The 115,343-nt window shown below is 62.7% G+C and carries 97 protein-coding genes (2 of these 97 cut by a window edge); 64 read left to right on the forward strand and 33 right to left on the reverse strand.

Annotation, left to right across the window (positions count from 1 at the left end; translation table 11 throughout):
• A protein-coding gene (locus AYX22_RS08880) for an MFS transporter (RefSeq protein ID WP_207597096.1) crosses the window boundary here: on the forward strand, positions 1–967 show its 3' portion. It extends 242 nt beyond the left edge of the window; the window shows 967 of its 1,209 coding nt (coding positions 243–1,209); its start codon lies beyond the left edge, outside the window; its stop codon occupies positions 965–967.
• Positions 968–1,036: 69 nt separating this feature from the next.
• On the opposite strand, the gene AYX22_RS08885 is transcribed toward AYX22_RS08880, so the two are convergent.
• Entirely contained in the window at positions 1,037–1,618 is a 582-nt protein-coding gene (locus AYX22_RS08885; RefSeq protein WP_207597097.1) for a hypothetical protein, read from the reverse strand.
• Between the two features lie 116 nt (positions 1,619–1,734).
• Between AYX22_RS08885 and gcvH the strand changes: the two genes are divergently transcribed.
• The 5 genes from gcvH to AYX22_RS08910 all read left to right on the forward strand — a co-directional run bounded on the left by gcvH (position 1,735) and on the right by AYX22_RS08910 (position 4,805).
• Positions 1,735–2,121 carry a glycine cleavage system protein GcvH gene (gene gcvH / locus AYX22_RS08890; RefSeq protein ID WP_089594478.1) on the forward strand — a complete coding sequence of 129 codons (387 nt, stop codon included), beginning with the start codon at positions 1,735–1,737 and terminating at the stop codon, positions 2,119–2,121.
• A 138-nt stretch (positions 2,122–2,259) separates the two neighbouring features.
• Complete coding sequence (locus tag AYX22_RS08895; RefSeq protein WP_089594479.1) at positions 2,260–2,736, forward strand: FHA domain-containing protein; 477 nt, start codon at positions 2,260–2,262, stop codon at positions 2,734–2,736.
• A 20-nt stretch (positions 2,737–2,756) separates the two neighbouring features.
• Entirely contained in the window at positions 2,757–3,473 is a 717-nt protein-coding gene (locus tag AYX22_RS08900; protein ID WP_207597530.1) for a MerR family transcriptional regulator, read from the forward strand.
• Entirely contained in the window at positions 3,473–3,976 is a 504-nt protein-coding gene (locus tag AYX22_RS08905; protein ID WP_026548570.1) for a bifunctional nuclease family protein, read from the forward strand. Before AYX22_RS08900 ends, AYX22_RS08905 begins: the two co-directional genes overlap by 1 nt.
• Positions 3,977–4,211: 235 nt before the next feature.
• A complete protein-coding gene (locus AYX22_RS08910) occupies positions 4,212–4,805 on the forward strand; it encodes a MerR family transcriptional regulator (RefSeq protein WP_026542483.1) in 594 nt (197 codons plus the stop codon).
• Between the two features lie 148 nt (positions 4,806–4,953).
• On the opposite strand, the gene AYX22_RS08915 is transcribed toward AYX22_RS08910, so the two are convergent.
• The gene (locus AYX22_RS08915) at positions 4,954–5,763 is read right to left on the reverse strand and encodes a ParA family protein (protein ID WP_207597098.1); all 810 of its coding nucleotides are present in this window, start codon (positions 5,761–5,763) and stop codon (positions 4,954–4,956) included.
• A 302-nt stretch (positions 5,764–6,065) separates the two neighbouring features.
• Between AYX22_RS08915 and AYX22_RS08920 the strand changes: the two genes are divergently transcribed.
• On the forward strand, positions 6,066–9,461 hold the full coding sequence (locus tag AYX22_RS08920) for a pyruvate carboxylase (protein ID WP_207597099.1): 3,396 nt from the start codon (positions 6,066–6,068) through the stop codon (positions 9,459–9,461).
• A 65-nt stretch (positions 9,462–9,526) separates the two neighbouring features.
• Here the strand turns inward: AYX22_RS08920 and AYX22_RS08925 are convergent, their stop codons facing one another.
• Positions 9,527–11,338, reverse strand: a complete 1,812-nt coding sequence (locus AYX22_RS08925; RefSeq protein ID WP_207597100.1) for a long-chain fatty acid--CoA ligase — start codon at positions 11,336–11,338, stop codon at positions 9,527–9,529.
• Between the two features lie 186 nt (positions 11,339–11,524).
• Here AYX22_RS08925 and AYX22_RS08930 point away from each other — a divergent pair, with 186 nt between their 5' ends.
• Positions 11,525–12,583, forward strand: coding sequence for an ROK family protein (locus AYX22_RS08930; protein WP_207597101.1), 1,059 nt, complete (start codon positions 11,525–11,527; stop codon positions 12,581–12,583).
• Positions 12,584–12,615: 32 nt separating this feature from the next.
• Here the strand turns inward: AYX22_RS08930 and AYX22_RS08935 are convergent, their stop codons facing one another.
• The 3 genes from AYX22_RS08935 to AYX22_RS08945 are packed head-to-tail and all read right to left on the reverse strand — an operon-like array spanning position 12,616 to position 14,739.
• Positions 12,616–13,164, reverse strand: coding sequence for a hypothetical protein (locus tag AYX22_RS08935; protein ID WP_207597102.1), 549 nt, complete (start codon positions 13,162–13,164; stop codon positions 12,616–12,618).
• Positions 13,151–13,954 carry an alpha/beta fold hydrolase gene (locus AYX22_RS08940; protein WP_207597103.1) on the reverse strand — a complete coding sequence of 268 codons (804 nt, stop codon included), beginning with the start codon at positions 13,952–13,954 and terminating at the stop codon, positions 13,151–13,153. Before AYX22_RS08940 ends, AYX22_RS08935 begins: the two co-directional genes overlap by 14 nt.
• Positions 13,951–14,739, reverse strand: a complete 789-nt coding sequence (locus AYX22_RS08945; RefSeq protein WP_207597104.1) for an alpha/beta fold hydrolase — start codon at positions 14,737–14,739, stop codon at positions 13,951–13,953. The genes AYX22_RS08940 and AYX22_RS08945 overlap by 4 nt, the downstream gene beginning before the upstream one ends.
• A gap of 109 nt (positions 14,740–14,848) precedes the next feature.
• On the opposite strand from AYX22_RS08945, the gene AYX22_RS08950 reads away from it, so the two are divergent.
• Both AYX22_RS08950 and AYX22_RS08955 read left to right on the forward strand, forming a co-directional pair.
• Positions 14,849–15,640, forward strand: coding sequence for a lysophospholipid acyltransferase family protein (locus AYX22_RS08950; protein ID WP_207597531.1), 792 nt, complete (start codon positions 14,849–14,851; stop codon positions 15,638–15,640).
• Between the two features lie 66 nt (positions 15,641–15,706).
• A complete protein-coding gene (locus tag AYX22_RS08955) occupies positions 15,707–17,110 on the forward strand; it encodes a 3-deoxy-7-phosphoheptulonate synthase class II (RefSeq protein WP_207597105.1) in 1,404 nt (467 codons plus the stop codon).
• A 79-nt stretch (positions 17,111–17,189) separates the two neighbouring features.
• Here AYX22_RS08955 and pknB read toward each other — a convergent pair whose 3' ends face one another.
• Both pknB and AYX22_RS08965 read right to left on the reverse strand, forming a co-directional pair.
• Positions 17,190–19,253, reverse strand: a complete 2,064-nt coding sequence (pknB, locus tag AYX22_RS08960) for a Stk1 family PASTA domain-containing Ser/Thr kinase (RefSeq protein ID WP_207597106.1) — start codon at positions 19,251–19,253, stop codon at positions 17,190–17,192.
• An 87-nt stretch (positions 19,254–19,340) separates the two neighbouring features.
• Complete coding sequence (locus AYX22_RS08965) at positions 19,341–20,681, reverse strand: LysM peptidoglycan-binding domain-containing protein (protein WP_207597107.1); 1,341 nt, start codon at positions 20,679–20,681, stop codon at positions 19,341–19,343.
• A gap of 255 nt (positions 20,682–20,936) precedes the next feature.
• Between AYX22_RS08965 and AYX22_RS08970 the strand changes: the two genes are divergently transcribed.
• A complete protein-coding gene (locus AYX22_RS08970; RefSeq protein WP_207597108.1) occupies positions 20,937–21,290 on the forward strand; it encodes an Rv2175c family DNA-binding protein in 354 nt (117 codons plus the stop codon).
• A 131-nt stretch (positions 21,291–21,421) separates the two neighbouring features.
• On the opposite strand, the gene AYX22_RS08975 is transcribed toward AYX22_RS08970, so the two are convergent.
• Both AYX22_RS08975 and AYX22_RS08980 read right to left on the reverse strand, forming a co-directional pair.
• Complete coding sequence (locus AYX22_RS08975) at positions 21,422–22,516, reverse strand: polyprenyl synthetase family protein (protein WP_207597109.1); 1,095 nt, start codon at positions 22,514–22,516, stop codon at positions 21,422–21,424.
• Complete coding sequence (locus tag AYX22_RS08980; RefSeq protein WP_207597110.1) at positions 22,513–23,091, reverse strand: hypothetical protein; 579 nt, start codon at positions 23,089–23,091, stop codon at positions 22,513–22,515. The genes AYX22_RS08975 and AYX22_RS08980 overlap by 4 nt, the downstream gene beginning before the upstream one ends.
• A 72-nt stretch (positions 23,092–23,163) precedes the next feature.
• Here AYX22_RS08980 and dinB point away from each other — a divergent pair, with 72 nt between their 5' ends.
• The 23 genes from dinB to dnaE all read left to right on the forward strand — a co-directional run bounded on the left by dinB (position 23,164) and on the right by dnaE (position 50,229).
• Positions 23,164–24,426, forward strand: coding sequence for a DNA polymerase IV (gene dinB, locus AYX22_RS08985; protein ID WP_207597111.1), 1,263 nt, complete (start codon positions 23,164–23,166; stop codon positions 24,424–24,426).
• Positions 24,427–24,665: 239 nt separating this feature from the next.
• Positions 24,666–25,034, forward strand: a complete 369-nt coding sequence (locus AYX22_RS08990) for a DUF3040 domain-containing protein (RefSeq protein ID WP_089594493.1) — start codon at positions 24,666–24,668, stop codon at positions 25,032–25,034.
• Positions 25,035–25,471: 437 nt separating this feature from the next.
• Positions 25,472–25,903, forward strand: coding sequence for a division/cell wall cluster transcriptional repressor MraZ (mraZ, locus tag AYX22_RS08995; RefSeq protein WP_026542500.1), 432 nt, complete (start codon positions 25,472–25,474; stop codon positions 25,901–25,903).
• Between the two features lie 167 nt (positions 25,904–26,070).
• On the forward strand, positions 26,071–27,069 hold the full coding sequence (rsmH, locus tag AYX22_RS09000; protein ID WP_207597112.1) for a 16S rRNA (cytosine(1402)-N(4))-methyltransferase RsmH: 999 nt from the start codon (positions 26,071–26,073) through the stop codon (positions 27,067–27,069).
• Positions 27,066–27,728, forward strand: a complete 663-nt coding sequence (locus tag AYX22_RS09005) for a hypothetical protein (RefSeq protein WP_207597113.1) — start codon at positions 27,066–27,068, stop codon at positions 27,726–27,728. The genes rsmH and AYX22_RS09005 overlap by 4 nt, the downstream gene beginning before the upstream one ends.
• 42 nt (positions 27,729–27,770) lie before the next feature.
• Entirely contained in the window at positions 27,771–29,567 is a 1,797-nt protein-coding gene (locus AYX22_RS09010; RefSeq protein ID WP_207597114.1) for a penicillin-binding protein 2, read from the forward strand.
• Positions 29,568–29,669: 102 nt separating this feature from the next.
• The gene (locus AYX22_RS09015; RefSeq protein WP_207597115.1) at positions 29,670–31,307 is read left to right on the forward strand and encodes a UDP-N-acetylmuramoyl-L-alanyl-D-glutamate--2,6-diaminopimelate ligase; all 1,638 of its coding nucleotides are present in this window, start codon (positions 29,670–29,672) and stop codon (positions 31,305–31,307) included.
• Positions 31,308–31,313: 6 nt separating this feature from the next.
• Positions 31,314–32,804, forward strand: coding sequence for a UDP-N-acetylmuramoyl-tripeptide--D-alanyl-D-alanine ligase (gene murF, locus AYX22_RS09020; RefSeq protein WP_207597116.1), 1,491 nt, complete (start codon positions 31,314–31,316; stop codon positions 32,802–32,804).
• Positions 32,801–33,910, forward strand: a complete 1,110-nt coding sequence (gene mraY / locus AYX22_RS09025) for a phospho-N-acetylmuramoyl-pentapeptide-transferase (RefSeq protein ID WP_089594499.1) — start codon at positions 32,801–32,803, stop codon at positions 33,908–33,910. The genes murF and mraY overlap by 4 nt, the downstream gene beginning before the upstream one ends.
• Positions 33,892–35,481, forward strand: a complete 1,590-nt coding sequence (gene murD / locus AYX22_RS09030; protein WP_207597117.1) for a UDP-N-acetylmuramoyl-L-alanine--D-glutamate ligase — start codon at positions 33,892–33,894, stop codon at positions 35,479–35,481. Before mraY ends, murD begins: the two co-directional genes overlap by 19 nt.
• 2 nt (positions 35,482–35,483) lie before the next feature.
• Positions 35,484–36,785, forward strand: a complete 1,302-nt coding sequence (gene ftsW, locus AYX22_RS09035) for a putative lipid II flippase FtsW (protein WP_207597118.1) — start codon at positions 35,484–35,486, stop codon at positions 36,783–36,785.
• Between the two features lie 6 nt (positions 36,786–36,791).
• Entirely contained in the window at positions 36,792–37,910 is a 1,119-nt protein-coding gene (gene murG / locus AYX22_RS09040; protein WP_207597119.1) for an undecaprenyldiphospho-muramoylpentapeptide beta-N-acetylglucosaminyltransferase, read from the forward strand.
• A complete protein-coding gene (gene murC, locus AYX22_RS09045) occupies positions 37,907–39,277 on the forward strand; it encodes a UDP-N-acetylmuramate--L-alanine ligase (protein WP_207597120.1) in 1,371 nt (456 codons plus the stop codon). Before murG ends, murC begins: the two co-directional genes overlap by 4 nt.
• Positions 39,270–40,175 (forward strand): FtsQ-type POTRA domain-containing protein, encoded by a 906-nt coding sequence (locus AYX22_RS09050; protein WP_207597121.1) that lies wholly within the window; start codon positions 39,270–39,272, stop codon positions 40,173–40,175. The genes murC and AYX22_RS09050 overlap by 8 nt, the downstream gene beginning before the upstream one ends.
• Before the next feature lie 216 nt (positions 40,176–40,391).
• Entirely contained in the window at positions 40,392–41,612 is a 1,221-nt protein-coding gene (ftsZ, locus tag AYX22_RS09055) for a cell division protein FtsZ (RefSeq protein ID WP_011774419.1), read from the forward strand.
• A gap of 25 nt (positions 41,613–41,637) precedes the next feature.
• The gene (locus AYX22_RS09060) at positions 41,638–42,351 is read left to right on the forward strand and encodes a polyphenol oxidase family protein (protein WP_207597122.1); all 714 of its coding nucleotides are present in this window, start codon (positions 41,638–41,640) and stop codon (positions 42,349–42,351) included.
• A complete protein-coding gene (locus tag AYX22_RS09065; RefSeq protein ID WP_207597123.1) occupies positions 42,344–43,102 on the forward strand; it encodes a YggS family pyridoxal phosphate-dependent enzyme in 759 nt (252 codons plus the stop codon). The genes AYX22_RS09060 and AYX22_RS09065 overlap by 8 nt, the downstream gene beginning before the upstream one ends.
• 85 nt (positions 43,103–43,187) lie before the next feature.
• Positions 43,188–43,724, forward strand: a complete 537-nt coding sequence (gene sepF / locus AYX22_RS09070) for a cell division protein SepF (RefSeq protein WP_089594506.1) — start codon at positions 43,188–43,190, stop codon at positions 43,722–43,724.
• 106 nt (positions 43,725–43,830) lie between these two features.
• On the forward strand, positions 43,831–44,118 hold the full coding sequence (locus tag AYX22_RS09075) for a YggT family protein (RefSeq protein ID WP_207597124.1): 288 nt from the start codon (positions 43,831–43,833) through the stop codon (positions 44,116–44,118).
• A gap of 156 nt (positions 44,119–44,274) precedes the next feature.
• Positions 44,275–44,973: a DivIVA domain-containing protein gene (locus AYX22_RS09080; RefSeq protein WP_207597125.1), complete on the forward strand. Its 699-nt coding sequence runs from the start codon at positions 44,275–44,277 to the stop codon at positions 44,971–44,973.
• Between the two features lie 100 nt (positions 44,974–45,073).
• Positions 45,074–45,697 carry a signal peptidase II gene (gene lspA / locus AYX22_RS09085; RefSeq protein ID WP_207597126.1) on the forward strand — a complete coding sequence of 208 codons (624 nt, stop codon included), beginning with the start codon at positions 45,074–45,076 and terminating at the stop codon, positions 45,695–45,697.
• Positions 45,690–46,616 carry an RluA family pseudouridine synthase gene (locus AYX22_RS09090; RefSeq protein WP_207597127.1) on the forward strand — a complete coding sequence of 309 codons (927 nt, stop codon included), beginning with the start codon at positions 45,690–45,692 and terminating at the stop codon, positions 46,614–46,616. Before lspA ends, AYX22_RS09090 begins: the two co-directional genes overlap by 8 nt.
• Positions 46,617–46,671: 55 nt before the next feature.
• Positions 46,672–50,229 carry a DNA polymerase III subunit alpha gene (dnaE, locus tag AYX22_RS09095; RefSeq protein ID WP_207597128.1) on the forward strand — a complete coding sequence of 1,186 codons (3,558 nt, stop codon included), beginning with the start codon at positions 46,672–46,674 and terminating at the stop codon, positions 50,227–50,229.
• Positions 50,230–50,263: 34 nt separating this feature from the next.
• Here the strand turns inward: dnaE and AYX22_RS09100 are convergent, their stop codons facing one another.
• A complete protein-coding gene (locus AYX22_RS09100; protein WP_207597532.1) occupies positions 50,264–50,764 on the reverse strand; it encodes a flavin reductase family protein in 501 nt (166 codons plus the stop codon).
• A 110-nt stretch (positions 50,765–50,874) separates the two neighbouring features.
• Here AYX22_RS09100 and AYX22_RS09105 point away from each other — a divergent pair, with 110 nt between their 5' ends.
• The 3 genes from AYX22_RS09105 to nrdR all read left to right on the forward strand — a co-directional run bounded on the left by AYX22_RS09105 (position 50,875) and on the right by nrdR (position 53,455).
• Positions 50,875–51,408: a hypothetical protein gene (locus AYX22_RS09105; RefSeq protein ID WP_207597129.1), complete on the forward strand. Its 534-nt coding sequence runs from the start codon at positions 50,875–50,877 to the stop codon at positions 51,406–51,408.
• Between the two features lie 4 nt (positions 51,409–51,412).
• Complete coding sequence (gene hisD / locus AYX22_RS09110) at positions 51,413–52,777, forward strand: histidinol dehydrogenase (RefSeq protein WP_207597130.1); 1,365 nt, start codon at positions 51,413–51,415, stop codon at positions 52,775–52,777.
• A gap of 174 nt (positions 52,778–52,951) precedes the next feature.
• Entirely contained in the window at positions 52,952–53,455 is a 504-nt protein-coding gene (nrdR, locus tag AYX22_RS09115; protein WP_089594513.1) for a transcriptional regulator NrdR, read from the forward strand.
• 86 nt (positions 53,456–53,541) lie between these two features.
• Here the strand turns inward: nrdR and AYX22_RS09120 are convergent, their stop codons facing one another.
• From AYX22_RS09120 to map, 3 genes are all read right to left on the reverse strand, one after another.
• Positions 53,542–54,309, reverse strand: a complete 768-nt coding sequence (locus AYX22_RS09120; RefSeq protein ID WP_207597131.1) for an SDR family oxidoreductase — start codon at positions 54,307–54,309, stop codon at positions 53,542–53,544.
• A gap of 8 nt (positions 54,310–54,317) precedes the next feature.
• On the reverse strand, positions 54,318–55,121 hold the full coding sequence (gene ppgK / locus AYX22_RS09125) for a polyphosphate--glucose phosphotransferase (protein ID WP_278251957.1): 804 nt from the start codon (positions 55,119–55,121) through the stop codon (positions 54,318–54,320).
• A 71-nt stretch (positions 55,122–55,192) separates the two neighbouring features.
• Positions 55,193–56,071 carry a type I methionyl aminopeptidase gene (gene map / locus AYX22_RS09130; protein WP_207597133.1) on the reverse strand — a complete coding sequence of 293 codons (879 nt, stop codon included), beginning with the start codon at positions 56,069–56,071 and terminating at the stop codon, positions 55,193–55,195.
• 108 nt (positions 56,072–56,179) lie between these two features.
• On the opposite strand from map, the gene AYX22_RS09135 reads away from it, so the two are divergent.
• Positions 56,180–56,344, forward strand: a complete 165-nt coding sequence (locus AYX22_RS09135; protein ID WP_011774435.1) for an SPOR domain-containing protein — start codon at positions 56,180–56,182, stop codon at positions 56,342–56,344.
• Here the strand turns inward: AYX22_RS09135 and panB are convergent.
• The gene (panB, locus tag AYX22_RS09140; protein ID WP_207597134.1) at positions 56,341–57,246 is read right to left on the reverse strand and encodes a 3-methyl-2-oxobutanoate hydroxymethyltransferase; all 906 of its coding nucleotides are present in this window, start codon (positions 57,244–57,246) and stop codon (positions 56,341–56,343) included. The genes AYX22_RS09135 and panB overlap by 4 nt on opposite strands.
• Positions 57,247–57,436: 190 nt before the next feature.
• Here panB and glnA (AYX22_RS09145) point away from each other — a divergent pair, with 190 nt between their 5' ends.
• Both glnA (AYX22_RS09145) and AYX22_RS09150 read left to right on the forward strand, forming a co-directional pair.
• The gene (glnA, locus tag AYX22_RS09145; protein WP_026542529.1) at positions 57,437–58,777 is read left to right on the forward strand and encodes a type I glutamate--ammonia ligase; all 1,341 of its coding nucleotides are present in this window, start codon (positions 57,437–57,439) and stop codon (positions 58,775–58,777) included.
• Between the two features lie 9 nt (positions 58,778–58,786).
• Entirely contained in the window at positions 58,787–61,798 is a 3,012-nt protein-coding gene (locus tag AYX22_RS09150; protein ID WP_207597135.1) for a bifunctional [glutamine synthetase] adenylyltransferase/[glutamine synthetase]-adenylyl-L-tyrosine phosphorylase, read from the forward strand.
• On the opposite strand, the gene AYX22_RS09155 is transcribed toward AYX22_RS09150, so the two are convergent.
• Positions 61,795–63,282: an arylsulfatase gene (locus AYX22_RS09155; RefSeq protein WP_207597136.1), complete on the reverse strand. Its 1,488-nt coding sequence runs from the start codon at positions 63,280–63,282 to the stop codon at positions 61,795–61,797. The genes AYX22_RS09150 and AYX22_RS09155 overlap by 4 nt on opposite strands.
• 60 nt (positions 63,283–63,342) lie before the next feature.
• Between AYX22_RS09155 and AYX22_RS09160 the strand changes: the two genes are divergently transcribed.
• The 4 genes from AYX22_RS09160 to AYX22_RS09175 all read left to right on the forward strand — a co-directional run bounded on the left by AYX22_RS09160 (position 63,343) and on the right by AYX22_RS09175 (position 65,147).
• Positions 63,343–63,912, forward strand: coding sequence for a GNAT family N-acetyltransferase (locus tag AYX22_RS09160; protein ID WP_207597137.1), 570 nt, complete (start codon positions 63,343–63,345; stop codon positions 63,910–63,912).
• 54 nt (positions 63,913–63,966) lie between these two features.
• On the forward strand, positions 63,967–64,182 hold the full coding sequence (locus AYX22_RS09165; protein ID WP_026542533.1) for a hypothetical protein: 216 nt from the start codon (positions 63,967–63,969) through the stop codon (positions 64,180–64,182).
• 66 nt (positions 64,183–64,248) lie between these two features.
• Complete coding sequence (locus tag AYX22_RS09170; protein ID WP_207597138.1) at positions 64,249–64,476, forward strand: hypothetical protein; 228 nt, start codon at positions 64,249–64,251, stop codon at positions 64,474–64,476.
• A gap of 320 nt (positions 64,477–64,796) precedes the next feature.
• Positions 64,797–65,147, forward strand: coding sequence for a hypothetical protein (locus tag AYX22_RS09175; protein ID WP_207597139.1), 351 nt, complete (start codon positions 64,797–64,799; stop codon positions 65,145–65,147).
• 71 nt (positions 65,148–65,218) lie between these two features.
• Here AYX22_RS09175 and glnA (AYX22_RS09180) read toward each other — a convergent pair whose 3' ends face one another.
• Positions 65,219–66,643 carry a type I glutamate--ammonia ligase gene (glnA, locus tag AYX22_RS09180; RefSeq protein ID WP_089594519.1) on the reverse strand — a complete coding sequence of 475 codons (1,425 nt, stop codon included), beginning with the start codon at positions 66,641–66,643 and terminating at the stop codon, positions 65,219–65,221.
• 325 nt (positions 66,644–66,968) lie between these two features.
• Between glnA (AYX22_RS09180) and AYX22_RS09185 the strand changes: the two genes are divergently transcribed.
• Positions 66,969–67,406, forward strand: coding sequence for an RDD family protein (locus tag AYX22_RS09185; protein ID WP_207597140.1), 438 nt, complete (start codon positions 66,969–66,971; stop codon positions 67,404–67,406).
• An 86-nt stretch (positions 67,407–67,492) separates the two neighbouring features.
• On the opposite strand, the gene AYX22_RS09190 is transcribed toward AYX22_RS09185, so the two are convergent.
• The gene (locus tag AYX22_RS09190; RefSeq protein WP_207597141.1) at positions 67,493–68,254 is read right to left on the reverse strand and encodes a DUF4191 domain-containing protein; all 762 of its coding nucleotides are present in this window, start codon (positions 68,252–68,254) and stop codon (positions 67,493–67,495) included.
• A gap of 191 nt (positions 68,255–68,445) precedes the next feature.
• On the opposite strand from AYX22_RS09190, the gene AYX22_RS09195 reads away from it, so the two are divergent.
• The 3 genes from AYX22_RS09195 to AYX22_RS09205 are packed head-to-tail and all read left to right on the forward strand — an operon-like array spanning position 68,446 to position 73,182.
• Complete coding sequence (locus AYX22_RS09195; RefSeq protein ID WP_207597142.1) at positions 68,446–70,470, forward strand: CDP-glycerol glycerophosphotransferase family protein; 2,025 nt, start codon at positions 68,446–68,448, stop codon at positions 70,468–70,470.
• Positions 70,470–72,341: a hypothetical protein gene (locus AYX22_RS09200; RefSeq protein WP_207597143.1), complete on the forward strand. Its 1,872-nt coding sequence runs from the start codon at positions 70,470–70,472 to the stop codon at positions 72,339–72,341. The genes AYX22_RS09195 and AYX22_RS09200 overlap by 1 nt, the downstream gene beginning before the upstream one ends.
• Positions 72,325–73,182 carry an acyltransferase gene (locus tag AYX22_RS09205; protein ID WP_207597144.1) on the forward strand — a complete coding sequence of 286 codons (858 nt, stop codon included), beginning with the start codon at positions 72,325–72,327 and terminating at the stop codon, positions 73,180–73,182. Before AYX22_RS09200 ends, AYX22_RS09205 begins: the two co-directional genes overlap by 17 nt.
• Before the next feature lie 52 nt (positions 73,183–73,234).
• Here the strand turns inward: AYX22_RS09205 and lipA are convergent, their stop codons facing one another.
• Together lipA and lipB are read right to left on the reverse strand one after the other, a co-directional pair.
• On the reverse strand, positions 73,235–74,254 hold the full coding sequence (lipA, locus tag AYX22_RS09210; RefSeq protein ID WP_207597145.1) for a lipoyl synthase: 1,020 nt from the start codon (positions 74,252–74,254) through the stop codon (positions 73,235–73,237).
• On the reverse strand, positions 74,251–74,919 hold the full coding sequence (lipB, locus tag AYX22_RS09215; protein WP_207597146.1) for a lipoyl(octanoyl) transferase LipB: 669 nt from the start codon (positions 74,917–74,919) through the stop codon (positions 74,251–74,253). The genes lipA and lipB overlap by 4 nt, the downstream gene beginning before the upstream one ends.
• A 149-nt stretch (positions 74,920–75,068) precedes the next feature.
• Here lipB and AYX22_RS09220 point away from each other — a divergent pair, with 149 nt between their 5' ends.
• A complete protein-coding gene (locus tag AYX22_RS09220; RefSeq protein WP_207597147.1) occupies positions 75,069–76,733 on the forward strand; it encodes a serine/threonine-protein kinase in 1,665 nt (554 codons plus the stop codon).
• 15 nt (positions 76,734–76,748) lie between these two features.
• On the opposite strand, the gene AYX22_RS09225 is transcribed toward AYX22_RS09220, so the two are convergent.
• Entirely contained in the window at positions 76,749–77,648 is a 900-nt protein-coding gene (locus AYX22_RS09225; RefSeq protein WP_207597148.1) for a TIGR01777 family oxidoreductase, read from the reverse strand.
• 85 nt (positions 77,649–77,733) lie between these two features.
• Here AYX22_RS09225 and AYX22_RS09230 point away from each other — a divergent pair, with 85 nt between their 5' ends.
• Positions 77,734–81,234 carry a S41 family peptidase gene (locus AYX22_RS09230; protein WP_207597149.1) on the forward strand — a complete coding sequence of 1,167 codons (3,501 nt, stop codon included), beginning with the start codon at positions 77,734–77,736 and terminating at the stop codon, positions 81,232–81,234.
• 97 nt (positions 81,235–81,331) lie between these two features.
• Here AYX22_RS09230 and AYX22_RS09235 read toward each other — a convergent pair whose 3' ends face one another.
• The 5 genes from AYX22_RS09235 to AYX22_RS09255 all read right to left on the reverse strand — a co-directional run bounded on the left by AYX22_RS09235 (position 81,332) and on the right by AYX22_RS09255 (position 87,575).
• Entirely contained in the window at positions 81,332–81,760 is a 429-nt protein-coding gene (locus AYX22_RS09235; protein WP_089594529.1) for an OsmC family protein, read from the reverse strand.
• A 238-nt stretch (positions 81,761–81,998) separates the two neighbouring features.
• A complete protein-coding gene (locus AYX22_RS09240; RefSeq protein WP_207597150.1) occupies positions 81,999–82,352 on the reverse strand; it encodes a hypothetical protein in 354 nt (117 codons plus the stop codon).
• Positions 82,353–82,485: 133 nt separating this feature from the next.
• Positions 82,486–84,261 (reverse strand): 2-oxoglutarate dehydrogenase, E2 component, dihydrolipoamide succinyltransferase, encoded by a 1,776-nt coding sequence (sucB, locus tag AYX22_RS09245; protein WP_207597151.1) that lies wholly within the window; start codon positions 84,259–84,261, stop codon positions 82,486–82,488.
• Between the two features lie 111 nt (positions 84,262–84,372).
• On the reverse strand, positions 84,373–85,755 hold the full coding sequence (gene lpdA / locus AYX22_RS09250) for a dihydrolipoyl dehydrogenase (protein WP_207597152.1): 1,383 nt from the start codon (positions 85,753–85,755) through the stop codon (positions 84,373–84,375).
• A gap of 296 nt (positions 85,756–86,051) precedes the next feature.
• Entirely contained in the window at positions 86,052–87,575 is a 1,524-nt protein-coding gene (locus AYX22_RS09255; protein ID WP_207597153.1) for a leucyl aminopeptidase, read from the reverse strand.
• Positions 87,576–87,912: 337 nt separating this feature from the next.
• Between AYX22_RS09255 and AYX22_RS09260 the strand changes: the two genes are divergently transcribed.
• From AYX22_RS09260 to AYX22_RS09275, 4 genes are all read left to right on the forward strand, one after another.
• Positions 87,913–88,851, forward strand: a complete 939-nt coding sequence (locus AYX22_RS09260) for a PAC2 family protein (RefSeq protein WP_207597154.1) — start codon at positions 87,913–87,915, stop codon at positions 88,849–88,851.
• Between the two features lie 35 nt (positions 88,852–88,886).
• Positions 88,887–90,242, forward strand: coding sequence for an MFS transporter (locus AYX22_RS09265; RefSeq protein ID WP_207597155.1), 1,356 nt, complete (start codon positions 88,887–88,889; stop codon positions 90,240–90,242).
• Between the two features lie 99 nt (positions 90,243–90,341).
• Positions 90,342–91,601: a DUF4192 domain-containing protein gene (locus AYX22_RS09270; protein ID WP_207597156.1), complete on the forward strand. Its 1,260-nt coding sequence runs from the start codon at positions 90,342–90,344 to the stop codon at positions 91,599–91,601.
• A gap of 258 nt (positions 91,602–91,859) precedes the next feature.
• The gene (locus tag AYX22_RS09275; protein WP_089594537.1) at positions 91,860–93,170 is read left to right on the forward strand and encodes an RNA polymerase sigma factor; all 1,311 of its coding nucleotides are present in this window, start codon (positions 91,860–91,862) and stop codon (positions 93,168–93,170) included.
• Positions 93,171–93,361: 191 nt separating this feature from the next.
• Here AYX22_RS09275 and AYX22_RS09280 read toward each other — a convergent pair whose 3' ends face one another.
• Positions 93,362–93,583 carry a hypothetical protein gene (locus AYX22_RS09280; protein ID WP_018778705.1) on the reverse strand — a complete coding sequence of 74 codons (222 nt, stop codon included), beginning with the start codon at positions 93,581–93,583 and terminating at the stop codon, positions 93,362–93,364.
• 337 nt (positions 93,584–93,920) lie between these two features.
• Here AYX22_RS09280 and AYX22_RS09285 point away from each other — a divergent pair, with 337 nt between their 5' ends.
• On the forward strand, positions 93,921–96,029 hold the full coding sequence (locus AYX22_RS09285) for a DNA topoisomerase IV subunit B (RefSeq protein ID WP_207597157.1): 2,109 nt from the start codon (positions 93,921–93,923) through the stop codon (positions 96,027–96,029).
• Here the strand turns inward: AYX22_RS09285 and AYX22_RS09290 are convergent.
• From AYX22_RS09290 to AYX22_RS09300, 3 genes are read right to left on the reverse strand one after another with little or no spacing between them, the layout of a single operon-like run.
• A complete protein-coding gene (locus AYX22_RS09290) occupies positions 96,026–97,219 on the reverse strand; it encodes an MFS transporter (RefSeq protein WP_207597158.1) in 1,194 nt (397 codons plus the stop codon). The two genes, AYX22_RS09285 and AYX22_RS09290, sit on opposite strands and share 4 nt — an antisense overlap.
• Before the next feature lie 15 nt (positions 97,220–97,234).
• Positions 97,235–98,221: a M56 family metallopeptidase gene (locus AYX22_RS09295; protein ID WP_207597159.1), complete on the reverse strand. Its 987-nt coding sequence runs from the start codon at positions 98,219–98,221 to the stop codon at positions 97,235–97,237.
• Between the two features lie 5 nt (positions 98,222–98,226).
• A complete protein-coding gene (locus tag AYX22_RS09300) occupies positions 98,227–98,613 on the reverse strand; it encodes a BlaI/MecI/CopY family transcriptional regulator (RefSeq protein ID WP_011774471.1) in 387 nt (128 codons plus the stop codon).
• A gap of 280 nt (positions 98,614–98,893) precedes the next feature.
• Between AYX22_RS09300 and AYX22_RS09305 the strand changes: the two genes are divergently transcribed.
• From AYX22_RS09305 to AYX22_RS09320, 4 genes are read left to right on the forward strand one after another with little or no spacing between them, the layout of a single operon-like run.
• Complete coding sequence (locus tag AYX22_RS09305; RefSeq protein ID WP_207597160.1) at positions 98,894–100,486, forward strand: cytochrome ubiquinol oxidase subunit I; 1,593 nt, start codon at positions 98,894–98,896, stop codon at positions 100,484–100,486.
• Positions 100,487–100,504: 18 nt separating this feature from the next.
• The gene (gene cydB, locus AYX22_RS09310; protein ID WP_207597161.1) at positions 100,505–101,584 is read left to right on the forward strand and encodes a cytochrome d ubiquinol oxidase subunit II; all 1,080 of its coding nucleotides are present in this window, start codon (positions 100,505–100,507) and stop codon (positions 101,582–101,584) included.
• Positions 101,585–101,591: 7 nt separating this feature from the next.
• A complete protein-coding gene (gene cydD / locus AYX22_RS09315; RefSeq protein ID WP_207597162.1) occupies positions 101,592–105,002 on the forward strand; it encodes a thiol reductant ABC exporter subunit CydD in 3,411 nt (1,136 codons plus the stop codon).
• Between the two features lie 9 nt (positions 105,003–105,011).
• On the forward strand, positions 105,012–106,022 hold the full coding sequence (locus AYX22_RS09320) for a GNAT family N-acetyltransferase (protein WP_207597163.1): 1,011 nt from the start codon (positions 105,012–105,014) through the stop codon (positions 106,020–106,022).
• Between the two features lie 6 nt (positions 106,023–106,028).
• On the opposite strand, the gene AYX22_RS09325 is transcribed toward AYX22_RS09320, so the two are convergent.
• On the reverse strand, positions 106,029–106,547 hold the full coding sequence (locus tag AYX22_RS09325; protein ID WP_207597164.1) for a DinB family protein: 519 nt from the start codon (positions 106,545–106,547) through the stop codon (positions 106,029–106,031).
• A 128-nt stretch (positions 106,548–106,675) separates the two neighbouring features.
• Here AYX22_RS09325 and AYX22_RS09330 point away from each other — a divergent pair, with 128 nt between their 5' ends.
• Entirely contained in the window at positions 106,676–107,059 is a 384-nt protein-coding gene (locus tag AYX22_RS09330) for a VOC family protein (protein ID WP_207597165.1), read from the forward strand.
• Positions 107,060–107,154: 95 nt separating this feature from the next.
• Here the strand turns inward: AYX22_RS09330 and AYX22_RS09335 are convergent, their stop codons facing one another.
• Positions 107,155–109,671, reverse strand: coding sequence for a DNA topoisomerase IV subunit A (locus tag AYX22_RS09335; protein WP_207597166.1), 2,517 nt, complete (start codon positions 109,669–109,671; stop codon positions 107,155–107,157).
• A 54-nt stretch (positions 109,672–109,725) separates the two neighbouring features.
• Between AYX22_RS09335 and AYX22_RS09340 the strand changes: the two genes are divergently transcribed.
• From AYX22_RS09340 to AYX22_RS09355, 4 genes are read left to right on the forward strand one after another with little or no spacing between them, the layout of a single operon-like run.
• Positions 109,726–112,413 (forward strand): bifunctional GNAT family N-acetyltransferase/acetate--CoA ligase family protein, encoded by a 2,688-nt coding sequence (locus tag AYX22_RS09340; protein ID WP_207597167.1) that lies wholly within the window; start codon positions 109,726–109,728, stop codon positions 112,411–112,413.
• Between the two features lie 56 nt (positions 112,414–112,469).
• A complete protein-coding gene (locus AYX22_RS09345; protein ID WP_207597168.1) occupies positions 112,470–113,195 on the forward strand; it encodes a DUF5998 family protein in 726 nt (241 codons plus the stop codon).
• A gap of 26 nt (positions 113,196–113,221) precedes the next feature.
• Positions 113,222–114,412 (forward strand): alkaline phosphatase family protein, encoded by a 1,191-nt coding sequence (locus tag AYX22_RS09350; protein ID WP_207597169.1) that lies wholly within the window; start codon positions 113,222–113,224, stop codon positions 114,410–114,412.
• Complete coding sequence (locus AYX22_RS09355; RefSeq protein ID WP_207597170.1) at positions 114,405–115,145, forward strand: thymidine kinase; 741 nt, start codon at positions 114,405–114,407, stop codon at positions 115,143–115,145. The genes AYX22_RS09350 and AYX22_RS09355 overlap by 8 nt, the downstream gene beginning before the upstream one ends.
• A gap of 9 nt (positions 115,146–115,154) precedes the next feature.
• Here AYX22_RS09355 and sepH read toward each other — a convergent pair whose 3' ends face one another.
• Positions 115,155–115,343, reverse strand: partial view of a septation protein SepH gene (gene sepH / locus AYX22_RS09360; RefSeq protein ID WP_207597171.1) — the end only. Its footprint extends 1,152 nt past the window's final position; the window shows 189 of its 1,341 coding nt (coding positions 1,153–1,341); the start codon falls outside the window, past its right edge; its stop codon occupies positions 115,155–115,157.

A 115,343-nucleotide genomic window follows, 5' to 3' on the forward strand; every position in this document is an offset into this window, starting at 1 on the left:
CAACTTCCTGTCCGCCATCGCGGACAGCTACACGGCAATGCTCGTAGGCCGCATTGTCGCCGCACTGTGCCACGGTGCTTTCTTCGGCATCGGCTCGGTAGTGGCGGCCAGCCTGGTTCCGGCGCACAAGAAGGCCGGAGCCATTGCCATCATGTTCACGGGCCTCACCGCCGCGAACGTCCTGGGCGTGCCTTTCGGAACCCTTCTGGGCCAGAACTTCGGCTGGCGATCCACGTTCTGGGCGATCACCATCATTGGCGTGATCGCCTTGGTGGGCATCGCGCTCATGGTCCCCAAGGCCGGCACCGAACCGACCAAGGGCCTGCGCAGTGAGCTTGGAGCCTTCCGGTCCGGCCAGGTCTGGCTTTCCATCATTGTGACCATCCTCGGCTTCGGCGGGATGTTTGGCGCCTTTACCTACATCGCCTTCACGCTGACGGAGGTCTCCGGGTTCGAGTCCAGCGCCGTGCCGTGGCTCCTGGTGCTCTTCGGTGGTGGCCTCTTCGTTGGAAACTTCCTCGGTGGCAAGGCTGCCGACAGAGCATTGGACAAATCCCTCGTCGTCATCCTCGCCGGGCTCGTCGCAGTGTTGGTCTTCTTCGCCCTCACCGCGTCCAGCAGCATCGCAACGCTGGTTTCGCTGGCGCTCATGGGTGGTTTCGGCTTCGCGACGGTCCCCGGCCTCCAGATGCGCGTGATGCACTTTGCCTCAACGGCCCCAACGCTGGCGTCCGGCGCAAACATCGGTGCCTTCAACCTGGGTAACGCTCTCGGAGCCTGGCTGGGCGGCGTGACCATCACCGCTGGCCTCGGCTACACCTCGCCCATTTGGGCCGGTGCCGGCCTTACCGTCGCTGCGCTGCTGGTCATGGTCTTTGCTGCCGCTGCCGCAAAGCGCGGGGGAGCCGCAACAATTGCTGCCACGCCCGACGGCGAACGCGAGCCACGCGGGGCTACCGTCGCCTGAGGTGTCCCATCGGCAAAAGAAGCCCGCCACGGATTGTTCCGTGGCGGGCTTCGTGTTCTGTGGGGTGGCCTAGGCGCTTGGCGTGGGTCCCTGCGTCTCCGCTGCTGCGCTTTTCGCCGCCTTGACGCGCTGGTTTTCCGCCTGCTTCAGCGCTTTCATTTGTTTGCCCCGCCGGCGCCAAAGAGCCCACAGGACTGTGACGGCGATGAAGACCACCACTGCCGCAATGGCAGACACGGCCGTCCAGGTTGTAAAGAAGCCGGCGTCCACGCTCAGCGTCCGCTGGCCTGCGTGGGCTGATTCCGAGGTTCCAAAGGCAATGCCGGCCGTCAGGAGGTTCGGGGTGGCGATGGCAACTGCCGCCAGGAGAATGACGATCTTCCATGGCCAGGCGACTGCCTTGCGGGTGGCTTGCCAGGCCACAAGGAGGGGAATGAAGGTGAAGACGAAACCGTAGAACATGCCCACCAGGACACTGGCTCCGAGATCCCGCTTGATCTGGCCGGCAATGACATCGGACCACCAGCGGGGGAGAATGGCCCCCAGAATAAAGTAGGCGGCCACAGCGACAAGCAATGCCACCAGTATCAGGATTATTTTGACGCCCCAATTGCGCTTTTTCCGAGCTGGTACTTGTGCTTGTTCAGTCATGGGTCAATCATGGCAGAGACCCCCTTGGGCGCAGGGAAATGTGCCTATACTTTCAGCGGTGGCCACCAGCACAGGCCGCCGTCGAGGTTCGTCATTGTCCCGATGAAAGGCCACCCGTGAGCAATATTCCAGAAGATCTTTCCTATACCGCGGAGCACGAATGGGTTACCGCTCCCGATGCCGAAGGCGTTGTGCGGATTGGTATTACCGACTTTGCGCAGGATGCCCTGGGCGACGTCGTTTACGCCCAGATGCCTGAGCCCGGGACAAAAGTCACCGGCAATGAGGTGGTGGGGGAAGTTGAGTCCACCAAGAGCGTCAGCGACATCTATGCTCCCGTGAGCGGCGAGGTCATTAATCGCAATGACGCGTTGGACACCGATCCTGCGCTGATTAACTCGGATCCTTACGGTGAAGGGTGGCTCATTGAGGTCAAGCTCGCGGAAGCAGATGCAGTGGATTCCCTGCTCAGTGCATCAGAGTACGAACAACAGGTAGGCTAAAGTTATCTGGCCCGCCAGGCTGAATTTCCTTAGCGGGAAAAGCGCGACGGCGGGCCAGCAACCGATTTGCCCGGCGGTACCGGGATGCGGAAGTGGCTGGCAGGTTTTTGAACTGCCGGCAGATGAGGAGGAAATTCCATGGTTGGCGGCGAACAGAATCAAGCCAATGTCGGGAACGGCGCGGAGGAACAGCCTACGTCGGAGACCACCTCCATCAGCATCACGCCAACGTGGGACGAGCCAAGCATCGCCCCCAAGCTGGCCCCTGAAGAGCGCGCATCCGTGGAAGCACTACCGCCCAACTCGGCCTTGCTTATTGCCCACAGCGGGCCAAACGCCGGAGCGCGGTTCCTTTTGGATGCGGACACCACCACTGCGGGCCGGCACCCGGACGCAGACATCTTCCTGGATGACGTCACGGTGTCCCGCAAGCACGTCCAGTTCCTTCGCACGGCATCGGGCTTCGAACTGGTGGACATGGGCAGCCTCAACGGAACATATGTCAACCACGACCGCGTTGACCGTGTGCACCTGAAGAGCGGCAACGAGGTGCAGATCGGCAAGTTCCGGTTGACCTACTACCTGAGCCCTGTCCGCGCAGCAGGCCAAGTCTGACGGGGTACCTGCCTGTGGCTATCGCCCAGCCGGACCGCCGAGGACCGCAGGTCCTGAACATTGGGGAAGTCCTTGCCCAGCTGAGTGACGACTTCCCTGGCATGACTGCGTCCAAAATCCGGTTCCTGGAGGAAAAGGGGCTCATCAACCCCAAGCGGACCGCTGCAGGCTACAGGCAGTATGCGGACGGTGACGTCGAGCGCCTCCGTTTCGTCCTCGCGCTGCAGCGCGACCAGTACCTTCCGCTGAAAGTCATTAAGGACTACCTGGACGCCATTGATCGCGGTGAGCGCCCGGAAAATCTGCCACCCGGCGTGACAGTGGCGCCCCAAGCTGTTTCGGCCGGAATGGCTGCCGAGAGGCAAGGACGGGCGAGGGCACTGACCGAGGAGCAGTTGCGCTCTGAGTCGGGAGCGAGCGTGCCGTTGCTTGAATCACTGCTGAGCTTCGGGCTTATCAGCCACGTCGGCGGGCGGTTCGACGAGCACGCCCTTCAAGTGGCGCGGGCCTGCGTGCAGTTGGAAGGGCACGGCCTCGAACCGAGGCACCTTCGTCCATTCCAGGCCGCGGCAGACCGTGAGTTCGGTTTGGTGGAACGGGCCGTAGCGCCTCTGACGTCGCGCCGCGACGCCGCGTCCCAAGCCCGCGCAGCAGAAGCTGCCCGCGAGATCAGTGAGCTCTGCCTCACCCTTCACAGGGCGCTCGTCCATGATCGCATCTCCCGGATGGACAGCTGATGATCGAAGTCGAAATCGTAGGCGTGCGCATAGAGTTGCCGTCCAACCAGCCCTTGGTGCTTCTTCGCGAACTCAATGGCGAACGGCATGTACCTATCTGGATCGGCACCCCGGAGGCCAGCGCCATTGCTTTGGCCCAGCAGGGAGTGGTTCCGCCCCGGCCCATGACGCACGACCTCTTGGTGGACGTTGTTGAATCGCTGGGGCACTCCATCATCAGCGTCAACATCGTTGCTGTTGAGGACAACATCTTTTACGGGCAACTGCAGTTCGACGACGGCACCGTGGTCAGTTCCCGGGCTTCGGACGCGCTGGCGCTGGCGCTCCGGGCCAAGTGCCGCATTTGGTGCGCTGATGCCGTGATGGAAGAAGCCGGTGTCCGGATCACGGAACACGACGAAGGTGAAGACTCCGAGCCGGATCCCAGCGTGGACGAAGAGCGCGAAATGCGCCGCTTCCGGGAGTTTCTGGACGACGTGGAACCCGAAGACTTCGAGGGCTGAGGGACCTTAAGCCTAAAGTTGAGGGTGAAAGTTTCGACACGACCGGAAATTGGGGCCAAGGTCTTTGACCTCGGCCCCCGACGGGCCTAACGTCGAAGATATCAAGTTCCCGTTGCATACACTGCCTGCGCAAGTCACACTGGAAGGTGCGGACTTGTGGGAATTACACTGCTGCATTTCAGTGTTGTGCCAGGGTATGCACCGTCCCCAAGGGAACTGAGAACAAGGAGGTCACGTGAGTCCGAAAGGCGAAGCAGGCGAGCTGAAGCAGGCCTCGACCGGCATTGCTGCGCCCGCATCCGGCGCCCAAGGTTTACTCTTCACAGAGGACCTTCCTGTGCTGGACGAGGACGCGGGCTACCGCGGTCCCACTGCATGCAAAGCCGCAGGCATCACGTACCGCCAACTCGATTACTGGGCCCGTACGGGCCTGGTGGAGCCGGCCGTACGCGGCGCGGCAGGATCCGGGTCCCAGCGGCTCTATGGATTCCGCGACATCCTGGTTCTCAAAGTGGTCAAGCGGCTCCTTGATACAGGTGTGTCCCTGCAGCAGATCCGAACCGCTGTGGAGCACCTCCGCGAGAGGGGTGTTGAGGACCTTGCGCAAATTACCCTGATGAGCGACGGTGCGAGCGTTTATGAATGTACCTCTGCGGACGAAGTCATTGACCTAGTCCAAGGCGGACAGGGCGTCTTCGGCATAGCCGTTGGACGCGTATGGCGGGAAGTAGAGGGAAGCCTGGCCGCTCTTCCGAGTGAACACGCCGTGGAGCAGTCCTTTCCCGACGACGAATTGAGCAAGCGGCGAGTGGCCCGCCGCATCGGCTGAACCCTGCCGCATCGACTGGACCGCACGACCCGGTCTTAAACCACAGAAAGCCTCTTCCCCTTGGGGAGGAGGCTTTCCTTGTCGATACCAGGTTTGCTGTGGTTCTCGCTCTGCTGTTTGCTCCAGCCCCTGTGCGAGGCTGCATCACCTAGCGCTGGCGGCGGTCCCGCAGGGATGGTTGTCCCGCCAGGAGGCTCTCCAGGAGCGCATCGAACAGCTTGGCGGAGTTCTTGGCCGAATCCCCGGGCCAGTGGTGCACAGAGTGGGCTGCACCCTGGATCTGCTGCCAATTTGCTTGTTCCGGAATGTGGGGAGTCAGCAGCAAGTCACCGAACATTGACTCCATTTCAGCCAGGCGGAAGGTGTGTTCTGCGGAGCCTGTACGAACCCGGTTGGCAACGATGCCGGCCGGAGCCAGGTTGGGAGCGAACTCCTGCCGGAAGAGTTGAATGGCCCTCATGGTGCGTTCAGTGCCGGCTACGGAGAACAGCCCGGGCTCAGCCACAAGGACCACCCGGTCACTGGCGCTCCACGCCATGCGCGTCAACCCGTTGAGGGACGGTGGGCAGTCCACCAGCACGAGTTCATAAGCTGTGGTGCCGGCCAGTACTGCTGACAGCCTTCGGAGGTCGCGCCGTCCCAGGTCCGGGCGATCGTAGATTCCAGTGAACGCCGAACCTACTGCGACATCCAGGGTGCCGTCGCTTGATCCGTTGGAGACCCAGCTGCTGCCCGCCACGTTTTCCTGGAGCCGGGCCTTCCGGGGGCTTTTCAGCATCCGGCCGATGTCCAGTTGCCCGCCCGGCTGGACACCCAGTGCCGTGGTGGCGTCGGCGTGGGGATCGAGATCGACCACCAGGGTAGGAATGCCGGCGGCGAGGGCCGCGGACGCCAGACCAGTGGTCACGGACGTCTTTCCCACTCCACCTTTGAGGCTGCTGATGCTGACTACTTGCACTTGAAAACCCAAAACCTAACGCCGGTTGCCGTATCGCGCTGATTCGGCTCCGGAAGCGCCGGAGCCGGGGCTTGCCGAAGCCCCCTCAACATCATATGGTGCATCGCGGCTGAATCCCGCTTTCTACGCGCCCGGCCGCGGGAGACGAAGCAGGCAATAGCATGCCGTCGGATCGCGCGCACGCATATACAGCCCAGATGACGATTCCATTGTGATGGTTGCCACAAAGATTTGTGTTTGATGCTGGCGGCACTACACACTGTGACCACCGACCGATCCACCCGCAATGATGCAGGAGAAGTATGTTTTCGAAAATTCTGGTGGCCAATCGCGGCGAAATCGCGATCAGGGCGTTTCGCGCTGGTTATGAACTGGGCGCCAAGACCGTAGCCGTCTTTCCGCACGAGGACCGTAACTCGATCCACCGGCAGAAGGCCGACGAAGCTTACCTGATCGGCGAGGTGGGCCATCCCGTCCGCGCCTACCTTGACGTGGAGGAGGTTGTCCGCGTCGCCAAGGAAGCCGGCGCAGACGCCATCTACCCCGGCTATGGCTTCCTCTCGGAGAACCCGGACCTCGCCCGTGCTGCCAAGGCAGCCGGAATCACCTTTGTGGGTCCGCCCGCGGAGGTGCTGGAACTCGCCGGCAACAAGGTTGCGGCACTGGAAGCAGCCCGCAAGGCCGGCGTGCCTGTCTTGAAGTCGAGCAAGCCGTCCAAGGATCTTGACGAGCTCATTGCGGCAGCGGACGAGATTGGGTTCCCCATCTTCGCAAAGGCTGTCGCCGGTGGCGGTGGCCGCGGTATGCGCCGTGTGGAGACGCGCGAAGCCCTCCCCGAGGCCTTGCAGTCCGCCATGCGTGAGGCTGACGCCGCGTTCGGCGATCCCACCATGTTCCTTGAGCAGGCTGTGTTGCGTCCCCGCCACATCGAAGTGCAGATCCTGGCTGACGCCGAGGGCAATGTCATGCACCTCTTCGAACGTGACTGTTCACTGCAGCGGCGCCACCAGAAGGTGGTGGAGATCGCTCCTGCGCCGAACCTGGATGAGAACATCCGCCAGGCGCTCTACCGCGATGCCGTCGCTTTCGCGAAGGCCCTCAACTATGTCAATGCGGGAACCGTGGAATTCCTGGTGGACACCGAGGGTGAGCGCGCCGGGCAGCATGTGTTCATCGAAATGAACCCCCGTATCCAGGTGGAGCACACCGTCACCGAGGAAATCACGGATGTGGACCTCGTACAGGCGCAGATGCGCATCGCGTCGGGTGAGACCCTGGCGGACCTTGGCCTGAGCCAGGAGACCGTTTCCATCAAGGGTGCCGCGCTGCAGTGCCGCATCACCACGGAAGACCCCGCCAACGGGTTCCGTCCGGACGTCGGGAAGATCACGGGTTATCGCTCTGCCGGCGGTGCCGGTGTCAGGCTCGACGGCGGTACCGTTTACTCGGGTGCCGAGATCAGCCCGCACTTTGACTCCATGCTGGTCAAGCTGACCTGCCGTGGTCGGGACTACCCGGCTGCAGTGGCCCGTGCCCGCCGTGGCCTCGCAGAGTTCCGTATTCGCGGCGTGTCCACCAACATCCCTTTCCTGCAGGCTGTCCTTGCGGATCCGGACTTCAACGCCGGCAACGTGGCCACTGACTTCATTGACAAGCGCCCGGAGCTGCTGAAGTCCCACATCTCCGCCGACCGTGGCACCAAACTGCTCACGTGGTTGGCCGAGGTGACTGTAAACAAGCCGAACGGTGAGCTCACGGTCCACTCAGACCCGGCCAGCAAGCTGCCGGCGATCGAGGGGCCGGTTCCCACCTCAGGTTCGCGCCAGAAGCTGATGGAACTCGGGCCCGAGGGCTTCGCCAAGGCCCTTCGGGAGCAGCAGGCCCTGGCCGTCACGGACACCACCTTCCGTGATGCCCACCAGTCGCTCCTGGCCACCCGCGTCCGCACCCGTGACCTCGTCGCGGCCGGTCCGGCGGTGACGGCCCTGATGCCGGAACTCCTTTCCGTGGAAGCCTGGGGCGGTGCGACGTACGACGTCGCCCTGCGTTTCCTCGGTGAGGACCCCTGGGACCGTCTGGCCGCACTGCGTCAGGCACTTCCCAACACCTGCCTCCAGATGCTGCTCCGCGGACGCAACACCGTGGGCTACACGCCCTACCCTGAGGAAGTGACTGAGGCTTTCGTTAACGAAGCAGCAGCCACCGGCATCGATATCTTCCGCATCTTCGATGCCCTCAACGACGTCAACCAGATGGCACCGGCCATCCGGGCCGTCCGGGCCACCGGCACCGCCGTCGCAGAAGTGGCGCTTTGCTACACGGGCAACCTCCTTGACCCCAATGAGGACCTGTACACCCTTGACTACTACCTGGACCTCGCCCAGAAGATCGTCGACGCCGGTGCCCACATCCTCGCCATCAAGGACATGGCAGGCCTGTTGCGTCCGGCTGCGGCCACAAAGCTGGTGACGGCGTTGCGCGAGCGCTTCGACCTGCCGGTGCATCTCCACACGCACGATACCGCCGGTGGGCAGCTGGCAACCCTCCTCGCTGCCGTCGAAGCCGGCGTGGACGCTGTTGACGTCGCTGCTGCCTCCCTTGCCGGGACCACCAGCCAGCCTGCCGCTTCGGCCTTGGTGGCAGCCTTGGCCAACACCCCGCGGGACACCGGCCTCAGCCTGAAAAACGTGGGCGCCATGGAGCCTTACTGGGAAGCTGTCCGCCGCGTCTACGCGCCCTTCGAATCAGGTCTGCCGGGCCCCACAGGCCGTGTCTACCAGCACGAGATCCCGGGCGGCCAGCTGTCCAACCTTCGCCAGCAGGCTATTGCCCTGGGGCTGGGGGAGCAGTTCGAAGCCATCGAGGACATGTACACCGCTGCCGACCGCATCCTGGGCCGGCTGGTCAAGGTGACGCCTTCCTCCAAGGTGGTGGGAGACCTCGCCCTGCACCTGGTTGGCTTGAACGCTGATCCGGCGGACTTCAACGAGAACCCGCAGAACTACGACATCCCCGACTCCGTGATCGGCTTCCTGTCCGGCGAACTCGGAGATCCCCCTGGAGGCTGGCCCGAGCCGTTCCGTACCAAGGCACTGCAGGGCCGCAGCGTCAAGGTCCGCGATGTGGATATCAGCGCCGAAGACAGCGCTGCGCTCAAGGGGGATTCCAAGACGCGCCAGCACACGCTGAACCGTTTGCTGTTCGCCGGTCCCACCAAGGACTACCTGAAGAGTGTGGAGACCTACGGCAACATCTCCGTGCTGGACACCCGTGACTACCTCTACGGTTTCCAGCAAGGCTCAGAGCATGTCATCGAGCTGGAAAAGGGCGTCCGCCTCATTGCCCAGCTTGAGGCTGTGTCCGAAGCCGATGAGAAGGGCATGCGGACTGTGATGTGCACGCTCAACGGCCAGTCCCGCCCGGTGGTTGTCCGTGACCGTTCGGTGGTCAGCAACGTCAAGGCAGCAGAGAAGGCCGATCCTGCCCAGCCCGGCCAGGTTGCAGCCCCGTTCGCCGGTGCCGTGACGGTCACGGTCAAGGCGGGCGACGTCGTCAACGCAGGCGATACCGTGGCCACCATTGAGGCGATGAAGATGGAAGCATCCATCACGACGCCGGTAGCCGGCACGGTCTCACGCCTGGCTATTTCCTCGGTGGAGCAGGTCCAGGGTGGCGACTTGCTGCTGGTGATCAGCTAGCAATCCGCCCATAAAAGTACCCCGTCCGGAAACGTCCGGACGGGGTACTTTTTTGTCGTGGTTCTCTAGGAAGCGCGTGGAGACGAGTACATTTCCTCGATCACAGTGTTGAAGTCCTTCATGACCTGGGCCCGCTTGACCTTGAGGGACGGGGTGAGGTGCCCTGAGGCCTCCGTGAAGTCCGCCGGGACAATCCGGAAAGACTTGATGGCTTCAGCCTGGGACACTGACTGGTTGGCCTTGCTGATGAGTTCCTGCACCGCGGCTTTCACCACCGCATGGTCCGCAGCTTCGCCCAACGACGTGCTGGACGGCAGCCCGTGGCGTTCCAACCATCCTGGAAGGGCTTCCTCATCGAGGGTGACCAGAGCGCCGATGAACGGGCGGTTATCGCCCACCACCAAAACCTGGGAGACCAGCGCATCAGCGCGGATCTGGTCCTCGAGCAACGCGGGAACCACGTTCTTGCCGCCGGCCGTCACGATGATTTCCTTCTTGCGGCCAGTGATCTTGAGGAATCCGTTACTGTCCAACTCGCCAATATCGCCGGTGCGGAACCAGCCGTCGGTGAAGGTCTCTTCCGTGAGGTCTTCGCGCTTGTAGTAGCCGCGCATGACGCAGACTCCCTTGGCGAGGATTTCGCCGTCGTCGGCAATCTTGACGGAGTTTCCGGGCAAGGGGGCGCCAACGGTGCCAATCCTGATCATGGAAGGAGTGTTGACGGAGATGGGCGCGGTTGTTTCGGTGAGTCCGTAACCTTCCAGGATCTGCAGGCCGATGCCTTGGAAGAAGTGGCCAAGGCGTTCACCCAGAGGGCCGCCGCCGGACACGGCGTGGGCCACCTGTCCACCCATGGCCGCGCGGAGCTTGCCGTAAACGAGTTTGTCGAACACTGCGTGCTTGATCTTCAGGCCGAGGCCCAGGGAACCTGACTCGCGGGCCTTGGAGTAGGCGATCGCGGTGTCCACGGCGCGGTGGAAGATGGCGCCCTTGCCGCCGTCTTCGGCCTTGGTCAGCGCCGAGTTGTACACCTTCTCGAAGACGCGGGGGACAGCCAGGATGAACGTCGGTTGGAAACTCTGGAGGTCGGCCAGCAGGTTTTTGATGTCCGGGGTATGGGCTACCTGGACGCCGCCGGCCACGGCAAGCACGGAGATGAACCGGGCAAAGACGTGGGCCAGCGGCAGGAACATGATGGTCTTGCCCGACTCATTGATGATTTCGGGAAGGGACGCGCGGGCATTCTCGGAGAGCTCCACGAAGTTGCCGTGGGTCAATTCGCAGCCCTTGGGCCTGCCGGTGGTGCCGGAGGTGTAAATGATGGTGGCGAGATCGGCCAGGCCGGCGGAGGAGCGGCGGGACTCGAGTTCGTCGTCGGGTACGCCTGCACCGGCTGCCCGCAGGGCATCCAGCCCCGCACCCTCAAGCTGCCAGACGTGGGCCACCGAGCTGATGTCCTCGGCTGCCACCGCCTGGCGTATGACGTCCTCGTGGTGTGCGGCTTCGCCGAAGGCTGCCACCGCACCAGAGTCACCCAGGTTCCACGCCACCTGGGAAGGCGAAGACGTTTCATAGATCGGGACCGAGACTGCACCGGCGAACCAGATGGCGAAGTCCACCAACGACCATTCGTACCGGGTCCGGGACATAATGCCCACCCGGTCGCCGGTGGCGACGCCGCTGGCAATCAGGCCCTTTGCCAGGGCCCTGACATCAGCGAGGAAGTCCTTGGCCCGGATGTCCTGCCACTGCCCATTGCTGTCCAGCTTGGAGAACAACGCTGGGTTTGACGCCTTTCCGGCTTCCCGGATCACGAAGTCCGTGATGTTGGTTTCCGGGGCGATATTGACGAGGGGAGGAACACTGATTTCACGCACGGTAGCTCCTTTGATATCCACGGGCCACGAGGGGCTGCTTTCACTCTAGTATGCCCGCTCGCGGAGGTGTGTCCTATTTCACCTACTGGCGAGTAACTTTACGGATGAGCCGTCATTTCAAGCAACTCGGGGGCCCTCGGACCCGCCGATGCGGGGGCCCGCAGTCCAGCGGAATAAGATGATGGGATGCCCGCACTACGGTCCTCTTTTCGTGCCAGACCCAAACCACCGGCCTCAGCATGGAAGGACGTGCCGTGGGCTGCCCGCCGCAGCCATTTGGGCCGTCGTGGCCTGGCGATTGGAATAGATATCGGCGGCACCAAAGTTGCAGCCGGCGTGGTGGATGCGGAAGGGCGGGTCCTCGCCGAGGCCCGCAGGTCCACTCCCGGTGCCGATCCCCGGGCCGTGGAACAGACCATCGTGGAGCTGGTGGACGAACTCAGCGCCGAGCACCGCGTGGCCTCCGTCGGAATCGGCGCAGCGGGATGGATGGATCTCGACGGCGGGACGGTGCTGTTCAGCCCGCACCTTGCCTGGCGCAATGAGCCGCTCCGGGCCAGCCTGCAGAAGCTGCTGCGGCGTCCTGTCCTCCTGACGAACGACGCCGATGCCGCCGCCTGGGCTGAATGGCGCTTCGGTGCCGGCCAGGGTGAGAGCCGGCTGGTGTGCGTGACGCTGGGTACGGGCATTGGCGGGGCCATGGTCATGGATGGCCGGGTGGAACGAGGACGTTACGGGGTGGCCGGCGAATTCGGGCACCAGATTATCTTTCCCGGCGGACACCGTTGCGAATGCGGGAACCGTGGGTGCTGGGAGCAGTATGCCTCCGGCAACGCCTTGGGGCGCGAGGCCCGCCAACTTGTCCGGACCAACTCGCCGGAAGGCCGGGCTCTTTTGGAAAAGGCCGGCGGAACTGCAGACAACCTCACGGGGGCAGCTGTCACGGCGTTGGCACTGGAAGGTGATGCGACATCCCGCGAACTCCTTGCAGATCAAGGCGAATGGCTGGGATTGGGACTGGCCAACCTGGCCGCTGCCCTTGACCCCGGGATGTTCGTGATCGGCGGGGGACTCTGCGATGCCGGGGAACTGCTGGCCGGACCGGCCCGGGAGTCGTTCGCGAAGAACCTCACCGGCAGGGGGTTCCGGCCCATGGCGGGGATTGAGCTCGCGGCACTCGGTCCCCGTGCCGGCATGATCGGCGCCGCGGACCTTTCGCGTGTCAGCGGACGCGCCCACAGCTAAGCTGTTCGCCGCAGAGGGGGCGTCGGCAGCACCTAGATGCGGGCGCCGTCGTCGTCCTCATTCTTTTCCTGCGGAAGCCGCATGATGAGGAACACCACCGACGCCACAAAAGCGGCAACAATTCCCAGGATCGCAACAAGGGGAGCAGACCGCCAGAACATTGCGGTGAAGAGCAGCGCGATGGGTCCTCCCACTGCACCAACCCACGCCAGCATGGTCAAGGGCTCCGTGCCGGCAAGGCTCGGAGGCTCCTCGGGAACGAAAGCGTCATCGTCGTCGTCTTCGACCTCGAAGTCACGTGGCCCCAAGGGACGGCCGGCGCCTTCGGAAGACGCGGGAACCGCGGTCGCTTCAGCGGGCGGCGTGGACAATCCCAAGGGGTCGAAATCCCTGAAGGCCTTGCTGGATTCACGCCGGGGCAGCCCGCCGTCTCCGGGAGCCGGGTTCAGGGGACCGGCCGACGGCGGGTTCCCGGCTTCGGAGGTTCCAGTCCCCTCCAACCGGGCCACCAGGTCCAGCCATACGGCGTCGTCGTCCTTGTTGGCGCTCTGATCGGCAGAGTTGGCATCAGGCCTGTTCATGGGCTGTGTCCTTTTCGGGGGAGGGCCCGTGTCCGGCCAGGGTTGCTACGGTTTGTTGAATGAACTCCACGGTACCCGCGAAGATCTCCGGGGCGTCGTTGTCGAGAGTAGCCACGTGGTAGCTGTTGTTGAGGTATTTGACGTCCACTGGTGCGTTGACCCGGGCGCGCAGGAAATCCAGGCTCGCCTCTGAGATCACGTTGTCCACACTGGATTTGTAGACCTGGACAGGGGAGTGGATGCGGGGCAGGATCGCTGCCGTGTCCTTGTACATCTTCTTTAACTCGTGCGCCGCGGCAACGGGAGTGCGGGCGTAGGCGCCTTCATTCTGGTCCGGTTTGAGGATGTCGTTGGCAATGGCCGGCGTTGTCTTCACCACGTATTTGAGCGCAGCGACTATGACTGCCCGTGGATCATCGAGGACCAAGCCCGGGTTGACCACCACTGTTCCGGCCACAGGGCGCGTCGCCGCGATGCGCAGCGCCAAAGTGCCGCCCATGGACAGGCCGGTGCTGAAGACGTAATCGCACTCGGCGGCCAGTTCAAGGTAGGCGTCATCCACTGCGCGGTGCCACTCCTGCCAGGAACGCCTCGCCATGTCCTGCCACGTGGTGCCGTGACCGGGCAGCAAGGGCAGCCTGACAGCATAACCGGCTGCCGCCAGGTGCTCGGCCCAAGGCCTGACGCTGTGTGGACTGCCGGTAAAACCGTGGGACATAACGACACCCACGCGGGGGCCTGTCCCGTTCCAACTGCTGAGGAACGGCGAGAAATCCGGAAGCATGTTCATGATGACTCTGAGGCTACTCTGTCCCCGGCGTGCTGACGGAAAAACCTGGCTGATTGTTCGAAAATGGTAGGCGCATCAACATCCAGTGTGGCCACATGACCGCTGTGCGGAAGCGTCACCACTTTTAACCGGGAGGACGCAATGTGGCGCTCAATGGCGGCTACGGAACTCGGCGGGACCACCTCGTCCACTGACGACTTGAAGACCAAAGCCGGAGCCTGCACCTTGGGCAATCCGAGAGTGGCCGCCCGGAAGAGCTTCTTCAGTTCATGGACTGACTTCAGGGGCGTCTTGGAATAGTCGCCATCCTGGGTGGTGACCGGAGCCGGTTTGTCTTCAACGATGGGTGTGGTGGTGGGCATGACGTATTTGAGGGCAGCTACGTACCTCACGCGACGGTCATAGAAACTCAGGCCCGGATTGACAAGGACCAGCCCGGGGACATCATGCTGTGAAGCTACACGCAGTGCCACGGCGCCACCCATGGACAATCCCGCCACGAAGCACTTTTCTGTTTGCCCGGCCAAGTCCAGGTAACTCTGTTCAAAAGTCCGGTACCAGTCCTGCCACCGCGTTGTTGCGAGGTCCTGCCAACTGGTCCCGTGGCCAGGCAGCAGTGGTACAGAAACGGCGAATCCTTGAGCGGCCAGATACTCCGCCCACGGGAGGACACTGAGTGGACTGCCGGTGAATCCGTGGCAGATGGCCACTCCGGTGCCGGCATTGGGTCCGTGCCCGGCATGGTGGAAGGCAAGCGGCGCTGCAGGTGTGAGGCGTTCCGTCATGTGTCCCATCGTGTCACTGTTCCGGAGATTTCTCACTGGAGTAGGGTTGCAGTTGAGTGCCGGCCGGGTTGCCGGAAGCATGCCATCCGTCGGCCGTGAGAGGACAACCGTGTTCTATTGGGTCATGAAAAGGATCTTCCTGGGTCCCATCCTCAAACTCCTGTTCAGGCCGTGGGTCAAGGGCCTGGATAACGTCCCTGAAAGCGGCGCCGCAATCCTGGCGTCCAACCACCTGTCCTTTTCGGACTCCATCTTCCTGCCTTTGATGGTGCACCGGCCGGTGATCTTCCTGGCCAAGTCCGAGTACTTCACCGGGAAAGGCTTCAAGGGCCGGCTTACGGCGCTTTTCTTCAGGCTGAGCAACCAACTTCCCATGGACCGTTCCGGAGGGGCAGCGTCCGAGATGTCGTTGCAAGCCGGCAAAGATGTCCTCGCCTCCGGGGGCTTGTTGGGAATTTACCCGGAAGGCACCCGCAGCCCGGACGCCCGGCTCTACCGCGGCAAGGTGGGTGTAGCGCGGCTCGCCTTGCAAACCAGGGTCCCCGTGGTGCCGGTCGCCATGATCGGCACGGAGAAAGTCCAGCCCATCGGTAAGCGGCTCCCCAGCATCCGCCGGGTCGGCATCATCTTTGGACAACCCCTGGACTTCAGCCGCTACTACGGCATGGAGGACGACCGCCTGATCCAGCGCGCAGTGACGGACGAAATCATGTACGCCCTGATGCGTCTCTCCGGCCAGGAATACGTCGATGAGTATGCCGCCGTGGTCAAGGCCCAATTGGCCGGCAAGGGCCCGGAGCCTGTCCACCAGCTTGAGGTGACAGAGGAGGTCACCGAAGACATCGCTGAGGACAGGGATGAACCTGGGAGCGGCGGGGACGGGACATCGCAGAAACTGTGACGCGGGCGGCAGCATCGGTTACGCCCACTGTCCCGGAACCACGCCGGAGGCTACTACTCTTGAAGGGTGACTGAGCTAACCGCGAACACCGCATCCTCCACAGCAGATCCCCTTGCCAGCACCGCCCAAAGCGGGGCAGCGAACTATCCCGGGCTCGACGCCTGGCGGGACCTGCCGATTTCACAGCAGCCCACTTGGTCGGACGCCGGCGTTTTCGAGGCTTCCGTCAAGGAACTTTCCGTGGTGCCGCCGCTGGTCTTCGCAGGCGAAGTGGACGTTCTTCGGGAGCGACTGGCCGCTGCGGCACAGGGCAAGGCTTTCCTCCTGCAGGGCGGCGATTGCGCTGAGACCTTTGAGGCCGCCACCGCGGACAAGATCAGCGCCCGCGTAAAGACCATCCTGCAGATGGCAGTGGTGCTCACGTACGGTGCTGCCATGCCCGTCATCAAGATGGGCCGCATGGCGGGCCAGTTTGCCAAGCCGCGCTCGTCCAACGACGAGACCCGCGACGGCGTGACACTTCCCGCCTACCGCGGCGACATCGTCAACGGCTACGACTTCACCCCGGAGTCCCGCGCCCACGACGCCGGCCGCATGCTGAAGGCCTACCACACCTCTGCTTCCACTCTGAACCTCATTCGTGCGTTCACCCAGGGTGGCTTCGCGGACCTTCGACTCGTCCACCAGTGGAACAAGGGCTTCACGGAAAACCCGGCGCACGCCCGTTACGAGTCGCTGGCACGCGATATCGACCGTGCCATCAGCTTCATGGACTCTTGTGGTGCCGACTTCGAGGCACTGAAGAGGGTGGAGTTCTTCGCCAGCCACGAAGCGTTGCTTCTCGACTATGAGCGTGCCCTCACCCGCATCGATTCCCGCACCGGCCTGCCCTACGACACCTCCTCACATTTCCTGTGGATCGGCGAGCGGACCCGTGAACTGGACCATGCACATGTCGACTTCCTCTCCCGTGTGCGGAACCCGATCGGCGTCAAGCTTGGGCCAACCACCAGCGGTGACGATGCTTTGCGCTTGATCGACAAGCTGGACCCCAACCGGGAACCGGGCCGCCTGACGTTCATCACGCGCATGGGTGCGACGAACATCCGGGAAAAGCTGCCTGCCGTCGTCGAGCGCGTCACGGCCTCAGGGGCACAGGTGCTGTGGGTCACCGATCCCATGCATGGCAACACTGTCACGTCACCGAACGGCTACAAGACCCGCAACTTCGACGACGTCATTGATGAAGTCCGTGGCTTCTTCGAGGTCCACCACTCGTTGGGTACCGTCCCCGGCGGCCTTCACGTCGAAATGACCGGCGACGACGTCGCTGAGTGCCTGGGCGGTGCCGATCCCATCGATCAGGACGCTTTCCTGGACCGTTACGAGTCAGTGTGCGATCCCCGCCTCAACCACATGCAGTCCCTTGAGATGGCCTTCCTGGTGGCAGGAGCCCTCTCCAAGCGGTAGGAAACCAGAACGAAAGGCGCGGTCCGGATGTCTCCGGACCGCGCCTTTTTGATGTATTCAGGTAACTGGAGTGGGGCTGCTAGACGACTGTCAGCGTAATAACCGAATCTTCCGGTACTTCAGTATTGACGGGGCTCTGGTCACGGACGGTACCGAAGAAACCGCCGAGGATCTTGTTGACTTCCACCTTGAAGCCCAACTTCTTCAACTCCTTCTCAGCCTCATCGGCCTGTTTGCCAATGAAGCTGGGAACCTTCAGCATTTTGGGCCCCTTGGACACGGTCAGCGTCACGGACTCGCCTCGGATGAGGGTGCCGTTGGCCGGTGACTGGGAGACCACTGCGCCCTTGGGGACCGACTTGTCATTGACCGTTTCCGGAGCAATCACTGCTTTGAGCCCGGCGTCCTGGAGGGCCTTGACTGCGGCATCCTGTGTTTTGCCGCGAACGTCCGGCACGGGAATCGGCTGCGGACCCTTGGAAACTTCCAGGGCCACAGGCGTACCGTGCCGGACTTCAGTGCCCTTGGCCGGGTCCTGGGCAATCACGACGCCGGCAGGTACTTTCTCGTCGAAGGCTTCGGTGACGTTCCCCAAGGCCATTTCCGCGGCATTGAGTGCCGTCTTGGCCTCGTCCAGGGTGCCGCCGGTCAAGTCGGGCAAGGGGAAGAGCTGGGCCCCCTTGGAGACGAAAAGGGTAATGGGCTGGAACTTCCGTACTTCTGCGCCGGATTCGGGCTCGGTTCCGACCGCGAGTCCGGCCAGGATGTCGTCGTCGAAGACGTCGCGCGGTTCCGATTGGAAACCAGCAGTCCGGAGGAGTTGCTGTGCCTCGGCAACAGTCTTGTTCTTGACGTCGGGTACAGTCCCGGGTGAACCGGGCCCCATGCCGAAGAACCACCCGGCTGCAGCCGCGAGCATCGCCAGGATGACGATCACGATGGCCCAGATCACGCCACGACGGCGGGGATTGCCTTCCCTGAGGGGGCGGACAGGGGTCGCTGCAGCGCGGGCGCGGTCTTTGGTCTGTTGCCTCTCGAGCCTCTTCAGCTCACGCTTGCCGGGACGGCCAAGGTCCTGCCCAGCATCCCCGCCTGTCGCAGTCCTCGCGTGCTGGATCGCTGAACCACCGGCGGCCATGATGGTGGTCGGGTTGCTCTGGTGGCTGATGAACTCGGTAGGTGACGCCGTGGTTGCCAGCGTTTCCGTTGGACTACCGGCGCCGCCACCGAGCGCGGTGGAAGCCGATACCGCGGGGTGTGGGTTGGGTCCCGGGGCTTGCCGGTGGTCCAACTGTTGGTCGGTCAGCGTGGTTCTGATGTGGCGGAGTTCGGCCAGGAGGGCAGCGCCGTCCACAGGCCTGTTCTCGGCATCTGCCGCCGTGCACCACTGAACCAGTTCGTCAAGGTCTTCGGCCAATCCGGGAACAACGTCCGACGGTCGTCCCACCACCGCGTTGACGTGCTGGTAGGCCACCTGGATGGGGGAGTCGCCGGCGTAGGGCTGTTTGCCGGTCAGCATTTCGTAGAGCATGATGCCCGCCGAGTAGATATCGCTGCGGGCATCCGCGGGTTGCCCAAGAACCAGTTCAGGAGCCAGATAAGCCACAGTGCCGATCAGGGCGCCGGTGCTGGTATTGGCCGAGACCGCCCGGGCCAGGCCAAAATCACCCACCTTGATCCGGCCGTCGTCGGCGATCAGGACGTTCTCGGGTTTGATGTCCCGGTGGATCAAGCCGGAGCTATGGGCAGCGGCCAGTCCTTCGATGACGGGATCGATCAGTGCAAGAGCAAGCCTCGGTGCCAGGATGCCTTGCTCGATAAGGACGTCGCGGAGGGTGTGGCCCTTGACGAATTCCATCACCAGGTAGGCGATGTGGCCGTCTTCGCCTTGGTCCAGTACGCCCACAATATGGGGGTGGGAAAGGCTGGCGGCGGCTTTTGCCTCGCGGCTCAGCCGCTGCAGGAAGGTGGGATCGTTTGCCAGGTGTGGGTGCAGGACTTTGAGGGCCACGTCGCGCTCAAGGCGCTGGTCCGTGGCCAGGTAGACGGTGGACATTCCGCCCTTGGCGAGGCGGGAACGGACCAAGTATCGGCTGTCCACCATGGTCCCAATGAGCTGGTCCTGCGTTGGTTCTTGCACCATACGATCCTAAACGAGGCAGGGAAGGGGCCCGAATCCACATTGGGCTGGCCAATGGGATCCGGGCCCCTTCCGAGGTGCTGCTGAAGCCTAGCCGAACGTGCGCTGGCGGGCCTTGATCGATTCGACGTAACGCTTGGTGTCGTCGTACATGCCGTACTTGCTGACCGAGTACTGGCCCTGGTAGTAACCGGCAATCGCGGTGTCCAGGTCCTTGCTGGTGGCGATCAGTGCGCGGATGATCGCGACTCCTGCCGTGGCGTTGTCGTAGGGGTCCAAAAGGTTGAGCTTGCGCCCCACCAGGTCCGAGGCCCACTGGCCGGACGACGGAATGACCTGCATGGTGCCGATCGCGTTGGCAGGTGAAACAGCCCGCTGGTCAAAGCCGGACTCCTGTTCCGCGAAAGCAAGCGCCAGGGAGGGGCTAACGCCCATGCGCCTGGCCGTATCTGCCACGATGCTCTTCATTTCGGCGCGGCTGGGTACCGGGGAAGCGTTGAGGAGGGCCTTGTTCTCGTTGGCCGAACTCACCACGGCCGCCGGGTAGGTGAAGCCCAGGAAAGTGCTGGGAACCAGCGGCTTGGTCTCGCCGGCGGGCTGAAGTCCGGGGCCGGGGATGCTGAGCTTCTGGCCCGGGTAGATGACCGTGGTTGCCGATACCTTGTTGGCGGTCATCAGCGCGCTCAGGGAGACCCCGTGGCGCGCGGCGATGGAGCTGAGGGTGTCGCCGGCTTTGATGGTGTAGGAACCTGTGCTGGCCAAGGGGGCAGGCGCGGGCGCGGGGGCCGGTGCGGGAGCCGCAGGCGTGGAGGGCGCAGAGCCGCCGCTGACCTTGATCTTCTGCCCCGGGTAGATGATGGAGCTTCCATTGAGGTTGTTCCAGCTGAAAATGCTGGACAGGGGTACGCCATGCTTGGCGGCTATCGCGCCCAGGGTGTCACCCGAGACCACTGTGTAGATGCTGGCGTTGCCCGGGGCGCTCGGGGCCGCCGGTGCGGAGGGTTGGGCGGGTGTGGTCGTAGCCGTTCCCGTGAGTTTGATGGTCTGGCCCGGGTAGATCAACGTGGTGGCCGAGAGCTTGTTCAGCTGGAGGACCGCATTGGTGTCCAGATTGAAGCGGCGGGCGATCGCGCTGATGGTGTCGCCACGAACGATCGTGTAAGTATCCGGAACCGAAGGGGCCATGGGGCGCAGGGCTGCGGGCAGCGTGGCTGCAACAGCCTGTGCGGGGATGACGGTGCCGGCATTGACGGCTTGCGCCTTCATTGCTGCAGCAAGCGTGGCAGGGACTTTGCGGGGCTGGGGTGCCGGGGAAGCCATGGACGGCTGGGCCAGGGCAAGCGAGGACAAAACCACGGCGGGAAGCGCAGCCGTGGTTGCCGCAATGACCGGCATGCTCATGGTTCGTTTCGGCGAGCGGGGCGTCGTCATGAAGTGTCCTCATCTCAACAGCGGGGTGTTGGGTAGCGCTGTTGTCAGTGTTGCCAATGTTACTGATGTTATCAATGGTGCAAGTGTGATCAGTGTGAATCTCTCACACTTATTCAATCGACACAACAATTCCTGTCGTACGGGATTATGGATACCAATTAATTGCCAATGAAATGGCGGCCTCAAGGCGGGAACCGGGTGCCGCCGTCGAACCCCGGCTAGGCGCCGGGCAGTGCGGCGTGGCAACCTTGTTCCGTGAGTAATGTAGAAAGCCTTGTTTCCGACTGGCTCCCGCTGCCGGATGTCGCCGAGCTGCTGGAAGTTTCCATCACCAAAGTCCACGGACTTTTGGATGAGCGTGCGCTGGTAGCCATCAGGCGGGGAGAGCGGAATGTCCGCTCCGTTCCAGCCTTGTTTCTTCAGGATGGGCATGTTGTAGACAGCTTGAAGGGAACCATTGCGGTTCTCAGCGATGCCGGTTACAACGACGAAGAGTTGATCGTCTGGCTCTTTACCCCGGATGAATCACTGCGGGGCCGTCCTATCGACGCCCTGCGCGAGGGGCGGAAAACTGAAATCAGGCGTCGCGCCCAGTCTCTCGCCTGGTAGAGGTGTCTTCCCGGCTGGACAGCCTGGAACTGAATTAAAACGACGACGACGGCGGGTTCCACCGCCGTCGTCGAGTCATGTCCTTTCGAAGCCGGTCCCCACCGGCTGAACCGCCATGATGATGCTGAGGCTTAGGCTGCGCGGCTGACGGCGGCCTCGGCCAACTGCCTCAATGCCGTGAGCGGCGCGTCATCGAGTGGCAGGCGTTCCAACGCTTCAAAGGCTTGGTTGCTCAGTTCGGCAATCCGCGACTCCGTGGCATCCAAAGCGCCGCATTGCACCATGATGCGGCGGATACGAGCTACGTCGTCTTCGCCAAGGCCCGGATTACCCAGCATTCGATCAAGGTATTCTGCGTCGTCGGCTGTTGCCTGGTTCAAGGCAAATCCAACAAGGACAGTGCGCTTGCCTTCCAACAAATCATCGCCTGCCGGTTTGCCGGTGGTTTCGGGATCGCCAAAGACTCCAAGGACGTCGTCCCGCATTTGGAATGCCTCGCCGAGGGGCAAGGAAAACTCTGAGTAGTTCTTCAGCAGCCCCGCGGGGGCGCCGGCAAGCGCTCCGCCCAATGCCAGCGGATGTTCCGTGGAATACTTTGCTGATTTGTACCGGATGATCGATTGCGCGCGATCCACTGAGCTGGCCCGGTCACGAACAGGGCCGGCCACCTCCTCAAGAATGTCGAGGTACTGGCCCGCCATGACCTCGGCCCTCATGACATTAAAAATGCGGCGCGCGGGGGTTCCCGCCGCGGCCCGGACGCCGATTTCGGTAAAGGACTCCTCGCTGAAGGATAAGCAGAGGTCCCCCGTCAGAATGGCAGCGGCATCCCCAAAGCGCGCGCTGTCCAAAGCCCAGCCGTTGATGCCATGGAGTTGGCTGAAGCGTTTGTGCACGCTGGGTCCACCGCGGCGTGTATCTGATCGGTCAATGATGTCGTCATGGATCAGCGCTGCTGCCTGGAACAGTTCCAGCGCGCACCCGGCTGTAACGATGTCAGGATCTCCGGATTGACCGCCTGCGCCCCTCCAACCCCAATAGCACATCAGTGCGCGGAGTCGCTTTCCACCAGTGACGAGGTGGGAAATTGAGCCGATCAGCGGTTCGACGTCCGGGGACACCGTAGCCATGAGGTCCTGTTGCTGTGACAGGAAGTTTCTCAGTTTGCCCGCAACCCCGCTGATGAACTCCGTCTGTTCGGACGCCACTTGGGAAAATGCCGTCACTTGATGGACCCGGACGCCACGTTGGCGCCAATGGTGAAGGTTGACACGCCTTCCTTTTGCCGTATTGAGACGTTCACGGTCTCGCCATCGCCCCTGATGAAGTCGAGCGAGGTGACGTTGCCCACGGCTTCTGGGCCTGGGACAAGCTTGAAGCCCTGTGCCTCCAAGGATGTTTTGTAGTAGTCCACCACGCCCTCAGGCGGGGCCTTGACGGTTCCGACCAAGGCAACGGTGGCCAGGGAGGTGCTCTTGTCAAAACTGCTGGAACGGACAGACGTCTTGGGCATGACGGGGATCAACTGTTCAGGGAAGCCGGGAACAAGTGCGTTCACCGTTGCCGTTGCGCCGGGCGCCGGGGTGGCCGACTCCGTGGCCGTCGCAGTCTCCGGTGCCGACGTGGAACCGGAGCCCGAACCTGAAGCGGCCGGCGTGGATGGTGTCGACTGCGATGAAGTCTCTGTGGGGGAGGGCGCGGCTGAGCCTCCTGGCGACGGCGTACATGCCGAGGCCGCGACGGCGACACTTGCTGCGAGCAGGGCGAAACCTCGCGATCGAGGAGTTCCAAAGAGCTTCACAGGGTATCCTTCCGTGGGCTGAGCCTGACTGTGCCTCCAGTTTAGTCAGTGGCCGGGCATAGTATTGCCGATGTGAGGCAGGAAGCATTCGGAAACGGCCCGGGAGCCGGCCAGGAACCCTCCCGCAGCGCTGGAGATGCTCTGCGGGAACTGAGGCGAACCAGCATACTTCACGTTGATATGGATGCGTTCTTCGTTTCCGTTGAACTCCGCAGCCGCCCTGATCTTCGGGGAAAACCCGTCATTGTCGGATTTCCCGCTGAGCGGTCGGTGGTGCTCTCTGCTTCTTACGAGGCCCGGGCAACCGGAGTGAAGTCCGCGATGCCGATGTCCATGGCGATGAGACGCTGTCCGTCCGCAGTGATCATCAACCCGCGGCACACGGTGTACTACGAAGTGTCCGGCCAGATCATGGAGATCTTTGCCTCAATTACGGATCTCGTGGAACCGCTCAGCGTGGACGAAGCGTTCTTGGATGTTGGCGGCGCGATTCGCCGGCTCGGTCCGCCCTTGGACATCGGCCACCTCATCCGGCGACGGGTCCAGTCGGAACTGGGCATTACGGCCTCCGTGGGAATTGCAAGCACCAAGTTCGTGGCCAAGATCGCGTCCACGCGGTGCAAGCCCGACGGAATACTGCAGATCGACGCGGAGGACACCTTGGCGTACCTGCACAGCCTCCCTGTCAACGCATTGTGGGGTGTGGGTGGAAAGACCGGAGAAATGCTTGCCCGGCTTGGCATCCGGACCGTGGCAGATGTGGCAGCTACTCCCTTGGCATCTTTGAAGAAGGTCCTGGGTGCCAGCGGTGAACACGTCCACCGCCTGTCCATGGGGGTCGATCCGCGACCGGTGACCCCCACCAGGCTGGAGAAGAGCATCGGAGCCGAGGAGACGTTCTCCAACGACACCGGCGACGACGACCTGTTGCACAGGGAACTGCTGCGCCTCTCGCACCGGACGGCGGGTAGATTGCGGAGTTCAGGCATGCTGGCCAGGACTGTCGCCTTGAAGCTGAGGTACTCGGACTTTTCAACCGTCACGCGGAGCCGGACCGTCCACGCCCCCGTGGACAGTGCCCAGATGATCTACCAAGTGGCTGTCCATCTGCTGGAATCCCTGGGCCCGCGGTCCATGACTGTCCGCCTCGTAGGGGTTCGGGCAGAGCAGCTTGAGCCTGCCGGACAGACGTCCCTGCAGCTGAGCCTGGATCGCCGGGATGACAACTGGAGGGCAGCGGAGCAGGCATTGGACCGCGTTTCAGAACGCTTCGGTTCCAAGACTTTGCTCCCTGCCAGGCTCCTGGAACCGGGAAAACCTCCCACAGGCACCTGATCGGCTGTGAGCTTGGTCCCGCTGGGCTCCGGGCGTCTTTCAGAACGGCGTCGGACAAACTATCCTATTTATTACAGAGATTTAGATCGTCTGGACAAACTGTTTCCTGAACAGTCGGCCCTGAGATGCCCGCTGAACCACGAGGGAATTTTGGGAACGATTTTCTTGGTCCGATCGTTTTGGAAACAGACGCACAGAAAGCGTTATGTCCAGACGCTGGCTGACTAAAGGAGGTCGCGATGCCCCTCTCGGAGCACGAACAGAAGCTGCTTGAGCAACTGGAAAAGCAACTTCATGAGGACGATCCGAAGTTCGCCAGCACCATGGGCTCGGATCCCATTCGCAGTTGGTCAACCCGGCATGTGATTATCGGCGTGCTCGGCGCCATTGCCGGCATCCTCCTCCTGCTCGTGGGAGTGTCGATGCAGGCGATACCAGTGGGTGTCCTCGGCTTCGTCGTCATGGGTGCTGGCGTTTACTTCGCCACGCTGCGCGGAGCTGCCTTTGGCAAAGCCGGCAAGGGCAAGCCTGCAAAGGGCAAACCCAAGAGTTCCTTCATGAGCAGCTTGGAAGAGCGCTGGGACGAGCGGCGCCGCGACGATTCCTGAGCGTTCGTTCCTCTCTCCACCGCCGGCCGTGCCGGTTACCCTGCTCGACGCGCGCCCCTGACGATTTACAGGGGATAACGAAAGACCCGCAAACTGCGGGTCTTTTTGCGTTTAAGGAGTGGTGGTGGCCTCCTCCACTTCCCACCCCGTCTCCACTTTCCACCACCCGCCACCTCCACAGCTGCGTAAATGTCCGGATTGGATACCTGGGCTCCCTGTTGGGAGCAGACGCGCCGAACCCAGGGGATCGCATCCCTCCACTTTCCGCCACGACCCTGAAAGCCGCGCCGTTTCGGTCATCTTAAAACTCAAGGTGGTGGAGAAACGCCCCATACTGCGTTGACTGTGGGGCTTTGTGGAGTAAAGTGGAGCACATAAGAGGGTAGTGGCAGTGTTGGGAATGAACGGGCACCTTAACTGAGGGGCGGTGGGGCCAGATGTTTCTGGGTACTCACTCGCCGCGTCTCGATGAAAAGGGCAGGATCATCCTTCCCGCCAAGTTCCGTGAGGAGCTGGCGGAGGGGTTGGTCCTCACCAGGGGCCAGGAACGCTGCATCTACGTCTTCAGCCAGAAAGAATTCGAACGTATCCACGAATCGATGCGGGAAGCGCCACTGTCTTCCAAGCAGGCCCGTGACTACATTCGCGTTTTCCTGTCCGGAGCCTCTGATGAAGTACCTGACAAGCAGGGGCGCGTGACGATTCCGCCGGCGCTCCGGGCGTATGCGGGCCTCGGTAGGGAACTGGCCGTGATCGGTGCCGGTACCCGGGCGGAGATCTGGGATGCCGAAGCTTGGAATGAGTACCTCAACGAGAAGGAAGCAGCCTTCTCGGAAACGGATGACGACAATCTGCCCGGGTTCATCTAACCGGTCGGAGGAAGCAGTATTACCGCTTCTTGAATGGGATCTCCAGCCGCCCATCGAACAGTCTTCCTGGCTCACCTTCCCCTGAGCCAGGCCGGCCGAACGATAGGCGCGGATGGGGATCCGATTCAAGAAACACCAGGCAAGCGATTGCGGAAAGAGGAGGCAGCGTGGAAGAGCAGGACGCGGCAAAGCCCACATCGGAGCGCCACGTACCCGTCCTCAAAGACCGCTGCATCAACTTGCTGGCCCCTGGTTTCGAGGCTGCCCGGAAGCGCGGCCAGACGCCTGTGGCCATCGATGCCACCCTGGGCATGGGTGGCCACTCCGAGGCGATGCTGCAACGCTTTCCGGACCTGCACCTGGTCGGCATTGATCGCGATGAGGAAGCGCTGGCTCTGGCGGGTGCACGGCTGGAGCCGTTTTCGAACAGGACTGACCTGGTTCACGCCGTCTACGACGAAATCGAGGACGTCTTGGCGGACCTTGGCATCCCCGAGGTTCATGGCATCCTCATGGACCTGGGCGTGTCTTCCCTGCAGCTCGATGAGCGGGAGCGCGGCTTCGCCTACTCCTACGACGCCCCCCTGGACATGCGGATGGACACCAGTCGCGGCCAGACAGCTGCAGATGTAGTCAACAACTACAGCGAAGACGAGCTGGTCCGCATCATCCGTAAATGGGGCGAAGAAAAGTTTGCCGGGCGCATCGCCAACAGGATCGTGAATGCCCGCGCCGGGAAGCCCTTCGCGACCACCGGTGAACTGGTGGAACAGATCCGGAGTGTAGTCCCCGCTGCAGCCGCGAAGAGCGGTGGACACCCCGCCAAGCGCACCTTCCAGGCGCTTCGGATTGAGGTCAACGAGGAATTGGATGTGCTGGAGCGGGCCGTTCCTGCAGCCGTGGCCGCTACGGCCATGGGCGGCCGGATTGTAGTGATGTCGTATCACTCGCTGGAAGACAAGATCGTGAAGTCCGTATTCCAGGCCGGATCCAAATCCTCAGCCCCACTCGGTTTTCCCGTGGAACTTGAAGAACACAAACCCGAACTAAAGACCATCACCAAGGGCACGGAAGTGCCCACGGCGGCAGAAATCGCTGAGAACCCCCGCGCGGCGTCCGCCCGGTTGAGGGCAGTGGAGCGCATCAAACCGAGGAGAGACGCATGAGCAACGCCGCAGCGAAGACACTGCCCTCCGTGGTGGGCAATACGGCCCGTGCGCTGCCCGCTCCTGCCGGCAAGCCTGACGCCGGACGCAAGGCCCGCACTCCGCTCTCCCTGGTGCGAAACGCTCCGGGCAAACGCCGGACACCTTTTGTTGTCCTCTGCTTCGTGGCCATGGCGGCTGCCCTCCTGACCGTACTTGTCTTGAACATTTCAGTGTCCACCGCCCAGTACCAGTTGGTGCAGCTCAAGGCGGAGGCAGCCACCCTGAATAAGGAAAACCAGGACCTGACACAGAAGAAGCAGAATTTCGAAGCTCCCCAGAATCTGGCAGCAAAGGCTGCAGAATTGGGAATGGTTCCTTCTACCGTCAAGGGACAGATCGACCTGAATACGATGACCGTCACCGGAAAGGCAACGCCGGCAGTTAAGGGAGATGCTCCCTTGGCCCAGCTTGCTCCTCCGGCCGTGGCGGGGATGCTGGACGTGGTTCCCTCGGTGACAACCAAGGATCCGCTGGAGAACCTCAAACCGGTAACACCGGTGGCGCCGCCCACTCCGGCGGCTCCTGCCGAAAATCCGGCATCTCCGGCAGCCACACCTCCGGTTGAACTCCATGGGGGATCAGTCCCGGCCCCCCAGCAGAAGGCACCCGGGCAGTAACCCATCAGTCCACTGAAGCTAGGCCAGCAGCAAGGAATCAACGTGGCTCAGAACCCCGGCACATCGAAAAAAACGAAGACGCCGGCGGCAAGAAAGCGGCTCCGCGTTGGTCTTGGCATCATGCTGACCCTGCTGTTGGTTGTGGGTGGGAAGCTCTTCATGGTCCAGGGCCTGGACATGGGAGGAATGGCCGAGGCCGCGCTGGCAAAACGCCTCACACCGCAGGTCCTGCCGGCAGAACGCGGACAGATTGTGGACGCGAACGGAACCGTGCTGGCCAGCAGCGTCATCCGCTACAACCTGGTGGTCGATCAGGTCTTGAACACGAACACAGCCTCTTTCAAGCGCTATAACGAGAAGACCGACGAGATCGAGACTGTTTCCAGGGACCAGGGCATCTCGGAGCTCGCTACGCTCCTGGGGTCCGACGTGGAGAAGATCCGTGAGGCGCTGACCGGGGACAAGAAGTACTTCGTGGTTGCCAAGGACATCAAGCCTGAACTTGAAGACCGCATCTCCAAACTGAACATCCCCGGAGTCGTCCCTGAAGGCGTCAGCAAGCGCGTCTACCCCAACGGCAGTGTTGCCGGTGGCGTGGTGGGCTTCCTCCAGGACGGGACCACCGGACAAGCAGGCATCGAACAAACCCAGGACGAGATCCTTCGCGGTGTTGAAGGCAAGCGGGTCTTTGAGATCGGCGCTGACGGCCTGAGGATTCCGGTTGCCACCGATGAACTGACGCCGGCCGTGGATGGCAGCGACGTCAAGCTGACCATCAACACCGATATCCAGTACTTCGCGCAGCAGGCCATCCAAAGCCAGGTGGACAAGATGAACGCGGAGTGGGGGTCCATCATTGTGATGGACACCAAGACCGGCAACCTGGTGGCCCTGGCTGATACCAACGCTCCGGATCCCAATGACCCGGGGAAAGTGGACGCCAAGGATCGGGGCGTACGCTCCGTGACGGCCGCCTATGAACCTGGGTCCGTGCAAAAGATGATCACCGCGGCGGCTGTCATCGAGGAGGGCAAGTCCTTCCCCTTGGATCACTTCACAATTCCAACGGCATACACAATCGACGGACAGACGTTTACGGACGCCTTTGAGCACGGCACGGAGGAACGCACCCTGGCGGGCATCCTGGGGTGGTCCATGAACACCGGAACCGTCATGGCCGGCAGCAGGTTGACCAAGGAACAGCGCTACGACTGGCTGAAGAAATTCGGCATTGGGGAGCAAACGGACATCGGCTTGCCGGCTGAGGCCACCGGCATCCTGGCCAAGCCTGAGCAGTGGGACGAACGGCAGCAATACACGGTGCTGTTCGGCCAGGGCGTTTCCCAATCCACACTCCAGACAGTCCGGGCCTTCCAGAGCATCGCCAACGATGGTGTGATGCTGCAGCCCAGGCTCATAGACAGCTACGTCACCCCCGAGGGGGAGGAACAGAAGGTTGCGGCCAAGGATTCGCGCCAGGTGGTGTCCAAGGAGACCGCGCAGCAGGTCCGGGACATTCTGGAGAGCGCCGTGACCGAGGGGCAGATCAAGGACGCGGCCATCGACGGCTACCGGGTTGGTGCTAAGACGGGAACGTCCCAGGCGCCCCGTGAAGACGGTCTGCCCGGCTTCGACGGTTACACCGCCTCGATGGTGGGCATGGCGCCGATGGATGACCCCCGTTTTATCGTCGAAGTGGTCCTGCAGCGTCCCAAGGGAAACATCTACGGCGTCACCAACGGGCCGGTGTTTCGGTCGGTGATGGCGCAGGTCCTGCGGACCTACAACGTGGCGCCGTCCACAGGAACTCCCGCGCGCCTGCCCCAGTTCGTCAAGTAAGCTTCTTGGGCGTCTGTTTCGGCCAAAATTCGATCCACCACTAACGGCCCGGGCGCCGCTGGCCCCAAGCCGGTCGTTCCACGAGCACCAACGGAGAACTACGTGTCAGAGCACAATGAGGCAGCCATCAACGTCACGACGCCGGATGCAGGCCGGTCCGGCTTCCGCCCCGGGTCCGTGGCAGCGGTGCCTTTGGCCACCATCGCGGAGGTCCTTGGCGTTGCCGCCCCTGAGGGAATCCATGACGGAGGAGTAACGGGTATCACGCTCAACTCCAGGGCCGTGGAACCCGGCGATCTCTATATGGCTTTGCCGGGAGCCTCGCGCCACGGTGCCGACTTCGTTCCCCAGGCAGTCGAAGCCGGTGCAGTCGCGGTGGTGACGGACGACGCCGGGGCACGCCAGCTTGCGCTGGCCGGCGAACAGCCCGTACCTGTCCTGATCATTGACGAGCCGCGTACGGCTGTGGGTCCTTTGGCCGCACTGATCTACCGAAGCCAGCCCTCCGAAGGTGGTTATCCAACGCTCTACGGTGTCACCGGCACCAACGGCAAGACGACCACCACCTACTTCATCAACTCGCTGCTGAGGGCCCTTGGCAAGAAGCCGGGGCTCATTGGCACCATCGAGATCGTGGCGGGCGGTGAACCCATCCCCAGCCTGCTGACCACACCTGAGTCCACGGACGTCCATGCCCTCTTGGCGTTGATGCGGGAACGCGGCTTGGAGGCTGCGTCCATGGAAGTGTCATCCCATGCGATCTCCTTCCGGCGTGTGGATGGTGTGATGTTCGACGTCGCGGGCTTTACCAACCTCACACAGGACCACCTGGACCTGCACGGGAGCATGGAAGAGTATTTCCGCACCAAGGCAGACCTTTTCACTGCAGGCAGGGCCCGGAGCGCCGTTGTGACTGTGGACGACGAGTGGGGACGGAAGCTCGTGGAGCTGGCGGATATCCCTGTCACGACCCTCTCTACCAAGGACTCCACCTCCGATGCTGATTGGCAGGTAACAGCAGTCGCCGCCCGCGGGCTGGGCTCGGAATTCGAACTACGTCATGTCGATGGACGTGTCCTGCGCGTCCATACGGGGCTGCCCGGGGACTTCAACGTGGCCAATGCAGCCCTGGCCGCCATCATGGTCCTGGCGTCCGGTGTCGATGTACAGACCCTGCAGGCTGCGCTGGATGCCCATGACCCTTTTTCCGTTGGTGTTCCCGGACGAATGCAATTGGTGTCAACTGAACCGGCGGCCGTTGTTGATTTTGCCCACAATCCCGACGCCCTCGCGCGTGCCCTTGAGGCCGTGCGTTCCCCCCAGGAGGGTTCCCGCGTCATTGTGGTCTTCGGTGCCACCGGCCAGCGTGATCAAGGCAAGCGGCCCACCATGGGCGCCATTGCCGCGCGCCTGGCTGACGTGGTGATTGTCAGCGATGACGATCCCCATGACGAAGATGCCGCCTCAATCCGCGCCGAGGTCCTGCAAGGCGCCCACGCGGCACGCGATACAGAGGGACTGTCCAGCGAGATCATCGAGTCCTTCCCCAGGGACGCGGCGATCCGGCTGGCCGTGGAGATGGCCACTGTCAACGACACCATCCTGATCGCCGGACGTGGCCACGAAGTGTGGCAAGAGGTCAAAGGCGTCAACCTGGCTCTGGACGACAGGGTGGAATTGCGTGCCGCCTTGACATCCAAGGGATTCAGCGTTTCAACGGACCAGCGGATAGAGTCCTAAACCGAGATGATTGCACTTACTGCGGCGGAGATCGCCGACATCACCCATGGCCGATTGACCGGAGCTACGGACGTCGTGCCCACCTCCGTCGTCACTGATTCACGGGAGGCGGTTCCCGGTTCCCTGTATGTGGCCAAACCGGGCGAGCACGCCGACGGACACGACTACGTTGATGCTGCGTTCGAGCGCGGCGCCGTCCTGGTCCTGGCGGAACGTGAAGTGACCGATGCCGCTGGAAGCCCTTTCCCCGCCGTCGTGGTTGATGACGCGGTCCTGGCCATGGGCGCGTTGGCAGCGGAATGCGTCCGACGCATCCGGGCTGAACGTGCGCAGCGCGGCGAAGACTTCACTGTCATCGGAATCACGGGCTCGGCAGGCAAAACCACCACCAAGGACCTCCTCGCCGGAGTGCTTTCGGGGGCCGGCAGGACGGTGGCCCCGCAGGGTTCATACAACGGTGAGGTGGGCGTGCCGCTGACGGTCTTCGCCGCAGACGCCGATACCCGTTACTTGGTCATCGAAATGGGCGCCACAGGCCTGGGCCACATCAAGTACCTTGCCGACATGGTCAAACCGGACATCGGTGTTGTGTTGGTGGTTGGCACGGCCCACGCCGGTGAATTTGGCGGCGTCGAGAATATCGCAAAAACCAAGGGTGAGCTCGTCGAAGCCCTCGGGGAGCACGGCACAGCGGTGATCAACCTCGACGATGGCCGTGTTGCCGCCATGCGCAGCCGGACGAAGGCCAAGGTCCTGGGCTTCACGTCGTCACCGGCTACCACCGAGGAAGTCGAAGCCCGCAACGTGGTGGTCAACGGACACGGTTTCCCCGAGTTTGATCTTGTACTGCCCGACGGCGGGCCTGCCGTCGAGGTGCGAAGCCGCCTGATCGGCGGTCACCACGTGACCAATCTTTTGGCCGCTGCGGCAGCCGCCTTTGCCGCAGGCATCCCGGCAGCCGCTATTGCTGCCTCCCTGAGCTCACAGTCTGCGGCCAGCCGCTGGCGTATGGAGCGGACGGAACGCGCGGACGGCGTGACCATCATCAATGATGCCTACAACGCCAATCCCGAATCGATGCGGGCAGCGCTGCGGACCCTGGCAGACCTTGGGCAAGGCAGGAGGACCTGGGCGGTCCTTGGGGCCATGCTCGAGCTGGGGGAGGACTCCATCCGCGAGCACACCGCCGTCGGCACGCAGGTAGTGCGCTTGAACATTTCACGGCTGGTGGTGGTGGGACGCGAAGCACGTGCCCTCTACGTCTCAGCCATCCAGGAAGGATCCTGGGGTGACGAATGTTCGTTCACCGAGACAGTGGAAGAAGCCTACGAGCTCCTTCAGAATGAGCTCGAACCCGGTGACCTGGTGCTGTTCAAATCCTCCAACGGCGTGGGGCTGCGGCATTTGGGTGATCGGATAGCATTACCTCCACGGGCCGAGCCCACCGGAGACAACGCGGCTGAAGCGGCCGCAAGCGAAGGGAACGAGCTGCTGTGATTGCACTTTTGATCGGCGCCGGCGTCGCCCTTCTGGTGGCCCTTATTGGGACACCCCTGTTCATCAAGTTCCTGGTGGCCAAGAGCTACGGGCAATTCATCCGGGACGACGGTCCGACGTCGCACCACACCAAGCGCGGAACGCCCACCATGGGTGGAACCGTGGTGGTGGCGGCCGTCCTCATCAGCTACTTCGTGACCCACCTGATCATGTGGATGATGAACCCGCGCTCCCCGGGACCATCCGCGTCCGGGCTCCTGCTGCTGTTCCTCATGGTGGGCATGGGCTTTGTAGGGTTCCTGGATGACTACATCAAGATTTCCAACAAGCGGAGCCTGGGCCTTAACGCCCGCGCCAAGCTGATCCTCCAGGCTGCGGTGGGAATCATCTTCGCCGTCCTGGTCCTGCAGTTCCCCAATGAGGACGGATTGCGCCCGGCATCGACCCAGATCTCTCTGGTGCGGGACATCCCTTGGCTGGACCTCGCTTTTGGAGGAACCGTGCTCGGTGCGATCCTCTTCATCGTGTGGTCCAACCTGATCATTACCGCGGCCACGAACGGCGTGAACCTGACCGACGGGCTGGACGGTCTGGCGGCGGGGGCGTCCATCATGGTCTTCGGGGCGTACACCATCATGGGAATCTGGCAGAACAACCAAGCCTGTGGATCGCCGCGTGAAGCAGGCAGTGGCTGCTACCAGGTCCGGGACCCCATGGACCTCGCCCTGCTGGCAGCCATCCTCAGCGCAGCCCTGGTGGGATTCCTGTGGTGGAATACGTCGCCGGCCAAGATCTTCATGGGTGACACTGGGTCCCTGGCGATCGGCGGCGCCGTTGCAGCCTTCGCCATCCTGTCCCGCACTGAACTGCTGCTGGCCTTCATCGGTGGGCTCTTTGTCCTGATCACCCTCTCGGTGATCATCCAGGTGGGCTTCTTCAAGCTCAGCGGCGGCAAACGTGTCTTCAAGATGGCACCGCTCCAGCACCATTTTGAACTCAAGGGCTGGGCGGAAGTTACCGTAGTGGTCCGTTTCTGGATCCTCGCCGGTCTCTTCGTGGCCGCCGGCCTCGGAATTTTCTACGCTGAATGGGTGGTACTGCTGTGAATGGAAGCCCGGAGACAACTCCGTCCGCCACGGACAGGCTCAACGGACTGACCAGCTGGGACGCTGACTGGAGCGGCCTGCGGGTGGTGGTTACGGGAATCGGCGTGTCCGGCTTCTCGGCAGCTGACACCCTCATTGAGCTCGGAGCAAAAGTAGTGGTGGTTGACGCTGCCACCACCCCCAAAGCCAAAGCCCAGGCAGACACCCTGAAAATTGTCGGCGCGGTCGACGTTCTCCTGGGGGAAGACGCCGTCAGCGCCCTGCCGTTGATCGATGGCTCTTTACCTGAACTGGTTGTTACCTCGCCGGGATGGCGGCCTGACCAAGCGCTGTTGGCTGCCGCCAAGCGCAAGCACATCCCCGTCTGGGGAGATGTTGAACTTGCATGGCGCCTCCGCGTCCGCGAGGGACGCAAGACGGCGGATTGGCTCACCATTACCGGCACCAACGGCAAGACCACCACCGTGGGCATGACCGAGTCCATGCTCCAGGCGGCGGGTCTCAAGGCCATCGCCGTAGGCAACGTGGGAACGCCCATCCTCGATGCGCTCCGGGATCCGGTGGACTACGACGCCTTTGCTGTTGAGCTTTCCAGCTTCCAACTCCATTGGAGCCACTCCCTGTCACCGGTAGCCAGCGTGTGCCTCAATGTTGCTGAAGACCACGTGGACTGGCACGGATCGTATGCCTCCTACCTTGCGGACAAGGCCAAGGTGTATGAAAACACCCAGAAGGCTGCCGTCTACAACGCCGAGCAAATCGAAACCGAGCGCATGGTGGAAAACGCCGATGTGGTGGAGGGGTGCCGCGCCATTGGCTTCACCACCAACACGCCTGCCATCAGCATGCTGGGTGTAGTGGACGGACTGCTGGTTGACCGCGCCTTCATTGCCGAACGCAAGGACTCGGCAGCGGAGTTGGCCGCGATGTCTGACCTCGGACCCGTGGCGCCGCGGCACATGGTAGCCAATGCCCTGGCTGCTGCAGCGTTGGTGCGTGCCTACGGGATTGAGCCGGCAGCGGTAAAGCAGGGCTTGGTCAACTACCTGCCCGGCGCCCACCGAATCCAGGTGGTGGCCAAGCTGAACGAGGTTCTATGGATCAACGACTCCAAAGCCACCAACCCCCATGCAGCGTCCGCCGCGTTGTCTTCCTTCCAGCAGGTTGTGTGGATCGCGGGAGGACTGTCCAAGGGCGTCAACTATGACGACCTTGTCAAAGAACATGCGTCCCGGCTGAAAGCTGTTGTGCTGATCGGTACCGATACGGAGGCGCTGGAAGGCTCCCTCCAACGACACGCACCGGATGTCCCCGTGATAGCGCAGGCGAAGGGCGACACTGAAAAGGTGCAGACCGTAGCCGGCAACGGCGCTTCGCCCATCTACGGCGAGGCCATCATGGCCCAGGCCGTGGCGTCGGCGGCCCAACTGGCCATGCCTGGGGACACCGTCCTGATGGCACCCGCGGCTGCATCCATGGATCAGTTCTCTTCCTACGCTCACCGCGGCGATGCATTCGTCCAGGCAGTTCGCGAGCTTGTGGAAGGGCAGGCACCGACCACCGAGGAGTAACAATGGTCAGCACGCCCACCCGCACCCGCGGCAAGGACCCACGGGACGGGAAACCCAAGGCTCCGGCCACGCCGGGAAAGAAGCCTTCCGGGCTCCGCGGACACCTGCGCAACTTTTGGGAAAGCCTTGAAGGCAAGGACAGGACGCCCAACAGTTCCACGTACTACCTCATCCTGGGCTGTGCCCTGGCGCTCACCGCCATCGGAATCATGATGGTGTTGTCCGCTTCAAGTGTCGAGGCGATCTCCGAGGGCAAATCGCCCTATGCGGATGCCCTGAAGCAGGCAATGTTCGGGGTCCTCGGTGCGGCCGCCATGTACGTCATCTCGCGCACGAACGTGAACTGGATGAAGAGGTTGTCCTGGTGGGCCCTCGGCGGCGTTTTGGCGCTCCTCGTCCTGGTCCAGGTCATGGGCAACACAGTCAACGGCAACAAGAACTGGATCGACCTTGGCGGAGTGACCCTCCAGCCTTCGGAGATGGCCAAACTGGTCCTGTGCGTCTGGATTGCAGCTGTGCTGGCCCGCAAGCAAAAGCTCCTCCATCGCTGGTGGCACGTGATCATCCCGGTTGTTCCCGGAGCAGGCCTGGTGATTGCCTTGGTGATGGTCGGTAACGACCTCGGTACCGTGATTGTCATCGCGGCCATCACAGCCGCAGGACTCTACTTCGCTGGAGTGCCGGGGAAGATGCTGGCCATCGCTGGAGCCGTAGGTGCAGTCGGCGCCGTCCTGGGAACCATCAGCAGTGCGAACCGCATCTGCCGCATCACCTCATGGCTGGGCACGGCGTCAGCCTCCTGTACGGAAAACTTCGACTTCGACTTCCAGTCCACCAACGGAATGTACGGCCTGGCGCAGGGTAGCTGGACCGGGCTGGGTCTCGGCCAAAGCCGGCAGAAGTACAACTGGCTTCCCGAAGCCCACAATGACTTCATCTTCGCCATCATTGGTGAAGAGCTTGGACTTGTGGGAACTCTGGTGGTGTTGGTGCTGTTCGCGATCCTCGGCATCGCCATTTTCCGGGTGGTGGTCAGGCAAACAGATCCCTTCCAGCGAACGCTGGCAGGTGGGATCATGGTTTGGCTCCTTGGCCAGGCCAGCATGAACATGGCAGTCGTGACGCAGCTCCTCCCGGTGGTCGGCGTGCCGCTCCCATTCATCTCCTACGGCGGCTCGGCCCTGGTGATGTCCCTCTGTGGCGTGGGCGTAGTGTTGTCCTTGGCCCGAGGCCAATTGCCGCCGCAGCAGCGCCCCCGGTTCCTGCCGCGCCGTTCTCCGAAATCCGCACGAAAGCGTACATAGCCCTTCATGACTCCTGACTCCCGCAACGCGTCCAAGCCTTTGTCCGTCGTCCTTGCAGGCGGCGGTACTGCCGGGCATGTGAGCCCGCTGCTGGCCATCGCCGATGCCATCAAGGACAAGCGTCCGGATGCTTCCATCCTGGCTGTGGGCACGCCGTCGGGCATGGAAACGCGGCTCATCCCGGCGGCCGGCTACGAACTCGCCACCATTGACCGGGTTCCGTTTCCGCGCCGGCCCTCTGTTGACCTGATCAAGCTTCCGGCCCGGTTGCTGGCCGCGGTCTCCCAGGCCGGCCGGATCCTGAAGGATGCCGACGCCGACGTCCTGGTGGGTGTGGGCGGTTACGTATGCACTCCGATGTACCTGGCCGCCCGTAAACTCGGCATCCCCGTGGTGATCCACGAGGCCAACATGAAAGCCGGTCTGGCCAACCGGGTGGGTGCCCGGTTCAGCAAACACGTCGCCGTGGCCTTCTCCGGCACCCGGTTGCGGGGCGCCCGTCATGTTGGCATGCCCATGCGGCGTGCCATTTCCGGACTGCACCGGGCAACGGCTGCGCCTGCCGCCAAAGAAGCCTTGGGCTTTGACCCGGACCGTCCCGCGTTGATCGTCACCGGCGGTTCCTCGGGTGCCATGAGCATCAACCGTTCCATCGCTGCGGCCTTGCCGGCGTTGGCGGCCAGCGGCATCCAGACCCTGCACATTACCGGCAACGGGAAAGCTGTCCTCAACGAACATGGCGGTCTGCTGGCCGCTGAGGGATACCGCCAGGTTGAGTATGTGGACGGGATGGAGAACGTCTACGCTGCCGCCGATGTCCTTCTGGCCCGCGCCGGCGCGGGAACGGTCAGCGAAGTGGCCGCGGTGGGAGTTCCGGCCGTCTTTGTGCCGCTGCCCATCGGAAACGGGGAACAGGCCCTGAATGCTGCCCCGTTGGTGGATGCAGGCGGGGCGCTCCTGGTTGACGACAAAGACCTCAGCCCGGAATGGCTCGAGAGAGAACTCATTCCGCTGCTCTCGGACCACAGCCGGCTCGTCGACATGGCGCGCAAATCCGAAGCCCTTGGTATTAGAAACGCCGATCAGCGCATGGCTGATCTTGTCCTGGAAGCGGTATCCGCATGACCACCAGCATCGCCCCCCTCAAGTCCTTGGGCCGCGTCCACTTCATTGGCATCGGCGGCGTGGGAATGTCCGCCGTCGCACGCATCATGGTGGCCCGCGGGGTCCCCGTCAGTGGTACCGATGCCAAAGACCTTCCGGTCATGCATGACCTCTCCTCGGCAGGGGCCCGCATCGCGGTGGGATACCACCAAGGCAACCTGGCAGACGCCCAGACGATCGTGGCCGGCTCGGCCATCCGCGCCGACAATCCGGAACTTGCCGCGGCGCGGGCCGCCGGGTTGCCGGTATTGCACCGTTCCGAAGCCTTGGCAGCCACCATGGCCGGCCACCGCGTGGTGACAGTGGCGGGTACGCACGGCAAGTCCACCACTACCTCCATGATCGCCGTCCTGCTGAAGGAGGCCGGCGTTGACCCTACCTTTGCCATTGGGGCCAACGTCCCGGCGTTGGGAGTGAACGCAGCCCATGGGAATTCGGACATCTTTGTTGCCGAGGCGGACGAGTCCGATGGATCCTTCCTCAACTACCGGCCGCTGATCGCCGTGGTGACCAACGTCGAGGCAGACCACCTGGACCACTATGGAACACCGGAAGCGGTCTTCGCCTCCTTTGACAACTTCGCGGCGCTCCTTCCGGCTGACGGCGTTCTCCTGGCCTGCGCCGACGACGCCGGCGCCCGTGCCCTGGCCGAGCGCACGGCATCCCAAGGGATCACGCGGGTACTGACGTACGGGACCTCGGACGACGCCGACATCCGGCTTTTCGACGGCGGCCCGGGCGACGTTTCGGTGGCCTTCGGGGACAAGGTCCACAGGGTCGAACTGCAGGTACCTGGCCGTCACAACGCCCTGAACGCGGCAGCCGCGTTCGCGGTCGCCGTCGAACTTGGTGTGGAACCGGAAGCTGCCGCCGCAGCGCTGGGCCATTTCACCGGGGCTTCACGGAGGTTTGAGTTCAAAGGCCAGGGGAGGGGAGTGCGGGTCTATGACGATTACGCCCACCACCCCACGGAGGTTCGCGCTGCCTTGTCGGCGGCCCGTTCGGTAGCAGGCGGCAACAAAGTCCACGTCCTGTTCCAGCCGCACCTGTTTTCCCGTACGCGTGAATTTGCCAAGGAATTCGCCGCAGCGTTGGACACAGCGGATACGGCCTTGATCCTGGATATCTACCCTGCCCGGGAGGATCCAATTCCTGGTGTCACCAGTGACTTGATCGTCGATCAGCTGGCCACGGGACGGCTGGTGGCGGCCGGCGAAGCTGTGGAGGCCCTGGCAGCCGTCGCCCACGAGGGCGACGTGGTCCTGACCGTGGGCGCGGGTGATGTCACCGCCTATGGGCCAGTGATCGTGGAGGCGTTGGGTGGCTAGCACCCGCAAGCCGACGTACAGGCCGGGAACGGAACCCCGGCCGGGATCCTCACGGCCGGGCAGCGGATCCGACCACGTCATCAGCGCACAACGCTCCCTTGAGCCGGAGGGTAATTCCGTCACGGCCGCCGGCACATCCGCCACCGGCACATCGGCCGCCTCCACCGCGTCCTCGGACAACGTCATTGTCTTTCCGGAGCCGAAACGGCGGCGCCAGCGGAGGCTGGTGATGTGGACGCTCTCCATAGTGGCGGCTGTAGTGGCGGCCCTGATCGCCGGAGCGGTCTTCTCCCCGGCGCTGGCAGTCAGGACCATCACGGTGGACGGCACCACGCTGCTGACTCCGGAGGCGGTGCAGAAAGCTCTTTCGGGCCTCGAAGGCAAACCACTGCCCCAGGTGGGTGAACAGGAGATCAACGAGCTCCTCAAGCCACTGGTGCAGGTTCGCTCGGCCACGATCGAGGCGCGCCCGCCGTCAGAGTTGCTGGTTCACGTCAACGAGCGCGTTCCGGTGGCCTTGCTGAAGCAGGGGGACGCCTACGTGATGGTTGATGTGGACGGAGTACAGCTCGGGGCTACCAAGGACCAGTCAGCGGTGGCGCTGCCCTTGATCGATGCCGGGGCCGGAGCCACCAATACGGAGCTGTTCAAGGCCATTGCGGCCGTCCTGGACACCCTGCCCGCCGATGTCCGAGCCAAAATGTCCACGGCTTCGGCCGCTTCCCCGGACGCCGTGGAGCTGAAATTGGTGGACGGAAAGACGGTAGTGTGGGGCAATGCCGAGGACAGGGAACTGAAGGCGAAGGCACTCGAAGCACTGCTGAAGATGCCTGCGGACCCGAAGGTTCAAGTGAGTGTCTACGACGTCAGCGTTCCGCGGCATCCATTCACAAAATAAGCAGTTTCGAGGACGTAACCTACGGCCGGCGGTGGCCTTATTTCGCGGCAATCACACGACACGCGCAAGCGGAGATTGCATGTGCGAAGCATAGGAAATACCGTCGCAGTAGAGTTACTTGACATAACTATAACCTTCAACTAGAGGGTTAAGGTCCAAGGATTCACGTTGGACTCGATCAGTTTCGCTATAGGACACAAGCAAGGGGCACGAAACGTGGCAGCACCGCAGAATTACTTGGCCGTCATCAAGGTCGTCGGCATCGGCGGCGGTGGCGTGAACGCAGTCAACCGCATGATCGAGGTGGGCCTTCGGGGCGTCGAGTTCATCGCGATCAACACTGATGCGCAGGCGCTGCTCATGAGCGACGCCGACGTCAAGCTTGACGTTGGACGTGAACTCACGCGTGGCCTTGGCGCCGGCGCGAACCCCGAGGTGGGCAAGCAGGCCGCAGAGGACCACGCCGACGAGATCGAAGAAGTTCTCCGCGGTGCTGACATGGTCTTTGTGACCGCCGGTGAAGGCGGTGGCACCGGAACCGGTGGCGCCCCCGTAGTGGCACGCATCGCCCGCTCGCTGGGCGCGCTGACCATCGGTGTGGTGACGCGCCCGTTCACCTTCGAAGGCCGCCGTCGTGCCGGTTCGGCCGAGGCCGGCATCGACGCCCTGCGCGACGAAGTCGACACCCTGATTGTCATCCCCAACGACCGCCTCCTGTCCATCAGCGATCGCAACGTCTCCGTCCTGGACGCCTTCCGTTCCGCGGACCAGGTGCTCCTCTCCGGTGTCCAGGGCATCACGGACCTCATCACCACCCCCGGCCTGATCAACCTTGACTTCGCCGACGTCAAGTCCGTCATGCAGGGCGCGGGCTCGGCCCTGATGGGTATTGGTTCCGCCCGCGGCGAGGACCGTGCGGTCAAGGCTGCCGAGCTGGCCATCGCTTCGCCGCTGCTGGAAGCTTCCATCGACGGCGCCCACGGCGTCCTGCTCTCCATCCAGGGTGGTTCGGACCTGGGTCTCTTTGAAATCAACGAGGCCGCCCGTTTGGTTCAGGAAGTGGCACACCCCGAAGCCAATATCATCTTCGGCGCAGTCATTGACGACGCTTTGGGCGATGAGGCACGCGTGACCGTCATCGCGGCAGGCTTCGATGATGTGAAAGCGACCTCGCCTTCCATGGACCAGTCGCGTCCTGCGCAGAACCCCGTCCCCTCGGATCGTCCCGCTGCCCCGAGCAGCGCACCGTCCAGCGCCGCTGCTCCGCAGCACGCAACGGCCGGAATCGGTGCCGCAGGCCTGAGCAACTGGGGCCAGCAGCGTCCGTCGGCACTCCCTGCCGACTCAGGCTTCGACGTCGACCTCCCGGCGGTAGTGGAGCCCGATCTTTCGGGCAGCCGTTCCGACGACCTCGACGTCCCCGACTTCCTGAAGTAAGCCGCGTTCGGAGAGTCCATTCCTGGTGTTCTGGTGGCGCAATGAAGTTCGGCCCGGCGTCTCTGTAGCCTTCACGGATACAGGCGCCGGGAACCTGGCTCTCCACGTGGGAGACAACCCCGCCGAGGTCCTGGCGCGCCGCGTTCGAGTTGAACAGGCCGCCGGACTGGAAGCCGGCACATTCCAGTACATGGATCAGGTCCATGGCAACACCGTGGCGTTCATTGACGCCCACGGGCCAGGGCCAACGGCCGACGCCATGGTTTCAGCCGCCACTTCTTCACGACGTGCGGTGCAGCCGCTGGCGGTCATGGTGGCCGACTGCGTACCCGTGGTCTTCGTGGGGAGCGGTACCGGCGCCGATCCTGTGATTGCAGTAGCCCATGCCGGGCGCCCCGGTGTGGCTTCGGCGGTTGTGCCCGCAACCGTCGAGGAAATGCGCAGGCGCGGTGCAGTGGACATCCATGCATGGCTGGGCCCTTCCATCTGCGGATCCTGCTACGAGGTGCCGCCCGGGTTACGGGACGAGGTCGCGGCCCGGGTTCCTGCCACGTGGGCCACCACGTCCTGGGGTACGCCCGCCCTGGATCTTCCCGCCGGCGTCAGGGCCCAACTGGAAGCCATGGATGTCACCTTGGAGTACTCGGGGGAGTGCACTCGGGAGCACAATTCACTTTTCTCATACCGCCGGGACTCCCGGACGGGTCGATTTGCAGGTTTGGTGTGGACGCATGATTAGCCTTGGTCGCGACGACGAAAAACGCGATGGCCTGACGGGTGATGCCCGGACTGCCGAACTCTCCCACAGGCTTGACACGGTGAGGCGCCGGATCGAAACAGCTGTCGCTGCTGCCGGACGGACTGACACGCCACGGCTGATCGTGGTGACCAAATTCCATCCCGCGGACGATGTACGCCGGCTTGCGGCACTGGGCGTGACCGATGTCGGAGAGAACCGTGATCAGGAAGCTGCCGCCAAAAGCGCCGGTCTTCCCGACGTGGATGTCCGGTGGCATTTCATTGGGCAACTCCAAAGCAACAAGGCCAAGTCAGTCGTCAAGTATGCTTCGTCGGTTCAGTCGATCGACAGGCTTCAGGTGGTCGACGCCTTGGCTAAGGCCGTTGCGCGGGAACAGGATGCTACTGGGCGCGGCGACCTCGACTGTTTCATCCAAGTGGGTTTGGATGACGACGCCGGTGCCCACCGTGGTGGCGCCAGCCCTTCCGACGTCGGCGTGTTGGCAGACAGGATCGAATCGGCTTCCGGCTTGCAGTTGTCCGGGCTCATGGCCGTAGCGCCGTTGGGAGCGGATCCGGAGGCGGCGTTCGAGAAGCTCTCCGGCATTTCCGAGACCCTCCGGGCCACTCATCCAGCTGCCACGCGGATATCGGCAGGGATGAGCCAGGACCTCGAAGCGGCAGTGAACTTCGGAGCGACACACCTGAGAATAGGCTCCGATATTCTCGGTTCCCGTCCGGCCGTGGGGTAGCGTCAAAGTATTGGAATGACGGGCCGGGGTTCCAATATGTCACGTCATGGCGGCCCGCCTACTGCAGAAACGATAGGAGTGCACCATGGCTGGCGCTCTGCGCAAGACAATGATCTATCTTGGGCTCGCCGACGGCGATGAACACTACGAATCTGAGCAGGCTGTCGCCTCGCACCACGACGAAGAACGCCCCCAGTCACAGGAACGGGAAGAGCGCAGGGCGCCTGCTCCCGTCCGGGAAGTTGTCCGTGAAATGCCCACTGTAGATGCTGAAGAGGAATACCGCGCACCCGTGACACCCATCAAGCGTGCGGCCTCCAGCCGCGAAGACGCCTCTGGCCTGAGGCAGATCACCACCGTTCACCCCCGTTCCTACAACGACGCCAAGATCATCGGTGAGAGCTTCAGGGATGGCATTCCCGTCATTATGAACGTCACCGACATGGGTGAAGCCGACGCCAAGCGCCTCGTGGACTTCTCCGCCGGCCTGGTGTTCGGCCTCCACGGCAGCATCGAGAGGGTGACCAACAAAGTCTTCCTGTTGTCGCCGTCGTATGTCGAAGTCATCGGTGATGACAAAAAGGCCAGCGAAACCCAAGCCAGCTTCTTCAACCAGAGCTGACATCGATCTTTTGCGGATGCCAGGCGGGTCAACCTGCCTGGCATCTGTGTTGCAATAGTAGGGACCGATCCGCATTCCGGAACAAGTGGGAGATCTGAGCTAACTCGTGGGCATTGTTTTCGGCCTTATCTATATTGTGTTGTTGCTGTTCTTCATTGCCCTGATCATCCGGCTCATCTTCGAATGGGTCCAGATGTTTGCCCGCCAGTGGCGGCCACGGGGTGTGGCGTTGGTTACAGCGCACGTGGTCTACTCCGTGACGGATCCTCCGCTGGGGAGGCTCCGGAGGCTGATACCGCCACTCCAGTTGGGCGGAATCTCCCTGGATTTGGGCTTCCTGATCCTGATTATCGCCGTCAGCATTGCGATGGCGGTAACCAACAGCCTGGCGTAGCTGCTCCGCGGAACCCGGACCACCGATGGTTCAAAGGCCGCAAATTCGCCAATTCAACACGATGGTGTTGAATTGGAGGAACCAGATGATATTTAGGTACCGTAGTTTTGAACGGCCGGAAGGCCTACTGACTAACTAGACCAACGAGGTGACCAGATGGCTTTGACGCCAGAAGACGTTGTCAACAAGCGCTTTCAGCCGACCAAGTTCCGCGAAGGCTACGACCAGGACGAGGTAGATGACTTCCTCGACGAGATCGTGGTGGAACTTCGCCGCTTGAACCAGGAAAATGACGAACTTCGCAAGAAGCTCGGCGAAGCCGGTTCGGCAGTGCCTGCTGCAGCTGCTGCGGCTCCGGTGGTTGAGAAGGTTCCGGCCCCCGTCAAGGTCGACAAGGAAGCTGAAGCCAAGGCGGAAGCCGAAGCCAAGGCTGCTGAAGCTGCCAAGAAGAAGGAAGCCGAGCAGGCTGCAGCCGCTGCTGCCGCCGCCAAGGCTCCCGCTGCGACCAACAGCGTCACGCCCTCCGCTGAATCTGCTGCGGGCCTGCTGGCCATGGCCCAGCAGATGCACGACAAGCACGTCTCCGACGGTGCCCAGCAGAAGGAAAAGATCATTGCCGAGGCTCAGATCGAGGCTTCCAGCCTCGTCAACGATGCCCAGGAGAAGTCCCGGAAGATCCTCGGTGCCCTGGAGCAGCAGCGCTCCGTCCTTGAGCGCAAGGTTGAGCAGCTCCGAGGCTTTGAGCGCGACTACCGTTCACGCCTGAAGGCCTACATTGAAGGCCAGTTGCGCGACCTGGACGCCCGTGGTTCCGTTGCTGCCCCCGAGGTCGGCGAAGCAACCGCAGACGTTTAGCAAGTATTCTGAAAGCCGGTGGCTGAGGACTCCTCGGCCACCGGCTTTTGCTGTTAAAAGCCCATGACAGTGCCCGCCACACTTCCCGAATGAAAGCACTATGACCGACTTCACCGATGACGCCCCACAGCCGGCGCCCGCCGCCCGCCGCAAGTGGCGCCCGGCCATGCTCTGGCTGTTTGCCGGCTTCGCCGTGTTTGCCTACACCTTTGATCAGCTCACCAAGCTTTGGGTGACCAGCACCATGACGGAGGGGGAGCGGATCCCCGTTCTTCCCCCGTTGCTGCACTGGTACTACATCCGGAATTCGGGTGCCGCGTTCTCCATCGGCGAGAACGTAACCTGGATCTTCACGATTGTCATGGCCGTCGTATCCGTGGCGATCCTCTTCCAGTTGCGGCGCCTGGGATCGGCCTGGTGGGCCCTGTCGCTGGGCCTGCTGCTCGGAGGAGCGTTGGGCAACCTCACTGACCGCTTGTTCCGGGAACCGTCGTTTGCGATGGGCCACGTCGTGGATTTCATCCAGCTGCCCAACTTTGCCATTTTCAACATCGCAGACTCAGCCGTGGTGTCCGGCGTCGTCATCATCTGCCTCCTGACGCTTCGCGGCATCGGCATGGATGGGACGCGTCAAACGTCTGCTCCCAAGCCGGCTGATGACGCACGGTCCGCCAATGATGCCAAGCCGGCAGGCGGTTCCACCGGGGAGCCCGCCGGTGAGTAGCGCTGTAGTGGTGCCCGACGAACTGGCAGGTGTTCGGGCTGACGCAGGCCTGGCCCAGTTGCTTGGCATCTCCCGTTCCGCGGCGGCGCTGCTGATCGCTGAAGGCAACGTCACTGTAGGCGGCGTGGCAATGGGCAAGTCGGCAAAACTTGCCGCCGGCTCAGTGCTGAAGGTCACCGTCCCGGATCGACGGGATCCCTTGGAAGTGGTGGAGGAAGTTGTGGAAGGCCTGAAGATCCTGCTTGACGACGACGAGTTCGTAGTCATCGACAAACCGGTGGGGGTCGCGGCCCATCCTTCACCCGGCTGGGTGGGACCCACAGTGGTGGGAGGTCTCGCCGGGGCCGGGTACAGGATTTCGACGTCCGGTGCGCCCGAGCGCGCAGGGATCGTCCACCGGCTGGACGTCGGTACGTCGGGTGTCATGGTAGTGGCCAAGACTGAACACGCTTACACCATGCTGAAGCGCGCTTTCAAGGAACGGACCGTGGAGAAGGTCTACCATGCTGTGGTCCAGGGACTGCCTGACCCCCTGGAGGGCACCATTGATGCTCCCATCGGCCGCCACCCCGGCCACGACTGGCGGTTCGCGGTGATCGAGGACGGCCGGCCATCAGTAACCCACTACGAGGTGTTGGAAGCCTTCGGCAAGGCAACCCTGGTGGAAGTGCACCTGGAGACCGGCAGGACACACCAGATCCGCGTGCACTTTTCGGCCTTGCGTCACCCGTGTGCCGGAGATCTCACCTACGGCGCGGATCCCCGTCTCGCGGCCACCCTGGGATTGACCCGCCAGTGGCTGCACGCGCGTCAGCTTGGATTCACCCACCCCGGCACGGGTGAGTGGGTGGAAGTCAGCAGCGAGTATCCGGCGGACCTCCAGTACGCCTTGGACCTGCTCGCCACCGGTTCAGCGTAGGGCACCGCCGGCCGGGGTCCCTGCCCCGCACGGGCCGGGACGGTAGACTATCGTGGTGACTTCCAGCAATGATTCGTTCGTCCACCTGCACACCCATACCGAGTACTCCATGCTGGATGGAGCGGCCCGTCTGGGTGAGCTGTTCGATGAAACCGAACGTCTCGGGATGCCCGCTCTGGCCACCACAGACCACGGCTACTTGTTCGGTGCGTTCGACTTCTGGCGCAAAGCCACGGACAAGGGCATCAAGCCCATCATCGGCGTCGAAGCCTATGTCACGCCCGGCACCGCCCGGGGCGACAAGGAACGAGTCCGCTGGGGCGACGAAAGCCAGCGCAAGGACGACGTTTCCGGTGGTGGCTCATACACCCACATGACGCTCTTGAGCTACAACAATGTGGGTATGAGGAACCTGTTCCGGGCTTCCTCCATTGCGTCCCTCGACTCGGTTTTTGGTAAGTGGCCCAGGCTGGACCGGGAACTGCTCAACACTTACTCCGAAGGTTTGATCGCCACCACGGGCTGCCCCTCCGGGGAAGTGCAGACCAAGCTGCGGCTCGGCCTTTACCGCGAGGCCGTTGAGGCTGCAGCGGAGTTCCGCGACATCTTCGGGGCAGAGAACTACTTCTGTGAACTGATGGACCACGGCCTGGACATTGAACGCCGTGTGACCGGCGACCTCCTGCGCCTGGCCAAGGAGCTCAACCTGCCGCTGGTGGCCACCAACGACCTCCACTACACGCACGAGCACGATGCCAAAGCCCACGAGGCTTTGCTGGCAATCCAGTCCGGTTCCACCCTTTTGGAACCAACGTACGACAACGGCGGCTCCCGCTTCGCTTTCTCGGGCAGCGGCTACTACCTGAAGTCTCCACAGGAAATGCGGGAACTGTTCCGCGACCACCCTGAGGCGTGCGACAACACGCTGCTGATTGCCGAGCGCTGCGAAGTTTCGTTCAACACGGGCGCCAACTACATGCCGCGTTTCCCTTGCCCGCCCGGGGAAGACGAGACCTCCTGGCTGGTCAAGGAAGTAGACGCCGGCCTCAAATACCGTTACCCCCAAGGCATCCCGGACAAGGTCCGCAAGCAAGCAGATTACGAGCTCGGCGTCATTACATCAATGGGCTTCCCGGGCTACTTCCTGGTGGTTGCCGACTTCATCAACTGGGCCAAGAACAACGGGATCCGGGTGGGTCCGGGACGTGGTTCCGGTGCAGGCTCCATGGTGGCTTACGCCATGCGCATCACCGACCTCGACCCCCTGCAGCACGGCCTGATCTTTGAACGCTTCCTGAACCCGGACCGTGTGTCCATGCCCGACTTCGACGTCGACTTCGATGACCGGCGCCGCTCCGAAGTGATCGACTACGTCACCAAGAAGTACGGTGACGAGCGCGTGGCGATGATCGTCACCTACGGAACCATCAAGACCAAGCAGGCGCTGAAGGACTCCTCCCGCGTTCTGGGCTACCCGTTCAGCATGGGCGAGACCTTGACCAAAGCGCTTCCGCCTGCCGTCATGGCCAAGGACATTCCCTTGGCGGACATCCAGAACCCGGAGTCCAAGCGCTACAGCGAAGCAGGCGATTTCCGCCAGCTCATCGCCACCGACCCCGAGGCCGCCAAGGTCTTCGAGACGGCCTTGGGCATTGAAGGCCTGAAGCGCCAGTGGGGTGTCCACGCCGCGGGTGTCATCATGTCCTCGGACCCCATCATCGATGTCATTCCCATCATGCGCCGTTTCCAGGACGGCCAGGTCATCACCCAGTTCGATTACCCGACGTCCGAAGGCCTCGGCCTGATCAAGATGGACTTCCTGGGTCTGAGAAACCTGACGATCATTTCGGACGCCCTGGAAAACATCAAGATGAACCGTGGCGTCGAGTTGGACCTGGAAAACCTGGAACTCGACGACGCTGCCTCCTATGAACTCCTTGCCCGCGGTGACACCCTGGGCGTGTTCCAGCTTGACGGGGGACCCATGCGGTCCTTGCTCAAGCTGATGAAGCCTGACAACTTTGAAGACATCTCCGCTGTCCTGGCGCTTTACCGCCCGGGTCCTATGGGCGCCAATGCCCACACTGATTACGCGCTGCGCAAGAACGGGATCCAAGAGGTCATTCCCATCCACCCGGAGCTGGAAGAACCCCTCAAGGAAATCCTCGGCGGCACCTTCGGCCTGATCGTGTATCAGGAGCAGGTTATGGCGGTGGCACAGAAGCTGGCCGGATACTCACTGGGCCAAGCTGACATTCTTCGCCGGGCCATGGGTAAGAAAAAGAAATCCGAACTGGACAAGCAGTTTGCCGGCTTCTCCCAAGGCATGCAGGACAACGGCTACTCCATGGCTGCCGTGAAGACCTTGTGGGACATTCTGCTTCCGTTCTCCGATTACGCGTTCAACAAAGCCCACTCGGCTGCTTACGGCGTGATCTCCTACTGGACGGCCTACTTGAAGGCGCACTACGCGCCGGAATACATGGCTGCACTGCTGACCTCGGTGGGCGATGACAAGGACAAGTCGGCCATCTACCTCAATGAATGCCGGCGCATGGGCATCACGGTCCTGCCGCCGGATGTCAACGAATCCTCGCTGAACTTCACCCCGGTGGGCACGGACATCCGTTTCGGTATGGGTGCCATCCGGAACGTCGGCGTCAACGTAGTGGACGCCATGGTTTCAACGCGCGCCACAGAGGGCAACTACACCTCGTTCAAGGATTTCCTCTTGAAGGTTCCGGCCGTGGTGTGCAACAAGCGAACCATCGAATCGCTGATCAAAGCCGGCGCTTTCGATTCGCTGGGGCACCACCGCCGGGCTTTGGCCATGATCCACGAAGAAGCCATCGATTCCGTGATCACCCTCAAGCGCAACGAGGCGATTGGCCAGTTCGACCTCTTCGCCGGCTTCGAGGACCAGGAGCCCGAAGCGTCGCTCACCACGGAAATCCCCGACCTTCCCGAGTGGGAGAAGAAGGACAAGCTGTCCTTCGAACGGGACATGCTGGGACTCTACGTTTCAGACCATCCCCTGCAAGGGCTGGAAGGCGTTCTTAGCCAGCACGCGGAACAGTCCATTACCTCGATCATCGGTGAAGACGGACCGCACGACGGCGCGATTGTCACCATCGCGGGCATGATCACCTCGTTGAGCCGCAGGATCGCCAAGGCCAGCGGCAACGCCTACGCCCGGGCAGAAATCGAAGACCTCGGCGCATCAATGGAGGTCATGTTCTTCGGGCAGGTCTACGGTCCCATCGCCTCCGTCCTGGCCGAGGACCTCATCGTGGTGGTCAAGGGCAGGCTGCAACGCCGGGACGACGGCGCAGTGACGCTGAACTGCATGGAGCTTTCGGTGCCGGACCTCAGCGAAAGCGTCAATGGTCCCGTGGTGATCACCATTCCCACGTTCAAGGCAACCGAAGCGGTCGTAACGGACCTGCGCGATGTCCTGCGCACTCACCGCGGGAACTCCGAAGTCCGGCTCAAGCTGATGGGTGATACCAAAGTGGAGGTCATGGGGTTGCCCGTGCATATGCGGGTCAACCCCAGCCCGTCGCTTTTCGGTGACTTGAAGGTCCTGCTGGGGCCGGCCTGCCTGGACAACTAGCGAACCAAAGCCGGCAGTCAGGGATTCCGCCCCGTCAGATTTCGTAGTCGAGCGGCGCCGGCTTGCTGTAACCGCCGCTGTGGTACAGCAGGGGAGTGCCGTCGTCGCCTACTTGGCCATCGATGACCTCCACTACTACCACTGCGTTGTTCTCGAACGAGAGCCGCATCTGGATCTTGCCCACCAACCAGCCACTGACATCCTTGAGAATCGGCACATCGTGGGGGCCAGGTTCCCAATGGTCGCCTTCGAACCGGTCACGTGTCCGTGCGAAACGGTTGGCGAGGGCTTGGTTCTCAAGCCCCAGCATGTGGACACCGATGTACTCGGCATTGGCTACGGCCGGCCACGAACTGGAGCTCCTGGCCATGTTGAAAGTGAACCGGGGCGGCTCGGCGGACAGCGACGCCACAGAGGTGGCGGTGAAGCCGAAGGGCTTTCCGTTCAAGTTCGCCGTGATGATGGCAACCCCGGCGGCATGCCTGCGGAACATCTCCCGGAAAGTCTGGTCAAAGCCGGATGGTTCGCTTGTCACGTCGATGAATCTCCTGGACTGGGGGCTGACTCTCCCATCAGCGTATTCCTCCGGCGCTGCCGGGTCCTCATTTTGTTGAGCCTGCATGAACCTTTGTTAATGTGAGGGGTATGACCGAGCCAACCGTGCACGTACCTGCTGTTGCCGAACCGGCCCCGGCCGCTCCTCCCCGCAGTTTCAAGGAGGCTCTCTGGCTTGTCCTTCCGCCGGCCGCCGGCGTCCTTCTTGGAGTGCTCTGGTGGCTGTTGGCTCCGGGTGGGCTCAACCTGGTCTCCGGCAACCCCGCGCTTGCCGATGCAGTCAATCCCGAGTCCTGGCTTCCACGCGACCTGGTCCTGGCGGGGTTGGTACTCGTGGCGGGGTGCTTCACGGGGGTCATGCTGGACGGGAAACTGCAGGGCCCCTCCGTGGGGCGCCGATTGACCTTCGCACTCGTTGGCGGCGCGATGGGTGGCATGGTGGCGTGGTTGGTTGGCTTGCTGACCGCGCAGCTGTTTGGCCCGGCCCCCAACCCCGCACTGGGTCCGGGATATGGATTCACGCTCCGTTCCTTCGCTGTGCTGTTGCTGTGGCCGGCCGCGACGGCCTTCATCACGTTCGTCCTGGCGCTGTTCGGGGTTCTTTCCAAGAAGCCCGTAAAATAGCCAAGTGACCACTTCTTCGGATACTTCCGCCCGCCCCGCCGCTTCCCTCGATTTCCGGAGCATCGATTTCCGGGGCCGCCACCTTTCCCTGGCTGAGCTGCGTGCCGCAGTTCCCAGGGCGCGCCACCAGACCATGGCCGACGCCGAGCAGAAGGTCCAGGACATCATTTCAGCCGTCCGCGGCCGTGGCTTCGCGGCCCTCGCTGAGCTGGCCAGGAAGTTCGACGGCGTGGAACAGTCCCACCCACGGGTTCCGGCTGAGGCGCTGGACCAGGCCTTGGCCGGTCTGGATTCCGACGTCCGCGCTGCTTTGGAAGAGTCCATCAGCCGCGCCAGGCAGTTTGCGGAGCAGCAGCGCCCGGCCAATGTGGATGTTGCCCTGGCCGATGGCGCAGTCGTCAGCCAGAACTGGATTCCGGTGGGCCGCGTTGGGCTCTACGTGCCCGGCGGGCTCGCTCCTCTGGCCTCCTCAGTGATCATGAACGTGGTGCCGGCAGTAGCGGCCGGGGTTGAGTCGATTGCCCTGGCTTCCCCACCCCAGAAAGACTTCGACGGCCTTCCGCACCCCACCATCCTGGCTGCGGCAAAGCTGCTCGGCATTGATGAGGTCTATGCCATCGGCGGTGCGCAGGCGATCGTTTCCTTCGCCTACGGAATCCCGGGATCCGCAGACGAGCTGCCCATTGAACCCGTGGATGTGGTGACCGGCCCCGGAAACATCTTTGTTGCCACGGCCAAGAGGCTCGTCAAGGGCGTGGTGGGCATCGACTCAGAGGCCGGTACCACCGAGATTGCCATTCTTGCCGATTCCACAGCACAGGCCCCCCTCGTGGCCGCCGACCTCATCAGCCAGGCAGAGCACGACCCCAAAGCAGCTTCAGTTCTGGTGACGGACTCCGCTGACCTGGCTGACGCCGTCGTGTCTGAACTGGCACGGCAGGCTGCCGTCACCAAGCACAGCGCCCGGGTTCTGGAGGCGTTGTCCGGGCCGCAGTCCGGTGTGGTGCTGGTGGATGATCTCGAACAGGGGATCGCGGTCTGCAATGCCTATGCAGCTGAACACCTGGAAATCATGACGGCGGATGCTGCGGCTGTTGCGTCGCGGATCCGTAACGCCGGCGCCATCTTTGTGGGTGACTACAGCCCCGTCAGTCTGGGTGACTACTGTGCCGGATCCAACCACGTACTGCCCACCAGCGGAACAGCGGCCTTCTCTTCAGGCTTGAATGTCACCACGTTCCTCCGTGCCGTTCAGGTGATCAACTACAACCGTTCGGCGCTGGAACAGGTCAGCGGCCACATCGTGAGCTTGTCCGGTGCCGAAGATCTCCCCGGTCACGGCGACGCGGTCCGGATCCGCTTTGCGTAGCCCACTTAACCACTACATATAAGGGTGCCCACTACTACATGTAGTAATTACACGCTTGTCATTACGTAGTGAACAAACGTAAACTGGTGCCGGAAGTTAAACTTCCGGCACCTTTTGCGTCCCCGGCAACCCGCCGGCTCCGTTCCGTGCCGGAACTGTCAGGGGAGGCCCAGCGTGTATTGTCCGTTCTGCCGGAATCCCGACTCCCGTGTCGTTGACAGCCGCATGGCCGACGACGGCTCTTCCATCCGCCGCCGCCGTCAGTGCCCTGAATGTGGCCGTCGATTCACCACCGTGGAGACCACCAGCCTTTCCGTCATCAAACGGTCCGGAGTCGGTGAGCCCTTCAGCCGGATCAAGGTCATCAGTGGTGTCCGCAAGGCATGCCAAGGACGCCCGGTTACTGAGGACGATCTCGCCATGTTGGCGCAGGAAGTCGAAGAAAACATCCGGTCCTCGGGTGCGGCGGAAATTGACGCGCACGAGGTCGGTTTGGCCATTCTTGGCCCGCTGCGGAAGCTGGACGAGGTAGCCTACTTGCGCTTCGCCAGCGTCTACCAGGCTTTTGAGTCCCTGGAAGACTTTGAATCGGCCATTTCACTGCTTCGCCACGAGCATGAAGAGCATGCGAAGGCCGGGGCAAAAGAAGCCAAGGGTTCAGAGAAGAGCCCACTCTAGCTCCGGTGGCGGTGCGGAGGGGAAGCCGCACCCGCCACCGGCACCAGGACCGGCACACGCCAGGGTGAGCGTTTCCGGCACGCCGGTCAGCGGCCTCCGGAAACAGGAAGCACAGCTCCGGTAATGTACCCGGCCTCGGCGGACGTCAGCCATAAGACGGCCGCCGCCACTTCTTCGGGTTCAGCCCCGCGCCCCATGGGAATGGTGGGGTTCAACCTTTCCACCCGGTCCGGCATGCCTGCGGCGGCATGCAATCCTGTGTTGGTGCTGCCGGGGGCCACCGCGTTGACCCGGATGCCCTGTTTGGCCACCTCGGCCGCCAAACCAACCGTGAGGACATCTACAGCGCCCTTCGTGGCAGCGTAGTGGACCCAGGTTCCAGGCGAGCCCGCTTTGGTGGCGGTTGACGAGATATTAACGATCGATCCGCCACTGCCGCCGTTGTCGGTGGAGAGCCGTCGAACAGCTTCCTGGCACATATGGATCATCCCGGATACGTTGACGTCAACAACCCGTTGAATGGTCTCGGCCGGTACGCCCACCAGGGGGCCGATCAGGTTGCCGGTGATGGCCGCGTTGTTGATAACGGCGGTCACCTGACCCAAGGCCGCGGCTTCGTCGAACAAACGCACGACGTCGGCGGGGCGGCTGACGTCGGCCTGGACGGCCAGTGCCCTGCCGCCCAGTCCGATAATGTCCTCAGCCACGTTTTTAGCTCCTGCGCTGTCCTCGGAGTAGTTGACCACCACTGCATATCCTGCGCGCGCCGCAGCGTGGGCCACGGCAGCTCCGATGCCTCGGCTGGCCCCCGTGACGATTACCGTTCCGACTCCCGGAACTGTGTCCTCAGCCATCCTGCGGACTACTTGGTGAGCTTGTGGTGCAAAGCGACCTCAAGCGCTGCGCCGACAATACCGGCGTCGTTCTTCAGTTTCGCAGTCACAATCTTGGTGCGCAGGTCCAGGTGCGGGAAGTACTCATCGGAGCGCTTGGAGATTCCGCCGCCCACAATGAAAAGTTCGGGGGAGAACAGGAACTCAACATGCTGGAGGTATCGGTTGAGCAGGACGCCGTACTCGTCCCAGCTCAGGCCATCGCGTTCACGGGCTACGGCGGAGGCCTTGGTCTCGGCGTCGTGTCCATCCACCTCAAGGTGGCCCAGCTCCGCGTTGGGGACCAGCTGGCCGTTGAAGATGAAAGCAGAGCCAATTCCGGTTCCCAGAGTGATGACCAGGACCGTTCCATCCACGCCTTCGCCGGCTCCGTAGCGGGCTTCAGCCAGACCGGCTGCGTCGGCGTCGTTGATAACTTCCACGGGTCGGCCAAGACGCTTGGTAAACCTTGCGTCGATGTCAGTACCGAGCCAGGTCTTGTCCACGTTGGCAGCTGAGTTGACCACGCCGTGCTGGATGATCCCGGGGAAGGTCACACCCACCGGGGAGTCTGCAGCCGGGGCGTCCGGGCGGCTGGACAGTTCTTCGACGATCTGGGCTACAACCTCGGCTACTGCCTCAGGAGTTGCGGGCTGGGGTGTGGGAACACGGAAGCGGTCTCCAATCAGCTTGCCCTTTTTCAGGTCGACGATGCCGCCCTTGATGCCGGTGCCACCGATGTCGATACCGATCAGCGGTGCGTTCTTGTGGGTCTTCTCATCCTTCTTGGACAATGCAATTCCGATCATGGCAGGAGGGGATGGGCATGGCGCAGCCGCCCGGGCTGCTGGACCTTCCGACGAACTCAGGGAAGGGTAAGGATTTCCGCGCCGGTCTCAGTGACCAGCAGGGTGTGTTCGAACTGGGCCGTGCGCTTGTGGTCCTTGGTAACGACTGTCCAGTCGTCGGCCCACATGTCCCATTCGATGGTGCCGAGCGTCAGCATGGGTTCAATGGTGAAGACCATGCCTTCCTCGATCACGGTGTTATACGCCGGGGCTGCGTCGTAATGCGGAATGATGAGGCCCGTGTGGAAGGCCTCACCCACACCGTGGCCAGTGAAGTCCCGCACCACGCCGTAGCCGAAGCGTTTGGCGTAGGACTGGATGGCACGGCCGATTACGTTGATTTCGCGGCCAGGGGCCACGGCCTTGATGGCCCGGTTGAGCGACTCCTGCGTACGCTCAACCAGCAGACGGGATTCCTCATCCACGTCGCCAACCAGGAAAGTGTAGTTGGTATCCCCATGGACTCCACCGATGAAGGCTGTGATGTCGATGTTCAGGATGTCGCCGTCCTGCACCACGGTGGAATCGGGGATCCCGTGGCAGATGACTTCGTTCAGCGAGGAACACAACGACTTGGGAAAGCCACGGTAGCCAAGCGTTGAGGGATAGGCCTTGTGGTCCAGAAGGAACTCGTGGCCGATTTTATCCAGGTAGTCCGTGGTGACGCCGGGCTCCAGGTGCTTGCCCACCTCGACTATCGCCTGGGCCGCGATCTTGCCGGCGATGCGGATCTTTTCGATGGTCTCCGCCGACTTCACCTCGGAACCGGTGAACTTGGCCGGCGCCTTCTTGCCGACGTACTCGGGCCGCGGAATGGAGGCCGGGACAGGCCGCTCGGGGCTGATGGTTCCTGGGGTGAGGGCGCCGATGGGTGCAGTCGAAGCAAGAGAAGGCATAGATTGATCATATAAGGCACACAAGAGACGTAAGTAACAAAGGGTGGCCGGGTTCCCGTGACCCCGCCAACGTTACGCGTCCAGCCGCCCAAGGACCGAGGAGGAGACGTGACGGAGTACTGGTACAACGTCAAGACGCACGAGATCGAAGAGGACGCCATGTCCGATTGGACCCAGCTGATTGGCCCTTACAAAACCAGGGAAGAAGCCGAACACGCCTTGGAAAAGGTTAAAGCCCGAAACGATGCCTGGGACGCCCAGGACGACGACTAGAAGGAATGCTCGGGTCCGGGAAACTGCCCGGACCTGACGTCCTCGCCGTATGCGACGGCTGCGTCGCTCAGGGTGGTGCGCAGGTCGGCGTATTGCTTGACGAACTTGGCCATTTTTCCTCCCCGCAGACCAGCCATGTCCTGCCACACGAGGACCTGGCCTGTGGTGGTGTTCCCGGCACCGATACCTACGGTTGGTACCCGCAACGCGGCATCGACGGCGGCCGCCGTTTCCGCCGGAACCATTTCCATGAGCACGCTGAAGGCTCCGGCGTCCTGCAGTGCGAGAGCGTCGTCCACGAGTCGTTGTGCGTCGTCTCCGCGGCCTTGGACGCGATAACCGCCCAAGGAGTGTTCGCTCTGCGGAGTGAAGCCAATATGGGCCATGACGGGGATGCCGGCCTGAACCATGGCTTTAACGGTGTCTGCGTAATAAGCGCCCCCCTCGATCTTGACGGCGTGCGCCAGGCCTTCCTTGAGGAACCGGACGCCGGTAGCAACTGCGTGCCCTGGCGAAACCTCGTAGCTGCCGAAGGGAAGGTCCGCCACGATCAGGGCCCTCTTGGCAGCCCGGCTCACCGCCCGGGTCAGGGGCAGGAGCTCGTCCACAGTGACGGGCAAGCTCGTCTCGTTGCCAAAGACGTTGTTGGATGCCGAGTCTCCGACGAGGAGGACTTCGATTCCTGCCTGGTCAAAAATCTCTGCTGTGTACTGCTCGTAGGCAGTCAGCATGGCGAAGCGCCCGCCGTTGTCCTTGGCTTGCTGGAGGTGGTGGATCCTGACTCTGCTGATCGGCTTACCTGCGCTTGAAGCGGGCGTCGTGGCAGCAGATGCCGGGCCGGTCCCGTACGGTGCGGGAACTTCGGCGGGCGTGGTGGACTCAGGAAGGTTGCTCGGGGCCATGGGTAGAGCCTAAGGGGTGCCGACGACGCCTGCCACCAGTGTGCCAAGCGTCACTGAATGTAAACGCTGTGTTACGCGCAGGTACTGCTGCGGCATAAGCACCGAAGACTTAGTAGAGTGAAGGCTGAGTTGTCGTGGCTCCAAACCATTGGAACCAGCGGCATGGACACTGAATCGGAAAAGAGGCCCTATGGACCGCCAGCAAGAGTTCGTTCTGCGGACGATCGAAGAGCGTGACGTGCGCTTCGTACGCTTGTGGTTCACCGACGTCGTGGGTTCCCTGAAGTCGGTAGCGCTTGCGCCTGCCGAGGTTGAGGGAGCTTTTGAAGAGGGCCTTGGCTTTGACGGTTCAGCGATCGAGGGCCTTGCCCGCGTCTTTGAGTCCGACATGCTCGCCCAGCCGGATCCGTCGACTTTCCAGATCCTGCCCTGGCGCGGTGAGACGGAACAGACATCGCGCATGTTCTGCGACGTCCTGACCCCTGACGGTGAACCCTCCGCAGCTGACCCCCGCAACGTCCTCAAACGGACCCTGGCTAAAGCTGCGGACATGGGGTTCACCTGCTACACCCACCCGGAGATCGAGTTCTACCTGCTCAAGTCCAAGGACCTCGGCCCCGATGGCTCGCCGGTTCCCGTGGATGAGGGAGGCTACTTCGACCACGTTCCGGGCGGCGTTGCCCAGGACTTCCGCCGTACGGCTGTCACCATGCTCGAATCCGTCGGCATCTCCGTGGAGTTCAGCCACCATGAAGGCGGCCCGGGCCAGAACGAGATCGACCTCCGTTACGCGGATGCCCTGCAGACCGCTGACAACATCATGACCTTCCGTACGGTCATCAAGGAGGTCGCGCTCCAGCAGGGGACTTACGCCACCTTCATGCCCAAGCCATTCACGGACCACCCCGGCTCCGGCATGCACACCCACTTCTCCCTGTTCGAGGGCGATACCAACGCGTTCTTTGAAGCTGGAGCTGAGTTCCAGCTGTCTAAGACGGCACGCCAGTTCATCGCTGGAATTTTGAAGCACGCGCCCGAATTCACGGCAGTCACCAACCAGTTCGTGAACTCCTACAAGCGGCTCTGGGGCGGCGGCGAGGCGCCGAGCTACCTGAGCTGGGGACACAACAACCGTTCCGCGCTTGTCCGCGTTCCGCTGTACAAGCCCGGCAAGGGCCAGTCGGCGCGTATCGAGTACCGCGGGATCGACTCCGCCACCAACCCGTACCTGGCCTACGCTGTCCTGCTGGGCGCAGGGTTGAAGGGCATCGAGGAAGGCTACGAACTTCCCGCTGCTGCGGAAGACGACGTCTGGTCGTTGACCACCGCTGAGCGCAGGGCCATGGGGCATGCGCCATTGCCGGCCAGCCTCCACGACGCCATCCGCGCCATGGAGGAATCGGAGCTTGTAGCCGAGATCCTGGGCGAGCAGGTCTTCGAGCACTTCCTGCGCAACAAGCGCGCGGAGTGGCAGGATTACCGCCTTCAGGTCACACCGTACGAGTTGCAGCGCAACCTCGGCATTCTGTAGGCAAGGCCAATGAGCCTTGCACGTCGGCTCATTTCAGCCGGTTTCAGTGATCTCGAAAAGGCAGAACGTTTCCTTACTGCCCCTGAACTTGAGGGTATTGACCAGGAAGCGCTCTTTGCCGGGCTCTCCATGTCCGCGAGCCCGGACACGGCCCTGCAATCGTTGGTCCGCCTTCTGGAGAAGAATCCAGGGCTGAAGAAGCTGGCTGCGGCGGAGCAGGACACCAGCGAGCCCATGTACCGTCTGTTGGGCGCTTCCGAGGCGCTGGGCGAGTTCCTCATGCGCCGGCCTGAACACCTGGATGTGTTCGAGGCCCGCGTCAGCCCGGAGCCCCTCCAGGCCTCCAGTGAAGAGCTCCGGGCCATGCTTCTCCGTTCCGTGAAAGCCGAGCCCGGAGCCCAGCGCCCCGTGGCCGGAATCACCGGTATGCCGGCCTACGCGGCACTTCGGAGTGCCTATCGACGCGGGCTGACCGAGCTGGCCATCAAGGATCTTTGTGCCGCATCGCCCCAGGACTTCATGCCGGCTGTCGGCGCCGAACTGGCCGACCTTGCTGGTGCCGCCATCGAGGCCGCCCTCGCCGTGTCCCGGGCCGAAGCGGCAGGACAGTACGCTGCCGCGGAGATCGCCGACGTCGGGCTTGCCGTCATTGGCATGGGCAAGTGCGGCGCCCGTGAACTGAACTACATCTCCGACGTCGACGTCATTTACGTCATTGAGGCGGGGGATCTGGAGGACGCCCGGGCGTCCACCATCGGTACTGCCCTGGCGTCCGGGATTTCCCGCGCGATTTCTTCGTCGGCGCCGGAGCCCGGGCTATGGGAAGTCGATGCCAACCTCCGTCCCGAGGGAAAGTCCGGACCGTTGGTCCGTACCTTGCCCTCCCACCTCAGCTACTACGCACGTTGGGCAGAAAGCTGGGAGTTCCAGGCGCTCCTGAAAGCACGCACCATTGCCGGCGACCGGGAACTGGGCCAGCGCTACGAGAAAGCGGTGGAACCGCTGGTGTGGGCCTCCGCGGGCCGCGAAGGGTTCGTCGAATCCGTGCAGGCGATGCGCCGCAGGGTCACCGATTACATCCCCGCGGCCGAGGAACAGCGCCAGATCAAACTGGGGCGCGGCGGCCTTCGCGATGTCGAGTTCACCGTCCAGCTGCTGCAACTGGTCCACGGAAAATCCGACGAATCCCTGCGATCCAGGGACACCACGTCAGCCATTGCCGCACTGTCTGCCGGAGGTTACATCGGCCGCACGGATGCAGCCGCTTTCGACAACGCCTACCGGTACCTGCGTTTGCTGGAGCACCGGATCCAGCTTTTCCAGCTGCGGCGAACCCATCTCATGCCAGTGGCCGAGGACGCGCAGCGGTTCCTTGCCAAGGCCGTCCTGGGGCCTTTTTCGCTGGAACGGCCGCATCCGGACCAGCTGATGGCGACCTGGCAGAAGACCAAGAAAGCCGTGCGGGAGCTGCATGAGCGCATCTTCTACCGCCCCTTGCTCAATACTGCGGCCAAGCTGAGCAGCGAGGATGCCAAGCTCACCCCCGAGGCAGCCCAAGGGCGGCTTGCTGCCCTGGGCTACTCGGATCCGCAAGGGGCAATGCGGCACATTGAAGCGCTGACGGCCGGAGTCAGCCGGCGGGCGGCGCTGCAGCGGCAGCTTCTCCCCATTTTGCTGGGCTGGCTCGCTGAAGGCGTGGACCCCGACGCCGGTCTGCTCGCCTTCCGCAGAGTCAGCGAGGCCCTGGGCACGACACATTGGTATTTGGGTCTGTTGAGGGATTCGCAGGCGGCTGCGGAACGCTTGTGCCAGGTGCTGGCCAACTCCCGGCTGATATCGGATCTATTGGAAGTTTCCCCGGAGTCTGTGGCCTGGCTGGGCAGCGACAAAGAGCTGGTGCCCATCAGCTTCGAAGCCCAGTGGCAGGAGATCCGGTCCAAGCTTTCCCGCCACCCGGATCCCGAAAGTGCCATGCGGCTCATTCGCTTGATCCGGCGCCGCGAGATCCTGCGGACAGCGATCGCCGACAGTTCCGGATTGCTGGACCAGGACGCAGTTGGCCTTGCCCTGGCTGAAACCGACCGGGCCGCTGTCCTGGGGGCGCTTCATGTAGCCGAATCCGTCATTGCCGCCGATGGTCCTCTGAAAACCGATGTCCTGGTGGTCGCCATGGGGCGGCAGGGTGGACGGGAAATCGGTTACGGCTCGGACGCCGACGTCATCTATGTGCATCGCGCCCGTCCCGGGTTCTCTGACGCAGAGGCCCAGGAGCAGGCGACGGCGATCGTCGCCAAAGTCTCCAGCTTCCTGACCCAGCCGCTCAAGCCGGCCATCATGGCTGAACGGGTACTCATGGTGGACGCGGACCTGCGGCCCGAAGGCAAGAACGGCGCGATGGTCCGGTCGCTGGAGTCCTATGCGGAGTACTACCGTCGGTGGTCGCTTATTTGGGAGGCCCAGGCGCTGCTGCGGGCGCGTCCCATGGCCGGTTCCGATGAGCTTGCCGCCGATTTCGTCAATCTTATTGACCCGATCCGCTACCCTCGGGAGTTGGCGGAGCAGGATGTGCGGGAAGTCCGTCGAATCAAAGCACGCGTGGAGTCTGAACGTTTGCCGCGAGGCGCCGATCCTGCGCGTCACGTCAAGCTTGGGCGCGGCGGGCTGAGCGACGTCGAATGGCTGGTGCAGTTGATCCAGCTGCAGCACGCCGGCAAGCATCCGGAGCTGAGGACAACTTCGACGCTTGAGGCCCTCTCCGCAGCGGAAAAACTGGACTTCATTGGACACGACGACGCCGCGCTCCTGCGGGATGCGTGGCGGTTTGCCAGCAGGATACGCTCAGCGAATGTGATCGTCACGGGACGGGCTTCTGACCTTCTGCCGTCTTCACGCAAGGACCTTGAGGCTGCGGCGCGCTGGTGTGGATATGCTCCAGGAAATGCCGGCCAGTTCGAAGAGGATTACCTGCGGCTCAGCCGGAGGGCCAGGGGAGTGTTCGAGAAGGTCTTCTACGGCAATTAGCCCTGGGGAAGCGCCGCCCCGGCCATTTCCCGGGCATGCCGCAACATGGAGACCACCGGAACCCCTGGCACCAGCGTGCCGTTGACCACGTAGCCTTCTTCACGGTCCCGGAGTGTCTCCACCATCCGATCCCGCCAGCGGTGCAGTTCAGCGTGGCTCGCGGGATCGTCGGCGAGGTTGAAGCGTTCCTGCGGATCGGCGTCGAGGTTGAACAGTTCTTCTGTTCCTCTTCCGGAACCCCAAATGTATTTGTGGTGCCCGTCGGTCAACCAGTGCAGGTTCTGGCCCCAATAGACGTGTTCGCCGTGCAGGACGTCCCGGACGGATTGGGTATTCTCGCCGCGCACCAGGGGCGCAAGGGACTTTCCATCCACGGAGTCCGGGATGGGCAACCCGGCAAGATCCAGCAGCGTGGGCATGATGTCCCGCAGTTCCACCACGTGGTCCACTACGGTGCCCCGCGCTGCGTCCTGTGCTGCAGGTGAGTTGGCGATAATGAACGGTATGCGGGCGGATCCCTCGTAGGGCACGGCCTTGCGGAACATGTGGTGGTCGCCCATCATTTCCCCGTGGTCGCTGGTGAAGGCTATGACCGTGTTGTCATCGAGTCCGAAATCCGCCAGTGACTCCTTGATCCGGTTGATCTGCAGATCGATCTGCGCCATCAGGCCGTAGTACCCAGCCCTGGCACGGTGGACCACATGGTCCGGCATTCTGCCGTAGCTTGCTTGGTAGTCTCCGTCCCTCCGGTTCCCATCCCAGTGGTGCTCCCAATTGCCCACCACGGCCTCATACCCGGGAAGGCCGAGGTACTGCTCAAAAGCCCACGACGGCGGGTCGTACGGTGGGTGCGGACGGTGGAAGGAAAGGTAGAGGAAGAATGGTTTCACAGGATCGCGGCGGTGCATCCATTCGATGGCCTGCGTGCCGATCCAATGCGTAGGGTGCAGGTTCTCTGCCTTGTCCCAGGGCCGGGCAACAACCGAGTTGCAGTTCACACCGTGATCGAAATACTCTGCATCGGGGCCCATCCCCGGCTGCCTCCGGAGCCACGGCACGTAGTCATCAAACATGGCGAAATGCTGTTGGTGTTCCCGCCGCGCGTGATGAAGGTAGCCGTCATGGAGGACCACATCGTCGAAGCCGAGCCTTGAGCGTTCGGGCCACACATGCATCTTGCCGATTGCTTGGGTGTGGTATCCGCCCTTTCTGAACTCGTCCTGTACTGTCACCGGGTGGACAGCGTGAAACGGTACGCCGTCGTTGTACCCCACCCGTCCGTGGCGTTCCTGGGACTGTCCTGTAAACAGGGCCGCGCGGGCAGGGACGCAGGATGGCGTAGCAGAATAGCCTTTGGAGAACCGCACGCCGCTTCGGGCGAGTTCGTCGAGATGGGGTGTTTCGACGTAGGGATGGCCGTCCGAGGACAGGCAGTCGCCCCTCCATTCATCCACGCAGATCAGAATGACGTTCGGCCGGTTCATGGAGAGGTTCCTTCGACGTAGGGAACAGTTGTGACAACACTAGTAGGAAGACCCCGCGAAATGCTTGAATATGACTCGAAAGATCAATTTTCGAGCGCGAATGATCACTCTGACGTGGGTGATGTGTGGCTGATTCCGCTTAAGTGCCTGGACGATGACGCGCGGGCCATTCACCTGGGTGCCGTGGCCACGCTTTCCGTCGAGGAGAGGCAGCGCGAGTTCGTCGGGGACCCCCTCCGCATGATGCTGCTGGGCATGGAGGAGGAGTCCCGTCTGCCGTACGTCATTGAGTCAGGGGGGCTGGCGGTGGGCGTGCTGACCCTCCAGTACGGGGCTGCGGAATTGGCGGGTTGGTCCGACGATGATTCTGCATGGCTTCTCAGGGGCTTCCTGATCGACTCGGGAAGCCAAGGGCGTGGCCTGGGAACACGGGCTGCGCGTGCGGCAACACAGGAGGCGTGGAAGCTGACGACCCGGCTGGGCGGCGGCCAGACCGGCGTCGTGCTGTCCGTCAACGAACGTAATCCGGCGGGACAGGCTGCTTACGCCAAGGCTGGCTTCGTCGATGCAGGCAGGTACCTGGGCGGCAGTTCCGGTCCGCAGCGAACGATGTACAGGGCCTTTGAGTGACACTGACGTCAACACTGGTTGACGATTAGCATTTCGTCAACTAGGGTTGACGTCATGGAGGTGGACCGAATGAAGACGCTGGTGGGATCGATGGATGGAATGGGCCCGGCTGAGGCACTGTACGCTGTAGCGGAACTTCAGAAGGAAGTCGGGCGGCGGGAAGCTTCGCTGGTACGTGCGGCCAGGCAGTCCGGTTTGTCATGGGAGGCGATAGCCCTTTGCCTGGGCGTCAGTAAGCAGGCGGTGCACAAGAAGTACGGCAAGCAGTAGAAATACTGCCGCGGCAAAATGTGCAGGGGTCTGGCCCCGGCGGCTGGGGTCGTTTAGGATTCTCCCGTGACAATCAGCGTGGATTCGGAAGGTGCAGCTTTCTCCACCATGTGCTGTTTTCGCTGCGAACAGGCAGGGCCGCACTGGTCCTCGCGTCACGGCCGTGCCGGTACGTTTGTCTGCCGGCGCTGCTTTGCGACCTTCTCTGACGAAGAACCTGCTGCAATGGTCGGGGGAGTTTTAAGCCATTCTCCGGCGACCGCCGAAGAGCTGCGGTTTTTCGAATCCAAGTAGTCGCGGTACCTGGCAGGCGAAAAAACGAGTACACGCTACTCGTGTCCCCGCAATGGCCGCGGGGCAGCATTGTGGTTATGACAACGTATGTGATTGAACCAGCGGCCCTGCTCCATCGCTGCCAGTGCTGCGGCGAAGAAACCGACCGGGTGTTCTGCACTGACTGTGCAGCGCCGGAAGTCCCGGGACGGTCGCCCAGAACCAAGCACTGATGGCTTGGCTCCCGTGAGCGCTGCGGCTCCTGGGGCATCAGGCTGCGCAGACGCTAAGTATCCTTATAGACTTCTTCTGTCACTGTTCTCTAGGCAGAGGGAAAGTCCATGGAATACAACCCAAGTTCGACAGAGAAGACCGTCCTTGCCGGGGAGTTGGACCGGCGCCATGTGGGCCAGTCCGTGAGCTTTCAGCCCAATGACTTCACTGTGGTTTTCGGAACCATCGCAGGCATTGCGCGAACCGAAGCGCTGGTCTACCTGTCGCTTGATGGAGTCGGCGGCGGTACCCACCTGAAGGATGAATACGACCTCACGATCGACCACAAGGTCTACCTTCAGCTGGATCCGCTGGGCAGCGCTGAAAAGGGTCTTTCGGAAGCTGCTGGTTTCGTCAAGGAGAAACTGGATGAGATCGCCAGGAACATCCGCGAACGCGATCAGGATAAGACTGAGTAGTTAGCCGCAAAAAAGGCGATCCCCGGTCCATATGGACCGGGGATCGCGCTGGTTAATGCGCGTGGTGGAGCTTAGACGCCGTAGTAGAGCTCGAACTCGTACGGGTTCGGGCGCAGCGACAGCGGGCGGATCTCATTCTCGTACTTGTAGTCGATCCAAGTGTCGATGAGGTCCTGGGTGAAGACGCCGCCGGCCTGCAGGAACTCGTTGTCCTCGCGAAGGGCCTCAAGAGCTTCTTCCAGGGAACCCGGAGCCTTGGGGATGTCCTTGGCTTCCTCGGCCGGGAGCTCGTAGAGGTCCTTGTCGATGGGAGCCGGGGGCTCAATGCGGTTGCGGATACCGTCGATGCCGGCCATCAGCTGGGCAGCGAACGCCAGGTACGGGTTGGACGAGGGGTCCGGAGCGCGGAACTCGATGCGCTTGGCCTTCGGGTTGGTGCCCGTGATCGGGATACGGATACCGGCGGAGCGGTTGCCCTGCGAGTAGACCATGTTCACGGGTGCCTCGAAGCCCTTGACCAGGCGGCGGTAGGAGTTGACCGTCGGGTTGGTGAAAGCCAAGACTGCGGAAGAGTGCTTCAGCAGGCCGCCGATGTACCAGCGAGCCATGTCGGAGAGGCCTGCGTAGCCCTTCTCGTCGTAGAACAGCGGGTCACCGTTGCTCCACAGTGACTGGTGGCAGTGCATGCCCGAGCCGTTGTCACCGAAGACGGGCTTCGGCATGAAGGTGACGGACTTGCCCCAAGCATCGGCAGTGTTCTTGATGATGTACTTGAACTTCTGCAGGTCATCAGCAGCCGCGGTCAGCGTGGTGAACTTGTAGTTGATCTCGGCCTGGCCCGCGGATCCAACTTCGTGGTGGGAGCGCTCAACCTCAAGGCCGGCCTTGTCCAGTTCGATGCACATGGCGTCGCGAAGGTCAGCCTGCTTGTCGGTGGGGGAGACCGGGAAGTAACCGCCCTTGACGGGGGTCTTGTAGCCGAGGTTTCCGCCCTCTTCCTTACGGCCGGTGTTCCAGTGAGCTTCCTCGGAGTCGATCTTGTAGAAGCTGCCCTGAGGGGAGGACTCGTACTGGATGTTGTCGAAGACGAAGAACTCAGCCTCGGGAGCGAAGAAAGCAGTGTCGGCGATGCCGGTGGAGGCCAGGTAGGCTTCAGCCTTCTCGGCTACGCCACGGGGGTCGCGGTGGTAGGGGTCACCGGTGCGGGGGTTCACGATGGAGAAGTTCAGCGCAAGCGTCTTCTCGATGCGGAACGTGTCGATGAAGGCCGAGGTCACATCCGGGATGAGCTGCATGTCGGACTCAGCGATGCCCTGGAAGCCGCGGATGGAAGAACCATCGAAGAGCTGGCCATTGACGAAGAAGTCAAGGTCAACGCTCTTGGCCGGCACATTGAAGTGCTGCTGGACACCAGGAAGGTCGGTGAAGCGGATATCGACGAATTTGACGTCTTCGTCTTTGATGAACTTGAGGACTTCGTCCGCAGTCTTGAACATCTATGCTCCTTATGCATATCAAGTAACAGGCCCGGAAGGCCGCGTGGTGCAGCCCATGCCAAAGCTCCGGAGACACAAAACATCCCCTTGTGCAGTGGTGGCTGGCAACTCATACCACCATAGGGAGATGGGATTTCCCGGGGGTGTCAGTATTGTTTCCGGCAGGTTACAGAATCATCTGTTGTGTAAACGGTAGTCGGCTTCCCGGTGTCTGGTCCACGTCGGTCCGGTGGGCGAACACTGCGCCCCGACAAGCACCTCTGGCGGCCGCTTCCGGAGCTCTGGCAGGTCGGACACCGGGCAGCCCAGCCGTTAGGCTTGAAGTGTGGTAGATAGAAAAGACATTGGCTCCTGGTTGAGCGGTCCGGACACGTCCGGAATCTCCAAGTATCCCGGCGAAAGGCTCGGGTTGCCTGAATCGGGTCCCGGCTCCACTGCGCGCGCCGGGCGCCGCATCCTGGGCATCGTTGTGGATTGGACCATCGCGTTGGTCATCAGCAACTTTGCCTTCGGCGGCGACCCATGGGCTACGCTGGCCATTTTCGCTGTTGAGCAGATTCTCCTGATTGGCACCTTGGGCTACAGCATCGGACACAGGGTGGCTGGCATCCATGTGGTTCGCTTGGGCGGAGGTCCTGCCGGTCCGGTGGCCGCAGTGGTACGGACGATCCTCTTGTGCCTGGTCATTCCGGCAGTCGTCTTTGATCCCGACCAGCGGGGCCTGCACGACAAAGCGATGAACACTATCCTCATACGGATGTAGGCACGCCCTCCCGGCAAAGAAGACAACAAAAAACCGCTGCTCCACCGAATTCGGGGAGCAGCGGTTTTTCGTTGTAACGAAGAGCGTCAGCGTCCGCGCGCGGCCTTGCGGTCAGGGCGCGCTTTGTAGGGATCAATGCCTTTGGGGATCGGCAGGCGGTTCCCCAGGGAATTGATGCGTTTGCTGACAGCGTTTACTTCAATCTTGGTGAGCTCCTTGTTGAGCTTGCCCATGGTCTTTGCCAGTTTGTTCAGGGGCACTTGGCCTTCTCCCCGTCCGGATTCCAGAACGTGGATGGTGACGTTCGGAAGAATACGGGCAAGGCGCTTGCGCTCTGCATCGACAAGGGGCTTAACACGGTGTGTGGGACCTTCGCTGACCAAGACAACCCCGGGCCGGCCAATGGCCATGAAGACTGCGTCCTGCGTGCGTGGGTTGACCGCTACAGGCTGGTCCTGCGTGACCCAACCACGGCGGAGGGTTCCCAAGGCGGCGCCAGAGGCGCCCGGCTGGTTCTCGATCTGGGCGAAGGCAGCCTTTTCGGCCCTTCGGGACAGGATGAACACCGCTGCCAGGAGACCCAGCGGAATACCGATAATCAGGCCGGTGACCCAGTTCTCCAGAAGGAAGCCGATCAGGAATGCGACAGCCACCACGGCAAGGAACGCCAGCACCATGATCCACACGACCTGGGGATCGTTCCGCCGGGTCATTTTGAAGACTTCAGCGATTTGCTTCAGCTGGCCAGGCTTCTTTGCCTTGGCTTCCTTGGGCTTGCGCTGGAACAGCCCACGCTTGGGTGCGTCGGCCGAGGGGGTCGAGTTGCTGGAATCAGGGGAGTTCGCCATAGTGCCTTAATTCTACGTGATGTACGCCCAGACACCGGACGCCTTGAGGACCACGGCCAGGCCGCAGGCGATTCGTTTTTGATTTCTCCGTCACGAACCAGCCCGCTGTGTCACTTGGTTTAAGTGACTCCCAAGCTCCGGAGTGACTCGACACTGCGCATTTCCCCACGTTTGATCGCCATAGGAACCACATGCCCGATTTGCCGCCACTGCTCACCATCGTCCTTGAGGAAACCGGACAACTTGACCGCGAGTCCGCCATGTACCGGCGATTGATAGCTGCACGCCTGCGGCTTGAATCGCATTTCTCGGTCCTTCATGTTGCTGAGCCCTTGACGACGACCGTCATCGCCAGGCTCTGCCGGCAGATCGACAGCAAGTACGTCATCTTCATGCGGACTTCCCACCTCTTGTCTGCGAACTACGTGGCCACCCTCTTCGAGTACCTCAAGTCGCGCACGGTCTATCTTGCCGAGCCCGTCATGTACACAGGCCCCATCCCGAAACATGTGGCCGGAACCAAGCTCGACGACGCGTACCACTACGCCCGCGACACCGACGTCTTTGGCAGTGCCTTCAACACGAGGAGATTGTCCGACGCACTGGAGGCGCTCGAGGACCTGGATCGCACCGCCATCTACACCAGCTACCGCATGTATTGGTCGATAGCGAAGGTCAGGCCGCTCACCACAGGTTTCTCTATGGCATCAGATACCAAGGGAGCGATCGGCCTTAAGGTTGCCGCGGAAGCCAACCGTCTGATGCCGGTGATGCCCGTTCACTCCAAAGAAATCAGGCTGCAGGTCCTGCGCTACGTTGCACTGTTCCTCCGGGGGATCCGGGGGCAAAAGGCGACGTCCATTAAGTTGAACCATCTTCGGGACTTGATCAGCGGCTTCGAGCTGATGGAGCTTCTGGCCATGGTGGAGCCGCTGCAGCCTTTCGAAGCTGCCTGGATCCGCTGGCTGGTTGACCCGGAAGACGGCAAGCAGTTCTACAAGCAACTCAGCAACAAAGACGCCTACCTGGTTTTCCGGCACAAGCCTGACGCTGGCGCGAGCGAGGTCCCACTGTATGAGTTGCTGTTCAATGACGAGATCCTGAGGATCGGAAAGTGCTATCTGGCACGCAATCTCAGGTCCGGCCATGCCAGGCCCGGCAGCTACAACTTCTACAACCGGCCGATCCGCCCTTCCTCGACGATCCTCTTTTTCGACCGGCCTCATCAAGCAGACGACAATGCAGAGCATTTGTATGAGTACTTCACAGCAAGGCATCCCGAATTTACCCATGCGTACTTCGCGATCAACCCCAAGTCGCCCGACTGGGCGCGCCTGGAGGCCAAGGGCTTCAACCTGATTTCTATTTGCACCAAGGATTTCTACGAGAAGTTCCTCATATCAGACCTTGTGGTGTCCTCGCAGATATACAGCATCAGATACCGCGGAAAATCGTTCGCCAACTCCCGGTTTGTCTACCTCCAGCATGGAATCCAGCTCAATGACATGTCCGATTGGGTGCTCTCCAAGTACTTTGACGTTTTTGTTGCCACGGGCAGGATCGAAACGGAATACATGAGCAAATTGGCTCCTGTTGAGACCCTGAACAGTGGATTGCCGCGCTACGAGTCCTTGGCCCGCGACATCCAAGGACAACAACATCTTCTCTTCATGCCCACATGGCGCTTCAACCTGCACCAGTCCTCGACTGAGCACTTTGTGCAGTCGGGCTACTTCCATGCCATTGACACCTTGCTCTCGGACCCAAGGCTCATCAGGTTCCTTGAGGACACAGACCGGATCATGCATGTGAAGCTTCACCCCAACGTGGAAAAACGAGCCGGACAGTTCAGGTTTACCGAACGCATCGTGAAGTCTGATTTGAGCTACCGGGAAGCGATCTGCGCCGCTGAGCTCGTGGTGACCGACTACAGTTCCGCGGCCCTTGACGCGGCCTTCGTGGGCAAGCCAATTGCGTACTACCACTGGGACGCAGCCGATTTCTTCAACGACCAGCCCTACGAGAGTCGCATGGACTACAGCGACGACGGACTGGGCCCTGTGTTCAGTGAGCACTCCGAACTGGTGAACCACATCGTCCGTGAGGATTTCGCCGTGAGGGATCCCAAGTACATCAGACGCCGTGAGCGCTTCTTTGAGGGAGTGGATCCAGCACGCATCAACGAAAAGATCGTCGAAAGGATGTTGAGTCTCTGATGGCGTTGATTCATGGCTTCAAGAAGAGCATCACCAAAGCGGGCCGGGCGGCGGCCTACTCGCCTGCCGGGCTGGAGGTCGCCAGGGCAGTCCTGGCCTCCCGTGCCGATTCACCCGTGCGGCGCATTATCAAGGCCAAGGGCCTGGAGGGGAGGATCCGCCGTGTTGCCTCCGAAAGCCTCCCGCAAGGGGTCTACTTCGCGAAGCTGACCTTGGGCAATTGGGAAGCCTGGAAGGGTCAGCAGTTCCGGCTGTTCCAGGACGGGAAGGTGGTCTATGGAAACATGGTGGAACCACCGGCCCGTGGGTTCCCTCTTGAATACCGCAACATCATCGTCACCTCGGACGATGTCTCCCGCTTCGCTGTCGATATCGATACACCCTATGAGTTGAAGATCGGGCGGGGAGCGTTCACTACGCGACAGCAAGTTTCGTACGATGAGCAGTATGGTGTGGAGCAACACGGGGACGTGTTCTACTCCTTGCGCGGGAACACAACAAACCCGAAAAGGATGCTCATCACCTTCCCTGGTTTTGGCCCTTCGACTACGCGGATTTCCTATGCAGTAAGTTACCTCAAGGACCTCACGGAGACGGACCTGCGGGACACCATGACGGTGTGCTTCCAAGACCGTTACCTGGTGGCCGGTTCCTACATGATGGTGGACAATGCAGGCAGGCCTCTGGAGAGCCGGGTGGGGGGAGCCATTGAGGGGCTGCGGAGCCGGTTCCACATCGATCGTAAAGAGATGCTCTTCTTCGGTGCATCCAAGGGTGGTTCCATCGCCATCCACTACGCCATGGACTATCCTGAGGCCGCCTTGCTTCTTGCAGTGCCGCAAATGAACCTGCCGTACTACTTCAGCAAGCCGTTCTTCAAGGACAACCTCTTGCAAAACCGTGCCTTGCGCGATGTCGGGCAACCAGAGGACCGCCTCCGCCGGTATTTCGCGGAAGGACGCAAAATTGACTACTTCTATACGAACTCCGACGAGCTGAGCAATCATTCGCTGATCGAGTTGGCCTCCGACATACCCAATCTCTCGAAGTACCGCATCAATGGCGGACACTCCGACGTCGCCAGGGCCGCTCTCCCCGCCATGTTGTGCATCATTCGGAGATTTCTCGGCGACCCGGTGGAGGAACAATTCGCGTGCGAAGAGATGCGTACCTTCCGCCACGACCAGACCCTCCAGGTGCAGGTCAGGATCGATGCGGAAGCTTCCACGGTCACCGGGGCCAACTGGTTCATCGCCGGGAGCTCGGGGAGAACACGGTTCCTGCAGCTGATGACGGAGCACTCCTATCACTTCGTCAAATACACCGCCGGTGAGCAGAGCCTTTTCCCCGCCTATGACCCCATCGGCCAGCTCTCCCAGGTGATCGCCATGAAGGCCGATGGGACCACGTGGACCGGCGCCCTGCCGGAGGCTGTGAAACCGGGGACACGGATACCAAAGAAGACCTTGAGCTCCCAGGCGTTGACACTTCACACAGAAACCACGCAGGACTATGCCGTGCTCGACGGAGATACCTTCGCGCGTTTCCGCTATAGCTGCCGCACACTGGCCCCTGACGGTGACACCATGGAGATCCATTTCGTTTCCGACCCCGAAGCAGGCATTGCAGACGTCGAGGACAGTTGTACCCGGACGGCGTGCAGGGCTGCAGTCCAAGTCCTCGATGGCTGGGCCTTGGCGGATATCGCAGCTCTGAGGTTTGTCATCGCTGCCGGAGTCCAGCGCTTGCTGATCGTCGTCCATGGAGACACGCACGCCGACGCTGCCGAGGCACTGTCCGCCATTGACTGGGAAGACACCAGCGTTGTGCTTACGGACTCCCGGGAGGTGGCCGGTGTCCGACAATACTGATTCAAGCAGAGGTGGCCAGCCCCCGAAGAACCAGATCATCCGCTCTTACGCGGATGTCTCCGCCATTCAAGACAACGTAGTACACCTCAAGGAAACGCCCGGGTCTGAATTCACCTCATCAAGCGTCGAATTCGCGGGAACTGGAAACGTCCTCTTCATCGAGGATGGAACAAGGCTCCGCAACACAAGGCTCCGCTTCCTGGGGAACGACGCCGTGATCCATCTCCGGAAGTCCCATGGGTTCCTCAGGCTGATTGTGACGGTATTCGAAGAGTCGGTCTTCTATTTGGGCCCTGGCGCAACTTTCACGGCAGAAGCACGGGTCCTTCCCACTGAACGCAAGCACGTGATCGTGGGCAGCGATGCAATGTTTTCGTCCCGGGTTGCCTTCAGGACGGCTGACCCACACTTGATCTATTCAGTCGAGCATCACCAGCGGGTTAATCCGAGCGAGTCCATTTGGGTGGGGGACCATGTGTGGTTGGGGGAAGACACGCTTCTTCTCAAGGGAGCCAAGGTCGGTTCCGGCAGCATTCTTGCTGCCCGTGCCCTGATCACAAAGAACGTCCCGTCCAACGCTACAGCCGCGGGCGTGCCCGCAAGGATCGTGAGTAAAGGGATCTTCTGGACGCGACCATCAGTGCATGGGTACACGGCGGCCCAAACGGAAAAGAGCCTTGTCCATTCGGGGAGTGAGTTCATCTTCGTCTCCGACGAGCAGGTCATTGACGTTTCCACCTTGGAACGCGGGTTGGACGCTGCTACCTCCGGCATCGGACGGGCCGCCTGGTGCTTCCAATTGGATCACCTGGGCGCCCGGAACCGGTTTTACCTGGGATGAGACCACTCAGCCGCGCCGCCTGGTGGGGCGGCGCGGCTGAGGATGGGCTTGCCTACTTGTGGGCGGCGAGGATGGTGGAGGCTTCCTGGCGGGTGGTGCCGGAGTCCTGGATACCCTCGGCAATGTGGGCGAGGTGGGCGGGGATGTCCCGGCCCTTCTTCCGCATCGCGGTGGCCCAGAGGCGCCCGGCCCGGTACGAGGACCGCACCAACGGACCCGACATCACACCAAGGAACCCGATCTCCTCGGCCTCGTGCTGGAGATCCACGAACTCCTGCGGCTTGACCCACCGGTCCACCGGCAAGTGCCGCTCGGACGGGCGCAGGTACTGGGTGATCGTGATCAAATCACACCCGGCCGCGTGCAAGTCACGCAGGGCCTCGGAGATTTCCTCCCGGGTCTCGCCCATGCCCAGGATCAGGTTGGACTTGGTCACCATGCCCAAATCACGGCCCTGCGTGATGACATCAAGGGACCGCTCGTACCGGAACGCCGGACGGATCCGCTTGAAAATCCTCGGCACGGTCTCGACGTTGTGCGCGAACACCTCGGGCTTGGAATCACAGATCGCCGCGATGTGCTCCGGCTTGCCGGAGAAATCCGGGATCAGCAACTCCACCCCGGTGCCCGGGTTCAGTTCGTGGATCTTCCGGACCGTTTCGGCGTACAACCACACACCCTCATCGGCCAGGTCATCACGGGCCACACCGGTGACGGTGGCGTAGCGCAACTGCATCGCCTGCACCGATCGGGCCACCTTGGTGGGTTCGAACATGTCCACAGGGGACGGCTTGCCGGTATCGATCTGGCAGAAATCACACCGCCGGGTGCACTCGGACCCGCCGATCAGGAACGTCGCTTCCTTGTCTTCCCAGCACTCAAAAATGTTCGGGCAGCCGGCCTCTTCACACACAGTGTGCAGGCCTTCCTTCTTCACCAGGTTCTTGAGCTGGACGAACTCAGGACCCATCTGGACCTTGGCCTTGATCCACTCGGGCTTGCGTTCAACCGGGACCGCCGAGTTACGCTGCTCAACGCGCAGCAACTTACGGCCTTCAGGTGCCAGGGTCACTGGAGTGCTCCTTCGTGGGTGGAAATGAGTGCTTCTTCATGCTTGCGGAATTCTTCCACGAAGCGGTCAACGATGTCGGCCGGGTTGATGGTCCGGCCGGCTTCCAGCGACATGGTGGTGACACTGGCGTCGGTAATTCCACAGGCAATGATCTGTGCGTAAGGCGCCAAGTCATTGCTGCAGTTGATGGCGACACCATGCATGGTGACGCCGTCCAGGACGCGGATACCGATAGCGGCAATTTTGCGGTCCGGACCTTTTTCATCGGCAAGCAGCCAGACGCCGGCCCGGCCTTTCACAGTCACGGCGTTGATGCCGTAGTCCGACATCACGGCAATCATGATGGCTTCGAGCCGTTCCACATAGTCGCGGATACCGGCGCGGTTCTTGAGTTTGAGGATGGGATAGGCGATCAGCTGTCCTGGACCATGCCAGGTCAACTTTCCACCGCGGTCCACGGGAACGACGGGTGTCCCGTCAAAGGGTCGTTCGTGATCTTCCGTGAGTTTGCCGGCCGTATAGACGGCAGCGTGCTCCAGGAGCAAAACGGTGCTGTTCTTCTCGCCCGCAACAACTTTGTTGTGGATCTCGCGCTGCAGGTCCCAGCCCTGCATGTAGTCCACGAAATCAGGGGCAAGACCCAGTTGTGAAAACTCAAGAGTCATGGGTTCAAGCTTAGACCCAGCGGCAGACTGTCCATGATTTTGTGGCGAACCTCTCAGTCGCATCACGTGCTGTTGGTGCCAGGGAGTGATCTGTTTGCGACCTGTGGATAACTTCTGCGGAAAATTCCGTATTCCGGTAGATCTTGTCTATGGAAACTCTGGATCCGCCCGCCGCCGTCACGCCGTCCGCTCCGGGCTATGTGACATCCCGCATGTTGGGCCAAGGCAGTACTTCTACTGTATGGCTGGTCACCAGGAGCAGCGATGGGGCGCGGTTCGCCATTAAATGCGCCAGTCCCGGAGCCCAGATGGCGCAATCCAAGGTTCTTGAGGAAGCCTCGAGGGAGGTCAAGGTCCTGTCCGGCCTGAAACACCAGCACCTGGTTCGGGTTCACGACGTCGTTCCGCTTGAAGGCGACTGCGTGGGGACACTGGGCATCGTCATGGACTACGCGGCGGGTGGCTCGCTGGCCAACCTGATGGCAGGGCGGGGAAGGCTCCATGTAGGCGAAGCTGTCACCATTCTGACCCCTCTTGCCCAGGCCTTGGGCTACCTCCATGCCAATGGCACCGTGCATGGTGACGTGGCGCCTGGAAATATCCTCTTCACTGCCGAGGGGAAGCCACTGCTCGCGGACCTGGGCATTGCCTCCGTGGTGGGAGGTGGCCGGCCAAACCTTGAGGCTGGAACACCCGGCTTCACGTCGCCGGGTGGCGCAGTTGCCGCCGGCAGTGGGACCGACGCATTGCAGGAACTCCAGCCGGCGCGTGATGTCTATTCCCTTGCCGCCGTCGGGTGGTACTGCCTGACGGGGGCGGCTCCGGAGACCACTCAACACCGGCCGCCGTTGTCTGTGCTGGTTCCGGATGTTCCGAGGTCGTTGGTGGCCGCCTTGGAGGCTGCGCTGGATGTCGATGCGTCGGTGCGGCCTGCTGCCAGGGAACTGGCCATGGCGATTTTCAGGAGCGCGGCGCCTGAGCCGGTGGACTTGTCCGGCGCCGTACATTCCTCCGTCATTCCTGACCTGCTGACCCGCCGCCAGGCCTTGGGGCGTCCCGCACGGCGCATGCCCCGATGGTTTGGATCATGGCGGAGTTTCCTTCCGCTTGGACTACAGCCTGGACTTCGTCCGGAGGGCCGGCGGCCCCAACGTCGTGGCCTCTGGGCCAGGGTCAGGGTCCTTGCGGCCGTACTGACTACCGGGTTGCTGCTCGGCATCGCGGCATGGATACTGTGGCCGCAGAACCCGCAGCATCAAAGCCTGGAGTTATCTGCGCAGCCGCAGCAAGCAGCGGCGGAGACCTTGAATCCGGCCCCAGGGCCAGGAACCACGGTGTCCGCCGGTCTGCCGGAAGAACTGGCCGAAGGACTCCACGCCGAAGATCCGGCAGTGGCCGTTGCCACGCTGGCATCCGTGCGCGACATTGCACTGGGGCAGGGAAGACCTGAGTTATTGGCTTTGGTCAATGCCGCTGGATCACCCGCGGAAGCCTCTGACCAGCTGCTGGCGGACCACCTGCGGAAAACCGGAACGATGTACGCCGGATTCTCGACGACGTTATCCGCGGATGGCGTGTCCGAACCCGGGGAGGCCGGCGACGCCGTGGTCACGGTGACTGTCGCGACATCCGGCTATGAAGAACGTGATGCCTCAGGAGCCAAAGCCCGGCCACAGCCTGCCGGCCCGCCGCAGAAGCTTCGCGTTCACGTCGTTCGCGCTGACGGGCGATGGTGGATTTCAGAAATCCTCGCTCCAAGCACCGGCAAGGAAAGCGACACCCTGGACCACACTGGTCCAGCGACCAACGGCTGACGGACAACCGCCCGGTCAGCGTGCCCTGTCCTTGGTCAACCAGGCCATGGCGTCAGATAAGGATGGGTGCTCCCACGTGAAACCAGCGTCCGACAGCCGGGCAGGCTCCATTCTCTGGTTGGCTAGAACCAGCTCATCGGCAAGCCGCCCCAGCACCAACCGCAAAGCGGGACGGGGGACACGTAAGAAGGCTGGCCGGTGGAAGGCTTTGGCCAGGGCGGCGACGATCGTGTTGACGTCTGCGCTTTCCGGGGCGCAAACATTCACCGCGCCATCAATGTCAGTTCTCAGAAGATGCGCCAATGCAGCCACTTCATCGGCCAATGTGATCCAAGGCCAGTACTGCCGCCCGTTTCCAAACGGCCCGCCCAGCCCGATCCTCAGCAAAGGGAGGAGGGGTCCAAGCGCGCCCCCTGAGGTGCTGAGTACTACGCCGGTCCGTGGAGTCACTACCCGCACACCAGATGGTGCGGTCCGGGCTGTTCGTTCCCATTCGACGCACAAGTTTCCCAGCACGCCATGGCCTGGCCCCGAATCCTCCCGCAGAAGGCCCTCGCGTGAGGCACCGTAGTATCCGGAGGCGGATTGGCTGATGAAGGTGGCCGGTGGTGTGCCGAGCCTTCCCATGGCGTCGGTCAGGGTCCTGGTAGCTTCGAGCCGGGAATCCCGGAGTTCCCGGATGCGCTTCTTGGTCCACGGGCGGTCCCCGATTCCGGCTCCGGAAAGGTTGATGACGGCCTCCGCCGTGTCCAGGACGGCTTCGTCGAGTTGCCCCGCGGCCGGGTTCCACGTCCATTCACCGGGGTCCTTGGCGGGCCTCCGCACCAACCGGATGACCTCATGGCCGTGGCCGGCCAGGTGCTCCGATAAAGCCGTTCCGATCATTCCTGACGCTCCGGACATCACGATTCTCATGACCCATCTCACCATGGGAAACGTGTATGGCGGAAACGCCTGTCGGTGCCGCTGAGGCTGGGCGCCTCTTGACTATGATCGAACAATGACCTCCTCCAGCTACCTCCGTTTCCCGCATGTGCACGGCGATCTGGTCACTTTCGTGGCCGAAGACGATATCTGGGTGGCCCCCCTTTCCGGCGGGCGTGCCTGGCGGGTTTCGTCCCAGCAACTGCCGGCAAGGAACCCCCGCTTCACTCCGGACGGAAAACGACTCGTGTGGACGGTGATTGTGGGAACGTCTCCGGAGGTTGTCACGGCCAACGTCGACGGCGGTGGCTACAGGCAGCTGACGTACTTCGGCCACAGCACCACTAAAGTCAAGGGCTTCACACCGTCAGGAAACGTGGTGGTGACCAGCGCCTTCCAGCAGTCCGAAAGCCGCCACACGCATGCCTACAGTGTCCCCCTTGACGGGGGTGCCGCCGTCGAACTTCCCTTTGGACCCGTCGAGGCAGTTGCCTTTGGTCCCGAAATCGGTGACGAGAAGCCCGTGGTGTTGGCCAGTGTCCTTTCCCGGGAACCTGCTTGGTGGAAGCGGTACCGGGGCGGCACGGCGGGCAAACTGTGGATCGACGCCGACGGTAACGGTGAGTTCGAGCGCCTGGTTCCGGAGATCGAAGGGAACCTCACTGACCCCCTGTGGGTGAAAGGACGCATCGCCTTCCTTTCGGACCATGAGGGGTACGGCAACCTCTACTCCGTACTTCCGGACGGGTCGGGGCTGCGCCGCCACACCGATCACGAAGACTTCTACGTCCGGCATGCGGGCACCGACGGTGACCGGGTGATCTTTGAATCAGCCGGCGAGCTGTGGATGCTTCCTTCACTTGATGCCGACGCCGAGGCAAGCAAACTGGATATTACGCTGGGTTCGGCCTCGCCGGCCCGCCGTCCCGCGCCCCTCAAAGTCGCTGCGCACCTCGGCGACGTCGCTCCCAACGCGTCGGGTACAGCCAGTGCCGTGGAGTCGCACGGAACGCTCCACTGGCTCCGGCATAAGGACGGACCATCGCGTGTAGTCGAGGCGACACCCGGGGTGCGGGCCCGCCTGCCGCGTCCGCTGACCGGCGGCCGGATTGCCTACGTCGCTGACCATGAGTCCGTTGAAGCCCTGTACATCAAGCGCATCGCCTCGCGATTGTCGGCAGTCGTGGACGTGCCCGACGCGGTTGTTCCGACGCCGGCTCCGGACAATGAATCTGATCCACTGCCCAAACCGGTGTCCGCGTCCAATGTGTTGGGGCAGGCAAGTACTGCGGCGCGGGCAACAGTCCCTGTCACGCCGCCAACCGGCGCGGGAGCCGGCACGCCGGCCGAACCGTCCGCTGACACTGTGAGTGCCACGGACGCGGCGCCAGTCCCTGAAACGGCGGAGGACGCGGTGGACGTCCGGATTGAATTCCCGTCGCCGACGCGCACAAGTGCACTCGAGGCGAGCCCGGATGGACGATGGCTCGCAGTGGGGACCTCCTTTGGGGACGTCTACGTTGCAGACACCGCCCAGGGAACGTTGAGCCTTGTTGTCAGCGTGGGTGAGGGGAGCATCGAACAACTGGCGTGGTCCGGGGATTCGCAGTGGCTAGTGTGGTCAGAGCCGGTCACATCTTTCGGTTCGCGGAGTAAGCTCCGAATCACCCGCCCGAGTGCCGCTGAGGCGGGCATCATCGATGTCACGGACGGCCGTTTCTGCGACGAATCACCTCGGTTCACCCCTGATGGGAAGTTCCTCGCTTTTCTGTCGAACCGAAGTTTCGACCCCGTCTATGACGGCCACTCCTTCGACCTGTCCTTCCCGAGCCCCATCAAGCCGTATCTTGTGGCCTTGGCTGCGGACACGCCTTCGCCTTTTGGCCCGTCCGTTGATGCGCTGGAGGACGGGGCGGCAGCCTCGGTGGAGTCCGACGACGGCGGCGCACCTTCCGTGCGTGTCGACCCGGAGGGACTGGCTCACCGCGTCATCAGTGTGCCCGTGCCGCAAGGGAACTACTCGCAGCTGTCTGTCGCAGACGGTGCCTTGTTGTGGCTTGATACTGAACTCTCCGGCGTGACGGGCGAAGGCAAGGGCACCCTAGCAGATAAGAAGACCGCACCGGCCTTGGTGCGGTACGAGCTCGCAAAGCGCAAGAAAACCACCTTGGTTGCCGCAGTGGACAGCTACAGGTTGTCCGGTGACCTCAAGCGGGTTGTTTACATCCTGGACCAGCAGGTGACCTCGGTACCTTCGGACACCAAGGTGGACGAGGAATCCGGAGACCTGGTGAAGGTGGAGCTGAACAGGATCCGGGTCATTCTTGACCCTGTGGCTGCCTGGGGGCAGGCCTTTGAGGAGGCTTGGCGTCTTCAGCGTGACTTCTTCTGGACCGCAGACATGGCTGGCCAGGATTGGGACTCCGTCTTCAAACGCTACCGGCCGATAGTGGACCGTTTGGGCTCGCATGACGACTTGGTGGACCTGCTGTGGGAGATGCACGGTGAGCTGGGAACGTCGCACGCCTACGTCAAGCCTGCCGCTGTGAGCGAGCCAGGGCGTAACGGCCAGGGCCGCCTGGGTGCTGAGCTTCACTTCGGCAGCAAAGGCTGGGAAATCACGCGGATCCTGGCGGGGGAGTCCTCGGACCCGCTGGCGACTTCGCCCTTGACGCGACCGGGTGCCGACGCGAAGGCCGGTGACGTCCTTCTGGCGATTGACGGCGTCGAACTTTCGGCGGCTTTGACGCCAGCAATGCAGTTGGTGGGAGCAGCCGGCCGGACAGTGGAGCTGACCCTGCTGAACGGCGAAGGACACGGTGGGGCCGCCGGGGCTCAACGGCGTGTGGCTGTTGTCCCTGTCCGTGATGAAGAGAGGCTTCGCTACCAGGACTGGGTCAGGGCCAACCGCCGCACCGTGCGGGAGGCCTCGGACGGTAAGTTCGGTTACCTGCACGTCCCGGACATGATGGCCAACGGCTGGGCGCAGCTCCACCGCGATCTGGATACCGAAACCGCCCTGGACGGCCTGATTGTGGACGTACGCCGCAACCGTGGCGGGCACACCTCACAGCTGGTCGCCGAACTCATCGGCCGGAAGGTCACTGGCTGGAGCATGCCGCGCGGGGAGAAGCCGCGGACTTACCCGGACCACGCCCCCCGCGGTCCTGTGATCATCCTCGCCGACGAATTTGCGGGGTCGGATGGCGACATCATCACCCAGGTTTCCAAACTGAGGGGCATTGGCCCTGTGATCGGTACGCGGACATGGGGAGGGGTGGTGGGCATCGACAACCGCTTTGCCCTGGCGGATGGCACCGGCGTGACGCAACCCCGGTACGCCACGTGGTTCAGCGGTGGGATCGGCTGGGATGTTGAAAACCGCGGAGTGGAGCCGGACATCGAAGTACTGTTCCCGCCCCACGCCTATGCCGCCGGTACTGATCCCCAGCTGGAGTACGGCATCGGTGCACTCAAGGAAATGATCCAGGAACTGCCCACGGACAGGCCTCCCCTCCGCGAGGGCTACCGCAAGGTCCGTCCGGAACCGTTGCCCTCACGTCCGCAGAAGGGCTAAGGGCAGAAGGTTCAACAGCGAAGAGCCCCGCCGTTTCCGTGAAGGAACGGCGGGGCTCTTCTTGTGGTTCAGTGGTGCTGTTCAGTACAAGGTGGAGCTAGACGGAGAGCGTGGCATCCAGGGTGATCTCGATGCTGGCCAGTGCACCCGAAACGGGGCAGCCTGTCTTCGCGTCTTCGGAGATCCGGCGGAAGTCCTCTTCGGACAGGCCAGGAACCTTTGCGGTCATGGTCAGGTGGCTCCCGGTGATGCCGGTTCCGGGAACGAAGGTGACATCTGCCTTGGTGTTGACTTCCTCAGCAGTGAAACCTTCACCGGCGAGGGCGTGGCTGAAAGCCATGGAGAAGCATGCGGAGTGGGCCGCGGCGATCAGTTCTTCAGGGCTGGTCTTGCCACCGGACTGTTCGGTACGTGCCTTCCAGGTGACATCGAACGTGCCCAGGCCTGAGCTGTCCAGCGTCGTGTTGCCGGCGCCCTCGATCAGGTTGCCGTTCCAAACCGTGTGTGCGGTGCGTGTTGCTGCCATGTCCACTCCTTGAAGTCGTTGTGAGTCGGCAACCAGCCTGAGGCAGGTGCCACCGGTTTCCATCCTAGGGATTTGCCCGTGGGACCGCACGGACATTCCGCTGTCAGTGGATTGTGACCCCTTGACTGGCGGGATGAAGACGGGAAAACATACCCCTGCGCGGACAAGCCGGGGCCTTGGAATCGCGTCCATTATGATCAACGCGATTGACGCTGCCCGGCGTCAGTATGGTGCCGGGTCAGTTCCAGAGCGTGGCGATGGCGATGTTCACCAGGGCAAGGCCGCCCACACCATGAGCCAGCCCGGTGGAGACAGGCTCGCCCTTCTTGACCTTGCGCGAGCCAATGACGGCAAGGACAGCCACAGCGACGCCAATGGCGAACTTAACCCCGAGTTTGAAGTAGTTGGGATCGGCATCAGGCAGCAAGGGGAACAAACCCATCATGGCGATGCCGGTCAGGAGCTGGAGGAAGGCGCCATCGCGCTGGCGCGGGTGGATGGTTGGCTCCTTGATGGTGGCGATCCAGTAGCCCACAATCATGGCCGCGCCGACGATGTGCAAGAACACCAGAATGCTGAAGAGGATACTCATGGACCCAGCTTATCGAGTTGGTTCTACGTCCCGTAGCAAAGCCACGCGGAGCGGATACAGCAAAGGGGCAGGCCACCGGATTTCCGGTGACCTGCCCCTTTTACGTCACAGCAGGACGTTGTGTCGCTAAGCCCTAGAGGCCAAGGTCGGCTTCGAACGCACCTTCCTCAAGGCGGGCCTTGAGGGTCTGCAGGAAGCGGCCGGCGTCTGCGCCGTCCACCAAACGGTGGTCGTACGTCAGGGAAAGGTACATCATGGAGCGGATCGCAATCGAGTCGTCGCCATTTTCGTCAGCAACCACCACGGCACGCTTGACAATCGCACCGGTTCCGAGAATACCCACCTGCGGCTGGTTGATGATCGGCGTGTCGAACAGTGCGCCAACAGAACCGATGTTGGTGATGCTGAACGTACCGCCGGACAGCTCGTCCGGGCCGATCTTGCCGTCGCGGGTGCGGCCTGCGACGTCGGCGATCTTGCCGGCGAGGCCCGCAAGGTTCAGGTTGCCGGCGTCGGAGATGACCGGAACCAGAAGGCCCTTGTCGGTGTCGACGGCGATCGCCAGGTGCTCGGCGTTGTGGTAGGTGATTTCCTGCTTGGACTCGTCGTAAGCAGCGTTCAGCTTGGGGTGCTGCTTCAGGGCTTCGGCTACAGCCTTGGCAATGAACGGCAGGAAGGTGAGCTTGACGCCATTCTGGGCCAGGAACTGGTTCTTGGCCTTGAGGCGGAGCTTGGCAATCTTGGTCATGTCGACCTCGTGCACCTGCGTCAGCTGGGTGGAGACCTCAAGGGACTCGCGCATGCGGCGGGCGATGACCTGGCGGATACGTGGTGCCTTTTCCGTGGTGCCGCGCAGGGACGATGCTGCTACCGGAGCAGCGGTCTTGGCAGCGGGGGCTGCGGCTGCGGGAGCCGATGCTGCGGGGGCAGCGGCGGCCTGCTTGGCTTCGGCAGCGGCCAGGACATCCTGCTTGCGGATACGGCCACCGACGCCGGTACCGGAGACGGAAGCAATGTCCACACCGTGCTGGTTGGCAAGTTTGCGGACCAAGGGAGTGACGTAACCGGATTCCGAAGAACCTTCAGCAGCAGGAGCGGCAGCAGGTGCGGCCGGAGTGGCAGCAGGTGCGGCCGGAGCGGCAGCAGGTGCGGCCGGAGCGGCAGCAGGTGCGGCCGGAGCGGCAGCAGGTGCGGCCGGAGCGGCAGCAGGTGCGGCCGGAGCGGCAGCGGGAGCGGCCGGAGCGGCAGCAGGTGCGGGTGCGGGAGCGGCGGCCGGTGCCGCTGCGCCGGAACCGATGACGGCAAGGACGGAGCCAACCTCAGCGGTCTCGTCCTCGTTGACGCGGATTTCCTGCAGGGTGCCCGCAACCGGCGACGGGATTTCGGTGTCGACCTTGTCGGTGGAAACTTCCAGAAGGGGCTCATCCACCTCCACAGTGTCGCCTATAGCCTTGAGCCACCGGGTCACGGTACCTTCGGTAACGCTTTCACCCAACGCGGGGAGGGTTACTTCATGGCCTTCGCCGCCGGAAGCGGCGGGTGCCTCGGCAGCAGGAGCTTCCTCTGCTGCTGGTGGAGCCGGAGCCTCCTGGGCGGCTGCCGGCTGCTCTGCGGGAGCAGCCGGTGCCTCCTCGGCCGGAGCAGCCTCGGCAGCAGGAGTACCTGAGCCGGAGCCGTCGCCGATGCGGACCAAGGGGGCGCCAACTTCAGCGGTCTCGTCTTCAGCGACGAGGATTTCTTCGATGACGCCTGAGATCGGAGAAGGGATTTCGGTGTCTACTTTGTCGGTTGAAACCTCGAGCAGCGGCTCGTCGATCTCTACCCGGTCACCAACCTGCTTGAGCCAGCGGGTGACGGTTCCTTCGGTGACACTCTCACCGAGGGCGGGCAAGTTAACGGATTCAGACATGTCGTCCCCGTTCTCCTTATTGATCTTTGTGCGGATGAATTCTGCTGGTCCGGTTCAGGCGCATGCGGCATTTTCCGCTGCATGCGCCTGAACCGTGGGTCTTGGTAAGACTTAGCCGTGGAGAGCTTTGCCCGCGAGGGCAAGGTGGGCTTCGCCCAGGCTTTCGTTCTGGGTGGGGTGGGCGTGGACCAGCTGGGCCACGTCCTCCGGGTAGGCTTCCCAGTTCACGATCAGCTGGGCCTCACCGATCTGCTCGCCCATACGGGAGCCGATCATGTGGATGCCCACCACGGGGCCGTCCTTCTGGCGTACGAGCTTGACAATGCCACCGGTGCCGAGGATTGAGCTCTTGCCGTTGCCGGCAAGGTTGTACTCCTGGGTCTGCACCTGGTCGTCGCCGAACTTCTCCTTGGCGGCCTTTTCGGTGTAGCCGACCGTGGCGATTTCGGGCTCGCAGTAGGTGACCTTGGGGATGTTGATGTCCTCGACGATTGCCGGGTTCAGGCCGGCGATTTCCTCGGCGACGAAGATGCCCTGCTGGTAGCCGCGGTGTGCGAGCTGGACGCCGGGGACGATGTCGCCCACGGCGTAGATGTTGCCGACGCCGGTGTGGAGACGTTCGTTGGTGATGACGAATCCGCGGTCAATGGTGAGGCCGGCTTCTTCGTAGCCCAGGTTGGCGGTCACAGGACCGCGCCCGACGGCCACGAGCAGGAGGTCGGCTTCGAAGGTCTGGCCGTCCACCAAGGTGACCTTGACGCCGTCGTCGTTCTGTTCGACGCCCTGGAAGAAGATGCCGGTGGTGAACTTGATGCCGCGCTTCTTGAAGGCACGCTCAAGGTTCTTGACGATCGAGGCGTCTTCGTTGGGAACCAGGGAGGGGAGGCCCTCGATGATGGTGACGTCTACGCCGAACGACTTCCATACGGAAGCGAATTCGACGCCGATGACGCCGCCGCCGAGGACGATTGCGCTCTTGGGGATGTAGTCCATGGTCAACGCCTGGTCGGAGGTGATGACCTTGCCGCCGATTTCCAGGCCAGGCAGGGAGCGTGAGTAGGAACCGGTGGCCAGGACAATGTTCTTGCCCGTGTAGGGGGTGCCGTTGACTACTACCGTGTTGTTGCCCTGAAGCTTGCCTTCACCCTCGATGACGGTGATGCCCTTGGACTTGATGAGTCCTTGGAGGCCCTTGTACTTACCGGCGATGATGCCGTCCTTGTAGGCGTTCACGGCCGGCATGTCGATGCTGTCCAGCGTGACATTCACACCATACTTGGCGGAATCGCGTGCATGGTCGGCCAGTTCGGCCGAGTGCAGGAGTGCCTTGGTGGGAATACAACCGTTGTGCAGGCAGGTTCCGCCGAGCTTTGCCTTTTCCACAAGGCCAACGGTGAACCCAAGCTGTACGGCCCGCAGGGCAGTGGCGTAGCCGCCGCTGCCGCCACCGAGTACCAGGATGTCGAATTCTTGCGCAGTTGCCTGATCGGCCACTAAAACGCTCCCTCGCGTGAATGATGACACGGGACTGCGTGCCATCTGGTCTTTGGAACTTGTTCTGCCGTGATTATGCCAGCACCTAAGTTCTCTTGCATTTGTGACTATCGAGTTCACCTTAGCGAACCACCTACCCATGCTCCACCCTCGGCGGGCGTTTTGTGGAGCGCTTGTGTCGAGACTCACGTTCACTTGTGACACAGCGCTACACGCCGCATAATTCCGGGGTTGCGCGGCCCTTGCAGGGTGTCCGGCAAGGGCCGTCGCGGCCCTGGTGGGCGGGGGCGTGCCGCTTAGGCAGGAACGGCGAGGAGATCCTCGGCGTAGGCAACCAGGGTGCGGACAGTGCAACCGGTTCCCTGCTTGGGGGTGTAGCCGTAGGGGCTGCCGTTGTTGAACGACGGACCCGCAATATCGACGTGTGCCCAAGGGATCTGCTGGCCGTCGCCGTTCTTGCCGACGAATTCCCGCAGGAAAACGGCTGCGGTCATCATGCCGCCGTTACGCTCACCAATGTTGGCAAGGTCCGCCACCTGGGAATCCAGGCTTGGGCGCAGTTCTTCCGGCAGCGGCATCGGCCAGACCAGTTCGCCTGCCCGGTCTGCCGCCGACTTCAAGGCTGCGGTGACGGAATCGGAGCCCATGACACCAGCCGTGCGCAGTCCCAACGCGATGAGCTGGGCGCCCGTCAGTGTGGCAACGTCAATAATGGCGTCCGGCTTTTCCAGGCTGGCAGCGACGAGCCCGTCGGCCATGACCAGACGCCCTTCGGCGTCGGTGTTGAGGACCTCGACCGTCTTTCCGCCGTAGATGGTGAAGACGTCGGCAGGCCGTGCCGCAGCACCCGAGGGCATATTCTCCGCAATGCAGAGCCACGCGGTCGCCTTGATGTTCAGGCCAAGCGAAGCGATGGCCAAAACGGTATTAAGGACGACGGCGGCGCCCGCCATATCGCTCTTCATGTCGCCCATCCCGAGGGCCGGCTTGATGGAGATACCGCCGGTGTCGAACGTGATGCCCTTGCCCACGAGGGCAATCTTCCTGGTGGCCTTGGCCGGAGCATATTCGACCTTCACCAGGCGTGGCTGGCGGGTTGAACCCTTACCGACGCCAAGGATGCCGCCGAAGCCTTCCTTTTCCAGTCGCTTTTCGTCCCAGACAGTGACCTTGACGGGCAGGCCCTTGGCGAGTTCCTTGGCGGAGTCGGCGAACGACTCCGGGTAGAGGTGGCTGGGAGGCTGGTTGACCAGGGTCCGGGTGGCGTTGACGGCACGGGCCACAACAACAGCACGGTCCAGTGCCGGTTGGGCATCCTTGGGATCGACATCGGAGAAAATCAGGGCCTTGGCTACAGGGGCTTTCAGTCCGTCCTTGCTGGAACGGTGCTCCGTGTAGGAGTAGGCGCCAAGGGCGGCACCCTCGGCGATGGCCGCGACATCGGTGACGCCGGTGGTCGGGAAGGCCAACGTTACTGACGTGACGCCGGCCAATTGCCGGACGGCAGAGCCCGCGGCGCGGCGCAGGGATTCTTCGGGGAGGCTGCCGGATTCCGACAATTTGCCCACGCCGGCGAGGACCAAAATTCCCGAGCCGGTCTCCGGCAAGCCCGGGAGCCGGTGTGCCTGATCGGCAGCGCCGGTGATCCCCAACAGTTTGAGGGAGCCCGCAACGGACTCGGCTGCCTTTGCGCTCAACGGATTCGGCAGCAGCACTGGCCCATCCGCACCTTGCGCAACTCCAATCACAAGTGCGTCGCTGGGGGACTTTTTCAGGTCCTTGGCGATGATGCCCAGGATGATGTCAGTAGTCTTGACCACGAGGATGTTGCCTCACTTCTCTCTGCATTGCATGGCTGGGCCGCATGTTTGGCGGCCTGCCCCGGTACGCGCCCGACGTCCTCTTCCGACGGCGGCCTTGGTCTTCAGGGGCCAGTGTCGCAAGAGGATACCGGCCCGGTTCGATCGTAGTCTCTTGAACGCTTCGGACAGCAATTAAATGAGAGCTGCGGCACATCCGGTGCAGGAATGCCCGCTGGAGGTGCAGCGTTGTAAGGATTAAAGGAATCCCACCGCTACTACCGACGGCCCCGTTGGCGCCATGTGGCCGGCACCTCCGGGACCTTCCCCTACTTTGTCATTGCGAAAGGAACACGCCGTGTTTGAACGGATATCCGGCTCCCTCCTGGACCCTGAATCGCTGTACGCGCGCAACATCGAGACCTTCCACAGCCCTGAGCTCCGCGGGCTGAACATGGTCATGGGATTCACCGGCTTTGCCGACGCCGGCCAGGTGGTCCGGCAGATCAACGCGGAACTGCTGGACGAGCTCGACGCCGAGGTAGTGGCCATGTTCGATGCCGACCAACTGATCGACTACCGTTCGCGCCGCCCCCACATCAGCTTCGTGGAAGACCACGTACAGGATTACCAGGCCCCCAAGCTTGGTCTGTATAAGTTGACCGACGGCCTCGGTCAACCGTTCCTGTTGCTGGCAGGCTTCGAACCGGACCTCCAGTGGGAGCGTTTCTCAAGGGCCGTCGTCGGGATTGTTGAAGAGCTGGACGTCAACCTGGTCACCTGGATCCACTCCATCCCCATGCCTGTCCCGCACACGCGGCCTGTGGGAGTCACCGTTCATGGCAACCGCCCCGATCTCATTGAAGGGATTTCCAGCTGGAAGCCCACTGTGGACGTTCCCGCTGCCATCGGCCACATTCTTGAACTCCGGCTGACGGAAGCGGAACGCAACGTGGCGGGCTATGTCATCCATGTTCCGCATTACTTGTCAGAAGCCGAATATCCTCCGGCGGCTGTAGCCGGCCTGGAGTACCTGGGGGCGGCAACATCGCTGATGCTGCCCACCGACCGGCTCCGTGAGTCAGGCCGGGAAGTTGGTCGCCAGATCGCGGAACAGATTGAGGCCTCGGAAGAGGTCCAAGCGGTGGTCACCAATCTGGAGGCCCGGTACGACGAGAAATCCGAGGGAGTGGTCCGCCGCTCGCTGCTGGCGGACGAGAACGATGAGCTGCCCAATGCCGAGGACATCGGAGCTGCAGTCGAGGCCTATTTGGCCCGTAAGGACTCGCCTCAATAAATCATCTTTCAGGAGGTGACAGGCATAATTGAGGGGTGAATGCACCCCGCGCCTGGCTTATCTGGACGATCGGCGTGTTCGCCTACCTGGTGGCGGTGGCGCAACGAACGTCCTTCGGCGTTGCTGGATTGGAGGCTACTGAGCGGTTCCATGCCAGTGCAGCCGCCATCTCCTTCTTCACCGTGCTTCAACTCCTGGTCTATGCAGGGCTGCAGATTCCGGTCGGCGTCCTGGTGGACAGGTTCGGTTCACGGGCCATGATCGCCGGGGGAGCAGTCCTGATGGGGCTGGGCCAATTGCAGCTCGCGTTCGCGGACAGTGTGCCCGGAGGTGTCCTTGGCAGGGTCCTGGTGGGTGCCGGTGACGCCATGACGTTCATTTCGGTCATCCGTCTGGTGCCGTTGTGGTTCGCTCCCGCCAAGGTTCCCTTGGTTACCCAGCTCACCGGGATGTCCGGCCAGTTGGGGCAGCTCTTCAGTGTGGTTCCGTTTGCGCTTCTCCTTCACACTTCCGGGTGGACCCCCGCGTTCCTCACCCTTGCGGCCATGTCAGTGCTGGCTGTGGTGCTGGTACTCGCGATGCTGCGGGATGTACCTCCCGGGCATCCGCCCAAGGAGTCCGGGCAAGGCCTGAGGGCCACGGGAGTCTCTCTGTCACGCGCTTGGAAACAGCCGGGGACCCGGCTGGGGCTGTGGAGCCACTTCACCGTCCAGTTCAGCGGAAACCTGTTCGCCATGACCTGGGGCTACCCTTTCCTGCTCTCGGCCCAGGGACTTGATGCCGGAACAGTCTCCGCTTTGATGGCGCTCTTTGTGGCAACCGCCATCATTGCGGGTCCGGGCTTTGGCCGTTTCGTCTCCAAACACCCCATGAGACGCTCAGCGATGGTCCTGCTGATCACCTTTGCCACCGCTGTGGCGTGGGCTGCCGTTCTCCTCCTTCCTGACCGCGCTCCGTTGTGGATGCTGGTCGTGCTGGTAGTGGTATTGGCGGTTGGAGGTCCGGGGTCCATGATCGGTTTCGACTTTGCACGGACATTCAACCCCTCGCACCGGATCGGCACGGCAACCGGAATTGTGAACGTGGGTGGCTTCATTGCGGCACTTGTTGCGATTTACCTCATCGGCCTGGTTCTGGACCTCTTGAATGCCAGCGGTTTCTCGGGTGGCGATTTGTACGGACTGGCACCGTTCCGCATCGCACTCAGCGTGCAGTTCCTGCTCCTTGGCCTGGGAACGGTCCTCATCCTGGTGACCCGGCGTAAAGTCCGGCGGCAGATGGCCGCCCAAGGAATCCATGTACAGCCGTTGGTGGCAACCCTGGCCAATCAGCGCCGGGAGCGCGTGGAAAAAAGGCGCGCCTCGCGTGCCACCGCCGCAAAGGATCAGTAGCGCGGCTGCCGCCCTTGCCCCGGCGTGAAACGGACCAGCTTTTCCACATAGGCAAGGTATGGTCTGTTTCTGCCAGCCGGACGTACGCAGGCTGGATGCATGACCACCAAGAGAACACTGAGCATCCACCAACCTGAAGACATTCTTGGCTATATCCCCCACCTGCTGGGCTATTGGCCCGAGGACAGCCTGGTTGCCATCACCATGCAGGGGAAAATGCTGGGAGCCACGCTGCGGGTGGATCTGCCGTCCCGTCGGTCGCCCCGGGCACTTGTCGGTTTCGCTGAACAGATACGCCAATACCTGGTGGCGGACGAAGCCGCCAACGGTGTGGTGCTTGCTGTCTACACCGAATCCGGTTGGGCCGATGGAACCGTCGTCGACCAGGCGATGCCAATGATTGAAGCCTTGCAACTGTCCCTCGACGAGGTTGACTTGTCGGTGCGGGATGCCTGGCTGATCGGAACCAACTATTGGCGCAGCGCCTTCTGTTCGGACAAAAGCTGTTGCCCGGATCCAGGACTTCCGGCGGCCCGCATCAAGGACAGCCGCTTGAACGCTGAGCTCGTTTACCAGGGGAGTGCAGTCGGTCCGTCGCCGAGGAGCGGCACCGGACAACCCTCACTTGCCAGATCAGGACCGTTGGATCCTTCCGTGATGGAAGCGGAGATCCGATGGGGAGAGCGCATCCTCGGCACATGGCGCAGTGGGCGATGCCTGGAATCCGTCCTTGCGGTCTGGCATCACGTCCTCGCCAGAGTCGAGCATGGTGCTCCTTTGCAGCCGGAGACTGACGCGCAACTGATCGGATTCCTCAGGACCACGCTGAAGGTGCCGGCTTGGCGGGATGCCGTGGTGGTGATGGCGGCCGCCGGCATGGACTCTGCAGTATCGGGCGCTGCGGCTTTTGAATTCTTCAGCGACGACGAGTCGTGCGCGCCGCCGTTTGATGTTGGTGAACTCGTCGTAACGGCATCCGCCGCCAACCCGCCGGCCACTGCTCCGAGTGGTTCGAATGGGCACGGGGATGTCTTCACTTATGGCGATGTCCTGCTGGGAATGCGCCCCGATACGCCGTGCTGGCCTCGCGTTGATGCGTTGCACCGCGTCCTTGCCGGGCTGTGCGTGGAAGAAGAGTCGGGTGATGTGGCTGCCGCGGCGTTCACGCTTCAGGGGTGGATCACATGGTGCAAGGGCAGCGGTTCAATCGCCCATGCATGCCTTGCTCGGGCCGAAACTGCCCGTCCTGGTTATCGGTTGGCCGAACTGCTGATGGAGGTCCTGGGCCAGGGCGCCGTTTGTCGGTGGGCGAGCCGGCCCGGCTCGGCGTGGAGGGGGCCCAGACAAGCACCTGTGTAGGACGCCTGTACCCACGTGGTGGAACTTCAACAGGCATGGGTTTCGCAAAACCGTGAGACAATGGATGCCGAGACCCGGTTGGGTCCGCGTTTGAATGCCTGCTTGAGCCCGGAAACGGGAACAAATCAGCGTTGTCGGGAGTTCTATCTACAGACTCTGCAGACGGCGATCGCATTTGAAATTGATCGCGGACTTGACAGGGTCATAGTGGTGTTGCCCGTATGGTGATTCCACAGACCGCCGCTAGAAAGGTTTTCTGTGACTCCGTCTTCCGTCGAGAAGGAACCCGCCGCCCAGGCTGAATTGACCGCCGAGGAAAAGAAGGCGGCCACGTCGGCAAAGCGCGCGGCGACACGCGCTGCCAACAAGGCTTCAGAGGGTGACTCTGACAAGCCCGCACCGAAGAAGCGTGGGCCCAAGCCCGGCGCGAAGGCCGCCGCTGAGGCCGCTAACAAGTCCGGCTCCGACTCCGAGGAAGCCACTGCCGAGGACGAAGACTTTGATCCCGCAGCAGCGGAGGAAGTCGAAGTCGGGGAAGATGACACCGAGGATGGCGCAGCCGCCGCCAAGGACAAGCCCGCCCCGTCCGGCTCGGGATTCGTCTACTCCGACGCTGACGACGACGACGCCCCGGTCCAGCAGGTCATGTCCGCGGGCGCAACCGCCGACCCCGTCAAGGACTACCTGAAGCAGATCGGCAAGGTCGCCCTGCTGAACGCAGAGCAGGAAGTGGACCTGGCGCTTCGCATTGAAGCCGGCCTTTTTGCCGAGGAAAAGATCAACGCTGATGACGGATCCATGGATCCCAAACTCAAGCGTGAACTTGAGTTCGTCATTCACGACGGAAAGCGCGCCAAGAACCACCTGCTCGAGGCCAACCTGCGTCTCGTCGTTTCCTTGGCCAAGCGCTACACGGGTCGTGGCATGCTCTTCCTGGACCTGATCCAGGAAGGCAACCTTGGCCTTATTCGTGCAGTGGAGAAGTTCGACTACACCAAGGGCTTCAAGTTCTCCACGTACGCCACCTGGTGGATCCGCCAGGCCATCACGCGCGCCATGGCTGACCAGGCCCGCACCATCCGTATTCCGGTGCACATGGTGGAAGTCATCAACAAGCTGGCACGTGTCCAGCGGCAAATGCTCCAGGACCTTGGCCGCGAACCAACGCCGGAAGAGCTGGCTCTGGAGCTGGATATGACCCCTGAGAAGGTCGTAGAGGTCCAGAAGTACGGACGCGAGCCGATCTCGCTCCACACCCCGCTCGGCGAGGATGGAGACTCCGAGTTCGGTGACCTGATTGAGGACTCGGAAGCTGTAGTTCCGGCCGACGCTGTCAGCTTCACGCTCCTGCAGGAGCAGCTTCACTCGGTGCTGGACACCCTGTCTGAGCGCGAAGCCGGCGTGGTGGCCATGCGATTCGGCCTGACGGACGGCCAGCCGAAGACTTTAGACGAAATCGGCAAGGTCTACGGAGTCACGCGTGAGCGCATCCGCCAGATCGAATCGAAGACAATGTCCAAGCTGCGGCACCCGTCCCGCTCGCAGGTCCTCCGGGACTACCTGGACTAAATCTGCCCGCACTGCAAAAGCGGCCCAGTCGGATAACCGACCGGGCCGCTTTTTGTTGATTGCCGTTCAAGGGGCAAATTCCCGGGCACACCCGGGAAGCAACAAGGCCCCTCCCGGATGGGAGGAGCCTCGTTATCTGATCAACACAATACTTGCTGAACAAGGGAGTCCGGCTGTGCGGGCTGCCCTGCCTAGTCGACGGGGACGGGTGCCTTCTCGTTGAGGCGCTCGGTCTCATCGTGCCAGTCCGAAGTCATGGGCCGGAGCGTAGCTTCAACTGCACGTGCGTGGTGGCCGCAGAAAAGCAGCTCACCACCGGAGGACTCGAGTACAACGCGGACATATGCCTGGGCTCCGCAACGATCGCACCGGTCAGCTGCGTTTAGCGTGCGGTCTGCAACTGCTGTTGTCATGTCGGCCTCCTTAGTAGTTCCGTACATCCATATAACCAGCATTCGACGCAGATCCATGGCAAGGATGGGTCACTTTCGCTGTCCGCGTATCACATGTGCGTAACGTAACCACACAGATTGGCCCGTACAGGGAGTGGCACCCAGTGGCACCGGTCGGTCCGGGCTAGCCTAGTATGGGCAGTGTTTGCCCTGAGTTACCAGCATTCACCAGCGATTACCAGTAGTTACCAGCGCTTACCAGCAGTTACCAGCAGTTTCCGGCACTGAACAGCAACTGGACGGCTGGGAAGCACCCCCAGATTCACCTTGAGATATACCCCGAAGGAGCACACTGCGAGTGGCACCGAGTTCTGAATACAACGCCCGGCACCTGTCTGTCCTTGAAGGCTTGGAAGCCGTCCGCAAACGCCCGGGCATGTACATCGGTTCCACCGACTCCCGTGGCCTTATGCACTGCCTCTGGGAAATCATCGACAACGCTGTTGATGAAGCCCTGGCGGGATTCGGCCACGACATCAAGGTGATCCTGCACGCCGACAACTCGGTGGAAATCCACGACGACGGCCGTGGCATCCCGGTGGACGTTGAACCCAAGACCGGTCTCTCCGGCGTCGAGGTCGTCTTCACCAAGCTGCACGCGGGCGGCAAGTTCGGCGGCGGTTCCTATACGGCATCCGGCGGCCTGCATGGCGTTGGCGCTTCTGTGGTCAATGCTCTGTCCAGCCGCCTGGACGTTCAGGTGGATCGCGGCAGCAAGACCTACCAAATGTCCTTCCGCCGGGGTGAGCCGGGCCGGTTCGTGGATTCGGGTTCGAAGCCTGGCCCCGAGGCTCCCTTTGAGCCGTTCGTTGAGAACTCCGTGTTGGACGTCGTGGGCAAGGCCAAGCGCGGGGTAACGGGAACCCGGGTCCGCTACTGGGCGGACCGGCAGATTTTCACACCTGATGCGAAGTTCTCCTACGATGACCTCGCCGCGAGGGCCCGCCAGACATCCTTCCTTGTGCCCGGCCTGAAGATCACGGTCCGCGATGAACGCAAGCTCCCCGGGACTCCGGGTGAGAACGGTGCACACGAGGAAGTGTTCCATCATGACGGAGGCATCTCGGAATTCGTTGAGTTCCTGGCCGCAGATGCCGGGGTGACGGATGTTTGGCGACTCCACGGTTCCGGAAAGTTCAAGGAAACGGTCCCGGTGCTGGACGACAAGGGGCACAGCAAGATCGCGGAAGTCGAACGCGACTGTGAGGTCGATATTGCCCTGCGTTGGGGAATCGGCTACGAAACCACCATGCGCAGCTTCGTCAACATCATCGCCACTCCCAAGGGCGGTACCCACCAGTCGGGCTTTGAGGCGGCGTTGCTGAAGACCTTCCGCAAGGCTGTGGAAACGAATGCCCGCAAGCTCAAGGCCGGTAACGACAAAATCGAGAAGGATGACATTCTCGCCGGGCTCACTGCCGTTTTGACTGTCCGGCTTGCGGAGCCGCAGTTCGAGGGCCAGACCAAGGAGATCCTGGGTACGTCGGCGGTACGGGCCATCGTGGCCAAAGTGGTGGAAAAGGAGATCACTGGCCGGTTGAACTCGGCCAACCGTAACGACAAGGCCCAGTCGGCGCTCCTGCTGGAAAAGATGGTCAGCGAAATGAAGTCGCGCATTTCGGCGCGTGTTCATAAGGAAACCCAGCGTCGCAAGAATGCGTTGGAAACCTCCTCGATGCCCACCAAGCTGGCCGATTGCCGCACGGACGATGTTGCCCGTTCAGAGTTGTTCATCGTTGAAGGTGACTCCGCCCTGGGTACAGCCAAGCTCGCCAGGTCTTCCGACTTCCAGGCCCTGCTGCCCATCCGCGGAAAAATCCTGAACGTCCAAAAAGCTTCCGTGGGCGACATGCTCTCCAATGCCGAGTGCGCGGCGCTTATTCAGGTAGTTGGGGCCGGCTCGGGTCGCAGCTTCGATATTGAGGCAGCCCGTTACGGCAAGGTCATTCTCATGACCGACGCCGACGTGGACGGCGCGCATATCCGGACCTTGCTGCTGACCCTGTTCTTCCGCTACATGCGCCCCATGGTCGAAGCAGGCCGAGTGTTTGCGGCAGTTCCGCCCCTTCACCGGGTGGAAGTGATCAACCCCGGCCAGAAGGCCAACGAGATGATCTACACCTACTCCGAGGCGGAGCTTCATGTCCTCCTGGCGAACCTTGCCAAGGAAGGCAAGCGCTACAAAGAGCCCATCCAGCGCTACAAGGGCTTGGGCGAAATGGATGCGCAGCAACTGGCAGAGACCACCATGGATCCACGGCACCGGACTCTGCGAAAGGTTGGCATCGACAGCGCCCAGCGCGCTGAAGAGGTCTTTGACCTTCTCATGGGCTCGGATGTTGCGCCCCGCAAGGAGTTCATCATTGCCGGCGCCGCCACACTGGACCGGGAACGCATCGACGCCTAGCCGGAGGTGGACGGAGCCGCTGGTTCCTTGGTTCCCGGCGCGGCGAATGCCGTCAGCCCCACCAGCAGTGCCAAGGCTCCCAATCCCCAGGGAAGTCCGGCCGCCACGGCGATGCCGCCCACCAGCAACGGACCGCCGGCATCGCCGAGTTCGCGTCCCAGCTCGGCTGAACCCATGGTTCTGCCCAGCCGTTCGGAGGGGGTCGAGTCTGCCAGGTGCGCAAAAGCCAGGGGTGTGGAAATGCCTATCCCTGCGCCGATCAGGACGGCAGCAAGGTAGATCCAAACGGCTCCGGGGAGGAGCCCTGCCATCAGTGTGCCCGCCGCGATGCAGAGCAAGCCTGCCACCATGCCCGGCTTGTCGGCGAGGAAGCCCTGGTCCCGTAGCCTGCCGATGCGAGGTTGTATCAGCGACGACGCAAGGGCCAATACCGTTACAACCGCCACGCTTCCTGCCGTGCCAAGGCCTTCGCGTGCCGCCAAGGCAGGAAGGAAGCCGACGGCTGCGCCCAAGGCCCCGGTGGCTGCAGCCAGGACCAGTGTAGGGCCCAGGAATGATCTCTCGGTGCTCTGGCGCCATACATCCACAATGGTGTACCGGGGGCGGGGCAGTGGCGCCAGACGCGGCACCGCAACCGCTGCCCACATGGCAACAATGAGGCCCAGGGCGGACAGAACGCCGAAGAGGAGAGGGAAGCCGCCGCTGATGATGGCAACAGCTCCCAGCAGCGGTCCTACCGCGTAGCCGAGCCCCTTCCACGAACCGTATCGTCCGAAATACCGTCCGGTGTGCTTTCCCGCGAGGCGTGCCACGCCGGCCGATGATGCCGGTGAGAACGCCGAAGCCGCCATTCCCTGTCCCAGTCGCGCCATAGCGAGCATGGCAGGCTGGTCGGCCCACAACCCGGTAAGTGAGGCAGCGGAGAAGGCCAGGAGCCCACCCACGATGACCGGTTTTGGCCCGATGCGGTCACTCAGGGCGCCAAACACCGGCTTCAGGAACACTTCGGCGATGTCGTACAAGGCCAGCAGTACGCCCAAGGCCAGCAGGCTCAATCCAATGTCCGCGCTTTCGGCCCCCAGGCCGGCAGCGACAGCATGCGCGCCGAAAGCGGTGGTGAATCCCGCAGCGTAGAGCGGCCAGCGCTGATAGGCGTGGATGGGGAAGGCCGCGGCGTCAGTGGGATTCACGCTTCACAATCCCGTTCAGCCCAACAGTCCCGGGACGATCAACAGCGCGGTCGGCACTGCCAGCAGCAAGGCCGATATCACCAGGACAAGGATGCGCAGGCCCTTGGTAAGTGGAGGCTGGGGTGAGAGGAGGCGGCTGACGCGTGACGCCGTCGTGCGTGGTGAGTCCGCCCCTCCGGTGGCACTGACGGCATTGCCTTCGATCACGGCGCCGCCGGCGTTGAGTGCCCCGGTTCCGATGGCGGGCTGGGAGGTTCCGCTGGCGACGATCGCGATGGCCTTGATCAGGGTGCCTTTGCTTTCGGTCCGCAAGGCGACGTCATCGGCCAGCATTTCGATCAGGGAGTTCACCGCGGTCTGGGCCAGCCGCGTGGTGGGGAACCACGGCAGGGCCTGGCGCCAGGCGGCGAAGGCCCACAGCAGGAGGTCGTGGCGCTGGGACAGGTGGGCGTTCTCGTGAATGAGGACGGCCCTGAGTTCAGCCGGCTCCAGGGCTGCCATCAGGCCGTCGGACAAGACCGTGACGGATCGGGCGCCGCCGGGGAGACAGTACGCCACAGGGGAGTCGTGGTTGATGACCACGGTGCCGGGGCCGTCGTCGGACGGTGAGGCGAGCAAGGCCAGCAGTTCGCGGTGCCGCCGCCGTTGGCGCTCAATCTTGTAATAGGTCAGGAGCAGGGTGAAAACCAGGTGCGCGGTCAGGAGCGCTGCCGCGGACAGTGCGAAGAGGTGCCAAAAACCCAGCGCTGTGGTGGGTTCGTTGTTGAAGACCATGCCGGCCAGGCTCTTGAGACCGGCAATGAGGTTGTCGCCGATGGGCTCCAGCCCGTAGACCAGCATGGCGCCGATCATGGACAGTCCACCGGCGAGGGCGATCGCCTGCCACAGGACCATGGCCGTGAAGGGCGAGCGTGCCGGCCACTGGGCGCGGGACAGCAGGACGGGCACCGGCCATGCCAAAATCAATGCCAGGACCGCAAGCAGGTATGAGGTCCAGAACATAGTGGCTAATTGTAGCCGAGCAGTTTGCGCAGGGTAGCGGCTTCACTTTCGGTGACGGAACCAATGAAGCGGGCCAGGACGGCCTCGCGGTCCGGGGCGGAGCCCAGGACTTCATGCATCAGTTCGGCGGTGTGGTCAGCGCGGCTGGAAACAGCTTGGTAGCGGTGCGGACGGGTACCGCGCTCACGCTCCACCAGCCCCTTCTTTTCCAGACGCGACAGCACGGTAAGCACCGTGGTCACGGCCAGATCCTTGCCTTGATGTCCCGCAGTGCCATCTCCGGCCTCGGAATCCTGCGCCAACAGATCGCGCAGGGTATTGGCAGTTGCAGCCTCCTGGCCTGCCCAGAGCAGATCCATGACTGCCCGTTCCAGTTCCCCAAGACTTGCCATCTATACGTCCCTACCTTCCGCTTCCCGGTGCAGGGTAACTGCTGCCGGGAGCGATGATCCAACATTCCACCATAAATCTACCGCTTTTCAGCTCTTCATTCTACGTGAGGTAGAACTATCGGCGCGCCGCGGCCACTGGGGAGCCCTTGCGCGTGGGTTACGCCACTTGAAGAATGGGTTTCGTCGCCCGCCATTTGTTCTACACTGTGTAGAAGACAAGTTTTCTACGCAACGTAGAAGTAACGTCATCGTACTTCGGTCCGCCGTACAAAGGACAGCCATGGACGCCTTGGAAATCGCACGCTGGCAATTCGGTATCACTACCGTCTACCACTTCATGATGGTGCCCCTCACTATCGGCTTGGGACTGGTGGTGGCCATTATGCAGACCATCTGGTACCGCACGGGCAAGCCCGAATACCTGCGGATGACCAAGTTCTGGGGAAAGCTCTTCCTCATCAACTTCATCATGGGCGTGGCCACGGGCATCGTGCAGGAATTCCAGTTCGGCATGGCGTGGAGCGAGTACAGCCGGTTCGTCGGTGATGTGTTCGGCGCGCCGCTTGCCCTCGAGGCCCTGCTGGCCTTCTTTGTTGAATCAACGTTCCTGGGGTTGTGGATCTTCGGGTGGAAGCAACTCAAGCGCGGCGTGCACCTGGCTTGCCTGTGGATTGCCGTCATTGGTTCCGTCTTCTCCGCCTACTTCATCATCGTGGCGAACTCCTGGATGCAGCACCCTGTGGGAGTGGAGATGGTGGACGGACGGCCCGTGATGACCGACGCCTGGGCAGTCTTCACCAACAACACAGCACTGGTGGCTGTACCGCACACGCTGTTCGGTGCGTTGGCAGTTGCCGGTGCGTTCCTCCTGGGCATCGCCTGGTACCACTTGTGGCGTCGCCGGCATGACGGCATCGACGTCGTGGGCAAGGACGGCAAGCTGGTTCCCGGTGAAGCTGCGATCCCGGGCCGGGACACTTCGGACTACACCGTGTGGATGAAGAGCCTCCGGATCGGTGCCGTGGTTGCCATGATTTCCTTCGCCGGCACCGCGATCACGGGCGACCTTCAGGGCAAGCTGATGTTTGAACAACAGCCCATGAAAATGGCTGCCGCAGAAGCCGCCTGCCACGACGGCACGGGCTTCTCGGTCCTGAGTGTTGGCAACCTCGGCGCCACCAACTGCGATGACATTGTTGCCGTGATCGAAGTACCCGGCATCCTCTCTTTCCTGGCCAAGGGTGACTTCACCACCGAAGTGAAGGGTGTCAACAGCCTGCTGGGCGAGTACAAGGAAAAGTACGGAACCCATCTCCCGGACAACCCGCTGTACGGCGACCGTGCGGGGCAGGAAATCCAGTACGTGCCTGTGATGGAGGTGACCTACTGGGGCTTCCGCATGATGATCGGCTTCGGCGGGATCGCAGCCTTTGCCGCACTGCTGGCTCTCTGGGTGACCCGCAAGGGCGTAGTGCCGCAATCGAAGTGGCTCATGCGCCTCGCCGTCTTCGGCATTCTTGCACCCTTCGGAGCCAACGCCGCGGGATGGATCTTCACCGAAATGGGACGGCAACCGTTCGTGGTGGCGCCCAACCCGGACATGAACGGCATCGACCAGGTCTTCATGTTCACAGCTGCCGCCGTGTCGCCGGGGGTCAGCGCCGGGGAGCTCCTGACCTCGCTGGTGGTCCTCACCGCCATCTACGCCGTATTGCTGGTGGTCGAAGTGAAGCTGCTGGTCAAGTACATCCGGGGCGGGGTGGCCTCCGCGATGCCGGAGCTGGCCCACCCGGCCAAGGACACGGACGACGACGACAAGAACGACGCCGGTCCGGACAAGTCCGGCGACGACGTCCTGGCCTTCGCCTACTAGAGACAGGGGAAACTGACAATGGAACTGTTGCCAACCATCTGGTTTGTTGCCATCGCGGTGCTGTGGACGGGCTACCTCTTCCTGGAGGGCTTTGACCTTGGCGTCGGCATGCTCATGAAGCTGTTTGCCCGCAACAACACGGACCGCCGTGTGCTGCTCAACACCATCGGCCCCGTGTGGGACGGCAACGAGGTATGGCTGCTCACTGCAGCCGGAGCCACTTTCGCAGCCTTCCCGCTCTGGTACGCCTCGCTGTTCTCCGCCCTCTACCTACCACTCCTGGCAGTCCTGGCCGCGCTGATCTTCCGGGCTGTCGCCTTCGAATACCGCGGCAAGGTGGACTCAGAGCGCTGGCGGAACCGCTGGGACTGGGCGATCGCCGTCGGATCCTTTGTCGCAGCCTTCGGCATCGGTGCCGCTTTGGCGCTGACCACCACCGGCCTTCCGTTGAACGCCAACGGAGACCGCAGCGGCGGCCCGATGTCCTGGTTCAGTGGCTATGCGCTGCTGGGCGGTTTCGGTGTGGTGGCGTTCGCCCTGGTCCACGCCCTTGCGTTCCTGGCCCTCAAAACCGACGGCGATGTGCGGCACCGTGCCCGCCGCTGGTTTGTGCGGTTGGTGCCGTTTGCGGTGTTGCCGATGTTCGGCTGGATGGTGTCAGTGCAATTCCTCAGCGGCAAGCCGTGGACCTGGGCCCTGGTGGCGGCCGGAGTCGTAGCTGTCGTCCTGGCCTGGACGCTGGCCAGGGCAGGGGCAGAAGGTCGCGCCTTCGGTGCCCTGGGTGGGTTCATTGTGTGCGCCACCGCTTCGATTTTCGGGGCAGCCTTCCCCGTGGTGATTCCTTCCACCCTTGACCCAGCGTTCAACCTGACCATTTCAAATGCCTCATCCTCGGACTACACACTTGGACTGATGAGCATTGTGGCAGCCGTAGGACTGCCCTTGGTGATCGCGTACCAGTCCTGGACCTACTGGGTATTCCGCCGACGTGTCAGCGCGGCGCACATCCCTGAAGCGCACGGCTTCCTTCCCGCGATTGCCGCCAAGGTCCTGATCTCCAAGGACAGCCAGCCAACCGCAAGCACCAAGGAAGGCTAACCGCCCCATGAAGCCCGTGTTCCCCTCCGGCCCGGCCACCCGATCCGCGCTCTACCTCATTGGGCTCCTGTCCGCCCTCAAGGCGCTGTCCCTGGTGCTCATGGCCCAGGCCGTGGCGGGGATGCTGGCAGGGCTCGCTTCCGGAACGGGGGACTGGAGCAGCGGACTCGTCTGGGGTGCCGTGGGAGCAGTCCTGAGGTCACTCACGGTCTGGGGCCAGGGTATCGCCTCCAGGCGTGCAGCCCTGGGTGTCAAGGAGGAGTTGCGGGCGCAGCTGCTGCGGCGCTCACTGGCCGACCGTGGTTCATCCCCGGTCGAAGGAATGAACGACGGCGGCCTGGCCATCCTGGCGACGCGGGGCCTGGATGCGCTGGACGACTACTACACCCAGTACCTGCCCGCCTTGGTCAATTGCGCCACGGTGCCGCTGTTGATCGGGACCAGGATTCTCTTTGCCGACTGGGTCAGCGCGGTAGTGATCGTCCTGACCGTTCCGCTGGTGCCGTTGTTCATGGTCCTGATTGGCCGGCACACGGAGGACAACGTCAGGGACGCCCAGACAACCCTCCGGAAGCTCTCCGGGCACATCCTGGAACTGGCCAAGGGCCTTCCGGTGCTGGTGGGCCTGGGCCGCGCCACCGAACAACGGGCGGCCTTGGAAGACATTTCGGAGCAGTACCGGAGCCGGACCATGGGAACGCTCCGCACAGCCTTCCTGTCAGCGTTGGCGCTCGAACTCATTGCCACGATCTCCGTTGCCGTTGTTGCCGTGTTCATTGGTGTCAGGCTTGTGGGCGGCGACATGGCGCTGGAAGCCGGCCTTCTGGCCCTCATCCTGGCCCCGGACTGCTACCTGCCGCTTCGGGAGCTTGGTACGGCCCACCACGCCAGCGACGACGGCAGGGCCGCCTTGGAAACCACCCATGCCGTGCTGGATGCCCCCGCGCACCAACCCCTGATGGACAAAGAATCCTCAAACAACACGCCGTCCGGCGTTGTGGTTGACGGGTTGGCGGTGACTTATCACGGGAGGTCCACAGCCGCCGTCGGGCCCCTCAGTTTTACCGCTCCGCGGGGAAGTATCACAGCCCTCGACGGCGACAGCGGCGCCGGGAAGAGCACCGTCCTTGGTGTCCTTGCCGGGCTGATCGGACCAGGGCCGGGAGCCGGCGTAACGGGAACGGTCACTGGAGCCGGGAAGGGTGCCGTGGCATGGGTGCCCCAACACCCGGCCATGGCAACAGAGACCGTCCAGGAAGAAGTGTCGCTGTATCTTGACGGGTACAACGGAGATGCCGCCCAAGCCGTCACACGAGTTCTGTCGAAAGCAAAGGCTTCGCACCTGGCTGCGAAGAACCCGGCCGAGCTGAGCCCCGGCGAACTACGCCGCGTTGCGCTCGCCCGCGGATTGGCACGGGTGGAAGCAGGGGCCGCCGTCCTGCTGCTCGACGAGCCCACCGCACACTTGGACCCTTACTCAGCCAGCGTGGTCCGCGACGCCATCGAGTCACTGCGAGGCAACGTGACTGTCATCCTGGTGGCCCACGACGCCGCAACCCGTGCGCTCGCGGACCACGTGGTGCCCGTGGGGAACAAACGCTTCCATAATGCGCCCATGGTTCCGTCCAAGCGCACGGGTGACACTCAGGAGAAGGCCGCCGGCGAGCAGCGCCAGACACCCATGACCGATGGTCTTACCCAGAGCGCCCCACAGGCCGGCAGCCTGAAGCGCCTGATGGGGATCCTCAAGCCCGTGCAGTGGAAGTTTGTCGCAGCCGGCACCGTGGCAGTCCTGGCTGCCCTGTTCGCGGTAGCACTGTCAGGTTTGTCCGGGTGGCTGATCATCAGGGCGAGCGAACAACCGCCCATCCTCTACTTGCTGGGCGCGATCGTGGGCGTCAGATTCTTCGGAATCGGCAGGGCAGTCCTGCGCTACTGTGAGCGGCTCCTGACCCACGACGCCGTGTTCGCCGCTATGACCCGCCTCCGCGGAGCACTGTGGGAGACACTGAGCCGCAGGGCACTGTCATTGAGGCGCCTTCTCCAGGGCGGCAATGTTCTTGGCGCAATCGTGGACGACGTCGATACCCTCCGGGATCTCCTGCCACGGGTCGCTCTGCCACCCGTCACCGCAGTGGGGGTGGGAGCAGCGGCGATCGCAGCCACCGCCGTCGTCGTGCCCGCCGCCCTGCCCGCTGTTGTGCTGGCCTCCGTTGTGGGACTTGCAATCGCTCCGCTCCTTGCCGTCCTGGCTGACAGGAACGCTGCCAAGGCCGAACAGCACATGCGCTCCGCGGTACTTCACGGCGTGGCCGCTGCTCTGGACGCCCGGGCAGAACTGACGGCCAACGCAGTAGCCGGGCCGGTCCTCAAGGATCTGCGAACCAAAGACCGCGGAGCCACCGTCGCTGCCCAGCGCTCGGCATGGGCTGAAGGCCTCGGCCAAGCCGTGATCGTCCTGTCCTGCTCGCTGGCAGCCTTGTGGGCAGGTGTCCTCAGCGCTCCTTCTGTTGCCAACGGTGCAGTCCCGCCCGAACTTGTGGCTGTCATCGTCCTGATGCAGTTGGCCTTGGTGGATGCCTTCAGCGGCATCGTTTCCGCAGTGCGCCAGGCTCCGGCGCTCGCGGACGTGCTGGGCCGGGTTGCTGCGTCCGGGGCTTTGGACGCTCCTGCCACCGATCTTTCCGGGGCAACCCGAACAGAACTCGACGGCGGCCCGCGGCCACTCCCGGACCGCGACGGCGCAGCGGGGCTTGAATTGAAGGGTGCGGCGGCCGCCTGGCCCGGGGGCCCCGATGCTTTCGCCGGGATCACCGCCGAAGCCGGACCCGGCCGCTGGCTCGCGGTGACAGGGCCCTCGGGCGCGGGAAAGACCACGCTGCTGTCCGTGCTGCTGGGCTTCCTGCCGCTTACCCGGGGAACAGCGAAGCTGACGGGCACCGCTGCCTGGTGCCCACAGGAAGCGCACCTGTTCGACTCGACCATCCGTGGGAACCTCCTGCTCAGCCGTCCGGCCGCGGCGAAGCCCAGCGAGGCCGAGATGCACAAGGCACTGGCCGACGTCGGACTTGATGCGGTGGTGGACGCCTTGCCGGACGGGCTCGATGCCAGGATCGGGCCCGGTGGCTCGTTCCTCAGCGGAGGCGAACGGCAGCGGCTGGCAATGGCCAGGACCCTTTTGACCGGGGCATCGGTACTGCTGCTCGACGAGCCCACCGCCCATCTGGATGCCGGTTCTGCACGGGAAATGATGGCCATTCTCCGCCAGGGCCTCAAAGACGTCACGGTTGTCCTGGTGACGCACAATCCAGACGACATTGATCCGGGGGATTCGCGGCTGGAACTGCCCACAGCCCGGCCTGCGGCGAAACAAAGCATGGGCGCGCCGGAGCTGGTGGGAAAGCGTACCCCTCAGTAACCTGTTGGCATGCCTTTCAACGCCGCAAGCCCTGCTGTGCCCAATGCCGACATCACCGGCCTGCAGTGGCGGCCTGCCACCATGGAGGATCTTGATAACTGGGCGGCCCTGATAGCCCGGACGGCCGCCGTCGAACATCCCGTCTGGTACGAAAAGCGCGGGGACCTGGCCCACATCCTGGAGTCCAGCAAGAACCCGCCGCAGACGAGCACCCTGCTGGGTCTGGACGCCGACGGTGCCGCACGCGCCTACGGACGTATTTCCAAGAACCCGGAGGGCGACAAAGCCACCGGAGGGGCGTGTGTTGATCCCGAATGGCAGCAACGCGGGATCGGCTCAGCAGTCCTGGTGTGGCAGGAAGAGCAGGCGCGCAGGCGGTTCGCCGCTGATCAGGCTGCCGGGCATACAGAGGCACCGCCGCGGCTCCGCATCCAGACAGAAGAACAGCACGAACACCAGGCCACTCTCCTGATGGGGCATGGGTATGCTGCCGTCCGCTGGTTCAATGAAATGCACCGGCCCCTTTCCCACGAACTGCCCCAAGTGCCACTGGGTGCCGGCCTGGAACTCAGGACGCTGGAACCGACGCTCTTTGAACCCGTACGTCAAGCGCACAACGATGCTTTCAGGGATCACTGGGGGAGCGAACCCCGGGACGAAGAGTCCTGGCGCTTCACCATCGAGGAACCCACGGCGCGGCATGATCTCAGTGCGGTGGTTCTCGACTCAGGGACGGGGGAGGTGGCTGGATACCAGTTGAGCAGCTTCGATCCCGATTCCGCAGCAGACCGCGGTTTCACAGAGGGCTATACGGAGCTCCTGGGAGTTCGGCGCGCCTACAGGGGCCGTGGCATTGCACAAATGCTGCTGGCGGACGCCATGCGCCGGTACACCGATGCCGGGATGCAGGTGGCGTCGCTGGATGTGGATTCAGCCAACCCCACCGGTGCGCTGGAGCTTTACCTCCGGATGGGCTATGCACCCGTGAACCGCAGCATGACGTGGGAGAAGATGCTCTAGCCCGTCCTAGCCGTCCACGTCATGCAGATGGTGGACAACATCGTGGAGGAAGTACTGGGAGAACGTCAGCACAGTAAACGAGGACCCGTTGCTGCGGGTGCCGGTGCGTTGCCAGTCATTCTCGGTGACCCGGGCGAAGGACTCGGCGATCTCGCTGCCCTCCGCTTCAAGTTCGTCAGCCACGGCTCGGGGGTCGGCCGAACCGTACTCCCCATCGATGGCGGCCTGGTCCTGGTCCCAGTTGTCGAACCGGGCATCATCCTCGGTCAGCATCAGGTTCAGTCGTTGGTCGAACAGGCTGAACACATCGCGGACGTGGCAGGCGTACTCCAGGTTGGACCATGTGTGGTCGTCAGGCCGGACGGCCGCATCTTCCCGACGGAGGACAGCCCTCCACCGGGGGAGCATGTTCAGGACCGACCCTGGCACCGTGGAAGGAGTTACCGTGGCGGGGTCGAAACCACATTCGGGGCAGGGCTGGGAGAGCACCCAGGTCCAGTCTTTTTCGTCAGGGATGATCGGCATGCCGCCAGTCTAAGCCGACCTGCACCACACCCGTTGCGAACCGTGAAATATGGTGTCGTTTTCGCATGACGTGCCCGCCCGCGCAAGAGTAAAGTTCATTCCGGGGGGAGAGCCGGAAAGAGAAAAACATGCTCAAGGATCAGCAGGTTGGTGCCGTCCTACCGGCACAGGACATAGCCCGGGCCCGCGCGTACTACAGCGAAAAACTCGGACTGGAACCCGAAAATCCGGACGCCGACGACAACCTCCAGTACAGGTGCGGCGATGGAACGGGATTCTTCGTTTACCAGACATCCAATGCCGGGTCCGCGAAGAACACCCAGATGGGCTGGACAGTCGATGACGTCAAGGCCACCGTGCAGGAACTGCGCGGCAAGGGTGTCACGTTTGAGGACTACGACTTTCCCGGATTGAAAACTGAGGACGGAATCGCCACGATGCCTGACGGCAGCGCTGCGGCATGGTTCCTGGACAGCGAGGGAAACATCCTCAGCATCAACCAAACCGGCTAGCCCGCGCCGTGGCTCCAGGGCCACGGCACAGCGAAGGCCGGGGTCCATATCCCCGGCCTTCGCTGTTCCTGACGGCTGTGCTGTTCGTGGCGCGGCTATTCTGCCGCTTCGACCCATGCCATGCTCGGTCCGATCGCCTCAACAGGCTGCGACAACGGCACGCCGGAACCATCCCTGCGGCCATGCTCGTGCGGGAGGGCCCGCGCGACGCCGGCTGCCGAGGACGCTTTGGCGGGGCCATGTCCCGCCCACGCCAGCAGCAGGGTGTCTTCGCCCTTGAGGAAACGGTGGACCCGGACGCCGCCGGTGGCACGGCCCTTGGCAGGGTACTCCTCGAAAGCTGTCACCTTCGCGGTGCCGGGAGCTGTACCCGGCAAGGCGCCATTGGTGCCGGCAATGGTGACGACGACGGCGGCGGGATCGTTGGTGCGGACGGTTCCGAAGTGGATCACTTCATCACCGGCGGCCAGCTTGATGCCGGCCATACCGCCCGCCGTTCGGCCCTGCGGCCGGACGTTGGACGCACTGAACCGGAGCAATTGTGCCTGTCGGGTCACGAAGACGAGATCGACGTCGTCCTCCTGAGCCGGTTCCACAGCAAGGACCGAATCCTTGTCCTTCAGTGCGATGATCTCCCAGTCCTCACGGTTCAACGGATAGTCCGGTTGAACCCGTTTGACGATTCCCTGGACGGTGCCAACAGCGAGGATGGCATCCAAGGGAACGAACGCAACCAGAGTCTCGCCCTTGACCAACGTGATGAAGTCCTTCGCCGGGACACCGCCGGCAAGGTTGGGAAGCCCGGACATCGGCGGGAGGACGGGCATGTCCATGACCTGCAGGCGCAGCATGCGCCCTTGCGACGTCACCGCGCCGATCTCACCCCGGGCAGTGGTTTTCACCACCGAGCGGAAGACATCGTGCTTGGCCCGGGGTCCCGCTTCGGCCAGCGGCTCCTGGTTGGACGTCCTGGCAATCTGGCCTGAGACGCTGAGCAGGGCCCAGCAGGGGTCATCCGGAATCTCCAAGGGCAACGCCGCAGCCTTGCCCTTGGGGCCGGGAGTGGAAGCTGCGAGGGCTGCAGCCACGGTGGGGGAGACGGCTTCGGACTCCAGCAGCACCGTGCGCCGGGGTGTGCCGTACTTTTCGGCGATGACCCCCAACTCGCCGGAGACGAGGTCGCGGAGCAACTCATCGGAGGCCAGGATGGCCTCAAGTGCCTCGATTTCGCGGCGGAGCTCGTCCTGTTCCTTCTCCAGTTCAAGCCGGGAATACTTGGTCAGCTGCCGCAGGCGCAGTTCCAGGATGTAGTTGGCCTGGATCTCGGTGAGGTCGTAGATGGACATCAACCGCTCGCGGGCGGCAGACGCTTCGTCGGAGGAACGGATGATCTGGATGACTTCGTCGATGTCAACGATCGCGATCAGCAGCCCCTCCACCAAGTGGAGGCGGTCCTTCTTCTTGCCCAGGCGGAAGGACGTACGGCGGCGCACCACAGTCAGCCTGTGCTCAACGTACACCTGCAACAACTGCAGGAGGCCCAGCGTCTGTGGCTGACCGTCCACCAACGTAACGTTGTTGATCCCGAAGGAATCTTCCATGGGTGAATAGCGGTAAAGCTGCTGGAGGACGGCGTTGGGGTTAAAGCCGTTCTTGAGCTCGATGACCAAGCGCAGGCCGTGGTTGCGGTCCGTCAGATCCACCACATCGCTGATGCCTGTCAGCTTCTTGGCGTTGACGGCATCCTTGATCTTCTCGATCACCTTTTCCGGGCCCACCATGTAGGGGAGCTCAGTGACCACCAGGCCGGTCCGTCGGGCGGATAACTGTTCCACCTCAACCTTGGCACGGGTTTTGAAGGAACCGCGGCCGGTGGCGTAGGCGTCGCGGATTCCGTCCAGCCCAACAATCCGGCCGCCTGTGGGCAGGTCGGGACCCGGGATGAACCTCATGATGTCATCCAGCGTGGCGTCCGGGTTGGCGATCAGGTGGCGTGCGGCGGCGATGACCTCAACGAGGTTGTGTGGAGGCATGTTCGTTGCCATGCCCACCGCGATGCCCGTAGTGCCATTGACCAGCAGGTTGGGGAAAGCGGCTGGGAGGACATCCGGCTGGGTCAGTTGGTTGTCGTAGTTGGGGACGAAGTCGACTACGTCTTCGTCCAAGTGATCCGTCATGGTCAGCGCGGCGGCGGCCAGGCGTGCCTCGGTGTACCGCGGTGCTGCCGGTCCGTCGTCGAGCGATCCGAAGTTGCCGTGGCCATCGATCAGCGGCAGGCGGAGGGAAAAGTCCTGCGCCATGCGCACCATGGCGTCATAGATCGCGGTGTCGCCGTGGGGGTGGAGCTTGCCCATGACTTCGCCCACCACCCGGGCACTCTTAACGTGCCCGCGATCCGGGCGGAGGCCCATATCGGACATCATGTACAGGATGCGCCGTTGAACGGGCTTCAGTCCGTCGCGGGCGTCCGGGAGCGCACGCGAATAAATCACTGAGTAGGCGTACTCCAGGAAGGAGCCTTCCATCTCCGAAGTGACGTCGATGTCCACGATATTTTCGGTGAAATCGCCGAGGGGTTCGGCTGTCCGTGCTGATTTTTGGCTGCGGGCCATGGGGTCGGTGAATCCTTGAAGTTGTACTGCGGATGTTTTAGCTAGGCTAAGCCTATGGTGGATCAGCCCGGCGTCGGCATTTATCCGGAATATTGGGAGGCTGATGTCGTCCTGCGCGACGGCGGAACCGCCCACCTTCGCCCCATCCGGCCCGAGGACGCCGATGCCCTGCAAGCCTTCCATGCGGGCCAATCGCAGGCGTCGATCTACATGCGGTTCTTTTCCTTCAAACCCCGGCTCTCCGGCAAGGAAGTGCGGCGGTTCACCGAAGTGGACCACATCAACCGGGTGGCCTTCGTCATTACCATCGGCGGGGAGATCATGGGCATCGGCCGTTACGACCGGCTGGATGACCCGGACGAGGCTGAAGTCGCCTTCAATATCTCAGATGCCCATCAGGGCCGCGGGATCGGCTCGATCCTCCTGGAGCACCTGGCCGTTGCCGCCCGCGAAAACGGCATCCGGCGTTTCACTGCCGAGGTCCTGCCGGACAACCGGAAGATGCTGATGGTCTTTGCCGACGCCGGCTACGACCTCACCCGGCAATTCGACGATGGCGTGGTGAGCGTCGAGTTCAACATCGACCCCACGGAGAAGTCGCGGGCCGTCATGGAATCCCGTGAGCACCGCGCCGAGGCCCGCAGCGTGCGCGACCTGCTGTCGCCGTCGTCGGTGGCTGTTATCGGCGCCAGCCGCAAGTGGGGGACCATTGGCTACCAATTGCTCGAACACATCATTGAAGGCGGGTTCAAGGGCCCTGTCTACGCGGTGAACCCTGAGGCTTTTGAACTTGCCGGCATGGTCTCCTTCGGCAAGTTGTCGGAAATACCTGGACCTGTGCAGTTGGCCATCATCGCTGTTCCTTACGAAGAAGTACCCAAGGTGGTGGACGATTGCGCTGCTGCCGGCGTCAAGGGCATCGTAGTGGCAACTGCAGGATTTGCCGACGACGGCGAGCGGGGCCTGGCACGCCAGCACGAACTGGTGCGTCGTGCCCGGGCCAACGGGATGCGGGTGATCGGCCCCGAGTCCCTCGGAATACTGAACACCCACCCGGCCGTATCCCTCAACGCGTCCATGGCGCCCACCATGCCACCCAGGGGAAGTTTGGGCCTGTTCAGCCAATCTGCCGCTGTGGGCGTTGCTGTCTACGCCGCCGCCAGCCGCCGCAGGCTCGGGTTGTCCTCCTTCCTCTCGGCCGGAAACCGTGCCGACGTTTCCGGCAACGATGCCATGCAGTACTGGGAGGACGACGCCGACACCGCCGCAGTGGGCCTGTACCTGGAATCCATCGGCAACCCCCGTAAGTTCTCCCGCCTGGCCCGCCGGTTGTCGCGGAGCAAGCCTGTGATCGTCGCAAAGTCCGATGTGACGGGCCTCAGCCTGCCGCCGGGGCACGAAGTGCGGACCACCCAAGCCCCCGCTGCCGCAGTGGACGCCATGATGCGCCAAGCAGGCGTCATCCGCGTGGAAACCATTGAGCAGCTCATGGACATCGCCCAGATCGTGTCATCCCAGGCGCTGCCACAAGGCCCCGGGGTTGCCGTCTATTCCAATTCCGTGGCCTTGGGCAAAGTAGTTTCCGACACCGCGGGTCCGCTCGGACTGGAGGTGAACCGGCTGGTCACTGACGTTGACCTCGACGCCGGTATGTCGCTTGCGCTCCCGGCACTGCGGACCAGCCTCATGGAAAGTCTGGCCGATCACTCCGTCCACGCTGTGATTGCCGCACTCCTTCCCGCGAGGGGACTCACGGTGGAGGCGTTGGCCGGTGTCCTCGCGGAATGTGCCGCAGAGGCCGGGAAACCCGTTGTTGCCGCGTTCACGGGAATTCTGGACCCCTCGGTCCACGTGGAGGGCATGGTGGGTTCCGCAGGGAAGCCCGTGCTTCCGTGTTTTTCCAATGCGGGCGCCGCCGTGGCTGCCTTGGCGGCCATTGTTGGCTATGCGCAATGGCGCGACAGGGACCAAGGACTGTTCGTTGAACCGGACGGCTGCGACGTGGAGGGCACCCGGGAAACGCTGACGGCGATGCTGGCCGGTGTTACCGGCGAGAAACTCAGGAAGCTCGACGCCGGGGCTGCCGCGGCGCTGCTTGCCGGCTACGGAATCGACGTGGTGCCCACGCTTGGATTCGGGACACCGGACGAAGCCGTGCAGGCGGCCGACGCGGTGGGTTGGCCTGTGGTCCTGAAAACCACCGACCCAGCCCTCCGGCACCGGCTGGATCTGGGCGGCGTGCGGTTGGACATCCAGGACGCGGAATCGCTGCGCCTGAACGTTGCACAAATGCGCCGGGCCTTGGAACCATATGGATCGCCGTCCCTCGAGGTCCAGGCCATGGCTCCGGTGGGACAGGCCTGCACTTTCCGGGCCATTGAGGATCCGTTGCTGGGGCCCGTTCTCTCCTTTGGGTTGGCCGGTGATGCCGTGAACCTGCTGGACGACTGGGCTCACCGGGTACCTCCGCTCTCGGCTGCGGACCTGCATGACGTCATCCGCTCACCGCGCGCCTCAAGGAAACTCTTTGGTTATCAGGGACTGCCTGCGGTGGATGTGGCTTCCCTGGAGGACATAGCGGCCAGGCTTGCGAAGCTGAAGGACGATCACCCGGGAATTGCACTGGTGGAATTCAACCCCGTCCTGGCCGGTCCCTCGGGCGCCACGATCCTGGGTGCCGAGGTCTGGATTGGCAACGCCGCACAGCGGACTGACAGCGCGCGGCGTGCGATGCGAAGTTAGCCACAGGGTGGACCGCGCGGTTAGGAAGTCATCAACCGATCTGTGAAAATGGGGGAATGAGCACCCAGTCTCCGACGCCTCAATCACGCCCGTCCAACACCGGGCACCACACCGCGCATAACCACAGCTCGCAGGGGCAGAGCCTGGACCAGGCATTGCAGCAGGCGGGGTTTTATCCGCGGCTGGTGGCGGACGTCGTCGATGACGCCCTGGACGGCCGGGAGTGCCTTTCCCATTTGGTGCACTTGGAGACGCACTTTGACCGCGCCGAGGTCCGCAGGCACATCACTGTCCTGGTGCTCACCGAAGACATGCTGGTCATCACCCATGTTGACGACCAGCAGCTTGATGAAGCCGGCGAGCAAATTGTTGCCCAGATCTCTACGGAGTCGGTCCCAGTGGCCCAAATCCGCTCGGTGGTCCTCAGCTACATGTACTCCCAGCCCCAGAACTACAAGCCCTCCGATCCTGTACGGGAGCTCACCGTCTCCATTGCCTGGTCCGGAGGCCAGCGTTTGGACATGGGACCGGCGAGCTGCGGAGACCCCCAGTGCGAGGCAGATCACGGGTACAGCGGCACCATTGCCCAGGAAGACATCGTGCTGCGCATCAGCGCCGAAGCGGATGGTCTGCAGGCCGTCCAGGATGCCAAGCTCTTTGCCCGCGCCCTGCGCGCCGTTAATACAGGAAATCCGGCTCCCGTCCAGCACACGGGCATCCCCGCTCCGCGGCCGCGTTCGGGTGTCTTCAGCAACCGCTTGAGCCGCGGACACCAGCGTTGAGGGACGCCGCGCAGACCTCGTCCCCGGTGACCCACGACGCAGCCGATCTCCCCTCGGCCCCGCTGTTCGGGAGCAAGTCGATCGCGGAAGTCTTCACGAGTTCCGCCGCTGCTCTCGGAGTGCCCGGGTTCACCAACCACTTGCAGGTGCCGGCATCCCAGCGTATCTGCGTGGTCCTCGCCGATGGTTTGGGCCGCAACCTGCTCAAACAGAAGGCCTCCCACACGCCCTTCCTCCGCTCAGTCCTGGCCGAAGGACAGGGTAACGTCCCGCAGTGGATCGACTCAGCATTCCCCAGCACCACGGCAGCCTCCCTGGCGAGCCTGGGCACCGGCTTGCCCGCCGGACAACATGGCATGGTGGGATACGACGTCCTGGATCCAGCGCAGGACAAGGTAGTGAACCTCCTGGGCAACTGGGATTCACAGGTGGATCCTGTGGAGTGGCAGCCCCACTCCACCGTCTTTGAACGACTGGCCGAGGAACTGGACGTGGTGACCGTCAGCCTGCCTCAATTCGGTAACTCGCCCATGACGCAGGCCGCACTGCGGGGGAGCAGGTTTATTGGCGGCACTACGCTGCATGCGCGGACGGCCGCGGCCGCGGAAGCAATGTCCGGTGGCGGACGTTCCCTGATGTACTTCTACCTCAATGAGCTGGACAAAGCGGGCCACCGCCATGGCTGCCAGTCGGACCGTTGGGAGCATCAACTCGAAGAACTGGATTCCGCGGTCAAACGGCTCTCCTCAACTCTCCCGGCAGGTACCACCATCCTGTTGACCGGTGACCACGGCATGGTGGACGTTCCCGAATCCCAGAGACTCGACTACTCCGCCGATGAATCCTTGGTGGCAGGAGTCAGGCACACTGCAGGGGAGCCGCGCATGGTGCACCTGTACCTTGAACCCGATGCCACCGCGGAGCATCGCGAAGCCCTGCTCGCAGCCTGGCGTCATCGCTTCGGTGAGAGGATCTGGGCTTTCACGCGGAACCAGGCCATGGACGCCGGATTGTTCGGTGCTGTCCGCCCCGAGGTTGCGCCGCGCATTGGCGATGTCATGATCGCAGCCCGCGATACCCTGGCACTCTATGACACCCGCCGTGCCCGCCCCGCTTCCCTGGAGGTAGTGGGCCAGCACGGTTCGCTGACCAAAGCCGAGCGCGAAGTTCCCTTGGTGTGCTTCGCTGCTGCCGGCAAGAAGGGCAAACGTGGCTGAACTGGTCTTCTTCTCAGGCACCATGGACTGCGGCAAGTCCACCCTTGCCCTCCAGATGGACCACAACCACCGCGCAAGGGGCCGCGGAGGTGTTCGCTTCAGCTGCAACGACCGCGCCGGATACTCCACCATCTCCAGCAGGTTGGGACTCCACATCGACGCCGTTGAGGTGGAGGGTGACACCGACTTCTGGGACGAAGTTGTGGTCCGCCGCACCAGCGGACTCCGCGTGGACTACCTTATTTGCGATGAAGCGCAGTTCTATACACCCGCCCAAGTGGAGCAGTTGGCACGTGTGGTGGATGAGATGGAGGTGGACGTCTTCGCCTTTGGCATCACCTCGGACTTCCGCACCCGGCTGTTTCCTGGGTCACAGCGCCTCATTGAGCTGGCCGATAAGGTCCAAGTGCTGCAAGTGGAAGCACTGTGCTGGTGCGGGCGCCGGGCAACTCAGAATGCCCGGACGGTGAATGGCATCATGGTGGTGGAAGGCAAGCAGGTGATGGTGGGTGACGTGGCACCAGCCACCGGGGGCGAGCACGTAGAAGGCAGTCCGGAGGCCGGCGTCGAAGGCCGTGAGGCTTCGGTGGGTTACGAGACATTATGCCGCCGCCACTACATGCGGCGCGTCACGGTGCATGGTGCCAACCTGATGGCAGGGGCGGACCAGCCGCTCCCTTTCGACATTGACGCTTGCCTCTGGCCGGGCGCCGGGGAGCTCCGCCACAGCTAGCTTGTGGAATCAGTCTCCGCGAGCTCCAAAGACAATCTCGTCCCAGCTGGGAATGCTGGACCGCTTTGGCCGTGACGGTTGGCGTTCTGCGGGGGCATCGGGGTCCTTGCGGCCCGCGGAGTCCCCGGGGTTCTTGGAATCATCAGCAAGGGTTTCGATGTCCCGATGATCTTCAGGAGATTCCTCCCGCGGAGAGTC

The organism is Arthrobacter sp. D5-1 (assembly GCF_017357425.1).
Taxonomy (GTDB): domain Bacteria; phylum Actinomycetota; class Actinomycetes; order Actinomycetales; family Micrococcaceae; genus Arthrobacter.

Coding starts and splice junctions, on each gene's coding strand:
- AYX22_RS08885 (WP_207597097.1), bottom strand. CDS start 1,618: ATGACTGAACAAGCACAAGTACCAGCTCGGAAAAAGCGCAATTGGGGC.
- AYX22_RS08895 (WP_089594479.1), top strand. CDS start 2,260: ATGGTTGGCGGCGAACAGAATCAAGCCAATGTCGGGAACGGCGCGGAG.
- AYX22_RS08905 (WP_026548570.1), top strand. CDS start 3,473: ATGATCGAAGTCGAAATCGTAGGCGTGCGCATAGAGTTGCCGTCCAAC.
- AYX22_RS08920 (WP_207597099.1), top strand. CDS start 6,066: ATGTTTTCGAAAATTCTGGTGGCCAATCGCGGCGAAATCGCGATCAGG.
- AYX22_RS08930 (WP_207597101.1), top strand. CDS start 11,525: ATGCCCGCACTACGGTCCTCTTTTCGTGCCAGACCCAAACCACCGGCC.
- AYX22_RS08935 (WP_207597102.1), bottom strand. CDS start 13,164: ATGAACAGGCCTGATGCCAACTCTGCCGATCAGAGCGCCAACAAGGAC.
- AYX22_RS08940 (WP_207597103.1), bottom strand. CDS start 13,954: ATGAACATGCTTCCGGATTTCTCGCCGTTCCTCAGCAGTTGGAACGGG.
- AYX22_RS08945 (WP_207597104.1), bottom strand. CDS start 14,739: ATGACGGAACGCCTCACACCTGCAGCGCCGCTTGCCTTCCACCATGCC.
- pknB (WP_207597106.1), bottom strand. CDS start 19,253: ATGGTGCAAGAACCAACGCAGGACCAGCTCATTGGGACCATGGTGGAC.
- AYX22_RS08965 (WP_207597107.1), bottom strand. CDS start 20,681: ATGACGACGCCCCGCTCGCCGAAACGAACCATGAGCATGCCGGTCATT.
- AYX22_RS08990 (WP_089594493.1), top strand. CDS start 24,666: ATGCCCCTCTCGGAGCACGAACAGAAGCTGCTTGAGCAACTGGAAAAG.
- mraZ (WP_026542500.1), top strand. CDS start 25,472: ATGTTTCTGGGTACTCACTCGCCGCGTCTCGATGAAAAGGGCAGGATC.
- AYX22_RS09005 (WP_207597113.1), top strand. CDS start 27,066: ATGAGCAACGCCGCAGCGAAGACACTGCCCTCCGTGGTGGGCAATACG.
- murF (WP_207597116.1), top strand. CDS start 31,314: ATGATTGCACTTACTGCGGCGGAGATCGCCGACATCACCCATGGCCGA.
- murD (WP_207597117.1), top strand. CDS start 33,892: ATGGGTGGTACTGCTGTGAATGGAAGCCCGGAGACAACTCCGTCCGCC.
- ftsW (WP_207597118.1), top strand. CDS start 35,484: ATGGTCAGCACGCCCACCCGCACCCGCGGCAAGGACCCACGGGACGGG.
- murG (WP_207597119.1), top strand. CDS start 36,792: ATGACTCCTGACTCCCGCAACGCGTCCAAGCCTTTGTCCGTCGTCCTT.
- murC (WP_207597120.1), top strand. CDS start 37,907: ATGACCACCAGCATCGCCCCCCTCAAGTCCTTGGGCCGCGTCCACTTC.
- AYX22_RS09065 (WP_207597123.1), top strand. CDS start 42,344: ATGATTAGCCTTGGTCGCGACGACGAAAAACGCGATGGCCTGACGGGT.
- sepF (WP_089594506.1), top strand. CDS start 43,188: ATGGCTGGCGCTCTGCGCAAGACAATGATCTATCTTGGGCTCGCCGAC.
- AYX22_RS09080 (WP_207597125.1), top strand. CDS start 44,275: ATGGCTTTGACGCCAGAAGACGTTGTCAACAAGCGCTTTCAGCCGACC.
- lspA (WP_207597126.1), top strand. CDS start 45,074: ATGACCGACTTCACCGATGACGCCCCACAGCCGGCGCCCGCCGCCCGC.
- AYX22_RS09105 (WP_207597129.1), top strand. CDS start 50,875: ATGACCGAGCCAACCGTGCACGTACCTGCTGTTGCCGAACCGGCCCCG.
- AYX22_RS09120 (WP_207597131.1), bottom strand. CDS start 54,309: ATGGCTGAGGACACAGTTCCGGGAGTCGGAACGGTAATCGTCACGGGG.
- map (WP_207597133.1), bottom strand. CDS start 56,071: ATGCCTTCTCTTGCTTCGACTGCACCCATCGGCGCCCTCACCCCAGGA.
- panB (WP_207597134.1), bottom strand. CDS start 57,246: ATGGCCCCGAGCAACCTTCCTGAGTCCACCACGCCCGCCGAAGTTCCC.
- glnA (WP_026542529.1), top strand. CDS start 57,437: ATGGACCGCCAGCAAGAGTTCGTTCTGCGGACGATCGAAGAGCGTGAC.
- AYX22_RS09150 (WP_207597135.1), top strand. CDS start 58,787: ATGAGCCTTGCACGTCGGCTCATTTCAGCCGGTTTCAGTGATCTCGAA.
- AYX22_RS09155 (WP_207597136.1), bottom strand. CDS start 63,282: ATGAACCGGCCGAACGTCATTCTGATCTGCGTGGATGAATGGAGGGGC.
- AYX22_RS09160 (WP_207597137.1), top strand. CDS start 63,343: ATGCTTGAATATGACTCGAAAGATCAATTTTCGAGCGCGAATGATCAC.
- AYX22_RS09165 (WP_026542533.1), top strand. CDS start 63,967: ATGGAGGTGGACCGAATGAAGACGCTGGTGGGATCGATGGATGGAATG.
- AYX22_RS09175 (WP_207597139.1), top strand. CDS start 64,797: ATGGAATACAACCCAAGTTCGACAGAGAAGACCGTCCTTGCCGGGGAG.
- glnA (WP_089594519.1), bottom strand. CDS start 66,643: ATGTTCAAGACTGCGGACGAAGTCCTCAAGTTCATCAAAGACGAAGAC.
- AYX22_RS09190 (WP_207597141.1), bottom strand. CDS start 68,254: ATGGCGAACTCCCCTGATTCCAGCAACTCGACCCCCTCGGCCGACGCA.
- AYX22_RS09195 (WP_207597142.1), top strand. CDS start 68,446: ATGCCCGATTTGCCGCCACTGCTCACCATCGTCCTTGAGGAAACCGGA.
- AYX22_RS09200 (WP_207597143.1), top strand. CDS start 70,470: ATGGCGTTGATTCATGGCTTCAAGAAGAGCATCACCAAAGCGGGCCGG.
- lipB (WP_207597146.1), bottom strand. CDS start 74,919: ATGACTCTTGAGTTTTCACAACTGGGTCTTGCCCCTGATTTCGTGGAC.
- AYX22_RS09220 (WP_207597147.1), top strand. CDS start 75,069: ATGGAAACTCTGGATCCGCCCGCCGCCGTCACGCCGTCCGCTCCGGGC.
- AYX22_RS09225 (WP_207597148.1), bottom strand. CDS start 77,648: ATGAGAATCGTGATGTCCGGAGCGTCAGGAATGATCGGAACGGCTTTA.
- AYX22_RS09230 (WP_207597149.1), top strand. CDS start 77,734: ATGACCTCCTCCAGCTACCTCCGTTTCCCGCATGTGCACGGCGATCTG.
- AYX22_RS09235 (WP_089594529.1), bottom strand. CDS start 81,760: ATGGCAGCAACACGCACCGCACACACGGTTTGGAACGGCAACCTGATC.
- AYX22_RS09240 (WP_207597150.1), bottom strand. CDS start 82,352: ATGAGTATCCTCTTCAGCATTCTGGTGTTCTTGCACATCGTCGGCGCG.
- sucB (WP_207597151.1), bottom strand. CDS start 84,261: ATGTCTGAATCCGTTAACTTGCCCGCCCTCGGTGAGAGTGTCACCGAA.
- AYX22_RS09270 (WP_207597156.1), top strand. CDS start 90,342: ATGACCACCAAGAGAACACTGAGCATCCACCAACCTGAAGACATTCTT.
- AYX22_RS09280 (WP_018778705.1), bottom strand. CDS start 93,583: ATGACAACAGCAGTTGCAGACCGCACGCTAAACGCAGCTGACCGGTGC.
- AYX22_RS09295 (WP_207597159.1), bottom strand. CDS start 98,221: ATGTTCTGGACCTCATACCTGCTTGCGGTCCTGGCATTGATTTTGGCA.
- AYX22_RS09300 (WP_011774471.1), bottom strand. CDS start 98,613: ATGGCAAGTCTTGGGGAACTGGAACGGGCAGTCATGGATCTGCTCTGG.
- AYX22_RS09305 (WP_207597160.1), top strand. CDS start 98,894: ATGGACGCCTTGGAAATCGCACGCTGGCAATTCGGTATCACTACCGTC.
- cydB (WP_207597161.1), top strand. CDS start 100,505: ATGGAACTGTTGCCAACCATCTGGTTTGTTGCCATCGCGGTGCTGTGG.
- cydD (WP_207597162.1), top strand. CDS start 101,592: ATGAAGCCCGTGTTCCCCTCCGGCCCGGCCACCCGATCCGCGCTCTAC.
- AYX22_RS09320 (WP_207597163.1), top strand. CDS start 105,012: ATGCCTTTCAACGCCGCAAGCCCTGCTGTGCCCAATGCCGACATCACC.
- AYX22_RS09325 (WP_207597164.1), bottom strand. CDS start 106,547: ATGCCGATCATCCCTGACGAAAAAGACTGGACCTGGGTGCTCTCCCAG.
- AYX22_RS09330 (WP_207597165.1), top strand. CDS start 106,676: ATGCTCAAGGATCAGCAGGTTGGTGCCGTCCTACCGGCACAGGACATA.
- AYX22_RS09335 (WP_207597166.1), bottom strand. CDS start 109,671: ATGGCCCGCAGCCAAAAATCAGCACGGACAGCCGAACCCCTCGGCGAT.
- AYX22_RS09340 (WP_207597167.1), top strand. CDS start 109,726: ATGGTGGATCAGCCCGGCGTCGGCATTTATCCGGAATATTGGGAGGCT.
- AYX22_RS09345 (WP_207597168.1), top strand. CDS start 112,470: ATGAGCACCCAGTCTCCGACGCCTCAATCACGCCCGTCCAACACCGGG.